Source organism: Luteimonas wenzhouensis, assembly GCF_007859305.1.
Lineage (GTDB): Bacteria > Pseudomonadota > Gammaproteobacteria > Xanthomonadales > Xanthomonadaceae > Luteimonas > Luteimonas wenzhouensis.
Genome location: NZ_VOHE01000004.1, coordinates 255,104 through 342,791 on the forward strand (window position 1 = coordinate 255,104; position 87,688 = coordinate 342,791).

Below are 87,688 nucleotides of genomic sequence, written 5' to 3' on the forward strand. Positions count from 1 at the left end.
TTGCGCCGGCGCCAGCAGCGCCGCCTCGGGCACCTCGGGCTCGGGGATGCCGTAGCGGTTGGGCGCCAGCGGTGCGCCCGGCGCCCACGGCGCGAAGCGCAGGCTGCGGTCGCGGTGCAGCACCGGCAGGCAGTAGCGCAGGCCGCGCGGCAGGCGCAGCTGCCAGGCATGCAGCGGGATTTCCCCGTCCATCGCCCAGTACCCGGCCACGCAACCGGTGCGTGGCGCGAACGGCAGCGCCAGCAGGCGCTCGGCCAGGGCCTCGGCGGCCGCGATCCGCGCCGGCGCGGACAGCGCGCGGCGGCGGTCGCGCATCGCGCGCCGGAGCGCGACGCGGGGTTCGCTCATCTGGGGAACGGGAGCTGGCGCATGGCGCCATTGTGACCGCAGCGGCGGGGCTGCGGAAGCGTGCCCGCGCCATGGCCGTGGTGGCGCGCGCGCGCTGCAGGCGGAATGAATACGTCCTCCGCCATGCCGATGCCTGCGAAACGACCTTGAACCCGGGGTTCAAGTGGGGACGCTCGTCATCCTTCGGGCTTCCCGCTGCGAGGCGGACCTGCTCTCCCGGACTTCGCTGCATCCCCGAGGTCGTCTTAAGGGACAAGGCGAATGTTGCGCATGCCGTCGGACACGGCAGAGGACGTGGGGGAAGTATAGCCGGGCCGGGGGCACTGCCAAGGCCGTTCGTCGGCGGGGCGGGCCTGCAGTTCACGAGCGTGAACCCCGATGCGGCCGATGCCGGCGCCCGGCCGCGGGATCAGCGCGCGTCGATCAGCGCGTCGAGCTTGCGCTGCAGGTCCTCGAGCATGCGCGCCATCTCGCGGTCGCGGTGCTCGTTCTCCTCGCGCAGCTGTTGCAGTTCGTGCGCCAGGTTCAGCGCGGCCAGGACCGCGACCCGGTCCACGGCGGCCATGCGGTTGCCGCCGCGCACCTCGCGCATGCGCCCATCGAGCAGCCGCGCCGCGGCGGCCAGGCTCTCGCGCTGGTCGGGGGCGACGCCGACGGTGTACTCGCGGTCGAGCACGCGCACGCTCACCGCCTCGGTGGTCGAACTCATGCGCGCGCGCTCACGTGTGCTGCTCCAGCGACTTGAGCCGCGCGATCATGGCCTCGACCCGCGAGCGCGCCTGCTCGTTCTTGGCCAGCAGCTGCGAGCGTTCGCCGGCGAGCTGCTCCTGCTGCTGGCGCAGCGACCGGTTCTCCTCGGCGAGCTGCTGCGCCCGCGCGACCAGCGCGTCGATGCGCGCGGTCAGGGCGCGGAGCTGGGCAAGCACGTCGGGGCGGTCCATGCCGGCACGATAGGCAGGCGGCGCGGGGCGGTCAAGGCGCGGCCACCGGCCGCGGCGGGGTGCCCTCCCGGGCCGGGCGCCAGTTGCGGATGAAGGCCAGGCAGGCGTGCGCCTCCAGCGGCGGCGACAGCCAGAACCCCTGGACCTCGTTGCACGCGTGCTCGCGCAGGAACCGGACCTGGGCCTCGGTCTCCACGCCCTCGGCGACCACGTTCAGGCCCAGCGAATGGGCCATGGTGATGACCGTGCTGGTGATCGCCGCGTCCTCCGGGTCATGGGTGAGGTCGCCGATGAAGGCCTTGTCGATCTTGATCGTGGTGATCGGCAGGCGCTTGAGGTAGGCCAGCGAGGAATATCCGGTGCCGAAGTCGTCGATCGCCAGCGACACGCCCAGTTCACGGAAGGCCTGCAGCTTGGCCGCGGTGTGCTCGGCATTGGCCATCAACACGCTCTCGGTCAGTTCCAGTTCGAGCGAGCTGGGCGGCAGTTCGATGTCGGCCAGCACGCGGCTGACCACCTCGGGGAAGTCGCCGCGCAGCAGCTGCAGCACCGAGACGTTGACCGAGACGGTGAGCTCGGTCAGCCCGTGCTGGCGCCAGCGCTGCAGGGTCAGGCAGGCCTCGCGCAGCACCCATTCACCGATCTCCAGGATCAGGCCGCTCTCCTCGGCCATCGGGATGAAGTCGGCCGGCGGAATGTCGCCATGCTCGTCGCTTTGCCAGCGCAGCAGCGCCTCGACCCCGGTGATCCGGCCCTCGGCCAGCGCCAGCTGCGGCTGGAACACCAGACGCAGTTCGCCTCGGTCGAGCACCTTGCGCAGCGCGCCGGAGATCGTGGCGCGCTGGCGCACCGCCACGTCCATGGCGTCGTCGTAGCGCATGAAGGTGCGGCGGCCGGCGGCCTTGGCCTGGTACATCGCGGTGTCGGCCTGCTTGAGCAGCTCGGTCGGCACGTGCGCGTGGTCGGGGTAGAGGCTGATGCCGATCGATGGCGAGATCGCGATCTCGCGCCGGTCGTCGAGCAGCAGCGGCGCCTCGAAGGCCATGATGATCTCGCGCGCGACGTGGTCGGCCTCCTCGGGCGAGTCCAGGTTCTCGAGCACCACGGTGAACTCGTCGCCGCCCAGCCGGGCCACGGTGTGGTGCATGCCCACGGTCTGCTGCAGGCGCGCGGCCGCCGCGCGCAGGATCCGGTCGCCGGCGGCGTGGCCGAGCGAGTCGTTGACGTCCTTGAACCGGTCCAGGTCCAGGAACAGCACCGCGATCCGGTTGTCCTCGCGGTGCGCGCGCACGATCGCGCGCGACAGGCGCTCGGACAGCAGCGAACGGTTGGGCAGGTTGGTCAGGGTGTCGAAGTTGGCCAGGTAGCGCAGTTCCTGCTCGGCGCGCTTTTGCTGGGTGATGTCGTTGAGCACCATCACGTACAGGATCAGCTGGCCGTTCTTGTCGTAGACCGTGCTCGACTCGATCTGGCACAGGAACTCCTCGCCGTCCTTGCGCCGCTGCCAGATCTCGCCGTTCCAGCGGCCCTTGCGCCGGATCTGCTCGCGGATGTGCTGGTAGAACGCGGCGTCGTGCTGGAGGCTGTCGAGCACGCTGGCGTTGCGGCCGATGACGTCGTCCTCATCGTAGCCGGTCATGCGCAGGAACGCGGGGTTGACCGAGACGAAATCGAAGTTGCGGTCGATCACCGCCACCGCCTCGTTCATGCTGCGCAGCACTTCGCTGGAGATGCGCAGCTCGCGGTCGGCCTCGCGGGTGCCGGTGATGTTGAGCGCGGTTCCGGCGATGCGCTGGATGCGGCCCTGGGCGTCGCGCGAGACCGCGCGGCCGCGGGCGCGCATCCATACCCATTCGCCGCGGTCGTTGGCCACGCGCAGTTCGGCCAGGAACGTATCGGTGTGCCCGGCGAGGTAGTCGTCCACCCGGCGGCGCACCATCGCCAGGTCCTCGGGGTGGACCAGTTCCGCGGCGTCGATGCTCTCCTCGGCCAGCTCGCCCGACGGGCTGTTGCGTGATTCCCCGGCCAGGCGATGGATCCGGCCGCTGGCCACGTCGTAGGCCCAGTAGCGTTCGTCGGTCGCCCACAGCGCCAGCTTCAGGCGCTCCTCGCGGTCGCGCAGCTGCTCGATGTAGCTGCGCTCGCGGCGGCGCCGGTGCAACATGATGAACAGCAGCGCGACCAGCAGCACCGATGCGGTCGCCGCCGCAACCAGCAGCTGCAGATCCCCCGGGTTGGTCGACACGCGGACCCCTGCGCTCGCGTAAGTGACCGGGCGAGTGTAGGCGCGCGCGGCGTCCGGCAACAAGCCGCGCCCGCGCCGCGTCCACTGCGGCGGGCGCATGCCGGCATGCAGCCGCGGGAAACACGTTCTAGACTGCGCGCTTCCCAGACAGGAGCCATACGTGTCCGAATCCATGCCTTCGCTGCCGGAGGTGGAGGCCGCGGGCCGCGAGCACGGCCTGGCCTGCGGCGGGTCCGAGCTGCACGGCGGGCTGTGCGGCTGGCTGGCCGGTGGCGGCCAGGCCGGCCCCGACTGGCCGGCCCGGGTCATGGCCGACGAGGGCCTGGAGGCGGTCGCGCCGGGCGGGGTCCTGGATCGCCTGGGCCGGGCCACCGCCGCGCAGATGGAGGACCAGGCCTTCGGCTTCGACCTGCTGCTGCCCGACCCCGAGGCCCCGCTCTACGCCCGCAGCGGCGCCCTGTTCGAATGGTGCCGGGGCTTCGTCGGCGCCTTCGGCCTGGCCGCCGGCCCGGCGCCGCCGCTGTCGGAGGAGGGTGCCGAGGCGCTGGCCGACCTGGTCCGGCTGGCGGCGGCCATGCCCGAGGACGGCGGCGACCAGGAGGACGAGCAGGCGCTGGCCGAGATCGAGGAGTACGTGCGGGTGGCGGCGCTGCTGCTGCACGGCGACTGCGCCCTGGGGCCGCGCCACCGCGGCCGCCTGAACTGATGGCCGCGCCGGTGCGAGCGCCGACCGGGATCCCGGCCCAGGCGTACGCGCGCCGCCGCCGCCAGCTGATGCGGATGGCCGGCGAGGACGCGATCCTGGTGCTGCCGGCCGCCCCCGAGCGGATCCGCAGCCGGGACACGTACTTCCCCTACCGCCAGGATTCCGACCTGTGGTACCTCACCGGCTTCCCCGAGCCCGAGGCGGTGCTGGTGCTGGTGCCGGGCCGCCGCCATGGCGAGGCGCTGCTGTTCTGCCGCGAGCGCGACCCCGAGCGCGAGGGCTGGGACGGGCCGCGCGCCGGTCCCGAGGGCGCGGTCGAGGCCTACGGCATGGACGACGCCTACCCGATCGACGACCTCGACGAGATCCTGCCGGGCCTGCTCGAGGGCCGGACCCGGGTCTACTACCACTTTGGCCGCGACACCGAATTCGACCTCAAGCTGATCGGCTGGCTCAACCGGGTCCGGGCCCAGGTGCGCCTGGGCGCGCAGCCGCCGCACGAGTTCCTCGAGCTGGGCCACCTGCTCGACGAGATGCGGCTGTTCAAGTCGCGCGACGAGCTCAAGCTGATGCGCCACGCCGCGCGCATCAGCATGCAGGCGCACGAGGCGGCGATGCGCGCCGCGCGGCCGGGGGTGCGCGAATACGAACTGCAGGCCGAGCTGGAACGGGTGTTCCGCGCCGCGGGCGCCGAGCCGGCGTACAACAGCATCGTCGGCGCCGGCGCCAATGCCTGCGTGCTGCACTACCGCGCCAACCGCGGCCAGGCGCGCGACGGCGACCTGGTGCTGATCGATGCGGGTGCCGAGTACCACGGCTACGCCGCCGACATCACCCGCACCTTCCCGGCCAATGGCCGCTTCACGAAACCGCAGCGCGAGCTGCACGACCTGGTCGACGCCGCCCGCGCCGCGGCGCTGGAACAGGCGCGCCCGGGCGTGCCCTACGAGGCTGGCCACGAAGCCGCGGTGCGGGTGCTGACCGAGGGGATGCTGCGCCTGGGCCTGCTCAAGGGCAGCCTCGAACGCAACCTCGCCAGCGGCGCCTACAAGCGCTACTACCGGCACAAGACCGGACACTGGCTCGGGCTGGACGTGCACGACGTGGGCGACTACCGGATCGATGGCGAATCGCGCCTGCTCGAGCCGGGCATGGTGTTCACGATCGAGCCGGGGCTCTACGTACCCGCCGACGACACCAGCGTGGCCGCGAAGTGGCGTGGCATCGGGATCCGGATCGAGGACGACGTGGCGATCACGAAGGACGGCCACGAAGTGCTCACCGACGGCCTGGCGCGCAGCGCCGACGAGATCGAGGCGTTCATGGCGGCACGCTGAGGGCGTGGCTGCCGCGTGCGTGGGGCAGGTCGGAAGTTCCGGTCCCTAACCCTCCAGCACCGCCTTCAGCGCGTGGTACTCGGGTGCCATCGCCACTGCGCGGGCAGGCCGTGCCAGGCATTCGGCCAGCGCCGGCGGCGGCTCCACCACGCGCCCGACCAGCGGTTCGACGATGCTCTCGAACTTGGCCGGATGCGCGGTCGCGACCACCGCCCACGGGCGCGCGTCGCCCGCGGTACGCAGGTCCTGCAGCAGCTTCAGTCCGGTGGCCGTGTGCGGACAGGCGACGATGCCGTGGCGCGCGGGCGCCTCGCGCAGCACCGCGCGGATCGTCGCGTCGTCCACCGACGCGGCCACGAAGCCGGCGCGCAGGGCGTCGTCGTCGGCATGCCAGTGGCGCAGCCGCTCGAAGTTGCTCGGCGCGCCCACGTCCATGGCATTGGCCAGGGTGGCGCGGGTGGGCTGCGCGACGTACTCGGCGCCGGCGAAGTAGCGCGGCAGGGTGTCGTTGGCATTGCAGGCCAGGCGGATCTCGCCGACCGGCGCGCCCATGCTGCGCGCCACGAACGCGGCACTGGCGTTGCCGAGGTTGCCGGTGGGCACGATGAAGTTGAGCGCCTGGCCGTGCGCGGCGTGGAAGTGCGTGGCCGCGTGCGCGTAGTACGCGGCCTGCGGCAGCAGCCGGCCCAGGCTGATGCTGTTGGCCGAGCCCAGCGGCACCCGCGCGCGCAGCGCCGCGTCGGCCAGCGCCTGCTTGGCCAGGCGCTGGCAGTCGTCGAAACTGCCGGCGACGCGGTAGGCGGCCACGTTGTCGCCCCAGCAGCCCAGCCCGTGGGCCTGGCGTGGCGAGACCTTGCCGTCGGGGTACAGGATCACCACCCGGAAGCCGGGTCGGCGGTGGAAGGCGGCCGCGACCGCGGCGCCGGTGTCGCCCGAGGTCGCGACCACGATCGTGGTCGGCGGCGCGGTCCGGTCGCGCAGGCCCTCGAGCGCCCGCGCCAGGAAGCGCGCGGCGTAATCCTTGAACGCGGCGGTGGGGCCGTGGAACAGCTCCAGCACGTGGTCGCCGGCACCGGCCAGCGGACGCAGCGGTGCGTCGAACGAGAACGCGTCGGCGCAGATCGCCTCGAGCCGGTCGCGCAGCATGGAGCCGGCGAAGTAGGGCGCCAGGGTCCGCCGCGCGGTCGCGGGCAGGGTGGGCAGCGGCGACCAGTCGGCCAGGGCCGGGATTCGTTCGGGCACGTACAGGCCGCCGTCCGGCGCGAGACCGGCGACCAGGGCGGCGTCGATGGGGGTCGGGGGCACCTGTCCCCGGGTGCTGATGAAGTGCATGCGTGTCCTGCGGATGTCCTGGCGTGGGCGGACGCGGCGCGTCCGTGGCAGAGCGGGTCAGGCGCCGGTCGCGGCCCGGGCCGGCGCCGGCTGCGCGGACGATCGCGCCACCACCTCCGCCGCCGGGGCATTGACCGGGGTCACGTAGGCGCGGGCGTCGAACCCGGCGTCGACGAAGGCCTGGCGCATCGCCGGCGCGGCACGTTCGGCCGCCGCGCGCGCGTCGAACCAGGCGAACACGCTGGGGCCGCCGCCGGAGATGCTGGCGCCGAGCGCGCCGTGCTCGAGCGCGGCGGCTTTGACCGCGGAGAAGCCGGGGATCAGCGGCGCGCGGCGCGGCTCCACCAGCACGTCGCGCAGGCCGTCGCGGAGCAGGTCGGCGTCGTCGTGCTGCAAGCCGAGCAGGAACTGGGCCAGGTGCGCGCCCTGGCGCACTACGTCGGCCAGTGGATAGGGCGCCGCCAGCACCTCGCGCGAACGGCGCGTCTCCAGCACCTGGTCGGGGTGCACCACCACCGCGTGCAGCCAGTCGGGGGCGGCGATGCGCAGCGCGCGCGCCTCGGTGGCCAGGGCCACGCCGCCCAGCAGCATCGGGGCCACGTTGTCGCCATGGCGGCTGCCGCTGGAGATCGCCTCGCCGTCGAGCGCGAAGCGGTACAGCGCCTCGCGCGGCAGCGGCGCGTCGAGCAGGGCGTTGGCCGCCACCAGCGCGGCCACGCACGAGGCCGCCGATCCGCCCAGGCCCGAGCCCAGCGGGACGCCCTTGTGGAGTTCCAGCGCGAACCCGTACGGCAGCCCGAGCGCCTCGCGCAGCGCCAGCAGGGCGCCGCCGGCGGTGTTGCGCCGCGGGTCGAGGGGCAGCGTGTCGGCCCCGGCGATGTCGCCGCCGATGGCATCGATGCGCACCTGCGGCTCGGCGATCCTGCGCACGGTCGCCAGGTCCCTCGGGCCGTCGATGGCGTGGCCGAGCAGGTCGAAGCCGACCCCGATGTTGCCGACGCTGGCCGGCGCGAAGGCGGTGGCCGAATGGTTCATGAGTGCGCGCCGATCCCGTTGCTGAGCGAATGCGCGATCGCGAGGATATCGCCGAACACGCCCGCGGCGGTCACCTGCGGCCCCGCCCCCGGCCCCTGCACCACCAGCGGGTTGCTGGCATAGCGCGCGGTGGTGAACTGGACCAGGTTGTCGGTGAGGCGGGTGTGGCAGCAGGCGTGGTCGGCCGGCAGCGCGACCACGCCCACGCGCGCGCCCTGGGCCTGCGAGAGGTGGGCGATGTGGCGCAGCTTCAGGCCCTTCGACCTGGCGTCCTCGAGCCGCGCCTGCATCGGCGCGTCGAGCTCGTCGAGGCGGGCCAGGAACTCGTCGCGCGACGCCTCGCGCAGGTGCCCGGGCACCAGGCTCTCCACCGCGACGTCGTCCAGCGACAGCTCGCGCCCGGCCTCGCGGGCCAGGATCACCAGCTTGCGGGCCACGTCCAGGCCCGAGAGGTCGTCGCGCGGGTCGGGTTCGGTGTAGCCGAGCTCGCGCGCCTCGCGCACCAGGGCCGAGAACGGGCGGCTGCCGTCGAAGCTGTTGAACAGCCAGGCGAGCGTGCCCGAGAGCATGCCGTCGATCGCCTGGATCTCGTCGCCGGTGTCGAGCAGGTTGCGCAGGGTGTTGATCACCGGCAGGCCGGCGCCGACCGTGGCCTCGTACATGAAGCGCGCGCCGCTGCGCTGGGCCTCGCGGATGGCGACGTAGCGCTCCCAGTCGCCGCTGCCGGCGTGCTTGCTCGGGGTGACCACGTGGATGCCGGCCGCCAGCCACTTGGGGTAGTGGCGCGCGATCGCCTCGCTGCCGCTGCAGTCCACGATCAGCGCGTGCGGCAGGTGCTCGGCGCGCACGTGGGCGGCGAAGGCGTCGGGGTCGAATGCGGGCGTGCTCATCTCCACCAGTCGTTCGACCGCCTCGGCGGGATGGATGGCGAAATGGTCCAGGGCCATGTAGCCGCTGTTGGCGATGCCGCGCAGGCGCAGGTCGATCTGCGAGTTCGCGCGCAGCTTGGGGATCACCGCCGCCAGCTGCGAGAGCAGCGCGCGGCCGACCTGGCCGGGGCCGATCAGCCCGATCGAGACCGTCTGCGGCGACAGCCAGAACGCCGAGTGCGCCGCGCGCAGGGCGCGGGTGGCGTCGGCGTCGGCGATCGCCACCGAGATGTTGCGCTCGCTCGAGCCCTGGGCGATGGCGCGGATGTTCACCTGCGCCTGGGCCAGGGCCGAGAACAGCCGCGCGGCGACGCCCGGGATGCCGACCATCCCGTCGCCGACCGCGGCCAGGATCGACACGTCGCGGGTCAGGCCCACGCCCTGGGTGCCGTTGCTGGCGATCGCGTCGGCGAACGCGGCCTCCACCGCGGCGCGGGCACGGTCGGCCTGGCTGGCGCGCACCACGCAGCAGATCGAATGCTCCGAGGAACCCTGCGAGATCATCACCACCGACACGCCGGCCCGGTGCAGCGCCGCGAACAGCTTCTCCGCCGTGCCGGGCACGCCCACCATGCTGTTGCCGGCCAGTTCCAGCACCGCCATGTCGCGGACGATGGTCAGGCCCTTCACCGGGGACGCCTGCGCGTCGCCTTCCGGGTTCTCGGCCAGGATCCAGGTGCCGGGCGCGGACGGATTGAGCGTGTTGCGGATGCACAGCGGGATCGCGCGCGATTGCACCGGCGCCATGGTCTGCGGGTGCAGCACCTTGGCGCCGAAGTAGGCCAGTTCGCAGGCCTCGGCGTAGGACATCGTCGGCAGCACGGTGGCGTCGGGCACCAGGCGCGGGTCGGCCGAGAGCACGCCGTCGACGTCGGTCCAGATCAGCAGCTCGCTGGCATCGAACAGGTTGGCGAAGATCGCTGCCGAATAATCGCTGCCGTTGCGCCCGAGCGTGGTGCAGCGGCCGTCGCGCTCGCGGGCCACGAAGCCGGTCACGACCACCTTCGCGGGCCGTTGCCGACTGCGCCAGTCGGCGAAGCGTTCGCGCGAGGCCTCCCAGTCCACGGCCACGCCCATCTCCCCCGGCTGCACCACCAGCACGTCGCGCGTGTCCAGGCGCTGCCAGCCGGCGGCCTCGCCGCCCAGGGCGGCCTGGACCAGGCGCGAGGAGACCAGTTCGCCGGCGCCGTGCACCTGGGCCACGAGCGCGGTGGTGTCGCCGGTGGCCGAGGCCAGTGCGAGCAGGTCGTCGCGCAGGCCGTCGAAGTCGCGCGCGACCGCGTCGCGCAGGCCATGGCGGTCCCCGGGGTCGATCGTGGCGGCGGTGGCGAGGTGGCGCTCGCGCAGCGCCGCCCATTCGCCGCTCCAGTCCTGGCCGGCGGCCGCCTGTGCGGCCATCGCGACCAGCGCGTTGGTGGCGCCGGCCATGGCCGATACCACGACCACGCGAACGTCGGCGCCGTCGTCCACCAGCGGGGCAAGCGACGCGATGCGATCGGCGTCGGCGACGCTGCTGCCGCCGAACTTGTGGACCCGGGTCACGCCGCCGGGACGCAGCGCGGCGACTGCGGACGTGGCGGCGGAGGCGACGGCATCACCGAGGAGTTGGGGTGCGGACGACATGCTCTGGAAGCTCCGGTTGGGCTCCGCGTCCGGTCGAGGTGGAAGCCAGGCGGCCCCGCACCCCGGTCGGGTGCGGAGCGGCGTTGTCGATCAGTCCTGCACGCGCGCCCGCACCCCGGCCCCAATGGTGCCGGTGGTGGTGGTAATCGTCGCAATCGAAACCGCCGCGTTCGCGGGGAACGCGCCAGCACGGGTCGCGAAGATGGCGTGGATGTTCGGCATGGGGCGCCATCAATACCGGACGATGATGCAGCGCGTCAAGGCGCAGTTTGATTGCATCCGGAACCATCGCCGGAAGGGCCGATGCCGGCGCGGCGGATCCCAGCCTGCCATCGGGTCGCCGATGGTGGTGACGCACGCACCGCACTGCGCATCGTCCGTGTTCACCACGGTCATGCGCGGGCGGCCGGCATGACGGATCCGGTTTCCACCGGCGGGCGCGCGCGGCGCGCGGCACGAACGCACACACCAGGTCCGGGTCCACACGCGCTTGGCCGGCGTCGTGCGCAGCGGATGCGGTGCCGGCACTCGGCGCGTGGATGCTGAACGCACGCGCGCATGCACCGCGCGCGATTCACGGCCGCTGCACCGGGCTTCCTCTCCAATCGCGCGCTCCGGTTCCTTCCCCACAGGATGCACGTAGTGAACAAGACGTTCCTTTCCTGCGCCATTGGCGCGACGCTGCTGGCCTGTCCGCTCTTCGCGCAGGCCGATGATGACCGCTTCACCCTGCGCCTGGGCGCGATGCAGGCCGAGGCCGAAAGCCGCTTTTCCGCGGACGCCGAGTTCGGCGGCCAGGCGTACGCGTACGAGAGCGGGCGTTACACGCTCGGCGACAGGACCGTGCCGCGCGCGGAAGGCATATTCCGGATCGGCAACCGCCACCGCCTGCTGTTCAACTACTTCCGCTACGCGCAGGATCGCGACTACGCCCTGGGCCAGGACCTCGTGCTCGGCGACACCACGATCCCCGCCGGCACCACGGCGCGGTTCGACACGGAGTTCGACCTGGGCGGCCTGGTCTACGACTTCGCCGTGGTCGAGTCGCCCACCGCCAGCATCGGCCTGCAGCTCGGTGCGCAGCGCGCGAAGCTGGCCGCCGAGGTCGCGGTCGACAGCGACGACGGCAGGTTCACCGCGCGCCAGTCCGAGACCGGCACCGCGCCCGTGGTCGGCGTGCGCCTGGGCTTCAACACCGCGGACCAGCGCTGGCGCTTCGTCGCCCAGGGCCAGTACCTGGATGCCGACTGGGGCGACTTCGGCGACTACGACGGCGACCTCACCCGCGCCAATGCCCTGGTCGAGTACCGCTTCACGCAGAACTTTGGCATCCACGCCGGATACGACTGGTTCAAGCTCAACGTCCGCCGCCACGGCGGCGACGCCACGGTGGGCCTGGACCAGCGCTTCCACGGCCCGATGGCCGGCGTGACCCTCGCGTTCTGAGCGGGGCGGCCGCGCGGGCTGGCGCCTGCGCGGCCGGCGCGGTCTAATAGCCTTCGAAGCGGGGGTATCCGCGGGCATGGCCCGGCGGATTGAGACAGTCCCTTCGAACCTGATCCGGCTGACACCGGCGTAGGGAAGCTTCGCAGGTCCAGGTGCGTCCCGGCCTTCGCGCCACGCATCCGCGTCCGGCGCTCCCGCTTCGTCCAAGGTCCGCGAATCCCTCGCGGCCGCGCACAGGACGATGCCGATGAACGCAGTGCCCGCCTCCCTGGTCCAGCAGGCCCAGCAGCTTTCCGAAGCCGTGACCCGGCCGATCCCGGGATCGCGCAGGATCTACGTCGAAGGCTCGCGCCCCGACCTGCGCGTGCCGATGCGCGAGATCGTGCAGACCCGCACCCCGACCGTGTTCGGCGGCGAGGAGAACCCGCCGGTCACGGTCTACGACACCTCGGGTCCGTATACCGACCCGGACGCCCGTATCGACCTCGCCTCGGGCCTGCCGGCGTTGCGCGCGCCGTGGATCGACGAGCGCGGCGACACCGCGCCGCTCCCGGCGCTCACGTCGGAGTTCGGGCGTGCGCGCGAGCACGATCCGAAGCTCGACCCGGTGCGCTTCCCGGCGCGCCGCCTGCCGCGCCGCGCGACGGCCGGTGCCAACGTCACCCAGATGCACTACGCCCGGAGGGGCATCGTCACCCCGGAGATGGAGTTCGTCGCCATCCGCGAGAACCAGCGCCTGGAGGCGGTGCGCGACGCCGGCCTGCTGGCGCAGCACCCCGGCGAGAGCTTCGGCGCCAGCATTCCGGCCCGGATCACGCCCGAGTTCGTGCGCGACGAGATCGCCCGCGGCCGTGCCATCCTGCCGTGCAACATCAACCATCCCGAAAGCGAGCCGATGGTCATCGGCCGCAACTTCCTGACCAAGATCAACGCCAACATCGGCAACTCCGCCGTGTCCTCGGGCATCGCCGAGGAGGTCGAAAAGCTGGTCTGGGCGATCCGCTGGGGCGCGGACACGGTCATGGACCTGTCCACCGGCAGGCACATCCACGAGACCCGCGAGTGGATCATCCGCAACTCGCCGGTGCCGATCGGCACGGTCCCGATCTACCAGGCGTTGGAGAAGGTGGACGGCCGCGCCGAGGAACTGACCTGGGAGATCTTCCGCGACACGCTCATCGAGCAGGCCGAGCAGGGCGTGGATTACTTCACCATCCACGCAGGCGTGCTGCTGCGCTACGTGCCGCTCACCGCGAAGCGGGTCACCGGGATCGTCAGCCGCGGCGGCTCGATCATGGCCAAGTGGTGCCTGGCCCACCACAAGGAGAATTTCCTCTACACCCACTTCGAGGAGATCTGCCAGATCATGAAGGCCTACGACGTGGCCTTCTCGCTGGGCGACGGCCTGCGCCCGGGCTGCATCGCCGACGCCAACGACGCCGCCCAGTTCGGCGAGCTCGAGACCCTGGGCGAGCTGACCAGGATCGCCTGGAAGCACGACGTGCAGACCATGGTCGAAGGCCCCGGCCACGTGCCGATGCAGCTGATCAAGGAGAACATGGACAAGCAGCTGCGCGAGTGCGGCGAGGCGCCGTTCTACACCCTGGGGCCGCTGACCACCGACATCGCGCCCGGCTACGACCACATCACCAGCGCGATCGGCGCGGCGATGATCGGCTGGTACGGCACCGCCATGCTCTGCTACGTCACGCCCAAGGAGCACCTGGGCCTGCCCAACCGCGAGGACGTGCGCGACGGCATCATGGCCTACAGGATCGCCGCGCACGCGGCCGACCTGGCCAAGGGCCACCCGGGCGCCCAGGTGCGCGACAACGCCCTGTCCAAGGCGCGTTTCGAGTTCCGCTGGCAGGACCAGTTCCACCTCGGGCTGGACCCGGAGAAGGCGCAGTCCATGCACGACGAGACCCTGCCGAAGGAAGCCCACAAGCTGGCCCACTTCTGCTCGATGTGCGGCCCCCACTTCTGCTCGATGAAGATCACCCAGGACGTGCGCGACTACGCGGCCGAGCACGGCCTGGACCCGGCCGGCGCGCTGGAGCAGGGCATGGCCGGCAAGGCGGCCGAGTTCCGCGAACAGGGGGCGCAGGTCTACCGGCCCGGCTGATCCCCGCCGCCGCCCGCCCGGGCGTCCGGGCGGGCGCGCAACGCCGTGTTCACCCTGCGTAGCCGGCCGCATGCTAGCGTCCTCGCATTCGACAGGAGGAGTGGTCATGGGAAGCTTCCGCATCGCAGCACGGGTGCTGGTGCTGGCGGCCGCCGCGCTGCTGGCGGCCTGCGCCACCGGACCCCGGATCACTGCCGAGGCCGATCCGCAGGCGGACTTCGCCCGCTACCGGACGTTTGCCTTCTATTCGCCGCTGGCGATCGAGCCGCACGGCTATTCGTCGCAGGCCACCGAGAGCATGAAGGCGGCGGCGCGTGAGCAGATGGAGTCGCGCGGCTACGTGTACACCGAGGACCGCCCCGACCTGTGGGTGAACATCAACGCCTACACCCAGCAGCGCACCGACGTGAGCACGATGCCGACGGTGGACTACGCCTACTACTACAGCTACCGCGCGCGTGGCTATTACGTGGTGCCGTACTGGCGCGACCGCACCGACGTGTACCGCTACACCGAGGGCACCCTCAACGTCGACCTGGTGGACGTCGAGCGCAACCGCCTGGTGTGGGAAGGCATCGCCGTGGGCCGCGTGACCCGCGAGAAGGACCCGGCCAGGCGCGACGCGCGCATCCGCGAGACCATGGCCGAGATCTTCGCCCGCTTCCCGTACCGCGCGGGCGAAGTGCCTCCGCCGCGTTGATCCCGTCGCCCGGGCGCGCCTGGCGCGCCCGGGCGGTGGCGGCGGTCAGCGGCCGGAGCGGGCCTGGCGGCTCCAGGTCCTGGCGTCGATCACTTCCACCGATTCGACCTGGCAGCGGGAGTTCTTCGCGCTGACCGTTGTGCCGGCGGGGCACAGCCGGTTGTGCTCGCCGTCGGTGGCGATGTAGATGCGCGAACTGCGCGCGAGCGTCTCGCAGGTCCTGCCGAACGACACCCGGTAATGCGCGTCGCCGTCGCGCAGCAGCAGCTGGCGGTTGCCGTTGGCGCGCGTGCCGCGGTGCGCATCGGACAGCTGCACGCATTCTTCCAGCGGCGCGGCGGAACTGGCGGCGGCGGGCAGGTCGGCCGCCAGCAGGGTGGCGCCGAGGATGGTCGCGAAGTGTTTCATGGAGAAGCCTCCTGTCTGTGGGGGGTACCAGTACAGGCTAGGCATCGCGCCGGCGCGGCGGATCTGCCTGAAGTGCGCATGACCAGCGCCAGAGGCTCGCACCAAACCCGGCAAGGGGTCCGTGCATTTCCCGCATGACCGGGATCCGCGGAACGCGCATGGACCTCCCGCTGCGGTCGAGCGCCCCACCCAAAGACACATGCGTGCGCCTATTGCAGGTGCGACGCTGCCTGCCGATGTCCCCCCACCTTCCGCGCGATCGTGCGCACGCATCCGAATCCCCCGCCTACAGCACGCCGCCGCGCTCCGCGGCGGGCGGTGGCGCCGGCGCGATCCGCCCGTACGCGGATCGCCTGCGCGTACTCGATTGCCAGGTCGATGTGCTGCGGCGGATCGTCACCCGCGAGCGCGACGGCGGCGAGCGGCGGCTCACGCCGAAGGCGCTGCAGGTGCTGCTGGTGCTGGTCGAGGCGCAGGGCAGCGTGGTCACACGCGAGGCGCTGTTCGAGCGCGTCTGGCCGCACACGATGCCGACCGACGATGTCCTGACCCAGGCGGTGACCCAGCTGCGCAAGGCCTTCGGCGACGACCGCGACGCGCCGCGCTTCATCGAAACCATCGCCAGGACCGGCTACCGCCTGCTGGCACCGGCCGCGTGGCTCGGCAACCACGACGACGACGCGGGCACGGCCGCCGGGGTGGAGTCCGGAGGCGCGGGGCCCGCGTCGGCGCCGGAACCGGCCACCGTGCGGGCCGCGCCCCCGGCGCGGCCTGTGCGCACGCCGTGGATCGCCGCCGCCGCGGTGCTGCTGCTCGGCCTCGTCGCCGCCGCGCTGTGGCGGCTGCCGGGCGCCATGCCGGCGGCGGAGGCGGGCGTGCTGGCACTGGAATACCGCGCGATCGCGTCCGCGCCCGAACAGGAGCGGCTGCCGTCGCTCTCGCCCGACGGCGGCACGGTGGCCTTCGTCCGCGCCGAGGCCGACGGTGGCAGCCGGCTCATGCTGCAGGCGGTGTCGCAGGCCGCCGCGCGCGTGCTGACCGAGCCCGGGCCCGGCGAGGCCGACACGATGCCGGTGTGGTCGCGCGACGGCACCCGGATCGCCTTCGTGCGCGTTTCCCCGCAGGGCTGCCGGTTCCTGGTGGTGCCCGCGGCCGGCGGCGAGCCGCGCGAGGTGGGGCCCTGCCTGGACGGCGAGTGGTCGCACTTCGACTGGGCCCCGGACGGCCGCGGCCTGGTGATGGGCGGTCCACGGTCGCCGGGTGGCGGTGCGCCGCTGCAGCGGCTGGACCTGGCCACCGGCCGCTGGCAGCCGCTGGACTATCCGATCGCCCGGGGCGAGGTCGACCAGCTGCCGCGCTATTCGCCCGACGGGCGCTGGCTGGCGTTCCGTCGCAACGTGTCGCTGGCGGACCTGTGGATCATGCCGGCCGACGGCGGCACGCCGCGGCCGCTGACCCGCCTGCGGCGCGACATCCGCGGCTGGGACTGGCTGCCCGACAGCAGCGGCGTGGTGTTCAGCCTGCTGGCCGGCAACCCGTCGCTGTGGATGCTGCGGCTCGCCGACGGCAGCATGCAGCGACTTTCGCGCCTGCCCAGCGGCAATGCGGTGCATCCGGACGTCGCCGCCGACGACTGGTCGATGGTGCTGGAGATCGACCTCTCGCGCAGCGGGCTGTTCCGGATCCGCATCGACGGCGGCGGCGATGCCGTCCCCGAACCGGTGTTCGCATCCAGCCGCGCGGACACGCTGCCCGCGCTCTCGCCTGACGGGCAGACCCTGGCGTTCCTGTCGGACCGCTCGATGTCGCTGCAGCTGTGGCTGGGCGAAGTCGGCCAGCCGGCCACGCTGCGCGCGGTCGAGGACTTCGAACCGCTGCCGCGCCATCCGCCGGTCTGGTCGGCCGACGGCCGGACCCTGCTGGTGCTCGGTCGCGCGCATGACAGCGAGTACCTGTTCGAAGTGGAGGCCGCCACCGGACGGCCGCGGCGCCTGGAGGTGCCGGCCGCGCGCCCGGTGTTCGCGACCTACACCGGCGATCCGGCGCACCTGCTGGTCGGAGTCGACGATGGCCGCGGGCGCGTGCGCGCGGTGCTGTACCGGCGCGCGGACTGGAAAGTGCTCGCGTCGGAGGACGACGTGGCGCTGGCGCGCTACGACCCCGGCAGCGACGCGCTGCTGTTCAGCCGCTCCTCCAAGCCGGGGTTGTGGCGTGCGGACGCCCGGTTGGGCGGCATCGTGCGCATCGCCGACGACCGGCCCACGCCGCCCTTCTACCGGCACTGGGCCCTGCTCGACGGGCGCCCGTACTCGCTCGTCCCCGAGGCCGACTGTCCTGCGCCGTGGCGCGCGCTGCTGGCCGCGGACCGCGCCTGTCTCTCGCGCAGCGGCCCCGTGCTCGGCGGCTCGCCCGCGGTGGACGCGCAGGGGCGATGGCTGTACCTGGGCCTGCCGGTCTCGCAGAACATCGACGTCGGCTGGACCCGGCTGCCGGTGCCGGGGGGCAAGGCGCCTGCGCGCCCGCGCGCGTCGCCGTGAACCGCGGCCGACCTCCCGGCCAGCGCCTTCCGACCATGACTTTCGGATGCCGCACGCCGCAATATCGGCGCGATTTCGGCCCGGTTTCCTGAGTTTCGGAGCCGTTCGCGACAAGCATCCGGCTGGATTCCGCACAAGGAGACAGCCATGCAGATGCACACGATCTGGAGCGACCGCGGCACCGTGCACGAAGCGTGCGGCCCGCCCGGCGCCGAATTGCCCGCGCTGATGCTCGCCAGCCGCGGCGGCAGCCTGGCCGTCGCGGCCGCGGCGAGTGCCTGGCTGGTGCTGCGTGGCGGGGCGAGGCTCGAGTGCCGCGAGGGCCGGTTCAGCCTCGCCGCCGGCCAGTGGCTGGTGCTCGAGGCCGAGGCCCGTCCGTTGCTGCATGCCGACGACGACGGGCTCGTGGCCGCCATCACGTTCCCGCCGCGGCCTGGCCCGGGGTCGGGGCTGGGGCTGGCGGCGACCGGCGACGGCCCGCTGTTCCCCGGCCTGGGGAGCCTGGCACCGGGCGCACGCGCCGCGGCGCTACGGCTGTGGCGCGGCTGCGCGCCGTTCGCCCGCAACGTGGCCGGCGTGCACACGGTTGATCGACCGCGGCTGGAGGCGGTGCTGCGCCTGCTCGCTGCGCAGCAGGCCGGACTGCGGGGCCTGGTGGACCGTTGCCCGGGCCGGTCGCTGCACCGCCGTCGCCAGATGTTCACGCGCATGCAGCGGGCGTGGCTGTACCTGGCGGGCAACCTCGATCGCCCGGTACGCCTGGCGGAACTGGCCGAGCGCGGCAATGTGTCGATCTGGCACTTCACCAAGACTTTCCACGCACTGTATGGCGAAGGCCCGCAGGCCGCGTCCTCGCGGATGCGCCTGGCCAAGGCGGCGCGGCTGCTGCGCAGTTCGCGGCTGTCGATCGGCGAGGCCGGCGCGGCCTGCGGGTTCGAGAACAACTGCAGCTTTTCGCGTGCGTTCCGGGCGCATTTCGGCGTGCCGCCCTCGCTCTACCGCGCGCCGGCGGACGGGGCGCCAGAAGCGGCAAACCAGACCGGCACGGATGGGCAAGCGGTGGCGTCGTTGCATCCGTAACTTCACCGCTGCGCTTGACGCATCCTTAACGAATTCCGGAGAACTTCGCATGACTTCCCTGTTCCGATCGCGCGGACGCAGGCTCGCGGCGCTGCCGATCGCCATTGCCTGCGCCCTGCCATCGTTCCACGTCGCCGCCCAGGACGAGGGCGCAACCGAGGGCCTTGTCCAGACCCTGGACCGCCTGCAGGTCACCGGATCGCGCATCCGCCGTGCCGACATCGAAGGCGCCGTGCCGCTGACCGTGATCGACCGCGCCGCCATCGATGCCAGCGGCGACGTGTCGGTGGCCGAGGTGCTGCGCGATTCGACCTTCTCCTCGTTCGGCAACTTCCGCCCGCGCTCCGGCAGCTCGGCGCAGGCCACCGCCGACGTCGACCTGCGCGGCATCGGTTCCGACCGCACCCTGGTGCTGATCGACGGGCGCCGCGTCCCCTACGCGCCCTCCACCGGCGAGAGCGCCGACCTCAACACCATTCCGCTGGCGGCAGTGGAGCGGATCGAGATCCTCTCCGACGGCGCGTCCGCGCTCTACGGGTCGGACGCGATCGGCGGCGTGGTCAACATCATCCTGCGCAAGGATTTCGAAGGCGTGGAGGTGCGCTACGGGATCGGCAACCCGAAGGTGCGCGGCGGCGACACCGAGGAGGCCTCGCTGGTGTTCGGCACCTCGTCCGACCGCGGCAGCCTGCTGCTTGGCGCCGCGGCCAGCTCGCGCGACATGGTCTACACCCGCGACCAGATCAGCGGCCAGGCCCGCGGCGGCTCGTTCTACGGCAACAACTTCTACTTCGAGAGCGAGACCGAGCCGGGCGAGGAGGGCGAGTTCGGGGGAGCGCTGCCCGGCTACGCCTGCGACGACCCGAACTTCTGGCGCAACGGCGACAACTGCGTGTACGACTACACCGCGGTCGCGGCCGACGAAGCCTCGATCCGCAACCGTTCGCTGTTCGCCCGCGGCAGCTGGCAGATCAACGATGCCTGGTCGGTCCACGCCGCCGGCAGCTACAGCACGACCGGAAGCTTCGGCCGCTACGCCCCCACGCCGGGCGTGCTGTACATCCCCGAGGGATCGCCGAACGACCCGGTGCCGGGCGACGGGCTGGGCGTGTTCGTCTACCACCGCTACGCGGCGGCCGGCAACCGCGACAACTTCGTCGACAACGCGGTCGCCGACCTCAACCTCGGGTTTTCCTGGCAGGCGAGCGACGCGCTCTACGTCGACTTCGGCATGCGCCGCAGCCAGGCGACCTTCAAGGAACTCGGGCGCGGCTACATCGTCACGCCGCTGGCCGAGCAGGCCGCCGCCGACGGCTCGTACAACCTGTTCGATCCGTTCGGCAACCCGGAGGACGTGATCGGCGGCTTCACCGCCACCACCTCCCGCGACGGCTGGTTCGACATCGACGAGCTGTACGCCAACGCCACCCTCGACCTGTTCGACATGGGCGGCGGCGTGTCGGTGCTGGCCTTTGGCGCCGAGTACCGGAAGGAGGACTACGCCGACATCTACGATTCGCTGTCGGAGGCTGGCGTGGTGGCCGGGTCGGCCGGGAACTCGGCCGCGGGCGCGCGCGAGATCCACGCCGCGTACGCCGAATGGCTGTTCCCGATCGCGCGCAGCTTCGACGTCACCCTGGCCGCGCGCTACGACCGCTACAGCGACTACGGCAGCGACGTCTCCCCGAAGGTCTCGCTGCGCTGGCAGCCGCTGGGCAACCTGACCCTGCGCGCCTCCGCCGGCAAGGGCTTCCGTGCCCCGGCGCTGCCCGACGTGCACGGCAAGCGCGCGTTCTCCGCCGAGCACCTCTCCGACTACCGCACCTGCGTGGTGATGGGCTACAGCCCGGAAGAGTGCGGCGGCGATTCCAACGGCGACAACATCGCCGACCGCCCGCAGGACAGCAACGTCAGGTACCAGGTCGACACCTGGCGGAGCGGCAACCCGTCGCTGGAGTCCGAGAACTCGCGCCAGTTCAGCCTCGGCCTGGCCTGGGACGCCACCGACTGGCTCAACCTGACCCTGGACTACTACTCGATCGAGATCGACGACCGGATCCGCCTGATCGAGTACCAGGAACTGGTCAATTTCGACAACGCGGGGATCCCGCTGCCGGCGGGGACCTCGGTGCTGCGGCGTTCGAACGGTTCGATCAGCGAGGTGAGCACCGCCTACGCCAACGAGGGCGACCTGGAGACCAGCGGCATCGACCTCAATCTGCGCACCCGCTTCGGCTTCGATCGCGCCGGGCGCCTGGAGAACTGGCTGCAGGTGACCAGGACGCTCGACTACACGCTCACCGATGGCGAGGTGGTCAAGGACCGGCTGGGCTGGATCTCGCTGCCGGACCTGCGCGCGACCCTGCGCAACAGCTGGACCCTGGGGGCGCTGACCGCCAACTGGAACATCAACTACATCGACTCCCAGCAGAACCCGGAGACCACCCCGTCGTTCGGCTTCGTCGGCGGTGGGGCCGGCTCGCGCCTGGGCAGCTACACCACCCACGACCTGTCGCTGACCTGGCGCACGCCGTGGGAGGGCAGCTTCACCCTCGGCGTGAACAACGCCGGGGACCGCTACCCCGAGCTGCTGGAGGTCCGCGGCCGCCCCTGGAACTTCGAGCTGTACGACGCCTACGGCCGCACGGCCTACGTCCGTTTCGCGCAGAAGTTCTGACCACGGCCCCCGAGGCCCTGGAAGCGCCCCCGGATCCCGGGGGGCGCTTGCCATGTGGCGGCAGCGGGGGCGCCGGTTGCGCCCCGGAGCCGCCGGCACCGCCGGGGCCCCCATCATTGGCGCGGGACCGGTGTGGGTCACGGGCCCTTGATGGAGCGCAATGCAGGATGGGGCTCGCCCGGTGCGGCGGGCGCCCGAATCTGCTATCATATTTGAGCTCAATCAGTAGAAAACAGCCTCGTTGTCCCGAATACGCAACGTTTCGGGAACTTCCCCCCGGTTTAGCAGTCAAAGAGGCCGACTGCTAAACTCAACCCGATGAAGACGCCCATGACCCAAGCGCTCGTTGCCAACAACCTGCCGGTGCCCGCCTTCACCGGGCTGGAGCCACTGGGTTCGCTGGAGGCCTATATCAGTGCCGTCCACCAGATCCCGGTGCTGTCGGCCGAGGAGGAGCAGGCGCTGGCCCGCCGCTACCGCGACGAGGAAGACCTCGACGCCGCCCGCGAGCTGGTGCATTCGCACCTGCGCTTCGTGGTGCACGTGGCCCGCGGCTACAGCGGCTACGGCCTGCAGCTGGGCGACCTGATCCAGGAAGGCAACATCGGCCTGATGAAGGCGGTCAAGCGTTTCGACCCCGACATGGGCGTGCGCCTGGTGAGCTTCGCGGTGCACTGGATTCGCGCCGAGATGCACGAATTCATCCTCAGGAACTGGCGCATCGTCAAGGTCGCCACGACCAAGGCCCAGCGCAAGCTGTTCTTCAACCTGCGCAAGAGCAAGACCCGCCTGGGCTGGCTGAACGCCGACGAGGTCAGCGCGGTGGCCAAGGACCTCAACGTCTCCGAGCGCGAGGTGCTGGAGATGGAATCGCGCCTGTCCGGCCGCGACATCGCGTTCGACGCCCCGGCCGACGAGGATGACGACCGCGCGCCGCCGGCGCCCGCCGCGTACCTGATCGCGCACGAGGAGGATCCGGCCCAGGCCTACGAGCGCATGGACAGCGCCGACAACCGCCTCGAACTGCTGCGCGAGGGGCTGGCCAGCCTGGACGCGCGGTCGCGCGACATCATCCAGCGCCGCTGGCTCGACCCCGACAACAAGGTGACGCTGCAGGAGCTGGCCGACGAGTACGGCGTCTCCGCCGAGCGCATCCGCCAGGTCGAGGCCAACGCGCTGAAGAAGATGAAGGCCCTGTTCGCGGCCTGAGCCGGCCGATCCATTCGCTTGTTCGCAGGGCCCCGTGAAGGGGCCCTGCTTGCGTCTGCGCCCGGGGCGCGCTGGCCTAGCGGTGGCGTGCCTCGCCCGGGGTGTGGCCGAACCGGTGCCGGAAGCAGCGGTTGAAGTAGGAGATGTCGCTGAACCCGACGGCGAGGGCGATGTCGCTGATCTTCCGGCCGGCATTGCGCGGATCGGCCAGCGCGCGCCGGGCCGCCTCCAGGCGCTGGCCGAGCAGGTGGCTCGAGAAGGTCGCATCGTCCGCGGCGAACAGCCGCTGGATGTAGCGCACGGACAGGCCGAGCTGGCGCGAGGCGTCCTGGATGGACAGGCTGGGGGTGCAGGCGTTCGCCGCGATGAAGCGCTTGATCCGGGCCATGTGCGCGGCCGAGGTGCTGCGGGCGTACGCGCGCGGATCGCCGTGCCGGTCGAGCAGCAGGCCCATCAGGTCGCGGACGTGCCCGGCCAGCACTTCGGACCGCGCATCGTCACCGGGCCCCTCGCCGGCCCCGTCGTCGAGCAGGATGTCCACGTAGGAGACCAGCAGCCGCAGGAGCGGGTTGCGCGGGGAGAGCCTCAGCCGCGCACCCGGATCGAGCCTGCAGGTGGCCGGCAGCAGCGCGCGGTCCACCAGGAGGCAGCGGAAGCGGGCGGTGCCCCGGGACTCCAGGATCGAAGCGTCGCCGGTGGTCAGGACCGTGGCCTCGCCCGGGTCGAGCGCGACCTGGTGGCCCGCCTGGGAGGCGGCGATGCTCCCCGTGCAGGTGACCAGCCCGATGTAGTCGCTGCCATCGGCCGCCGATGCGGCCGTGCGCACGACGCGCAGCGGGGACGTGAGGGTCGTCAGGACCCGCACCCCGGGCAGGGTGCGCACGTCGACGTCGGCGGCGAAGGGGGCCTCGGTCATCGGCACCGCGTCCGCGCCGAACACGCGGCGACCCCAGTAGTCGCGCCACGCCGGGATGCGCTCGTGCTCGGGCAGGTCGGCAGTGGAGAATCGCATCGACGTCTCCTCGCGGGTGCCCGGCCCGGTGGCGAAGAGACCTGCTTCCGCCGCCCCCGGGCAGGCGCTACCGCGCTGCGGTGCGGGCGGTGAAGGAGGGCGGGCCGTCGCCCCGGCCCGGATTCTAGGGCGGGAACCCGGCACCCTCAACGACGCCCGGCGGGGCCGGCGGCGGCCGGGGTCAGAACCGGACATCGACGGCGAGCGTCGCCATGTGGCTGGCCTGGTCGCGCGAGAACAGGCCGTCGTAGCGGGCGCGGATGTCCACGGCGCGGGAGACGGTCCACGCGGCGCCGGCGCCGATGCGAAGCCGGTTCTCGTCGGTGCGGGGCCCGCGGATCTCGTACCCGGTGCCGCCCCCGAAGCTGTTCATGGTGACCTGCATGGTGTCGCCCATGGCGTACTCCCAGGTCGCCCGGCCGTCCAGCGCCAGCACCCCGCGCGCGGTCGGGACCGTGCGCGCCAGCGCCAGGCCCACGCCGGCGTCGAAGCGGCTCCAGTGGTCCGGCCCGGCGGACAGGTCGAAGTCGCCGGCGCCCTGCTCGGAGAAGCGTCCGTGCCGGGCCCGGCCGGCCTCCACCATCAGCAGCGGGGCCAGCGTGCCGCCACCGGCAAGTTCGAAGGCGTAGGAGGCTTCGATGGACGCCGCCAGGCCGTGCACCCGGCTGTCGGCCCTGGTGCTCGCGTCGATCGCGCCGAAGCCGATCCCGCGCCGGGTCGCGGTACGCGTGGCGCCGTACGAGAGCGAGCCCGCGACCCGGCCCTGTCCGAGGCTCCAGGCACCGTAGGCGCCGAGGTGGGTCCCGTATCCGTCGTGGTGCGAGCGGCGGTCCGGGATCGAGCCCTTGCTGCGGACGTGGCCGGCGCCGAGCCCGGCGACCAGGTCGCCGCGGCCGAGCTCGAGCGTCCGCTCGACGCCGCCGGCCAGGCCCACGCCCCACCATCTGGTGCGCGCCGCGTTGCCGTCGCCGTCGATGTCGCCATGGGTGCCCAGCGGCGCCACCCAGGCCCGGCGGGCCTGGCGGCCGCCATTGTCGTCGGCGCGCAGCTCGATGGTGGCGCCGCCCGCGCCGCGCTGGCGCAGGATGCGGTTGAACGCGGCCCCCGCGTGGTCGACGACGTGCCGGGCGGAGGCGTGGACTTCGCCGGACATGGCGTCGAACGCGGCCGGGGCCGCCGCACCGCCCAGCGCAAGCACGGCGTCGTGGGCCGGATGGCCTGGGCCGAGATCCTCGACCGCGTTGGCGGTGGAGCACTGGTTGAAGGTGAAGCCGCCCAGGCAGAAGGACGCCACCTGCCGGCTGGTCAGGTAGTAGTGGCGTCCATCCGTGCTGCCGGTGAAGTCGAGGAAGGCGAAGTCGTCGACGATGGTGGGCGGCGCCTCCACCACCAGGCCGCCGGCCGCGCCGGTCCGGATGATCGTGTAGGTGGTCCCCGGGGCGTAGGTGCGGCCGTCGTCGCGGCCGTTCTCGGGCGTGACGAGGAAGGTGACCCCACCCTGGATGGTGCCGGCGTCGGCCACGACCAGATCGTTGTGGACGCCGGCGGTGTTGCCGCCGTCATTGATCTCCACCACGTAGGTCGCGCCGCTGGCCAGGGTCAGGTCGCCCTCCGCCGCGGCCGGACGCACTGCGAGCGCGACCGCGCCGGTGGGCTCGAAGGAGGGCGCGCTGGCGCGGACGGTGAGGGTGCCGATCGATGCCCCGGGCTCGAGCCGGCCTCCCACGCGCAGGCTTCCGGTTTCGCCGCTGCCCGAGAGGACAGTGCCCGCCGAAGTGGTGATGGAACCGGCGAGCGTCCCCTCCAGCCGCAGCCCGCCTTCGGCCAGCGACAGGCGGCCGCTGAAGCCGGTGCCGTCGCCGGTGTAGTGCAGCTGGCCCGCGCCGTGCTTGGCCACTTCCCCGGCCCCGGAGAGCCGGCCCGACAGCGACACCGTGCCGTCCTCGGCCCGAAGCACGTTGCCCGAGCCCTGGAAGGTGAAAGCGCGATCGCTCGAGAGCGCCGACGCGAAGGCGAGCGTCGCCCCGTCCGCGCCGCCGCGCAGGGTCACGCCACCGCCGGCCGCGCCGAGCGCCGCGTCGGACCAGATCCGCAGCGTGCCCGCCTCGATCCGGGTGCCGCCGGTGTAGCGGTTGGCGCCGCGCAGCGCGAGCGTGCCCAGGTCGGTCTTGACCAGGCCGTCGACACCGTCGATGGCCGATGTGATCGTGGCGGTCATGCCGGCGCCCGCGGCAGTGCCGTCGCCCACGCGCACCACCGGTGCCTGTTCGAGCCGTATCCCGTCGCCGACGACCGAATAGCCGTCGACCGCGAACTGCATCCCCGCCGACAGCACGATGGCGCCCTCGCCGTCGTCCACCGTCACCTCGCCCGGGGTCCCGGCGAAGACCAGGCGCGCTTCCGGGTCGAACGGCCCGTTGGCGGTCGCGTCGGCGCTGGTCCAGTTGCCGCCGGTAGCGGTCCATTCCCCGCTGCCGCCGTCGACGACGGCGTTGCCGGACGTGTCGGTGCCGTCCCAGAAGAAGTACGAAGCGGGGGGCGCGGCCGGCGTCCCGACCAGCAGGTTGACCTGTTGGGCGATGGCGGTCTGCACGGCGAGGTTGCCGGCGTCGAAGCCCGGTGGCGCGATGCCGATCTCCAGGCCCCGGTCGGTCAGGGTGCCGCCATACTCGAGCAGGCGGTAGAGGCCGGGGCCAAACCCCCCGGCGTCGAGGACGTGCAGGGTGCCGTCCAGGATGAGGTCGTTGGCGACGCGGACCAGGTCGCTGTCGATCCCCGGCGTGCCGTCCGCTGCGCCGAGTTCGAACTCGAGCGTCGCGCCGGCATCGAGCGCGAGGTCGCCGCCGATGGTCATCAGGCCAGCCGAGGCGCCCGGGGCGAGGGTGCCGTCCAGGACGGTGACGCTGCCGCCGAACTCGCCGCCCGACAGGCGTGCCCCGCCGTGCACCTCGACCTCGCCGCCCAGTGCCTGGGCCACGTGCAGGGCGCCGCCCGCCAGCACGGTGGAGCCGCCGAAGCCGCTGCCGTCGCCGGCCAGCGTGGTGTTGCCGGCCAGGTGGTGGATGACGCCGTTGCCCGCCGGGCCCGAGAGGGCGGCGTCGATCCGGTGCTCCCCCGCATGGTTGACGACGAGGGTGCCGTGGCCCGCGCCGAACTCGATCCGGCCCGCCTCCAGCGTCGCCCGCCCCGGCGCTTCGCCCTCGCGCGCGCCGAGGTGGAGCGTGGCGGTGGACGCCGGGTCGCGCGCGATGCGGATCGTCCCGGTGCCGGTGCTGCCGACGCGGACCTGCCCCTGGTCGGAGACCGTCAACGTGCCCGGGCCGTTGCGGCCGACGGTCAGCGGCCCGTCGGTGGTCCACCGGCTGCCGGCGCCGGTGACCTCCACGACCGCACCGGACACGCCGTTGCCCGCCCCGTAGGCCTGGCTGCCGACGACCCCGCTGGCGCTTTGCACGCTGCCGCCGGCCGAGATGCGCAGGCGGCCCAGGGTCCCCACTTCGACGGCGTCGCCGACGATCCATTCCGATCCCGCGCCGGTGACCGTGGCCGTCGCCGGCGTCCCGATTGCCGAGTCGCCGGCGCCCACCAGGCCCTGTCCGCTCTCGACCAGGGCGCCCGCGCCGACGAGCAGCTCGCCGCCGCCGCTGCCCGAGTACCCGACGTGGAGGATGCCGTCCAGGCGCAGGTGGGAGCGGTCCCCCGTGCCCGCATCGGTGCCCGACACCTCGACCCGGCCCGTGCCGTCGCTGCCGATCCGTAACGACTGGTCGAAGGGACTGTCCAACGCGACCGCGCCGCCCCCGGACACGATCAGGCTCCCGGTGCCGACCACGACCATGTCCCCGGCCTGCCAGCGCGATCCGGCGCCGCTCACGGCGACCGTCCCGCGCGCATCGGCATGGCCCACGCCGATCATGCCGCGGTTGCTGGTCACCACACCGCCGTCCTCGACGGTCATCGCCCCGGTGGCACCGCCCTGGGGGCTGCCGGCGCCGACATGGAGGTTGCCTCCGCCCTCCCAGCGCGAACCCGCGCCGGTGACGAGCACCGTGCCGTGCGCGCCGTCCTGGCGCCCGGGCCCGCCGTGGAGGCCCACGTGGCTTTGCCCGCTGGTGGCCACGACGCCGCCGTCCGAGATCGCCAGCTGGCCTTGCCCGCCGTCGTAACCGCCGACGATGAGGGAGCTCGCCTCCCAGCGCGAGCCCGTGCCGGTCACGGTCACGGCGCCTGCCGAGCCGCGGTAGAAGCCCAGGATGCCACCGAAGGACTCCACGCGCCCGCCGTCGGCGATGGTCATCGTGCCCAGGCCCCGATCCCCCACGGTGATACCGGGCTGGCCGCCGACCCCGCCGGTGCCGGACAGGAGCAGGGCGGAGCCGGCGCCCGTCACCTCGAGCGTGCCGTGCGAGCCCTGGTTCTGGCCCAGCACGACGTGGCCGGTGTTGTAGGGCGTGCGCACCTCGCCTGCGTTGCGGACCACCACTTCGCATTCGCCATCCACGCCGATCACCAGCGCGCCAGGCGTGTTCCATGGACTGGGCTGGGTGCCGCCGCCGGCGCCGTCGACCACCACCACCGCCCCGGCGTCGCACGCTTGCGCGAGGACCGGGGCCGGCAGCAGCGCCGGCAGGACCGTGGTGGCCGCGAGCAGTGCGGTATGGGACACCGGAAGGGAGGGATGCCTGCGATCTGTGTGCACGGTTGAACTGGCCACGGGTGCGCTCCGGAAAGGACTGGCAGGGGCGGTGCGAGGACGGGCGGATCCCGGGGGCCGCCGGCCCACTCCGGACGGGTCCGCCCGCGCGCCGCGATGCACGCTACGGAGCGGGTGGCGACGGGTCTTGGACCCTGGCGACAGGGGCTAGGACGCAAGCGACACGGGCCGCCCCGGGGGCGGCCCGCATGGACAGGCGGGAGGGCGGGCGCGTGGGACCGCGGGGTCAGCGCGGCCCGCGCCTCACCACTTGAACAGCACCAGGCTGATGGCGAGTGCAGCCATGCCGGTGACCAGCCCGTACACCGTCTCGTGGCCCTTGGCGTAGCGCTTGGCGGCGGGCAGCAGCTCGTCCAGGGCGAGGAACACCATCACCCCGGCGATGATGCCGAACACGGCGCCGAACACCGCCTCGGACAGGAACGGCCGCAGCAGCGCGTAACCCAGGATCGCGCCGACCGGCTCGGCCAGGCCCGAGAGCAGGCAGGCGGTGAAGGCGTAGGCCTTGTTGTTGGTGGCGAAGTACACCGGCACCGCGATCGCGATGCCCTCGGGGACGTTGTGGATCGCGATCGCGAACGCCAGCGGCAGGCCCACGCCGGGGTTCTCGAGCGTGGCGAAGAACGTCGCCAGCCCTTCCGGGAAGTTGTGCGCGGTGATCGCGACCGCGGTCAGCAGGCCCACGCGCCTGACGTAGTCGCGGTTGTGCTCGCGGAAGTAGGGGTCGTCGACTTCCAGCCGCTCGTGCGGGTTGGGCACCAGGCGGTCGATGGTCACGATCACCAGCACGCCGGCCAGGAACGACAGCGTGCCCCAGGTGAATCCGAGCCGCTCGCCGTAGTGCATCGAGAAAGAGGCGATCGACTTGGTCAGGATCTCGCCCAGCGACACGTAGACCATCGCGCCGCCGGCGAACGCCAGGCCGAAGGCGAGCAGCCGCGCGTTGGGGGACTTCGACGCGAACACGAGCAGGCCGCCGAACCCGGTCGCCAGCCCCGCGGCAGTGGTCACCGCCAGTGCGATCAGCAGGTTCTGTGTGGGGAGATCGAGCATGCGCGGGCGATGGCCGGGGGACGCGGCCATCCTAGCCGAAGCGCGGCGCCGCCGAACGCCATCGACGAGGGGCCGCGATCGTCAGTCCCGATCGGAACGATCGTCGCCGCCGAGGATGATCCGGGCTGCGCGCTGGTGGGTCCAGTAGGCAACCGACCAGTTGAGCAGCACCACCAGCCGGTTGCGGAACCCGATCAGGAAGAACAGGTGCGCCAGCAGCCAGAACCACCAGGCCAGCACCCCGGACAGGCGCCACGCACCCAGTTCGACCACCGCCGCCATGCGGCCGATGGTGGCGAGGTTGCCGTAGTCGCGGTAGGCGAACCGGTCGGGAACGGCACGCCCGCCGAGACGGGCCCGGATGCGGCGCGCCACGTACCGCCCCATCTGCTTGGCCGCCGGCGCCACGCCCGGCACCGGACGCCCGTCCGGCCGCTCGACGGCGGCCAGGTCGCCGGCGACGAAGATCTCCGGATGGCCCGGCACCGACAGGTCCGGGCGGACTTTCACCCGGCCGGCGCGATCCAGCGCTACGCCCAGGCAGCTGCCCAGCGGCGAAGCGGAGACGCCTGCCGCCCAGACCACGGTCCGCGCCGGCACGAAGCGGCCGTCGCAACGGTAGCCGCGCGCGTCGATGTCTTCGACCGGCGCGCCGGTCAGGACCTCGACGCCGAGCTGTTCCAGCTGCCTGCGCGCCTTGCGCGACAGGTCTTCCGGGAACGCGGACAGCACCCGCGGCCCGGCCTCGACCAGGCGTACCCGGGCGCGCGCCGGGTCGATGTTGTGGAACTCGCGCTCGAGCGTGTGGCGCGCGATCTCGGCCAGGGTGCCGGCCAGCTCCACGCCGGTCGGGCCGCCGCCGATGATCGCGAAGCTCAGCCAGGCGTCGCGCTCGGCGGGGTCGGTCGCCGCTTCGGCGCGTTCGAACGCCAGCAGCAGGCGGCGGCGCAGCTCCAGCGCGTCGTCGAGCGTCTTCAGTCCCGGCGCGTGCGGCGCCCAGTGCTCGTTGCCGAAGTAGGCGTGGGTGGCCCCGGTGGCGAGCACCAGGTAGTCGTAGCCCAGGCGCCGGCGGCCGCCGGCGTGCTCGAGCTCGACCTCGCGCGCCTGCGCGTCCACCCGCGAGACCGTGGCCATCTGCACCTCGACGTTGCGCTGCCGGCGCAGGATCCGGCGCAGCGGTGCGGCGATGTCGGGCGCCGACAGGCCGGCGGTGGCGACCTGGTAGAGCAGGGGCTGGAACAGGTGGTGGTTGCCGCGGTCGAGCAGGGTGATGCGCACCGGCGCCCGCGCCAGCGCGCGCGCGGCCCACAGGCCCGCGAATCCACCGCCGACGATCACCACGTGCGCGGGCCGGTCGTCCATGCCGGCCATCTTATGGGGCGCGCCGCGCAGCGCCGTTGACGCCGCGCATGCACACGCCGGGCGCGGCGGTGCGGTCGTCACGCGCGCGGGCGTGCGCCGTGCGTGGCGCCGGCGCCCGGCGGGCGATCGGGTGCATCGGCGCCGCCTCGCGGTGACCGGGTGCGCGGCCGCGCGCGGTCAGCCGATCTTCGTGGCCAGCAGCGCCTCCAGCTTGCGCTGGTCGGCGGCGAAGTTGCGGATGCCCTGGGCCAGCTTCTCGGTCGCCATCGCGTCCTCGTTGTGCTCCCAGCGGAACGCCGTCTCGCCCAGCGGCTGCGGCCGCGCGCTGCGCTCGCCCGCGTCCGCCAGCGCACGCTCGACCGGCGCGTCGGACGCCTCCAGCGCCGCTAGCAGCTCGGGCGAGATGGTGAGGCGGTCGCAGCCGGCCAGCGCCAGCACCTGTCCGGTGTTGCGGAAGCTCGCGCCCATCACCACGGTTTCGAAGCCGTGCTGCTTGTACCAGCGCCAGATGCGGGTGACCGACTGCACGCCCGGGTCGTCCTGCGGCGTGGCCGGCTTGTCCATGCCGTTGGCCAGGTGCCAGTCGAGGATGCGGCCGACGAAGGGCGAGATCAGGAACACGCCCGCCTCGGCGCAGGCCACGGCCTGGGCGAAGGAGAACAGCAGGGTCAGGTTGCAGTGGATGCCGTCGCGCTCCAGGCGCTCGGCGGCGCGGATGCCTTCCCAGGTCGAGGCGATCTTGATCAGCAGGCGGTCGGGGCCGATGCCGGCCTGGTCGTACAGCTCGACCAGGCGGTGCGCCTTGGCCACGGTGGCATCGGTGTCGAAGCTCAGGCGCGCGTCGACCTCGGTGGACACGCGGCCGGGGATCAGCTTCAGGATCTCGCCGCCGATCGCCACCGCCAGGCGGTCGCTGGCGTCGGCCACCTTCGCTTCGCCGCTGCCGCTGGCGGCGGCGACGGCCTGGTCCAGGTGCGCCGCGTATGCGGGCAGCGAGGCGGCCTTGAGCAGCAGCGACGGGTTGGTGGTGGCGTCCATCGGCTTGAAGCGGGCGATGGCCTCGATGTCGCCGGTATCGGCCACGACGGAGGACAGGGAGCGGAGCTGTTCGAGCTGGCTGGGCATGTCGGCGTTGCGCGGTTGTCGAAGTGGGGGAAACGGCCATTGTCGCGCATCCGCCGCCGCGCTGCCGCAACGGTTTCAGGACGTACGGTTGCGGGCGGCCGGCCGTCGCCCCGGCGCCGGCCGCCGCGACGCGCTACCCTGCGCGCACCAGGACACCGGGACACGGACATGGCGGAAGGTGAACGGCGCATCGCGCTGCTGATCGACGCGGACAACGCGCCGGCCTCGAAGATCGACGCGATCCTCAACGAGGTCGCGCGCCACGGCGTGGTCAACGTGCGCCGCGCCTACGGCAACTGGAAGAGCCAGAACCTGGCCGGCTGGGAGAAGGTGCTGCACGAGTACGCGATCCGCCCGATCCAGCAGTTCGCCTATTCCACCGGCAAGAACGCCTCGGACATGGCGATGGTGATCGACGCCATGGACCTGATGTACGCGCGCACCCTCGACGGCTTCGCCATCGTCTCCAGCGACGCCGACTTCACCCCGCTGGTGATGCGCCTGCGCAACGACGGTTACGCGGTCTACGGCTTCGGCCAGAAGCAGACGCCGCTGCCGTTCGTGAAGGCCTGTTCGACCTTCCTGTTCCTGGAGAAGCTGGGGGACGACGGCAGCGTGGCGCCCGAGGAGGCCAGGCCCCGGACCGCGGGCGAACTCAAGCACGACCAGGCGCTGGTGCACCAGCTGCGCGGCGCGGTGGCGGCCGTCGCCGACGACGAGGGCTGGGCCTACCTGGGCGGGGTTGGCAGCCACCTGGGCAACCAGGGGTCGTTCGACCCGCGCAACTACGGCTACCGCAGCCTCAGTGCCCTGATCGACGCGGTGGATCTGTTCGAGGTGCGCCGCGACGGGCAGAAGGTCTTGGTGCGTGAACGCCCCGCGGCCAAGGCCCGGCCCTCGCGCACGCGCCGTGCGAAGGCCGCCGCCGGGGCGAAGGCGGCTCAGTAGAGGTCGACCGGGTCCACGTCCAGCGACCAGCGCACCCGGCGCGCCTCGGCCAGCGCGTGGATCGCGGGCACCGCGGCATGCAGCGCGGCGTGCAGGGCGGGCCGCGTCGGCGAGGACAGCAGCAGCTGCGCCCGGTGCATGCCCGCCCGCCGCGGCATCGGCGCCGGCATCGGCCCGCTGATCGCGGGATCCTCGCCGCCCCGGGCCGCGACGGCCTGCTCGAGCACCTGCCGCGCCGCCTGCAGGAACGCCAGCGGTGGGCCGGCGTGCCTGGCCTCGGCGCGCAGCAGGGCCAGCGACGCGAACGGCGGGAAGCCCGCGGCCTCGCGCAGCGCCAGCGCCTCGGCGGCGAAGGCGTGGTAGCCGCCGTGGATCAGCGTCGCCAGCAGCGGATGGTCGGGATGATGGGTCTGCAGCAGCACCCGGCCCGGGCGCTGCGCACGGCCGGCGCGGCCCGCGACCTGGATCAGCAGTTGGGCGAGCTTTTCGTGCGAGCGGAAGTCGGCCGAATACAGGCCCTCGTCGATCCCTACCACGCACACCAGGCCGAGCTGGGCCAGGTCGTGACCCTTGGCCAGCATCTGGGTGCCGACCAGGATCCCGGGGCGTTCGCCCAGGTCGCCGAGCAGCCTCTCCATCGCATCGCGGCGCCGGGTGCTGCCGCGGTCGATGCGCAGCACCGGCACGTCCGGGAAGCGCACGGCCAGCACCTCCTCGATCCGTTCGGTGCCCACGCCCTGCGGCTGCAGCGCGAGGCTGGCGCAGTCGGGACAGGCCGGCGGCGCCGGCCGCCGATGGCCGCAGTGGTGGCACTGCAGGCGCCGGCCCTGCGCGTGCACGGTCATCGGCCGGCCCTGCCCGGCGCCGCCGCAGCGCGGGCACTGCGCGCTCCAGCCGCAGTCGTGGCACAGCAGCACCGGCGCGTAGCCGCGGCGGTTACGGAACACCAGCACCTGGCCGCCGGCGTCGAGTTCGGCGCCGATCGCGTCGAACATCGGCTGCGACAGGCCCGCCTCGAGCGGGCGCTTGCGCACGTCGGTCACGCGCACCTCGGGCGGGCGCGCCGCGCCGGCCCGGCGCGACAGGCGCAGGTAGCGGTAGCGCCCGCCGGTGGCGTTGTGCAGCGTCTCCAGCGAGGGCGTGGCGCTGCCCAGCAGCACCGGGACCGCGAGCGCGCGAGCGCGCACGATGGCGAAGTCGCGGGCGTGGTAGCGGATGCCGTCCTGCTGCTTGTAGCTGGCGTCGTGCTCTTCGTCGACCACGATCAGGCCGGCATCGGGCAGCGGCGTGAACACCGCCGAGCGCGTGCCCACGACCACGCGGGCCTCGCCGCGCCAGGCCGCGGCCCAGACCCGCGCGCGTTCGTTGTCGTTGAGCCCGGAGTGGGTGGCGTGGACCGGCACGCCGAGCCGGGCGCGAAAGCGCGCCAGCAGCTGCGGGGTGAGGCCGATCTCGGGCACCAGCACCAGGGCCTGGCGGCCGCGCGCCAGGCAGTCGGCGATCGCGTGCAGGTAGACCTCGGTCTTGCCACTTCCGGTCACGCCGTCGAGCAGCATCGGCGCGAAGCCGTCCGCCGCGCGGATCGCGTCGATCGCGGCCTGCTGTTCGGGTTCCGGGGTCGGGCCCGGCTGCGGCGCCGGCGCGATCGCCGAGGCGGGCACCGCGAACCGCTCGGCCAGCCCGCGCTGCTGCAGCGAGCGCGCGGCCGCGCGCCAGCCTTCGAACTGCGCATCGAGCGCATCCTCGTCGCGCGCCGAGGCCTGCAGCAGCGCGGCCAGGCGCGCCGGGCGCGAACCCGTGCGCAGGCCGGGCAGGGCCGCCTCCCCCTGCGCGGTCAGCCGCCACGCCCAGGCATGGGTGTCGGGCAACGGCTCGCCGCGGCGCAGCGCTGCCGGCAGGGCGGTGGCCAGGACCTCGCCCAGCGGTGCGTGGGTGTAGCGCGCCAGCCACCGCAGCGAGTCGAACAGTTCGCCGTGCAGCAGGGGCGCGGGATCCAGGCGTTCGAGGATCGGACGCAGTTCGGGCGCGTCCGGCGCCGGCGGTCCGACCGCGGCGACCACGCCCACCAGCTCGCGCGGACCGAACCCGACCCGGACCCGGCGGCCGACGTCGTCGGGCGCGGCGGCGTCGGGGGCGCGGTAGTCGAACAGCCGCGGCAGCGGCACCGGCAGGGCGACCTGGAGGACGGGGGCGGCGGGATCGGACACCCGGAAAGTCTAGTGCGCACGCCCGGCGTTCCGGCCCCGACTTGCCGGCCGGACTTGCGCCGCATTGGACCTTCCGCGCGCAAGTCGATGGTGGGCAAGGAATTTCGCCTTATCCACAATTCATGTGGATAACCCTGTGCATGAACGCCCGCGGCAGCACTTTTCGCCCATGCATGGCGCGTGAAAGCCTGACTTGGCGAAAAATTCGCCACCGGCAGGTTTTTCTCGAAAATCAATGATTTGCGCGTGAAACAAAGCGTTCACAATGATCAATCCGGCTCCACGCGCCGCGTCCGTGACGGTTCCAGGACGCATGTGCACAACATCGGCGCCGGAAACCGCGGCTGGAACAGCCGGTGCGACATCCGTCAAGTCCCCGGAGGCGCGGCGCCGGCCCGTATCATGGCGGCCGCGGGCCACCCCCCGGGCCCGCCACAGATGCCGTCTTGAACGATCCCGCCGCGGCCCATGCTGCCCTGACCGCTTTCCTGCGTGGCGTCGAGCGACGCGGCGCGGTGCTGGCCCACTGGCAGGGTGGCAACGCCGGAGCGGGGGACGCGGCGCTGGCGGCGACCCTGCGCGACTTCCAGGCCGTGGCCGCGGCGACCGCGTTCGCCCAGTGGCCGCGCCGGTTCTGGGCGATGCTGCTGGCCGCGCCGCAGCTGCGCGATCGGAGCGGGGAGGCGGATCCGGGCCTTCCGCCGGCGGTGGCGGCGCTCGGCACCGGGCCACGCGCCGTGCTGCTGCTGCGGCTGGTCGCCGGCCTGGCCGAGGCCGATGCCGCCGCGGTGCTGGGGATCGGCCGGTCCAGCTACCGCCTGGCGCTGCAGCGCGCCTTGCCGCGGCGCGAAGACGGCAGCCCGGACACGGCGGCCTGGCAGGCGCTGTCGGCGGCGGCGCGCGAGGCGGTGCGCACGGTGCCGGAGGAGCGGCTGGCGCGGATCCGGATGCTGCGCGACGGCGCCCGCCTTCCGGCGGCCACGCCCGGCCGCGCCCGTGGTCCCGGCCAGCGGCGTGGATGGCTGTGGCCGGCGACGCTGCTGGCGGTGGCCGCGGTCGCCGCCGCCCTCGCCGCGACCTGGTGGGGGCCCTGGCTGCCGCCGGCGGCACCCGGGCCGGGGAACGGCATCCGCAGCGAACCGCTGCCCGCGGCCGAGCCCGCTGCGCGCTTCGATCCCGCCGCCGCGCTCGCCTCCCATCGCGACCTGGAGTTGCTGCTGGACGCCGTGGCCGGCGACTTCGGGCCCGACGCCGATCCCGCGTTCGAGGCCTGGCTGGTGCAGGCGCTGGAGGAGATCGAGGGGGTCGTGCCCCAGAGCGACGGCGAGGCGGGCACCGCTGCGGAGGGCGCCGATGGTCCCTGAGTGGCGCTGCCGGCTGGCCGCCGCGCTTGCCCTGCTGCTGGCGGTGGGGAACGTGGTGGCCGCGGGCGGCGACGGCGCGGCCCGGATCGCGGCGCTCGACCCCGACCAGCGCGCGGCCCTGCAGCGCCGCGCCGCGCAGTGGGACGCCCTGCCGGTGACGATCCAGCGCGAGCGGCGCGAGGCGTGGCTGGCCTGGCGGTCACTGCCTGCGCAGGAGCGGGCGCGCATGCGGGCCGCGCGCGAGGCCTGGCGCAGCCTGCCGATCGACCGCCAGCAAGCGCTGCGCGCGCGCTTCGACGCGCTCGACGCCGGGATCCGTCGCGGCTGGCTGCTGGGGCCGGTGCTCGGCCGCCACTGGCCGCGGCTGCACGCGTTGTTCGCCCAGGTGCCGCCGGACGAGCGCGATGCGCTGCTGGCGGCGCTGCGCGCGCTGCCGCCGCAGGCACTGGAGGACCTGGGCGTGCTGGCCCAGCGCACCCCGCCGCAGGAGCGGGCGGCGCTGCGCGCCGGCCTGATGGCCGAGCCGCCCGCGCGGCGGGCGCAGTGGCTGCGCGCGCGGGTGGCGCCCTGAGCGCCGGACGCGGGGCCACGGCCGGGCGCCCCGGACCGGGCCCGCGCCGCCCCGCGGCCTACATCCAGACCAGGCTGGCGAGCGCGGTGAAGGCCGCGCCGAAGCCGAGCAGGATCGAGTAGCAGGTGCCGATCGCGAAGTACTTCAGCAGGGTCATGATCCAGCCCTGGCCATACACCCGCTTCTGCATCAGCAGCAGGTAGACCGGGATCCACAGCCACAGCCCCGCCTCCACCAGCCCGAACACGTTCGCGCCCGCGCCGCCGTCCGGCGCCAGCCAGTCCTCCAGCGCCATGGTCACGAACACCAGCAGCAGCACCAGGCACACGAAGGCGTGGCTGTGCATCGCCACGATCAGGTGCTCCATGTACAGCCGGCGCCGGAACAGGTAGGCCAGTTTCAGCATCAGGGCGAAGATCGGCAGCAGCACGAACAGGGTCGAGGGCACCGCGCCGAGCAGCGACTCGACGAGCAGGTCGGGCTCCTCCTGCATCCGCTGCACGTTGCGCTCGGCGCGCCCGATCTGGCGGTTGATCCAGTCGTTGGCGAAGTCCGGCAGCCACTCCACCGTGACCGGGTTGGTCACCGGATCCCATTCCTCGGGGCCGAACGAAATCCGGTGCGGGCGCGGCACCGGTGGCGGCCCGCCCTGGGCTTCGGCTTCGCGGAACGCGGCGATGCGCTCGTCGGCCTGGGCGCGGATCGCGGTCTCGGCAGCGTCCAGCGCGGCATCCGCGCCGCGCGGCGGGGCCCGGCCGCCCGCCGCCGCCGCGCGCAGCTTCTCCCGCGCGGTCCCGATCTCCGCCAGCGCCCGCTCGCGCGCCTGCTCGACCTCCTCGATGCTGCGCGCGACCTCGATCCCGCTGTCGCCGCCGATGTTCAGCGCCGCCCCGGTGCCGTCGTCGGCGCTGATCACGAGCCGGCCGACGAAGAAGGCGACGATCGCGAGGAAGAAGAACAGGCGGAACGGACTGACATAGCGGACCCGGCGGCCGGCGAAGTACTCCAGCGACAGGTAACCGGGCTTCGCCAGCAGCGGCCACAGCGTCCTGGGCGTGCGCGCGTCCCACTCGAACACGCTGTCGAGCACGTCGCCGACGATGCTCGAGAAGTGGCGCACCAGGCCCTTCACCGGCTGGCCGCAGGCATAGCAGTGGTCGCCCAGCAGCGGGGTGCCGCAGTTGGCGCAGGCGCCGCGTGGCGCGGGCGTCGGCGCCGGCGCGGCGGGTTCGGGGCTGGAATTCATCGTTCGGACCGGGAAAGGGGTGCCGCGACCCCGGGTGCGCGCCCTAAAATACGGCCCCCCCTGGCGTGGCGCCAGCGTCGTCGCGGACGCGGGCCCGCCGCTCCCCCGGATCCCACCATGTCCCCGTCCGCAACGCCGGCGCGCCTGCGCGAGGAAGTGCGCACGACCGCAGCGCTCGCCGCGCCGCTGGTCGCCGGCCACTTCGCCACCGGCCTGATCGGCTTCGTCGACAACGTCATCGCCGGCCGCCACGGCACCTCCACCCTCGCCGGGGTGGCGGTGGGCACGGCCATGTTCTGGCTGGTGATGCTGGTGCCGATGGGCACGCTGATGGCGCTGCCGCCCTCGGTGTCGCAGCTCGACGGCGCCGGGCGCCGCGCCGAGGTCGGGCCGCTGTTCCGGCAGGCGCTGTGGCTCGCGCTGGGACTGGGCCTGCTGCTGTTCGTGCTGCTCGGCCTCGGGCGCCACGTGCTCGAACCGATGGGCATCGCGGTGGACGTGCGCCCGGACGCGGCCGCGTTCCTCGGCGGCATCCGCTGGGGCGTGCCGGCGCTGACCGTGTACTTGTGCCTGCGCTACCTGTGCGACGGCCTGCACTGGACGCTGCCGACCATGGCCTTCGGCTTCGGCGGACTGCTGGTGCTGCTGCCGCTGGGCTACGCGTTCACCTTCGGCGCGTTCGGCTTGCCCGAGGGCGGCGCCGGCGGGCTCGGGTTGGCCTCGGCGATCATGATGTGGGCGCAGGTGGCCGGCTTCGTGCTGTACCTGGCCCGGTCGCGGCGGTTCTCCGCGCTGCGCCTGTTCGACCGGTTCGAACTGCCGCGCCGGGGCGAGATCGGCTCGCTGCTGCGCACGGGGCTTCCGATCGGGGTGACCGTGGCGATGGAGGGCGGGCTGTTCGTGGTGACCGCCCTGCTGATCGGCCGGATCGGCGAGCTGGAAGTGGCCGCGCACCAGATCGCGATCAACGTCGCGAGCCTGTGCTTCATGGTGCCCTTCGGCCTGGCCGAGGCCACCACGGTGCGGGTGGGGCACGCGCTGGGCGCCGGCCGCGGTGCGTACGGCGTGCGCCGCGCGGCGCTGGCGGGGCTGGTGCTGGTGCTGGCGACGCAGGCGGTCTCGGCCACGGTGCTGCTGGGCGGGCACGGCGCGATCGTGGCGATCTACACCCACGACGTGGCGGTGGCTTCGCTGGCCGGGTCGCTGTTGCTGTTCGCGGCGGCGTTCCAGTTCCCCGACGGGATCCAGGTGCTTTCGGCCGGCGCCCTGCGCGGACTCCGGGACACCCGGGTGCCGATGTTCATCGCCGCGCTGGCCTACTGGGGCATCGGCATGCCGCTGGGGGCGGGGCTCGGCCTGGGCCTGGGCTGGGGCCCGCGGGGGATGTGGACCGGCCTGATTGCGGGGCTGGCGGTGGCGGCGGTGCTGATGGCGGCGCGTTTCCTGCGCAGCAGCCGGCCGGCGGCGCTGGCGGCGACGGGCCGGGTGACCAACGGCGCATGAAAACAGGAGGTTGGCCGGGTACTCTGGCGGCCTGGATACGGAGTGATTTCACCCATGAGTCAGGTGTCTCCGCGCGGCCCGCTGCTGCGCGCCATCGTCGGCGTCTGGAACGGCATGAACTTCGTGCGCCGGCTGGTGCTGAACCTGCTGTTCTTCTTCCTGCTGCTGCTCGTGCTGCTGGCGATTGCCGGCGGGCGCGGGGCGGTGGTGCCGGTACACGAGCGCAGTACGCTGGTGATCGCGCCGGAGGCGCGGCTGGTCGAGCAGTACACCAGCGACCCGGTGAGCCGCTCGTTCATGGGCACCTTCGGCCAGGGCCCGGCGGAAGTGCAGCTGCGCGATTTGCTGGCGGTGCTCGATGCCGCGCGCGAGGACGCGAAGATCGAGCGCGTGCTGCTGCGGGTGGACCGGATGTCGTTCTCCGGTTTCGCCTCCCTGCGCGAGCTCGGCGAGGCGATCGACGAGCTGCGCGCGGCGGGCAAGCAGGTGGTCGCGTTCGGCGAGCGCTTCACCCAGGCCCAGTACCTGCTGGCCGCGCACGCCGACGAGGTCTACCTCGATCCCGAGGGCGAGGTGCTGCTGCTGGGACTGAGCGGCTACCGCCAGTTCTACCGCGAAGGCCTGCAGGACAAGCTCGGCATCGACATGCACCTGTTCAAGGTGGGCGAGTACAAGTCCGCCGCCGAGCCGTTCGTGCGCGACGACGCCTCGCCCGAGGCGAAGGAGGCCGACCTGTTCTGGCGCGGCGAGGTGTGGCGGCGCTACCTCGAGGACGTGGCGCGCCTGCGGGGGACCAGCGCCGGACACCTGGCCGCCGCGGTCGACGGCCTGCCCGAAGGCATCGCCGCGGTGCAGGGCGACACCGCCCGCTACGCGCTTGAACACAAGCTGGTGGACGGGCTGAAGACCCGCGAGGAGGTCGAGCGGCTGCTGGCCGAGCGCGGCGTGGCCGACGAGGACGCCGAGGGTGGCTTCCGCCAGGTCGGCTTCTTCGACTACCTGCGCAACGTCGAGGGCGCCGGGCGCGGTCTCGACCCGCGCCGCCCGCAGGTGGCGGTGGTGGTGGCCGAGGGCGAGATCGTCGAGGGCCGGCAGCCGCCGGGCCGGATCGGCAGCGAGTCGACCGCGGCCCTGCTGCGCGAGGCGCGCGAGGACGAACACGTGAAGGCGGTGGTGCTGCGGGTGAACTCGCCCGGCGGCTCGGCCTTCGCCTCCGAGATCATCCGGCGCGAGGTGCTCGCGCTCAAGCAGGCCGACAAGCCGGTGGTGGTCTCGTTCGGCGACGTCGCCGCCTCCGGCGGCTACTGGATCAGCATGGACGCCGACCGGATCTTCGCCGACCCGTCGACGATCACCGGATCGATCGGCATCTTCGGCCTGGTGCCGACCTTCCCGCGCGCGCTGGACAAGATCGGCGTGCACACCGACGGCGTGGCGACCACGCGCATGGCCGGGGCGTTCGACCTGGCGCGGCCGCTGTCGCCGGAGCTGGCGCAGGTGGTCCAGTCCTACATCGAGAAGGGCTACCGCGACTTCATCGGTCGGGTCGCCCAGGGCCGCGGCCGCACCCCCGAGCAGATCGACGAGGTCGCGCGCGGGCGGGTGTGGACCGGCGCGCAGGCGCGCGAGCGCGGCCTGGTGGACGAGTTCGGCGGCCTGCGCGCGGCGATCGCCGAAGCCGCGTCGCGCGCGCGCCTGGGCGAGCCGCGGACCTGGCGGGTGCGTTACGTCGAGCGCGGCGCCACGCCGTTCGAGCGCTGGTTCAGCGGCTTCCTGCAGGGCCGGCTGGCGCAGGGCTGGCTGCGTGACTCGGACCTGGCGCGCAGCCTGCTGTCGCGCGCGGCGCCGCAGGCCGAGCGCGACCTGCGCCTGCTCGACCAGGTGCTGCAGTCGCGCGACGGCGCACCGGTGAAGGTGCTCGCGCACTGCTTCTGCGGCCTGTGACGGGCGCGGGCGGCGCCGCGCCCGCGCTGCCGCTCAGCGTTTCACGTCCAGGCGTTCGCCGCGCACCACGGCGAGCACTTCGTCCTCGCCGCACAGGTTGAAGTCGCCCGGCACCGCATGCTTGAGGCAGCCGGCGGCGTGCCCGAACCGCAGGCTGTCGGCATCGTCCCAGCCCGACAGCAGGCCGTGCAGCACCCCGGCGGCGAAGGCGTCGCCGCCGCCGATGCGGTCGACGATGCCGGGCACGGGACGCTCCTCGACCCGGTGCAGCTCGCCGTCGCGGGTGGCCATCAGCGCCCCCAGGGCGTGGTGCTCCACGCTCGCCTGGCGGCGCGTGGTGCAGGCGATGCGCCGCAGGCGCGGAAAGGCGTCGAAGGCGCGCCGGGCGGCGCGCGCGAAGCGGTGTTCGCGGGGTTCGTCGTCGCCGGCGCCGGGGTCGGGGCCGAGCACGACGTCGACGTCGCGCTGGTCGGCGAAGGCGATCTCCGCGCCTTCGAGCAGCGGCCGCAACATCGTGGCCGGGTCGCCGTCCCAGGCCGCCCAGAGCATCGGCCGGAAATTGCCGTCGAACGAGACCCGCACGCCGTGGTCGACCGCCGCGCGCACCGCCTGCGCGGCCGCGCGCGCGCTGGCCGGACCCAGCGCCGGCGTGATCCCCGACAGGTGCAGCCAGGCCGCGCCGTGCAGCAGCCGCGGCCAGTCGTAGGCCCCGGCGTCGGCGGTGGCGAAGGCGGAGCCGGCGCGGTCGTACAGCACCTCGCTCGGGCGGTGCCCGGCGCCGGTGGCGAGGAAGTACAGGCCCATGCGGCCCGGCGCCAGGCGCACGCCGCCGGTATCGACCCCGTGGCGGCGCAGCTCGCCGAGCGCGGCGCGGCCCAGGGCGTTGTCGGCGACCGTCCCCAGCATCGCCACCTCGTGGCCGAAGCGGGCCAGGGACACGCCGACGTTGGCCTCGGCGCCGCCGATCCACGCCTCCAGCCGCGGCGACTGCAGCAGCAGCTCGCGCCCCGGCGCCCCCAGGCGCAGCAGCAGCTCTCCGAAACAGGCGATGCGACTCGACATACGCGCTTCCTCGATGGTGGCGTCCGGCTGGCGGCGTCCGCGGTGCCCGCGACGCGGTCGCCGGCCGCGCGTCCGGTGCGCGGTGGCCGGCGGCCGTGCGGGACGTTCGATGTTGCCGGGATCCATTATGGGCCCGGCCCGGCCCGGGATGCCGACCGGGGCGCGCGACGGTGCCCGTGTCGCGGGCATCGTGCCGGCGCGTCGGCGCGGCCGCCCCGTTCGCCGCCGCGATAGACTGTCCGCGCCGGTATCTCGAGGGGATCGGGGCAGGTCATGCCACGCAACCGCAGGGAAGAGGCGGCCCGGCACGGGATCACGGGCCGGGCTGCCACGATCAACGACATCGCGCGCCTGGCGGGGGTGTCCAAGAAGACCGTGTCGCGGGTCATCAACCGCTCGCCGCTGGTGCGTGCGGACACGCGCGAGAAGGTCGAGGCGCTGATGCGCGAGGTGGGCTACGTGCCCGACCCGCTGGCGCGCGGGCTGGCGTTCCGGCGTTCGTTCCTGATCGGCATGATCTACGACAACCCGACCGCCCAGTACATCGTCGACTTCCAGTACGGCGCGCTCGACGCGCTGCGCAACTCCGGCTTCGAGCTGGTGGTGCATCCCTGTGACAGCCGCAGCCCGGACTACGTGTCGGGCGTGCGCAGCTTCGTCCTGCAGCAGAAGCTGCACGGAGTGATGCTGGTGCCGCGGGTCTCGGAGGACCAGGCGCTGGCCGACATGCTGCAGGAAGTGGGCTGCCGCTACGCGCGCGTGGCCGCGGTGTGCCTGGACGCGCCCGAGCGTTCGGTGATCACCCACGACCGCGACGGCGCGGCCGAGGTGGCCGACTACCTGCAGACCCTGGGCCACCGCGACATCGCGATGATCACCGGCCCGGCGGCCTACCGCTCGGCGATGGAGCGGACCGAGGGCTTCGTCGGGGCGCTGCAGCGGCGCGGGATCGAGGTGCCGAAGTCGCGGGTGGTGGAGGCGGGCTACACCTTCGAGTCGGGCGTGGCCGCGGCCGAGAAGCTGCTCGGAGCCAGGCAGCGCCCGACCGCCATCTTCTGTTTCAACGACGAGATGGCTGCGGGGGTGTACCGGGTGGCGATGCGGGCAGGGATCCAGATCCCGCAGCAGCTGTCGGTGGTCGGCTACGACGACAGCCCGCTCGCGTCGCGGCTGTGGCCGCCGCTGACTTCCGTGCGCCGCGACACGCGCGACACCGGCCGCATCGCCGCCGCGATGCTGCTGCAGGGCGAGGGCGAGGCGCGCGCGGTGGCCAGCGTGCGCCCGCACCTGATCATCCGCGACTCGTGCCAGCCGCCGCAGTAGCGGCGCGGCCCGGCGCGTGCCGCGCGGCGGTATCCTACGCCCCACACGCAACGGAGGCAGGCATGGACCCCCATCGGTGGCGGCTGGACGGGCAGCTCGCCCTGGTCACCGGCGGCAGCGCCGGCATCGGCCGCGCGATCGCGCGCGAACTGCTGGGCTTCGGCGCCACGGTGCTGATCGTGGCCCGCAGCGGCGACGCGCTCGAGGCCGCGCGCGACGAACTGGCCGAGGAGTTCCCCGACGGCGACGTGCGCGCCTTCATCGGCGACGTGGCCGACGAGGAGCAGCGGCGCGAGGTGCTCGACTGGGTCGAGGACCAGGGCGGAGGCCTGCACATCCTGGTCAACAACGCCGGCGGCAACCTCAGCCGCGCGGCCAACGACTACACCGAGGACGAGTGGCGCGAGATCTTCGAGGTCAACCTGTTCAGCGCCTTCGAGCTGTGCCGCTACGCGCATCCGCTGCTCACCCGCCACGCGAGTTCCTGCATCGTCAACGTCGGCAGCGTCTCGGGCCTCACCCACGTGCGCACCGGCGCGCCCTACGGGATGAGCAAGGCCGCGCTGCACCAGATGACGCGCAACCTCGCGGCGGAGTGGGCCGAGGACGGGGTGCGGGTCAACTCGGTCGCGCCCTGGTACATCCGCACCCGCCGGACCTCCGGCAAGCTGGCCGATCCCGACTACCTGGACGAGGTGCTGCTGCGCACGCCGATGGGCCGGATCGGCGAGCCGGAGGAGGTGGCGGCGGCGGTCGCGTTCCTGTGCCTGCCGGCGGCCGGCTACATCACCGGCGAGTGCATCGCCGTGGACGGCGGCTTCCTGCGCTACGGGTTCTGATCGCGGTCGTCGCGTCCGCCGCGGTACCGGGCGGCCGGACGCGGTGCGGATCACGTTCGACGCGCCGGGCTGAGCGGCTGCGGCGCCAGCGCGGTGCTCACGGCTGCATGGCGCAGGTGGAGTCCACCAGGATCGCGGTCACCCGCGCGAACTCCTCCTGCAGCGCCGGCTTGTCCGGCCCGCGCGCGTGCCGCCAGGCGGACTCGATCTCGCGCTGGCGCCGCTTCCAGCCATCGCACGCGGCCCGGTCGCCGATGCGCGCGCACAGGTCGTACTTCATCTCGCAGGCCTGGCCGACGCCGCCGGTGTCCAGCCGCACGCAGCGCGGCTTGGGCGCGGGATCCTCGCTGACGTAGCTGTCGTTGTCCCAGGTCTCACACTGGTAGATCGGAGGTGGCGGCAGCCGGTCGGTATTGGCGATCTTGGCCGCGCGCGGCAGCTCCGGGCGCAGCGGTCCGTCGTCGTCGCGCGGCCCGGCCACCAGCACGAAGTCGGACAGCGGCGGTGGCTGGTAGGCCGGCTCCCCGGTCACGACCCGCCCACCGCCGGATGGCGGTGGGCGGGTCGGCAGCGCCTCCACCCGGCGGATCTCCTGGCGGGTGCCGGCGGGGCAGGGCGTGCCGTTCTGGATCGTGACCTGGCCGTTGGCGGCGGTGCAGCGGTAGATCGTGTCCGCGTCGCCGGCCACCGCCGGCGCCGCCCAGGCCGGCAGCAGGCACGCCAGGAGCCACCCGCGCAGGACCGGCCGGCGCATCAGCGCTGCCCGCAGTCCGCCGCCAGGCGGTGGTTGATGCCGCGCTCCTCCTTCCGCAGCGCGTCGCGCTCGCGCTCCTGGGCGTTGAAGAAGCGGCGCCGGATCTCCTCGCGCCGGTCCACCAGGCGTGCGCAGACCTCGGCCTGCGGCAGCGCGTGGCAGGTGTCGCGGATCCAGGTGCCGGGGCCGCCCAGGTCCGCGTGGCCGGGCCGGTGCGGCCGGCCCCGGTCGGGCCGGGTGCCGGCGCCGGCCGGGGGCGACGGGCGCGGCGTGGGCGCGCCGACCCGGCCCCAGGCCGGGCGCTGGGCGTAGAACTCGCCCAGCGCGCCGCCACGATCGGCGGACGGCGGCGTGCCGCGGGCGCCGCTCCGATAACCCAGGGTCCACAGCGGCACCCAGCGCGGATTGCCGTCGCCGGTGTCGCTGGTGTAGCGCTCGCCGTCCGGCGTCACGCATTCGTACATCGGCTGTGGCGCATGCACCACCACCACCTGCGGCTCCGGGGGCGTGGCCGGCTCCTCGGCGGGGGCCGGCGCCGCGGGCGCGGGCGGCGGCAGCGGGCGGTCGACCGGCCGCTGCAGGGTGCGCACCTCCTGGCGGGCGCCGTTGGCGCAGGGCCGGTCGCCCAGGGTCACGTGGCCGTCGGCACCGGTGCAGCGGTACACCGTGACCGGATCGGTCGCACGCGCCGGGAGGGCGAGCAGCGCGGCCACCAGCAGGCAGGCGGTCGGAAGCGGGCGCATGGCGCCATCTTGGAAGCATCCGCCGCGCCTGGCAAACCGCGCGCAGCCGCGCCCCCGGCGCGGCCGAGGGCTCAGGCCGCGTCCAGTGCCGAGTGCGGGTGGTCGGCCTCGCTGCGCAGCAGGTGGGCGATCGAGCGCGCCGCGTCGCGCCCTTCCTGGACCGCGGTCACCACCAGGTCGGCGCCGCGCACGCAGTCGCCGCCGGCGAACAGGCGCGGATGCGTGGTCTGGTAGGGCAGGCGCTCGCCGCCGCCGACGATGATGCGGCCGTTCTCGCGCGCCTGGACGCCCGCGCTCGCCAGCCACTCGGGTACGCGCGGCGAGAAGCCGAACGCGATGATCACCACGTCGGCCTCGATCACCGATTCGCTGCCGGGGATCGGCACCGGCGAGCGGCGACCCTTGTCGTCCGGCTCGCCGAGCCGGGTCTCGACCACGCGCACGCCGCTGGCATGGCTGCCGTCCTGCGACTGGATCGCCAGCGGCTGGCGGTTGAACAGGAAGCGCACGCCTTCCTCGCGAGCGTTGGCCACCTCGCGCGCCGAGCCGGGCATGTTGGCCTCGTCGCGGCGGTAGGCGCAGGTGACGCTGGCCGCGCCCAGGCGCACGGCCGAGCGCACGCAGTCCATGCCGGTGTCGCCACCGCCGAGCACCACCACGCGCTTGCCGGCCAGGTCCGGAAGCTCGATGTGGGACTCCCAGCCCGCGATCGGGCGGCCGTGCGGTTCGCGGCCGGTGACGATGCGGCCGTTCTGGACCAGGAACGGCAGCGCCGGCAGCACCCCGCGCAGGTCCTGGCCAGGCAGGCCGCCGTCGGTGTAGCGGTAGGCGCCCAGGCCAAGGAACACCGCGTCGTAGTCCTTGAGCAGCGTGCCGAGCGCCACGTCGCGGCCGACCTCCACGCCGAGGCGGAAGCGCACGCCCATCTCCTCGAGCACCTCGCGGCGGGTGTCGATCACCGCCTTGTCGAGCTTGAAGCTGGGGATGCCGAACTGGAGCAGGCCACCGATCTGCTCGTAGCGGTCGAACACGGTCGCGCCGATGCCGGCGCGCGCCAGGCGGTCGGCGCACGCCAGGCCCGCCGGGCCGGCGCCGACGATCGCCACCTGGCGGCCGGTGGGCACCACCTTGGACAGGTCCGGGCGCCAGCCCTGCTCGAACGCGGTATCGACGATGTACTTCTCCACCGCGCCGATGGTCACCGCGCCGAAGCCGGCGTTGAGCGTGCAGGCGCCTTCGCACAGGCGGTCCTGCGGGCACACGCGGCCGCACATCTCGGGCAGCGGGTTGGTCTCGTGGCACAGCGCCGCGGCCTCGAGGATGCGGCCTTCCTCCACCAGCTGCAGCCAGTTGGGGATGTAGTTGTGGACCGGGCACCTGGCCTCGCAGTACGGGTTGCCGCAGTCGAGGCAGCGTCCGGCCTGGTGCGCCGCCTCGGCCTGGCCGAAGCGGCCGTAGAGTTCGTTCCAGTCGCCTTCGGTGCGCAGCTCCAGCGGCACCTTGCGCGGCATGTCACGCGGGACGTCGAGGAACTGGAAGACCTGCTTCTTGCTCATGGGAAAACCGTGGTCGGTGGTGTCGCGGTGGCGGGAAGTCGGGAACGGCGATGCCGCCGCGCGCGGGCGGGGTGCCGGCGACGTGCCGGTCCGCCACGCGCATGCCCACTTCCTTCACCAGCGAAGCACCACCGGCCGCCATCACGCGGCCCTCCGCAGTTCGTGTGCCAGCGCCTCGAGGCTGGCCGCCTTCGGCTTGACCAGCCAGAACTTGCCGACGAAGTCGCGGAACTCGTCGAGGATCCGCGCGCTCCACGCGCTGCCGGTCAGGCGCGCGTGGCTCTCCAGCAGGTCGGTCAGGTGCTGGCGGTAGTTGTCGAAGCCCTCGGCCGAGATCCGGACGATGTCGATCAGCTCGTGGTTGTAGCGGTCGACGAAGTCGCGGTCGAGGTCGAGCACGTAGGCCAGGCCGCCGGTGAAGCCGGCGCCGAAGTTCAGCCCGGTGCGGCCGAGTACCACCACGGTGCCGCCGGTCATGTACTCGCAGCAGTGGTCGCCGGCGCCCTCGACCACGGCGACCGCGCCCGAGTTGCGCACCGCGAAGCGCTCGCCGGCGCGCCCGGCCGCGTAGAGCTCGCCGCCGGTGGCGCCGTACAGGCAGGTGTTGCCGAGGATCGGCGCGAGCCGCGACTCGAACGCGCTGCCGCGCGGCGGGCGGATCACGATGCTGCCGCCGGCCATGCCCTTGCCGACGTAGTCGTTGGCGTCGCCTTCCAGGTGCAGGTGCAGGCCGCCGGCGTTGAACGCGCCGAAGCTCTGGCCCGCGGTGCCGGTCAGGCGCAGGGTCAGCGGCCGCGCCGCCATCCCGGTGTTGCCGTGGTGGCGGGCGATCAGGCCCGACAGGCGGGTGCCGATGCTGCGGTCGGTGTTGGCGATCGGATAGCTGTACTCGCCGCCGGCCGCGCGCGCGACCACGTCGGACAGGTCGGCCTCCAGGCGTGCGGCCAGGCCGTCGGGCGGCGCCTGCAGCGCCGGCGCGCCGCACCACGACGCGGGCTGGTGCGGATCGCGCGCCAGCAGCCGCGACAGGTCGATGTCGACGCCGTCGCGGGTGTGGTGCAGGTGCTGCTCGAGCAGGTCGGTGCGGCCGATGATCTCGTCGAGGCGGCGGGCCCCGAGCGAGGCCAGCAGCTCGCGCACGTCCTCGGCCAGGTTGCGGAAGAAGTTCTCCACCCGCTCCGGCAGGCCGGTGAAGTGCTGCGACCGCAGGCGCGCGTCCTGGGTGGCGACGCCGGTGGCGCAGTTGTTGAGGTGGCAGATGCGCAGGTACTTGCAGCCGAGCGCGATCATCGGCGCGGTGCCGAAGCCGAAACTGTCGGCGCCGAGCATCGCCGCCTTGACCACGTCCAGGCCGGACTTGAGGCCGCCATCGGTCTGCAGCAGCACGCGCTCGCGCAGCGCGTTGGCCTGCAGCGCCTGGCGCGCCTCCGACAGGCCCAGCTCCCAGGGCACGCCGGCGTAGCGGATCGAACCCAGCGGGCTGGCGCCGGTGCCGCCGTCGTGGCCGGAGATGGTGATCAGGTCGGCGCCGGCCTTGACCACGCCGGCGGCGATCGTGCCCACGCCCGCGTGCGAAACCAGCTTGACCGAGATCAGCGCCTCCGGATTGACCTGGCGCAGGTCGAAGATCAGCTGCGCGAGGTCCTCGATCGAATAGATGTCGTGGTGCGGCGGCGGCGAGATCAGGCCGATGCCCGGGCGCGCGTAGCGCAGCCGCGCGATCAGCGCATCGACCTTGCTGCCGGGCAGCTGGCCGCCCTCGCCGGGCTTGGCGCCCTGCGCGATCTTGATCTGCAGCACCTCGGCGTTGATCAGGTACTCGGGCGTGACGCCGAAGCGGCCCGACGCGATCTGCTTGATCTTGCTGCGCTTCTCGGTGCCGTAGCGGGCCGGGTCCTCGCCGCCCTCGCCGGAGTTGCTGCGGCCGCCGAGCCGGTTCATCGCGATCGCCAGCGCCTCGTGCGCCTCGGGCGAGAGCGCGCCCAGGCTCATCGCCGCGCTGTCGAAGCGCCTGACGATCGACGACACCGGTTCGACCTCGTCCAGCGGCACCGGCGGGCCGAGCGGCTTGATCCGCAGCAGGTCGCGCAACGCCGCCGGCGGGCGCTGGTTGACGTGGTCGGTGTAGGCCTTCCAGTCCTCGCGGGTGCCGGTGAGGACCGCGCGCTGCAGGCTCTGGACCACGTCCGGGTTGTACTGGTGGTACTCGCCGCCGTGGACGTAGCGCAGCAGGCCGCCGGGCTCGGGCAGGGCGGTGTCGTCCCAGCCGTGCTCGGCCAGGGTCCAGGCGTCGCGCTCCAGGCGCTCGAAGCCGGCGCCGCCGATGCGCGAGGGTGTGCCCTCGAAGCACAGCGACACCACCTCGTCGGCCAGGCCCACGATCTCGAACAGCTGCGCGCCGCGGTAGCTGGCGATGCTGCCGATGCCCATCTTCGACAGGATCTTGAGCAGGCCCTTCTTGACCCCGCGCCGGTAGCTGCGGCCGAACTGGGTCGGTTCGTTGCCGGTCTTGCCGCCGAGCAGGCCGCGGCGCGCGAGCGCGGCCAGCGTCTGGTAGGCCAGGTATGGATAGACAGCGGTGGCGCCGAAGCCGATCAGGCAGGCGAAGTGGTGCGGGTCGCGGGCGGTGCCGGTCTCGATGATCAGGTTGCAGTCGCAGCGCAGGCCCTTGCGCACCAGGTGCAGGTGGACCGCGCCGGTGGCCAGCAGGGCGTGCACCGCGGCGTGGCCCTGGCGCGGGCGCCGGTCGCTGAGGATCAGCAGCTCGGTGCCTTCGCGCACGGCCGCCTCGGCCTCGGCGCAGATCCGCTCGAGCGCGCCGCGCAGTCCGGTGCGGCGGTCGAAGTACAGATCGATGTAGCGGTGCGAGGAGGCGAACCGCGGCAGCGCCAGCAGCTGGTACAGCTTGCGCTGCGACAGCACCGGCGAGTTGAGCATCACGTGGTGGACGTTCTCGGCCTGGTCCAGGAACAGGTTGCCCTCGCGCCCGATCTGGGTGGAGAGCGACATCACGCACTCCTCGCGCAGCGGGTCGATCGGCGGGTTGGTCACCTGGGCGAAGGCCTCGCGGAAGCAGTCGTAAAGTGCACGTACGCGCTGGCTGATCGCGGCCATCGGCACGTCGTCGCCCATCGAGCCGATGCCTTCCTGCTCGGTCTCGGCGAGCGGACGCAGCACCGACTCCTGCTCCTCGCGCGAGAGCTGGAACAGCTTCTGGAACGCGAGTAGGGTCTCGGAGGTGAACGGCGCGTCGGTCAGCGCCGGATCGATCAGCTCGGTGTGCAGCCAGCTCATGCCGCGCTTGAGCCACTGCTTGTAGGGTGCGCGGGTGCGGTTGACGTCGTCGATCGCGTCGTTGTCCAGCAGGCGTGCGCCTTCCAGGTCGACCGCGATCATCTCGCCCGGACCGAGCTTGCCCTTGGCCTGGACCTGTTCCGGCGGCAGGTCCCACACGCCGGCTTCGGAGGCGATCACGAACACGCCGTCCTTCGACAGGGTCCAGCGCGCCGGGCGCAGGCCGTTGCGATCGAGCGTGCAGGCGGCGAAGCGGCCGTCGCACATCACCACGCCGGCCGGGCCGTCCCAGGGTTCGGAATTGATCGAGTAGTACTCGTAGAACGCGGCGAGGTCGGTGTCCTTGTACTCCAGCGACTGGGTCGCCGGCGGGATCAGGATCCGCATCGCCTGCAGCATGTCCATGCCGCCCAGCAGCAGCCACTCGAGCATGTTGTCGAGCGACTGCGAGTCCGAGCCGTGCATGGCCACGGTGGACGAGAACTCGGACACGTCCAGCAGCGGCGACTTCCACACCGCCTTGCGCGCCTGCGCCCAGCGGCGGTTGCCCTCGATGCTGTTGATCTCGCCGTTGTGGGCCAGGCGCCGGAACGGATGCGCCAGCGGCCAGCGCGGCAGGGTGTTGGTGGAGAAGCGCTGGTGGAAGACCACCGCGCGCGCGGCCAGCGCCGGGTGGGAGAGGTCGGGGAACAGCTGGCGCAGGTGGCTGGGCAGGACCATGCCCTTGTAGCCGAGCAGTCGTGGCGAGAGGCTCACCACGTAGAAGTCCGCGATCGCCGCCAGCGCTTCCTCGGCGCGCCGGCGGGCGAGGAACAGGGCGCGTTCGAGTGCGTCGACGTCGGCCTCGTCGCTTTCGACGAAGACCTGCTCGACGCGCGGCGCGGACGCGCGGGCCAGCGTGCCGCAGGCGTCCAGGTCCAGCGTCACCACGCGCCAACCCGCCACCCGCGCGTCCACCCTGGCCAGCTGCCGTTCGAGCTCGCGGCGGCAGCGCGCCGCGTCGGCCTCGGCGTGCGGCAGGAACACCAGGCCGGCGGCCACCGGCCCGGCGTGGAGCGCGATCCGCGACTCGGCCGCGATCGTGCGCACGAAGCGGTCGGCGCCATGGATCAGCACGCCGCAGCCGTCGCCGGTCAGCCCGTCGGCATTGACGCCACCGCGGTGCGCCATGCGCGACAGGGCTTCCAGGGCGATGTCCACGATCCTGCGCTCGGCATCGCCCTCGATCCTGGCGATCAGTCCGAAACCACAGCTGTCGTGCTCGCTTGCGGGGTCGTGGAGGCCCCGATCCGGGTGTGCCCGCATCGTCGTGCTCGTCGTTGGGTGGGAAGGGCGGCGGGGTGGGAAACAGTGCCGGTACGCAGGGAAAACATGCCCGGCCGAGCATCCACTCGGGTCGAATAAATCACAATTTGTGCGACGCGGCAATAATGGTTTCGGGTTGGTTTCCGATGCAATCGAACCACCACGAAATCATGCCGGTCTCAGCGCAGATGGACACCCGTGCGGGCATCGCGCAGGCTGCTCGGCTGGCCCAGTCCGGAAGTTTCTCCGGCAACCACCAGGTCGACGCCGGCGACGATGTCCGCCGCCAGCCCGTCGCGCGAGACCGGCGCGGGCTTGCCGCCGCGGTTGGCGCTGGTCGAGACCAGCGGACCGCCCCAGGCATCGCACAGCGCGGCCACCACCGGATGCGCGCTGACCCGCACCGCGACCGCCTCGTGCGCGCCGCGGATCCAGCCGGGCACGGCCGCGGTCGCCGGCACCACCCAGGTGTGCGGCCCGGGCCAGCTGGCCAGCACCGCGTCGCGCGAGGACGGGTCCAGCGTGTCCCAGTCGAGCAGACCGTCGAGCTGCGCGGCCGAGGCCGCGACCAGGATCAGTCCCTTGGCGACGTCGCGCTGCTTGAGCGCGAGCAGGCGCGTGACCGCGGGCCGCGAGAACGGATCGCAGCCCAGGCCCCAGACGCCTTCGGTGGGGTAGGCGAGCAGCCCGCCCGCGCGCAGCACGGCCACCGCCCGCTCGATATCGCCGCGTTCGAGCATCGCGGCAGCTTAGCCCAATCCATGCGCCGCGCGCCGGCGCCCGCCGCGGCTCAGAACGGCGCCGCGTCGGTCTTCTTCACCACCCGCTTCTTGCCCGGCTCGAAGCGCGCCGCGGTCACCAGCGGGCGCGCCGGCTCGACGTCGCCCGAGAGCGGGCGCGCGGCCTTCTTCGCCGTCGCCTTCTTCGCGGCCTTCTTCGCCGTGGACGCCTTCGCCGCCGCCTTCTTCGCAGGAGCCTTCCTGGTCGCCGCCTTCTTCGCCGCGGCCTTCTTCGCGCCGAAGCCGCGCCGCGCCGGCTTGCCGGTCTCCTCGAGCAGGCGGGTCGCCTCCTCCAGGGTCAGGCTGGCGGGGTCGCGGTCCTTGGGGATCTTGCCGTTGAGCCGGCCATCGCTCAGGTACGGGCCGAAGCGGCCGTTGAGCACCTGGATGTCGCTGCCGGGGAACTCCTTGATCACCCGGTTGCGCGCGATCTCCTCCTTCTCCTCGATCAGCGCCACCGCGCGCTCCAGGTCGATCTTGTACGGGTCGTCGCCGGCCTTGAGCGAGGCGTAGGTGTCGCCACGGCGGGCGAACGGGCCGAAGCGGCCGATGCCCACGCTCACCTCCATGCCGTTGCTCTCGCCCAGCACGCGCGGCAGGCGGAACAGCTCGAGCGCCTCCTCGAGCGTGATCGAGTAGATGCTCTGGCCGGGGCGCAGCGAGGCGAAGCGCGGCTTCTCCTCGTCCTCGACCGTGCCGATCTGCACCAGCGGGCCGAACCTGCCGATGCGCGCGCTCACCTGGCGTCCGCTCGCCGGATCCTCGCCGAGCACGCGCACGCTGCCGGCGTCGGTCTTGTCGAGCGTGGCCTTCTTCTCGTCCACCTGCTCCTTGAACGGGCCCCAGAACTTTTCCATCAGCGGCACCCACTCCTCCTCGCCGCGGCTGACCGCGTCGAGCTCGTCCTCGAGCCTGGCGGTGAAGTCGTAGTCGACGTAGCGGGTGAAGTGGTTGCTGAGGAACTTCGATACCGCGCGGCCCACGTCGGTGGGCTTGAACGCGCGGCCGTCGAGCACCGCGTACTGCTTGCCGAGCAGGGTCTGGATGATCGAGGCGTAGGTGGAGGGGCGGCCGATGCCGTATTCCTCCAGTGCCTTGACCAGCGAGGCCTCGGTGTAGCGCGGCGGCGGCTGGGTGAAGTGCTGGTCGGTCTGGACCTTCTCGAGCGCGATCCGGTCGCCGAGCTTCATCGCCGGCAGCTTGCGGCCCTCGTCCTCGTCCTCCTTGCCCTTGCTGTCCTTGCCTTCCTCGTACACGGCCAGGAAGCCGGGCACGACCACGGTGGTGCCCGAGGCGCGGAACGCGTGCTCGGCGCCGGCGGCCAGGTCGACGGTGACGGTGTTGAGCGTGGCCGGGATCATCTGCGAGGCGATCGTGCGCTTCCACACCAGTTCGTACAGACGGCGCTCGTCCTCGGACAGGAAGCGCGCGACCTGTGCCGGGGTGCGCAGCGCGGACGTCGGGCGCACCGCTTCGTGCGCCTCCTGCGCGTTCTTGCTCTTGGTCTGGTAGACGTTGGGCTTGTCGGGCACCGAGGCGGTGCCGTAGTCGCGCGCGATCACGTCACGGATCTCGCCCAGCGCGTCCTGCGACAGGTTCACCGAGTCGGTACGCATGTAGGTGATCAGGCCGACCGTGCCTTCCTCGCCGATCGCCACGCCCTCGTACAGCTTCTGCGCCACCTGCATGGTGCGGCGGGTGGTGAAGCCGAGCTTGCGCGCGGCTTCCTGCTGCAGGGTGGAGGTGGTGAACGGCGGTGACGGGCGGCGCTTGCGCTCCTTGCTGGCGACGTCGGTGACGTGCAGCGAGCCCTGGGCGGCGGCGGCGATGCGTTCGCGCGCGGCCTCGGCGGTGGCGGCGTCGGTGATCGTGAACTGCTCGACCTTCTGCCCGTCGAGCTTGACCAGCCGGGCGTTGAACGGCTGCGAGGGGTGCGCGCACGCGGCCTCGATGGTCCAGTACTCGCGCGGCTTGAAGGCTTCGATCTCCTCCTCGCGCTCGACGATCATGCGCAGCGCCGGCGACTGCACCCGACCGGCCGACAGCCCGGCCTTGATCTTGCGCCACAGGACCGGCGAGAGGTTGAACCCCACCAGGTAGTCGAGCGCGCGCCGCGCCTGCTGGGCATCGACCAGTTCGCCGGCGATGTCGCGCGGCTGGTCCATGGCCTCGCGGATCGCGCGCGGGGTGATCTCGGTGAACACCACCCGCCGCAGCTGCTTGCCGTCGAGCAGGCCGCGCTCGCGCAGGATCTCGGCGATGTGCCAGCTGATCGCCTCGCCTTCGCGGTCCGGGTCGGTGGCCAGCCAGATGCTGTCGGCCGCCTTCGCCGCCTTGGCGATCGCGTCGACGTGCTTCTCGTTCTTGTCGATCAGCTCGTAGCGCATCCGGAAGCCGTCGTCGGGGTCGACCGCGCCCTCCTTGGGCACCAGGTCGCGGACGTGGCCGTACGAGGCCAGGACCTGGAAGTCCTTGCCGAGGTACTTGTTGATCGTCCTGGCCTTGGCGGGCGACTCGACGATGAGGAGGTGCTTGGGCATCGGGGATGGCATCCGGGCGCGGCCTCCGGGCCGCGCCGCTCGGGACTTCGGAAGAACACGACGCCCGGGGCTTGCCCGGGCGTGCTCGACGGGGCCGGAAGGGGGCCGGCACTCCTTATATAGTGGAATCACGGCCCATGCGGGCCTGTCAAGCGCGGCGGCGCCCGCCGCGGCAGGGGGCGGCCCTCAGCGGGCCAGGACCGGGATCAGGGCCGCGGGCACCGCCGGGGCCAGCAGGCCCAGCGCGGGCACGATCGCGCCCGGGCGACCGTCCCGGTTCCCGCCGCTGCGGGTCGGGGCGGCCGGTGAAGGCCGATGAACGCCTCCAGGCGCGGCCGCGGCGCGGCGCCCCGGAACACCAGGCCCATGGACCGTTGGCGATGGCGCGGACGGAAACGTCGGCCCGGATCAGTGCACCGGCTCGGGCTCGTCCGCGAACATCTGCGTTTCCATCCACGCGTAGGCGGCCTCGCTGCCGGGCTGGTTGAACAGCACCATCAGCACCACCCACTTGAGGTCGTCCAGGTCCAGTTCGTCCTGGTCCAGGGCCATCGCCCGGTCCAGCACCAGTTCGCGCTGCTGGGCGTCGAGGATCCCGTGTTGCTCCAGGAACAGCAGGAAGCCGCGGCATTCGACGTCGAGCTTGTCCAGCTCCGGCCCGAAATAGACCCGGGTCGGGCCGTCGCTGCGGGCCGCTTCCGCCACCGGGCGCTGGTCGGCCAGGGCATCGAGCCAGTCGAACGCCTTGCTGATTTCCGCCGGGCTGAATCCGGCCTGGAGCAGGCCGGCCTGGAGGGAGTCGCGGTCGCGGACCAGGTCCGCGTCTTCACTGAAGTAGTGTTCGAACAGGTAGAGCAGGACGTCCAGGATGCTCTCTTTCATTTCCCCCCGGCCTGCGCCCCGTGTGGCGCGGTGTGTCAGGACTTTCGGGCATATCGGCCGTGCGCCTGCACGACCCGGCCATCCAGCTCCATGAGCAGCAGCATGGACGAGGCCTGCGCGGCCGTCAATCCGGTGCGTTCGAGCAGCTGATCCATAGGGCTTGGGTCGTGGCCGAGAGCCGACCACAAGCGCTGGTAGTCCGGATCGGGCCTCGGCGACGCGTTGGACACGGCCTCGCAAGCGTGTCCAGCCGCGTTGATGGGGGCCTGGAGCCGGGTTCGCAAGGCATCGGCCAAGGCCTGCGCCACCGGGCCCAGGGCCGCGACCACCTCGGCCGGCTCTTCGACCAGCACCGCGCCGTCGCGGAGCAGGCGGTGGCAGCCGCGCGCCATGGGGTTGCGGATCGAGCCGGGGATGGCGAACACCTCGCGTCCCGCGTCGGCCGCCAGGCGGGCCGTGATCAGGGCGCCGGAGCGGTGCGCCGCCTCGACCACCAGCGTCCCCAGCGACAGCCCGGCGATGATCCGGTTGCGGGCGGGGAAGTGCTCGCGGCGCGCGCCGGTGCCCGGCGGGTGCTCGCTCACCGCCACGCCGCGGGCGGCCACCTCGCGCAGCAGGCCGGCGTTGGCGCGCGGATAGGGGCGGTCCAGGCCGCTGCCGAGGACCGCGATGGTGGCGCCCCCGGCCTCCAGCGCGGCGCCGTGGGCCACGGTATCGATCCCGGCGGCCAGGCCGCTGCACACGCCCAGTCCCGCGCGTGCCAGCGCGGTGGCGAAACCCCGGGCGTGGTCGCGGCCGCCCGCGGTGGGCGCGCGGGTGCCGACCACGGCCACGCACGGGTGCCAGAGCAGGCCGGCGTCGCCGGCCACGAACAGGCCCAGCGGCGGCGCCGGCATCCGCCGCAACAGCGCCGGGTAGTCCGGGTCGTGCCAGCCGAGCAGGCGCTGGCCGGGCACGGCCAGCCAGTCCCGCGCGTGCGGCGACGGCCGGGCCGCCTCCAGCGCGCGGACCTGGGCGGCGTCCAGGCCTGCGTCGCGCCAGGCCGCGATCCCGGCCTCGATGGCGCGCGCGGGGCTGCCGTAGCGTTCGAGCAGCCGCCGGCGCGGCGCCGAGGCGCCACCGGCGGCGAGCAGCCGCAGCAGGGCGAGATCGTCCTGGGTCATGCCGGCAGCATGGCGCGCAAACGCCAGCGGCGCCCGAAGGCACCGCTGGCGGAAACCGTAGGAAAAGCCCGCGCCCGGCGCGGCGCCCCAGGATCAGTAGGGCGCGTCCGGATGCTTGAGGTGGTAGCCGACGCGGGTCGGCTTGATGCTGTCCATCACCAGCGCGTAGCTGACCTTGTCGTAGGTGCGGAACACCATGGCGTGGCCGGCGAACTCGTCGGGCAGGCGTACCTTGTTCTCGTGGAACACGGTATCGGGGTCGCGGTCGGCGCCCTTCTCGACGCGGTCGATGGTGTTGGTGCCCTCGCGCCAGAGCGAGAACACGGTGCCGTTGTCCACGCCCTCGCGCGCGCCGACCGACAGCACGATCACGTCGCGCGGGCCGCCGTGGGCAAGGGCGTCGGCCACCGCCAGCACGCGCGCGCGGCCGTAGTCGAGCTGGTGTGCCGGCGCGTGCGGGAAGAACTGCAGGTCGTAGGGCTGGGCGTCGACCGGGATCAGGCGGTCGCCCACGCGCACCTCGCGGCCGGTCTCGTCGAGCAGCAGGGTGCTGGCCTGGATGCCGCCGACCTCGCCGCGGGTGATGGTGCCCACGTTGACCCGCTGCAGTTCGTAGCCCAGCAGCTCCTGGCCCTTGTCGGGCGTGAGCACGTTGGTCCAGTACTGCTGGAAGTCGATGGTGCGGCGACCGCGGAAATCGAGGTCGTCGGTGTGGAACAGGTCACAGCACAAGCTGTCGCGCGAGACGTGCGTGTAGCGCACGGTCGGGCGCACCACGGCGTAGCGCTGGCCCGGCGCCGCCGAGGGGAGCCCGCGGATGTACGCGACCTGGCCCTGGGTGGCGCGCAGGCGGTCTTCCTCGAGGCCGACCACGTAGGGCAGGTGCTCGAACGCGTCGACCACGCGCAGGTCCTTGAGGAAGGGTTCGACCTCGGAGAGCGGGATGGCGTTGATCGGCGCCTCCTCGCGCGGACCGGGTTCGGCGGTCACGCGGTTGAGGTAGGCCAGGCTGATCACGTCGCCGGGGTAGATGAGGTGGGGATTGGCGATCTGCGGGTTGGCCTGCCAGATCTCGGGCCACAGCCAGGGGCGCTGCAGGAAGCGGCCGGCGATGTCCCACAGGGTGTCGCCGCGCTCGACCACGTAGGTGTCGGGATGGTCGCCGCGCATGGTTTGGGCAGCGGCATAGGTCGCCACGGTCATCAGGGCGACCACGCACGTGGTGCGGAGCCCCTGAGAAAGGCGCTGAAGCATGCGGGCCATCTATTTGCTCCCCTTGAAGATTTCCCCGTGCAGCGGGGGCACTATAACGTACAAACCGCAGGCGGTTGCAAGCCGATGGGGGGTACAATAAGCGGTCGTCCCGCGCGGTTGTGACCGCTGCCACCCTTTGCGCCCATGGCCCTGCTCCCCATCCTCGAATATCCCCATCCGCGGCTGCGCACGGTCGCTCGCCCGGTCGATCCGGGCCAGGTCCACGATCCGGCCTTCCAGCGGCTGCTCGACGACATGTTCCAGACCATGTACGAAGCGCCGGGGATCGGCCTGGCGGCGACCCAGGTCGACACCCATCAGCGCTTCATGGTGATCGACGTCACCGAAGGCCGCGACCAGCCGCTGGCGTTCATCAACCCGGTGATCCGCGAGCGCTCGGCCGAACTGCGCCTGCACCAGGAGGGCTGCCTGTCCATCCCCGGGGTGTACGCCGACGTCACCCGGCCCGACGGCATCGTGGTCGAGGCGCTCGACCGCCACGGCAAGCCGTTCGAGCTGCGGGTCGACGGCCTGCTGGCGACCTGCATCCAGCACGAGGTCGACCACCTCGACGGCAAGCTCTTCATCGACCACCTGTCCGCGCTCAAGCGCGACCGGGCGATCAAGCGCCTGGAGAAGCTGCGCAGGGAGGCGCGCTAGCGGTGGCCCGGGGCGGTCGGCCCGTGGCGCCGATCGCCCGGCCCTCCGCACCGCCCGATCCCCGCCGTCCGACCCCGATGCGCCTGGTCTTCGCCGGAACCCCCGAGTTCGCCGTCCCCAGCCTGCGCGTGGCCGCGGCCCGCGGCGAGGTGGTGGCGGTCTACACCCAGCCCGACCGTCCGGCCGGGCGCGGGCGCGGCATGGCCGCCCCGCCGGTCAAGCGCGAGGCGCAGCGGCTCGGCTTCGAGGTCCGCCAGCCGCAGACGCTGCGCACGGTGGAGGCGCGCCGGGCGCTGCGCGCGCTGCGCCCGGACCTGATGATCGTGGTCGCCTACGGGCTGCTGCTGCCGCCGCGGGTGCTGGAGATCCCGACCCACGGCTGCTGGAACGTGCATGCCTCGCTGCTGCCGCGCTGGCGCGGCGCGGCCCCGATCCAGCGCGCGATCGAAGCCGGCGACGCGGAAACCGGCGTGTGCCTGATGCAGATGGAGCAGGGCCTGGACACCGGCCCGGTGCTGCTGTCGCGCACGCTGCCGATCGGTCCAGACGAGACCGCCGGCCAGCTCCACGACCGCCTGGCCGCGCTCGGCGCGCAGGTGCTCGACGACGGCCTGGCCCTGCTGCAGAGCGGGATCCGCCCGGTGCCCACGCCGCAGCCCGAGGCCGGCGTGACCTACGCGCACAAGCTCGAAAAGGCAGAGGCGCGACTGGACTGGACGCAACCGGCCGAAGTGCTGGCGCGCAAGGTGCGGGCCTTCCATCCCTGGCCGGTGGCCGAGGCGGAGGTCGCGGGCGACCTGGTGCGCATCCATGCCGCGGTCGCTCTGCCGCTGGCCCACGACGCGGCGCCGGGCGCGCTCCTGCATGCCGGCCGCGACGGCATCGACATCGCCTGCGGCGAGGGCGCGCTGCGCATCCGCACGCTGCAGCGCGCCGGCGGCAGGGCCATCACCGCCGCCGACTACGTCAACGCGCGGCGCGAGCTGCGCCCCGGCCCGCAACAGTGAGCGGGCGTGCGCTTCCGCCGGGCGTCGCGGTGCGGGTGTGCGCGGCGCGTGTGCTCGACGCGGTGATGCACCGGGGGCGATCGCTCAAGACCGAACTCGCGCAGGCGCTGCCGGACTTGCCCGACCCGCGCGACCGCGCGCTGGTCGAAGCCATCTGCTTCGCCGCCCTGCGCCAGCGCGCGCGGGCCGACGCCGCGCTCGCGGCGTGGATGCCGCGTCCGCTGCCACGGCGCGACGCCCCGCTGCGCGCGCTGCTGCACGCGGGCCTGGCCCAGCTCGATCCGCTCGCGCTGCCGGCGCATGCGGCGCTCGCGGCCACCGTGGACGCGGCGCGCGCGCTGGATCGGCCGCACCAGGCCGGACTGGTGAACGCGCTGCTGCGCCGCGCCCAGCGCGAGGGCCTGCCGGCGGCCGCGCCCGGGGACGCCTGGCCGCAATGGCTCCGCGCGCGGGTCCGCGAGGACTGGCCCGGCCAGGCCGAAGCGATCTTCGCAGCAAGTACGCAGCAGGCGCCCACCTGGCTGCGGGTCAACCGCCGCCGCACCACGCGCGACGACTACGCCGCTCGCTTGCGCGAGGCGGGCATCGAGGCGCAGCGGGTGGAAGGTCTTCCGGATGCCTTGCGCGTCGATGCCCCCGTGGCGCCGACGACGCTGCCCGGATTCGCCGAAGGCGACGTCTCGGTGCAGGACGGAGCCGCGCAGTGCGTGGCCGACGCGCTCGCGCCGCCGCCCGGCGCGCGCGTGCTCGACGCCTGCGCCGCGCCCGGCGGCAAGTCGGCGCACCTGCTCGAGCGCGATCCCGCGCTGCGGCTGACCGCGATCGACGTCGATGCGCGTCGGCTGCGGCGCGTGGCCGAGACCCATGCCCGCCTCGGGGTCGGCGAGGGCGCGCGGCTGCTCGCGGCCGACGCCGCGGAGCCGAAGGCGTGGTGGGACGGCGAACCGTTCGACGCGGTCCTGGTCGATGCGCCCTGCTCGGCGACCGGCATCGTGCGCCGCCAGCCCGACGTGCTGCTGCACCGCCGCCCGTCCGACGTCGACGCGCTGGTCGCGCTGCAGTCGCGCCTGCTCGAGGCGTTGTGGCCGCTGCTCGCGCCGGGCGGGCGCCTGGTGTACGCCACCTGTTCGATCCTGCGCGTGGAGAACGAGGCCCAGGTCGCGGCGTTCCTCGCGCGCACCCCGGACGCGTCGGCGCAGGCGCTCGACACGACGTTCGGCCACGCCTCGGGCGCGGGCCGCCAGCGCCTGCCGGGCGAGGACGGCATGGACGGGTTCTTCTATGCCGCCCTGGTGAAGGCCGGCTGACCCCGCGCGGCGCGCGCGTCGGCGTGCAGGATAGACTCGCGCCCGTTCCCGTTCCCTGTCCCGGATTCCCGATGCCGCAGCCCGCCGACGCGCCCTGGTTGAGCGTCCTGGTGCCCGTCTACAACGTCGAGCGCTACGTCCGCGCCTGCCTGGACTCGGTGCTGGGGCAGGCCGACGCGGGCGTGGAACTGCTGGTCCTCGACGACGCCTCGCCCGATGCGGCGATGGCGGTGGTGGCGGACCTGCAGCGTGCGCATCCCGGCCGCATCCGCACCCTGGCGCATGCGCGCAACCGTGGCCTGTCCGCGGCCCGCAACAGCCTGGCGGAGGCCGCGCGCGGGCGCTACCTGTGGTTCCTCGATTCCGACGACGTGCTGCTGCCGGGCGCGATCGCGGGCCTGCGCGAGGTGGTCGAACGCGAGGCGCCCGACCTGGTGCTGTGCGACTTCCGCCTGCTGCGCGAGCACGGCACGCCCTACGGGCCGCTGCGCGGACGCGCGCGCCGGCCGGGCTTCGGCGGGCGCGCGGGCGACGGCGGCAGCGATCACGACGCGCTGCTCACCGGACTGCTGGAAGGCCGCCAGCTGCACGCCTGGTCGAAGATCGCCGTGCGCGAGGCCTGGCAGGCGGCAAGGTTTCCCGAAGGGCGCTATTTCGAGGACATGGCGGTGGTCGCGCCGCTGTGCGCGCGGGTCGCGCGCTGGCGGCACGTGCCGCGGCCGTGGGTGGGATACCGCCAGCGCGGCGACAGCATCATGGCGCGGATGACGCCGGACAAGTCGCGCGACCTGCTCGCATCGCTGCGCGAGCTGCATGCGGGGGTGCTGGCGAGCCCCGGCGGCGTGTCGGCGGACACGCGGCGCGCGCTGGAGTACTTCTGCATGCGGACCTTCGCCGCCCTGGCGCGCAAGGTGCCGCGCGACGACGACGCGCTGGCGCGCGAATGCGTGGCGGAGATCGCCCGGGTGTTCCCGGGCGGGCTGCGCGCGGTGCTGGCCGAATACCGCGCGCGCGGCTGGTGGCTGCGCGCCTGGCGCGCGGGCCGCACCCTCGGCCGGCGGGGCTGGCTGCGCTGAGCGGCGGCGGTCAGGCCAGGTAGCGCCCGGCGATGCTGTCGCGCCGCATCAGGCCGCGGGCGACGTAGGCTTCCAGCTTGTTGCGCTCGCCGCCACGCAGCTTGACCAGGCGCGGCGCGCGAAGCGGCGCCGGGCGCGCGAGCAGGCGGAGGAACAGGCCCGGGCGCCGCCAGTGCGAGGCATGGTGGAGGAAGTACGCGGAGTCTTCCGCGCGCCACAGCTGCAGGCGGTAGGGTCGCCCGGTGTCGAGCACGGCCTGGGCGCAGACGTGGATGATCAGGTAGGCCGGGCGCGAGATCTTCTGCAGCAGGCGTTCGTAGCGGCCCTCGCGGCGCAACGCCTCAAGGTAGGCGTCGTCGCCGGTGGCGAGCGCGCGATCGAGCTCCTCCGCCCAGGCGCGCACGAACGGCATCCCCGGCGGCGCGGCCATCGCCCAGCTGTCGATCACCGGCGTGCGTCCGGGCACGCAGAAGCCCTCGAGGTAGAAGCCCAGGTACTCGGCGCGGCTTTCGGCCTGCGCCTCGACGAGCCAGTCGAGCGATCCGGTCAGGATGGTGCTGGCGTCGAGCCACACGCCGCCGTGGCGGGCGATCAGGTGCAGCCGCAGCCAGTCCGAGCGCCGCGCCGGGGTCAGCTGGTCGAAGCCGGCCGGGAGCGATGCCGGGTCGACGTGGCGGGACAGCTCGCTGCCCAGGACCAGGTGGATCTCCCAGTCCGGGCACATCCGGCGCCAGTTGTCGAGGCACCGCCGGACCACCACCGGCACGTCGTCCGAGTGCCAGTACGACCAGAGCCGGCGCGGAATGCGCGCATCGTCGGCGACCGGCCCGCCCCCGGGGAGCAGGATCGTGCGCGGCGCCTCGGGCGCCGGCTCCACCGGCCGCGACAGCCAGGCCCACGGCACGACGATGGGCACGCACAGGGCAAGGACTGACAGGACCATCATCACGCGGCCGGCCGGGGGAGCAGGGAAACGATATTGTAGGCGGCCCCGTGTCACGGCCGTCTTGATGTCCCAGCCCCGCCCGCGCGTCCTCCATTTCGTCACCGGCGGCTTTTCCGGCGGCGCGACCCAGGTCGCGATCCAGCTGGTGAACGCCGGCGTGGCGGGCGGACGGGTCGAGCCGCTGCTGGTCCTGCGCCGCAAGCGTCGCGGGGATCCGGCGCGGATCGAGGAACTGCGCGCGGCCGGCACCCCGCTGGAGGTGGTGCCGGGCTGGTCGCACCCGGCCACGATCCACGCGCTGGCGCGGCTGTGCCGACAATTCCGGCCCGACGTGCTGGTCGCGCACGGGTTCAGCGAGCACCTGTGGGGCCGCTACGCCGGGCTGCTCGCCGGCGTCCCGCACCTGGTGCACGTGGAGCACAACACCCGCGAGCGCTACACGCGCTGGCGCCTGGCGCAGACGCGCTGGCTGGCGGCGCGCACCTCGCGCATCGTCGGCTGCTCGGAAGGCGTGCGCCAGGTGCTGCTCGGCATGGGGATGCCGCCCGACCGCACCATCGCCATCCCCAACGGAATCCGCCTCGATCCGTTCGCCGATGCCGATGCGCATCCGCTGCCCGGGCGCGTGCCCGGGATCGTCATGGTCGCGCGGTACTCGCGGCAGAAGGACCACGCCACCCTGCTCAAGGCGCTGGCCCTGCTCGGCGAACGCGGCTTGCGTCCGCCCTTGCTGCTGGCCGGCGGCGGCAAGGCGCTGCACCGGGCGCCGGTCGAGCGCCTGGCCGCCCGGCTCGGACTGGAGGGGCAGGTGCGGTTCCTCGGGGTGGCGCGCAACGTGCCCGAGCTGCTCAAGACCCATCGCATCGCGGTGCTCAGCACCCACTACGAAGGCATGCCGCTGGCCCTCATCGAAGGCATGGCCGCCGGCTGCGCGGTGGTCGGCAGCGCGGTGCCCGGCGTGCGCGAGGTGGTCCACGACGGCGAGGACGGCCTGCTGGTGCCGGAGGCCGATCCGGCCGCCTTGGCCGATGCGCTCGAGCGCCTGCTGCGCGACGACGCGCTCGCGTCGCGCCTCGGCCGGGCCGCGCGTGCGCTGGCGCTGCGCGAGTACGGCCGCGAACACATGAACGCGCGCTACGAGGCCTTGTTCCTCGAACTGGCCGCGCAGCCTTCGCCGCGCGGCTGAGGCCGCGCTACCAGCGCAACGGGCGCCGCGCCACTTCGCCGCGCAGGCGGTCGTAGAGTGCGCGTGCGTCCGTCTCTGCGATGTGGCGGATGCGCAGCGGCGGCGTGGCCGCGCCGGCGCCGGCCGTGTCCAGCCACAGCGAGGCCATGCCGAAGCGGCGGTCGAGCCACGACTGGCGCAGCTGCAGGGCCTGCAGCTTGTCGATCTCGGCGAAGCGCCAGTGCCGCGACCACCAGCCTTCGCGCACCGCGACCAGGCGCTCGCCCAGGTGCCAGCCGGCGAAGCGTGCGTGGCGCCGCGCCAGCACCCCGCCCCAGGCCAGCCACAGCAGCCCGGCCGCGCCCCACGGGCCGACGTTCCATGCCAGCGCCGCCACCAGTGCGATCGCCCAGGGCAGGTGGCCCAGCCACAGGCGCAGCCATGCGCGCCGGTGCAGCGGGTGCCAGTGCGACGGCGGCCAGCAGCGCGCGTCGAGCAGTTCCTGCAGCAGCGCGTCGCAGGCCTGCGGGGACGCGATGGGGGCCAGCTCGGGCGGCTCGTGCTGGCGGCCGCGACCGTCGCCGGTCACCTGCGAACCGGCGGTGTCGATCGCCAGCGAGCGGCGCGAGAACAGGCGGTGCAGCACGCCCTCGCGCAGGGTCCAGGCCTGGATCCTGCGGCGCGGCACGCTGCTGCGCACGCGCTGGAACAGGCCGCGCTCGACGGTCAGCCGGCGTCCGTGCGCCTGCAGCCGGAAGCCGTGGTAGCGCGCCAGCGCCAGCGCCACCGAGAACAGGCGCAGCAGGGCCAGCGCCAGCAGCACCAGGCTGGTCGCGGCCAGCACCGGCCCGGCGATCCCGCCCTGCCATGTGGAGACATAGCCCGATCCCTGCTGCCACATGCGCTCGAACACGTGCCGGAACATGTTCTCCGGAAGCACCTGCGACGCGAGCGCCATCGCCGCGCCCACCACCACCATGCCGCGGTTGGACACCAGCCCGAGGCGCACGATCTCGGACGTGGGCAGCGCCAGCAGGGTCTGCGCCGCGTCCTCGCCGCCATCGGCGGCGACCCGGGCCGCATCCGCACGACCGCGGTGGCGGATCAGCCGTTCGAGCGCCAGCGCGTCCTCCAGCCTGAGGACCCGCATCTGCGCTTCGGGCCGGGTGCCGCCGGCCGATTCGAGCTTGACCTCGGCCACGCCGAACACCCGGTGCATCACGCCCTGGATGACCTCAACGTTGTGGATGCGCGAGAACGGCACCTGGCGCAGGCTGCGCTCGAACAGGCCGCTGCGGATGAACAGGCTGTCGCCGTCGACCCGGTAGCGGTAGGTGAAGTACCGCCACACCGACGCCACCGCCAGCACCGCCACCGCGATCCCGGCCGCGGCCAGCTGCAGGCCTTCCTCGCGGCGCCCGCCGAGCACCACGAGCACGGCCAGCGGCACCAGGAACTGGCGCATCGACCCGAGCAGCACGAACAGCCACGACCACGGGTGCAGGCGCCGCTCGACGCCGGCCGCGGGCGGTTCAGGCGTCGTCGTCATCGACCTCGATCCAGCGCGCGAGCTGGTCGCGCAGCCATTCGGCGTCGCCGTCGTCCAGGCCGGTCGTGGCGACCGCGTTGTGGCGGGTGCCGGCGGTGTGGATGACCAGGGTGGCCAGGCCGAGCCGGCGCTCGATCGGGCCGCGCTGCAGGTCCAGGTGCTGCACCCGGCTGCGCGGCACGAAGGTTTCGCGCCGCCACAGCCGGCCGCGGCGCAGCGCATAGCCGTGCGCGTCCAGGCGCCAGCGGGTGCAGGCGTACCGGCGCAGCGCCAGCCACAGCCCCCAGCCCGGCAGCGCCACGAGCACCAGCACTCCCAGCACCAGGGCCCGGGTCGTGCCGCCGAGCCAGATCCCCAGCGGCACCAGCAACCCGATGGCGACCGCGCCGAGCGTCGCCAGGTTGCCAATCACGAACAGCCAGCGCGCGCGCGGCGGCAGCGGGCGCCAGCCCCCGTCGCCGGCGACCGACGGCGGGGCGGCAGGGTCGGGCAGGGCGTCACCGGCGGCGCTCATCCACGCTCCAGGTCGATGTAGGGATGCGGTCCGCTGCCCGGCGGCTGCGCCTTGAAGCGCTTGTAGGTCCACTGGTACTGGGCCGGGTCGCGGCGCGCGATGCGTTCGACCCCGGCGTTGAGCGCGGCCGTGGCCCGGGCCGGATCGGGATCGTCGATCCCGGGGTCGGCCGGCGCGATCCACAGCGCATGCTCGCCGCGATCGCCGATCCGTTCGCACCAGGCGAACAGGACCGTGGCGCCGCTGCGCGCGGCGAGGCGGCCAAGCAGGGTCATGGTCAGCACCGGGCGGCCGAAGAACGGCGCGAACTCGCCATCGCCGCCCTTGGGCTGCTGGTCGGGCAGGATCCCGACCACGCCGCCGGCCTGCAGCCGCTTGTACAGCTGGCGCACGCCCGCCCCTTCGGCGCGCACCTGGGTCACGCGGTCGGCGTCGGCGTTGGCCCGCACCAGCCGCAGGAAGGCCTCGCCGACCGCCGACTCCGGCGGCTTGTACAGGATCGCCAGCGGGGTCCTGGACGCCAACCACTGGTTGAGCAGTTCCCAGTTGCCGAAGTGCGGTGCGGCCACGATCAGCCCGCGTCCGCCGGCCAGCGCGGCGTCGAACAGCGCCTCGCCGTGCACTTCGCGGATCGACTGCAGGTTGCGGTGGTGCGGGCGGGTCCACAGGCGCAGCGTTTCGAGCGTCTGCAGCGCGGTCGAATGCAGCACGGCGCGATGCCACTGCGCGCGCTGCGCGGGCGCCAGGTCGGGGTAGGCGAGTTCGAGGTTGCGCAGCGCGACCACGCTCTCGCGCGCGCCGGTGCGTCGCCACAGCCAGGCCAGCAGGGCGGCGAGCCCCCGCAGCAGCGGCCACGGCAGGCGCCCGATCGCGGCGGCGAACACATAGAGCAGGCGGGCGAGGAGACCGGTCACGCCGGCCAGTGTAGCGGGCGGCCCGCGGCGGTCGCCGCCGCGCAGGCCCGCGCGCTGCGCGTGGCGCGGCGAGGCGGTAGGCTGTGCGGCCGTCCTCCCCACCGACCTGCCGGCCTGTCCATGCTTGCCCTGATCCAGCGCGTGTCCGAAGCCAGCGTCAGTGTCGACGACGCAACCATCGCCCGCATCGGCGGCGGCCTGCTGGCCCTGGTGGGGGTGGAACCGGGCGACGGCCAGCCCCAGGTGGCGCGCATGGCGACCCGGCTGCTCGGCTACCGGGTGTTCGCCGACGACCAGGGGCGGATGAACCGCTCCCTGGCCGACACCGGCGGCGGCCTGCTGCTGGTCAGCCAGTTCACCCTGGCCGCCGATACCCGGTCGGGCATGCGCCCGGGCTTCAGCGCCGCCGCGCCGCCGCAGGAGGCCGAACCGACCTTCGCCGCGCTCGTGGCCGAATGCCGGGCCCGGCATGCCGGACCGGTGGAGACCGGCCGCTTCGGGGCCCACATGGTGGTCCGGCTGGCCAACGACGGGCCGGTGACTTTCCTGCTGCGCGCCTGAATGCGGGCGCCAGGCGCGGTTCGCCGGTGGACGGGCCGCGGCTGGAATCGGGCGCGATCGCCCCCATATGGTCACGGGTCGGGCCACGGGGGCCCGGCTCCGGTGCCCGCGGTCAGGACCCGTACCGCGGGCAATGGTACAATTACGGGTTCACTTTTCTTCCCGGTGCGCGCCTCATGGCGAACGAACGTCCAGCTCAGCAGTCCGACATCAAGCTCCTGATTTCCAAGGGGTTGGAGCAGGGCTACCTGACCTACGCCGAAGTCAACGACCACCTGCCCGACGACCTGGTCGATCCGGAGCAGATCGAGGACATCATCGGCATGATCAACGGCATGGGCATCGAGGTGCACGAGATCGCGCCCGATGTCGAGTCGTTGCTGCTCACCGGCGATTCCACCGGCAGCCGCGAGGTCGACGACACCGCGGCCGAGGAGGCGGCGGCGACCCTGACCGCGCTCGATGGCGAGGGCGGCCGCACCACCGACCCGGTGCGCATGTACATGCGCGAGATGGGCACGGTGGAGCTGCTCACCCGTGAGGGCGAGATCGCGATCGCCAAGCGCATCGAGGAAGGCCTGAACCAGATGCTGTCCTCGCTGGCCAGCTTCCCGTGGTCGGTGCAGCTGCTGCTGGAGGAGTACGAGCTGCACAAGGCGGGCAAGAAGCGCCTGGCCGAGATCGTGGTCGGCTTCAACGACCTCGAGGAAGAGGCCGAGGTCCCGGCCGCGGCCGAGCGCGAGGAGGCGGGCACCGCTACCGCGACCGCCAGCGAGGGCGACGACGAGGAGGCCGAGGACGAGGACGACTCCTCCAGCGACACCGAGGACACCGCGCCGACCGGGCCCGACCCGGCCGAGGTGGCGCGCCGCATGGAGACGCTGGCCGGCCTGTACGCGAAGTTCCAGCGGGCCTACGCCAAGCACGGCCCGGAGGCCAGGCAGGTGCTGAAGCTGCGCGAGGAGATGGCCGCCATCTTCACCAGCTTCAAGCTGCCGCTGCCGCTGACCGACGTGCTGGTCAAGAAGCTGCGCGACGTGGTGGGCGAGATCAAGGACCACGAGCGCCGCATCCTCGAGCTGGCGACCAAGGTCGCCAAGATGCCGCGCAAGGACTTCATCCGCTCCTGGGAAGGCAACCAGACCAACCTGGGCTGGGTGGACGACGTGCTCAAGCGCAAGCAGAAGTGGTCGAGCGGCCTGCGCGAGGTCAAGGACCAGATCATCGCCGAGCAGGAAGCCACGATCGCCGTCGAGAAGGCGATGATGGTCACGCTCGCCGACCTCAAGGAGATCAACCGCGCGATGGCCTACGGCGAGGCCAAGGCGCGCAAGGCCAAGAAGGAGATGGTCGAGGCCAACCTGCGCCTGGTGATCTCCATCGCCAAGAAGTACACCAACCGCGGCCTGCAGTTCCTCGACCTGATCCAGGAGGGCAACATCGGCCTGATGAAGGCGGTCGACAAGTTCGAGTACCGCCGCGGCTACAAGTTCTCGACCTATGCCACCTGGTGGATCCGCCAGGCGATCACCCGCTCGATCGCCGACCAGGCGCGCACCATCCGCATCCCGGTGCACATGATCGAGACGATCAACAAGCTCAACCGCATCTCCCGCCAGATGCTCCAGCAGTACGGCCGCGAGGCCACGCCGGAGGAGCTGGCCAAGGAGATGGACATGCCCGAGGACAAGATCCGCAAGGTGATGAAGATCGCCAAGGAGCCGATCTCCATGGAGACCCCGATCGGCGACGACGAGGACTCCCACCTGGGCGACTTCATCGAGGACACCAACGTCGAGTCCCCGATCGAGGCCACGACCAACATCAACCTGTCCGAGACCGTGCGCGACGTGCTCGCCGGCCTGACCCCGCGCGAAGCCAAGGTGCTGCGCATGCGCTTCGGCATCGACATGAACACCGACCACACCCTCGAGGAAGTGGGCAAGCAGTTCGATGTCACCCGCGAGCGCATCCGCCAGATCGAGGCCAAGGCGCTGCGCAAGCTGCGCCACCCGAGCCGCTCCGAGCAGCTGCGCTCGTTCCTCGACATCGACTGACGGCCGCAGCCACCCGCGAAAGACCAGGACGCCCCGGTGCGATGCGCCGGGGCGTCGTGCTTTGCGAGGCCCGCGACGCATCCGGCGCCACGCGGCGGTGGGGCATCCGCGGCCAGCGACGCGACCGGCGCCACGCCGACCCGCATCCCAGGACCGTCGCCGCACCGGCGGTTCAGCACGCGGTGGCCGCAATGGCGCGGTTGCCGGCCCGAAGCTGAACGCGACGGCGGCCGTTGCCGGGAAATTCGCGCGGCGCGAACACGGCTTCGCGCAGATTGGCCCGCGACGGCGCACAGGGCGCCGGGTACAGGAGATCCCATGAACATTGCCAAGACCCTTCTCGCGCTCTCGCTGGCTGCCGGCCTGGCGGCGTGCAGCAACACCGACCAGGCTGCCAACTCCGCCCAGGAGGCCGCCGACTCGGCCGCCGAGGCGCAGCAGGCCGCCGCCAATGCCGCCGCCACCGGCGACGTGGTGGCCGCCGAGGCCGCCCAGACCGCCGCCGAGGCCGCCGATGCCGCCGCCGACGCGAGCGCGCAGATCGCCGGCCAGGTGCAGGGTGCCGACGAGATGACCGGTCGCGAGGATCTGGCCGACGCCGCCGAGAAGGCCGCCGACGCCGCCGAGCAGGCGCAGGACGCCGCCGAGGAGGCGAACGCCGCGGCCGATGGCCGCAACAACACCGACGGCACCGAGTAAGCCGTCGTCCCGACGACCGGGCGGTCCGCCGCCCGCTCGTATCGCGCAGCCGTGGCCAGCTTCTCGTCGATGGCCGCGGCTGCGCGATTCTTTTTGCGCGCGGCGCAGGCCCGCCCCCTGCTGCGTGGACGACGCACCGCTTGCGCCGCCTTCGGAAGGCGGGTTGCGCCGGAGGGCGGCCGGACGACAGGACCACGTGGCCGGGCCGGCTCCGCAACTGCCGCCGCTGTGGCGATAATGGCCGCGGCGGCGGGCCTATAGCTCAACGGTCAGAGCAGGGGACTCATAATCCCTTGGTTCCAGGTTCGAGTCCTGGTGGGCCCACCATATCTCCCGCCCCGAAGGTGTGCTGGTACGACAACCGGGCACCTGGGGCGGTTCTTCACTGTGCGGGGCCACGGGCGATATACGTCGTACGTCGGGTAGAGCGCCTGGTCCGCGCGCGCCGCTGCGAGGCCCCCGCCGGGTTCCGTGGCGTCGAAGAGAGCATGATCAAAGGGGAAAGCAGGATGGCGAGACGAAATGCCGCCAGGAAAAGCAACGGCGGCAGCCTCGGCTTCGAGGCCGAACTCTTCAAGGCCGCCGACAAGCTGCGCGGCAACATGGAGCCCTCCGACTACAAGCACGTGGTGCTCGGGCTCATCTTCCTCAAGTACATCTCCGACGCCTTCGAGGCCAGGCACCAGGCACTGCTCACCGAAGACCCGGCCGCCGCCGAGGACCGCGACGAATACCTGGCAGAAAACGTGTTCTGGGTGCCGAAGCAGGCGCGCTGGTCGCACCTGCAGGCCAACGCGAAGAAGCCCACCATCGGCACCCTGATCGACGACGCCATGCGCGCCATCGAGAAGGAGAACGAATCCCTCAAGGGCGTGCTGCCCAAGGACTACGCCCGCCCCGCGCTCAACAAGGTGATGCTGGGCGAGCTGATCGACCTGATCTCGGGCATCGCGCTTGGCGAGGACGGCAGCCGCTCCAGGGACATCCTCGGCCGCGTGTACGAATACTTCCTCGGCCAGTTCGCCGGCGCCGAAGGCAAGCGCGGTGGCGAGTTCTATACCCCGCGCTCGGTGGTGCGCGTGCTGGTGGAAATGCTGGAACCCTACACCGGCCGCGTCTACGACCCCTGCTGCGGCTCCGGCGGCATGTTCGTGCAGAGCGAAAAATTCGTGGAGGAGCACGGCGGGCGGCTGGGCGACATCGCCATCTACGGACAGGAAAGCAACTACACTACGTGGCGGCTGTGCAAGATGAACCTGGCGGTGCGCGGCATCGACGCCGACATCCGTTGGAACAACGAAGGCAGCTTCCACAAGGACGAGCTGCGCGACCTCAGGGCGGATTTCATCCTGGCCAACCCGCCGTTCAACGTTTCCGACTGGGGCGGCGAGCGCTTGCGCGAGGACGTACGCTGGCAGTTCGGCGTGCCGCCTGTGGGCAACGCCAACTACGCCTGGCTGCAGCACATCCACCACCACCTGGCCCCCAACGGCACGGCCGGCGTGGTCCTGGCCAACGGCTCCATGAGCTCGCAGCAGAGCGGCGAAGGCGAGATCCGCAGGGCCATGCTGGAAGCCGACGTGGTGGACTGCATGGTGGCGCTGCCGGGCCAGCTGTTCTATTCCACCCAGATCCCCGCCTGCCTCTGGTTTCTGGCCAAGGGCCGCAGCAACGGCCTGGTAAAGAAGACCAAACTGCGCGACCGCCGCGGGCAGGTGCTGTTCATCGATGCCCGCAACATGGGCGTGATGGTGGACCGCACCCGGCGCGAGCTCACCGACGAGGAAATCAAAAAGATCGCCGACACCTACCACGCCTGGCGCGGCGAGAAGGACGCCGGCGAATACGCCGACGTGCCCGGCTTCTGCAAGTCCGCCACGCTGGACGAGATCCGCAGGCACGACTACGTGCTCACGCCCGGCCGCTACGTGGGCGCGGCGGCGCAGGAAGATGACGGCGAACCGTTCGCGGAAAAGATGGCGCGGCTGGCGGCGCAGTGGCGCGAGCAGCGGGCGGAAGCGGCGCGGCTGGATGCAGCGATCGAGGCCAATCTGGCCGCCCTGGGCTTTTCAACGCCGCGTTGAACTCGGCCCTGGAACCCATCCATACTAAACGATACGTTTAACAAGCGGCCCGTCACCGTTCATGATCAACGCGCCCGATCCCATGCGCTTCCGGGCCGGTCGCTACCTGCAGCAGCCCCCCGGCTACCGGGCCTTCATCCCCGCGCCCCTGCCGCCGGATCCGCCCCTGGACCTCTCCGGCCCGCTGCGCGAGCGCCTGTCGGAGGCCGACTACGCCCTGGGGCGACTGGATGGCGCCATGCTCACGCTGCCCAATCCCGACCTGTTCGTGTTCATGTACGTCCGCAAGGAGGCCGTGCTCTCCAGCCAGATCGAGGGCACGCAAAGCTCCCTGCAGAACCTGCTGGCCGCCGAGGCGCAACTGTTCGACCCGGATACGCCCAGGGACGTGAACGAGGTGGCCAACTACGTGCGCGCCATGAACCACGGACTGGCGCGGCTGGCCGACCTGCCCGTCTCCGTGCGCCTGATCCGCGAGATCCACGCCGAACTGATGCAGGGTGTACGCGGCGGACGCCTTGCGCCGGGCGACCTGCGCACCAGCCAGAACTGGATCGGCCCCGGCGGCTGCACCTTGGCCGATGCCACCTTCGTGCCGCCTCCGCCGCACGAGGTGCCCGGCGCCCTGTCGGACCTGGAAAGGTTCCTGCACGACGGCGCCGGCCTGCCGCCCCTGATCCAGGTGGGGCTGGCGCACGCCCAGTTCGAAACCATCCACCCCTTCCTCGACGGCAACGGCCGCATGGGGCGCCTGCTCATCACCTTCCTGCTCACGGAAAAGCGCCTGCTGGGCAAGCCGGTGCTCTACCTCTCGCACTACTTCAAGCAGCACCGCGGCGAGTACTACGAACGCCTGCAGGCCGTGCGTGACGCCGGGGACTGGGAAGGCTGGCTGGGCTTCTTCCTGGAAGGTGTGGTCAGCGTCAGCCGCGAGGCCGCCCGGACCGCCGCCGCCATCCTGCGCATGCGTGAAGAATTCCGCGCCCGCATCACCGAAGAGCTGGGCCGCGCCGCGGCCAATGGCCAGCGCGTGATGGATCGCCTGTTCGACCACCCCATCGTCAACGTGGCCACCGTGCGCGAATGGCTGAACCTCACCCCCGCCGGCGCCAACCAGATCGTCAGCCGACTGGAAGGCATCGGCCTGCTGCGCGAGATCACCGGCTATGCGCGTAACCGGCGCTTCGTGTTCGAGCCGTACCTGAGGCTGTTTGATGAGCAAAGGGAAGACGGGTATGGCGGATAAGTGGCCCGGGCAGCGGGCGGAAGCGGCGCGGCGGGATGCGGTGATCGAGACCAACCTGAGGGAGCTTGGGTATGGCGAATGAGTGGAAGCAAGTGACCCTTGGAGAGCTGTTCAGGGTGAAGCATGGATTCGCCTTTAAGAGCGAATATTTCACTGACGAGCCCCAAAAAACTGTTCTGGTTACTCCGGGCAATTTCTCCATTGGTGGCGGCTTCCAAGACGGCAAGCGCAGGTACTACAAGGGGCCATTACCTGAAGGCTACGTACTCAAGCCGGGACAGATTGTTGTAACAATGACAGACCTTAGCAAAGAGTCTGACACCCTTGGGTACGCCGCACGAATTCCAAATGATTCGACCGTCTGGCTACATAACCAACGAATCGGATTGCTTGAATTCAAAGATGAAATACCAATATCGCCACGCTTTATCGAGTATCTATTAAGAACGAGGGAGTACCGCTCATGGATCGTCGGCTCTGCTACGGGTACAACGGTAAAGCACACGGCTCCGGGGCGAATTGAGAGTTTCTCGACTCGGATTCCCCCGCTTGAAGAACAACGCGCCATCGCCCACATCCTCGGCACGCTGGACGACAAGATCGAACTCAACCGCAAGCAGAACGAAACGCTGGAAGCCATGGCCCGCGCCTTGTTCAAGGCGTGGTTCGTGGACTTCGAGCCCGTGCGCGCCAAGATGGAAGGCCGCTGGCAGCGCGGCCAATCCCTCCCCGGCTTGCCCGCCCACCTTTACGACCTCTTCCCCGACCGCCTCGTCGAATCCGAGCTGGGGGAGATTCCGGAGGGGTGGGAAGTGAAGTCGTTTGCGGACACGGTTGAGATAATTGGGGGCGGGACACCAAAGACATCCGTAGCTGAGTATTGGGGCGGCGACATCCCATGGTTCTCGGTTGTCGATGCCCCGCCGGCGCCAGATGTCTGGGTGTTGGACACGGAGAAGAAGATTACCCATGCCGGTGTCGAGAACTCATCGACGCGGATTCTTCCGGTCGGCACAACAATCATCTCCGCGCGCGGAACGGTGGGCAGACTTGCTCTTGTAGGTGTTCCGATGGCGATGAACCAATCCTGCTACGGCTTGCGAGGGAAGCTGGGCCATCGCGGCTTCTTCAACTACTTCACAACTCGTCAACTGGTCTCGACTCTCCAACATCGGACACATGGCTCCGTATTCGACACGATCACCCGTGACACCCTCGCGGGGGCCCAGGTCGTGGCGCCTCCTTTAGCTGTAGTTGAAACATTCGAAAGGCTTGTTGCGCCGGCGCTGGACCGTATCCGTGAAGCACTTTTCGAGTCCCGCTCCCTTGTCACAAAGCGCAACACGCTGTTGCCCAAGCTGATTTCCGGTGACGTGCGAGTAGGCGCAATACACCGCAACTACCTTGAGGGGGTGAAAACATGACGGTGCTGCAAGAGATTCTTGAATGGTCACAAGAGCGCCCCGCATGGCAGCGCGATGCGCTACGCCGCCTCGTGCTTGACGGCGAGCTTTCGGAAGAAGACATCGATGATCTGACTGAGATATGCAAGAGCAGCCGTGGCCTTGCCGAGCAACGCGACGTCTTGCCGCTTGGGAGGGAACACGTGCCAGATCGTACAGCGGGTGCTCCCGTCTCACTGGTTTCGATTTTCCATCAGCGCGGCGTGAATGCGTTGGCAGATAATCAGACTCTCAGATTCGGTCCCGGCCTCACCGTCGTCTACGGCGACAACGGCGCAGGCAAGACAGGCTACATTCGCATTCTGAAAAACGCTTGCCGGACGCGCGTCCAAGAGCCGATCTTGGGAAACATTGTTTTCGGTAATAAAACGAACGCTCCCGTTGTCTCCATAAAGTACAAGGTTGGCGAGGGGTCCGATTTACGTGAATGGACATTCAGAAGTGAAGATCCATTCCTTTCGCGCGTGAGCGTCTTCGATACGAAATGTGCTGCCTTCTATCTCACTGAGAAAACGGACGTTTTGTTCCGACCGTTCGGTCTGGACCTGTTCGACAAGCTCGCAAAGGCTTGCAAGGCCGTTCGCACGAAGCTGGAATCCGAACAGCGCTTGCTCAATGCGAGCACCTTGCCCGCTGTGCAAGCGATGATCCCGGACGGCACCGACGTAGCCAATTTTCTTGCGAAAGTGAGCTCGCTAACCAAGCCGGAGGACGTGCAAGCGCTCGCGCAGCTATCAAAAGAAGATGAAAATCGCCTTGAATTTCTCGAAAAATCCCTGCTGGACTTGCAAGCTAACGATCCTCAGAAGCTTGTCCAGCAACTCACGGTGCGTACCGATCGAGTTGTGGCGCTAGTTCGTCATTTGGAGGCTGTCGAGGCAGCGCTGTCGGATGATGCGGTGAAGGCTGCTTTTGAAACACGAGCCAAGGGCCTCTATAAGAGTGAAGAGGCCAAGCGATTGCGCGAGGCAACGTTCCCGGAAGGTTTATTAGCGGGAACGGGTGGTGATACATGGAGGGCCTTCTGGGAATCGGCGCGGCGTTTTTCAACGGAGCAGGCATACCCAGGCAAGCCTTTTCCATTTGTGGAGGAAGGAGCAAAGTGCTCTCTATGTCAACAGAGTCTCGACCACGCCGCCGCTCATAGACTTAAGCAGTTCGAGGAATTTGTGGCATCCGCGCTCGAGCAAGAACTTCGCCAGTTAAGAGATGACTTCAGGCGACAGAGAGAGGTTTTCGCCGATCTCAAGACGATGACAGAAGCGGCCGAGGAGACCCTCAAGGAAATTCGTATCGAGCATGAAGCCGTAGCAGACGCTATCAGTGCGGCGCTTGCATCCAATGAGAAACGTCGAGTCACTGTATTGCTCGCCCTCAAGGAAAACAAGGATCTAGACGCCGATTGCCCCGCGCTTGTGTCCGTTATTGCCGATGCCGAAAGTTTGTTGGTTCAGATCGAGGAACGCATCAAGACGCTTCGTGCCGGCGCGAATGATCAGGTACGCAGGAACATGACGGCCGAGGCGCAGGAGCTGCGCGCACGAAAGATCTTGGCTGGAAATCTCCAGATGGTGCTCAATGAAATTGAGCGTCAGAAGAAATATGCTGCTTACAGTTTGTGCATTGACGATACGAAAACCAATACGATAACGGCTAAAAGCACGAGTGTCACTAAGGCGGTTGTTTCTCAGAAGCTCAAGCAGAGCTTTCAGGAGGAGCTGGACAAGCTTTCCTTTGATCATGTTGAAGTTGAGCTGAAAGAGATTGGTGGTAAGGAGGGTGTCTTTCATCACAGGCTCATTCTTACGCGGGCACCAGGTGTTGAATTGCCCAAGGTGGCCAGCGAGGGCGAGCAGCGCTGTCTTTCCATTGCTGCATTCTTCGCTGAACTCAGTACTGCCGATGATCTTTCTGGCATCGTTTTCGACGACCCGATGTCATCACTGGATTTTCAATGGCGTCACACTGTAGCCCGCCGGTTAGTAGAAGAGTCAAAGAAGCGGCAGGTCATCGTCTTTACGCACGATGTCGTTTTTCTGCTTTCGCTCAGACAATACGCTGATGAGTTGGGTGTAGAGCTGCTAGATCAGCATGTTCGCCACTTAGGCATAGGTTCTGGCGTATGCACGGACGAGCTTCCATGGGTTGCGCTTCCTGTGAAAAAGAAGATCGGATATCTCAAGAAGTGTTGGCAGGAGGCTGCCAGGCGTTCACGCGACAGGGATCAGGACGGCTACGAGAAGGAAGCCAAGTTTCTCTATGGGTTGCTCCGAGAAGCGTGGGAACGTGCGATTGAAGAGGTGCTTCTGGGCGGTATAGTCGTTCGCTACAGGCCGGGAGTCCAAACCCAGCACATTGCCCAGATCGCGGACATCTCCCCAGATGACTGCAAGTCCGTTGAAATTGCAATGACAAAGTGCTCTACATGGCTTCCCGGTCATGATGAAGCGGCGGCGGCGCGAGCGCCGGTGCCTGGGCCGAAAGAACTCGAAGCGGATATTAGGGATTTGGAAAACTGGGTCGATGAAATTCGGAAAAGGAGAAAGTAATCTCCGTGAGAACTTTCCTTGTTGAGTGCATGCCTACGACGCCGCCAAGTAGGGTTTGCAGGTCTGAACGAGAATCTGCTTGCCATGCCAGGCGAAAAGGATGAAATATTAAAATGGCTTTTTTATCGGAAGCCGAAATCGAAAGCGCAATGCTGGATCAGCTGCGCGCGCTTGGTTACAGCATTGAACGCGAGGAAGACATCGGCCCCGACGGCCACCGGCCGGAGCGCGAGAGCCTCGACGAGGTGGTGCTGCGCAGGCGGGTCGAGGACGCCGTTGCCCGCCTGAACCCCGGGTTGCCGCCGGAGACGCAGCAGGACTCGATCCGCAGGGTCGTACAGGCCGTGCGGGCCTCGCGGCTCGATGCGCATGATCCGCACGGCCTGATTTCCGGCACGCTGCGTATCTCCGATGCCCAAGCCTTCCTCAAGGAACGTGACTTATGAACGAAGCTGGGCAACTCGTCATCTTCGAAGCTGAAAACGGTCCGGTCCAGGTGCGGCTGGAGGGAGAGACCGTGTGGCTGACGCAGGCGCAGATGGCCGAGCTGTTCGGTACTTCCAGTGACAACATCAGCCTGCACCTCAAGAACATTTACAAGGAGCGGGAGCTTCAGGAGGCGGCAACTGCCGAGGATTTCTCGGTAGTTCGCCAGGAGGGCGCGCGGCAGGTACGGCGCCAGCTCAAGCACCACAACCTCGACGCCATCATTTCCGTGGGCTATCGGGTCAGTTCCGCGAAAGCCACGCGCTTTCGCCAGTGGGCAGCTACCGTACTGTGCGAGCACCTGACCCGAGGCTTCACCTTGAAGCGCGGGCGTTTCGGGGAGAACGCGGCTTTGCTGAGCAATTTTGACCAAGAGGAGCTCCCGGTTTGAGGCCCCTGAAACGTTGGCTGTCCATCACCGATCAGCTGGAGCTGCTGCAAGCACGCGGCCTGCATGTGGATGATCGTGTGGCGGCTATGGACTATTTGGAGCGCCTGGGTTACTACCGCTTGAGCGGTTACTGGTATCCGCTGCGGCGAATCGACGAGGCTGCATCGCAGGCGCAGGGCAAGCCAGTACGGCTGGATGAGTTTGTGCCAGGCAGCCGTTTCGAAGATGTGGTGCGCCTGTACGTCTTCGACAAGAGGCTGCGATTACTGGCTCTGGACGCACTGGAGCGCATCGAGATGGCTGTGCGCGTGGATGTCGCCTATCTGCTCGGGCAACAGGATCCGCTCGCACACGAGAATCCGGATTGCCTGCACGGCAACTTCACGAAGAAACGAATTTCCAACGGCCCGGACAAAGGCAAGACACCGCATCAGGTCTGGCTGGAAAAACACGAATCCCTGGTGCACCGTGCCCGCAAGGAGCCATTTGTTGTACACCACATGCAGCATTACGGTGCATTGCCGATCTGGGTTGCGATAGAAGTCTGGGATTTCGGGCTTCTTTCGAAACTGTTTGCAGGGATGAAGTATGAGGACCAGAAATCCATTGCGCGGATGTATGGTGCTCCCGACGGCAAGGCGCTTGCCCAGTGGCTGCGCAGCCTGAACTTCATCCGCAACGTCTCGGCCCACCACAGCCGGCTGTGGAACGTCAACGTACTGGAACTTTCCCCAGTTCCGGACGACTGGCCCAAGGAATTGCGCAGGAATCGGCCATTTTTCTATTTCTGCCTGATGCAGAGGCTGTTGCGAGTCATTTGTCCGAATTCCAGCTGGGGACGGCGCCTGGTAAGTCTGCTGAGGACGGAATTCCCGGCGGCGTTCTCGCTGACGGAATTCGGCGTGTTCCCTGGCTGGGAGGACTGGCCGTTGTGGGAGAGCGGTGGGCACAAATGAGAACCGACGCGTACACCCAAGGGTGCAGAGGCGCCGGTCATATTGGCTACTATTATAGGTTGACGGGCGACCGAGGTCAAGCAGGCGGTACGTGGCCAGTGGCGGGCAGCGGGTAACGATCCAGGGGGGCAATACCTCATGGCCTTTCTCTCCGAGGCGGAACTTGAACAGTCCTTGCTTGAGCAGCTACGGGGGCTGGGATACAGCATCGAACGCGAGGAAGACATCGGCCCCGACGGCCACCGGCCGGAGCGCGAGAGCCACGACGAGGTGGTGCTGCGCAGGCGGTTCGAGGACGCCGTTGCCCGCCTGAACCCCGGGGTGCCGCCGGAGGCGCGGCAGGACGCGATCGGCAGGGTCACGCAGTCCGAACTGCCCGCCCTGCTCGAAGAGAACCGCCGTCTCCACAGGCTGATGACGGAAGGCGTGGACGTCGAGTACTACGCCGACGACGGCACGCTGACCGCCGGCAAGGTGGCGCTGCTCGACTTCGAACACCCGGAGAACAACGACTGGCTGGCGGTGCGCCAGTTCGTGGTGATCAATGGCCGGAACACCCGCCGGCCCGACGTGGTGGTGTTCGTCAACGGCCTGCCGCTGGCGGTGATCGAGCTCAAGGCGCCGGGTAGCGGGAACGCCACGCTGGCCGGTGCCTTCAACCAGCTGCAGACCTACAAGCAGCAGATCCCCCAGCTGTTCCACACCAACGCGCTGCTGGTCACGTCGGATGGCATCTCCGCCCGGGTGGGGTCGCTGTCGGCCGACCTGGAGCGGTTCATGCCGTGGCGCACCACGGACGGCCGGGAGGTCGCGCCCAAGGGGGCGCCGGAACTGCCGACGCTGATCGAGGGCGTGTTCGAGCATCGCCGGCTGCTCGATCTGGTGCGGGACTTCACGGTCTTTGGCGAAACCGGCTCTGGCCTCGTCAAGATCATCGCCGGCTACCACCAGTTCCATGCGGTGAAGAAGGCCGTGGAGTCCACGGTGCGCGCGGCCATGCAGGTCCAGGAAGTGGACGAAGATCCCGCGGAATACGGTCTGCCCAGCGTGAAGTCCCAGCGCCCGGGCGACCGGCGCGCGGGGGTCATCTGGCACACGCAGGGCTCCGGCAAGAGCCTGCTGATGGCCTTTTACGCGGGGCAGCTGGTCAGGCACCCGGCGATGGAGAACCCGACCCTGGTGGTGCTGACCGACCGCAACGACCTGGACGACCAGCTCTTCGCCACCTTCTCCATGTGCCGTGACCTGATCCGGCAGACACCGGTGCAGGCCGAGAGCCGCGAGCACCTGCAGGCGCTGCTGAACCGCGCGTCGGGCGGCGTGATCTTCACCACCCTGCAGAAGTTCGGCGAAGTCACGGCGCCGCTGACCACCCGACGCAACGTGGTGGTCATCGCCGATGAGGCACACCGCAGCCAGTACGGCTTCAAGGCCAGGGTGGATGCGAAGACCGGCGAAGTCTCCTACGGCTTTGCCAAGTACATGCGTGATGCCCTGCCGAACGCCTCCTTCATCGGCTTCACCGGCACGCCCATCGAGGCGGATGACGTCAACACTCCGGCGGTGTTCGGCCACTACATCGACATCTACGACATCAGCCGGGCGGTGGAGGACGGCGCCACGGTGCCGATCTATTACGAGTCCCGCCTGGCGCGCATCGAGCTGGACGAGGACGAGAAGCCCCAGATCGACGCAGAGGTGGAGGAGATCCTGGAGGGCGAGGAAGAGACTGCCCGCGAACGCGCCAAGCAGAAGTGGGCCACCATCGAGGCGCTGGTGGGCGCGGAAAAGCGCCTTCGGCAGGTGGCCGCCGACATCGTGCAGCACTTCGAAAGCCGCGTGGCCGCGCTGGACGGCAAGGCCATGGTGGTGTGCATGAGCCGCCGCATCTGCGTGGCCCTCTACGAGGAGATCGTCAAACTGCGCCCGGACTGGCACAGTCCGGACGACAACGCCGGGGTGGTCAAGATCGTGATGACGGGTGCAGCCAGCGACCCGCCCGAGTGGCAGCCGCACATCGGCAACAAGGCCCGGCGCGACCTGCTGGCCAGGCGTGCACGTGACCCGAACGATCCGCTGAAACTGGTGATCGTGCGCGACATGTGGCTGACCGGCTTCGACGCGCCCTGCATGCACACCATGTACGTGGACAAGCCGATGCGCGGCCACGGCCTGATGCAGGCCATCGCGCGCGTCAATCGCGTGTTCCGCGACAAGCCCGCGGGCCTGGTGGTGGACTACATCGGCATCGCGCAGAACCTGAAGTCGGCGCTGGCGCAGTACTCGCCGAAGGACCGCGAGAACACCGGCATCGACGAGGCCGAGGCCATCGCGGTGATGCTGGAGAAGTACGAGGTCGTGCGCGGCATGTTCCACGGCTTCGACTACCGTTCGGGTCTCGACGGCTCGCCCCAGGAGCGCCTGGCCACGATGGCCGGGGCCATCGAGTGGGTGTTGGACATGCAGCAGCGGCTGGCCGCCAAAGAGACCCTCCCCGAGGGCAAGAAGAAGGCCCATCGACGCTACCAGGACGCCGTGCTGGCGCTGTCCAAGGCCTTCGCGTTGGCCTCCGCCTCTGACGAGGCGCGCGAGATCCGCGAAGAGGTCGGTTTCTTCCAGGCCATCCGCGCGGCGCTGGTCAAGAGCGGCACCGGCTCGGGCGTGACCCGGCAGGAGCGCGAGCTGGCCATCCAGCAGATCGTCAGCCGCGCGGTGGTGTCCACCGAGATCGTGGACATCCTGCAGGCCGCCGGGCTCAAGAGCCCGGACATTTCCATCCTCTCAGACGAGTTCCTCGCCGAGGTCCAGCAGATGGAAAAGAAGAATCTGGCGCTGGAGGCGCTGCGTAACCTGCTCAACGACAGCATCCGCTCGCGCAGCAAGAGCAACGTGGTCCAGACCAGGGCGTTCTCGGAGCGGCTGGAAGATGCGGTGGCCCGCTATCACGCCAATGCCATCACCACGGCCGAGGTGCTGCAGGAACTCATCGAGCTGGCCAAAGACATCCGCGCGGCCCGCCAGCGCGGCGAAGAGTCCGGACTGTCGGACGAAGAGATCGCCTTCTACGACGCCTTGGCCGAGAACGAAAGCGCGGTGCAGGTGATGGGTGACGACAAGCTCAAGGTCATCGCCCACGAGCTGCTGATAAGCCTTCGGGAGAACGTGACAGTGGACTGGGCCCACCGGGAATCGGCCCGCGCCCGCATGCGGGTGCTGGTCAAGCGCATCCTGCGCAAGTACGGCTATCCGCCCGACCTCCAGGATGCTGCCGTGCAGACGGTGTTGCGGCAGGCCGAGGCATTGTCGTCGGCCTGGTCGTTGTTGCCTCAAGAGGCAACAGCCTGAGCGGCTGACGCGGGGGTAGGAATGAGGTGCGACGGCGGTACAGCGCCTGGTGCGGAGCGCACTGGTCAGTAGCGCGCCTGGCAGTGCCCGCACCAGAAGGTGCGGCGCTGGCGGGTGCCCAGGTGCGCGAGCTCCAGGTGGCGGCCGCATTCGGGGCATTCGCGCCTGCGGTGCACCAGCCAGTGCCTGCGCAGGACGAACCGCCGCTTCCACTCCAGGAAATCGAAGCTGTACGCGCGCGCCTGGGCCACCAGCTGGGCCAGCTTGCGTGGTGGCAGGTCGCCGACCCGGGTGCAGGGATGCACGCGGATCCGGAACAGCACCTCGTTCTTGATGATGTTGCCGACGCCGGCGAACACGTCCTGGTCGAGCAGGGCGTCGCAGACGAGCGCCTCGGGCGCCGACCTGAGCTTGCGGCGGGCGAGCGCCGGATCCCAGTCGGGTGACATCACGTCTGCGCGCCAGTCGTAGGCCGCCGCGAGCGGGCCTTCGATGAAGCGCACCGAGCAGGCGTAGAAGTACAGCGACCCCGTGTCGAAATGCAGGGCCAGGCGCGGCGGCCTGTCCTTCGGCGCGTCGATGCGGCAGGAGCCGAACATCATCAGGTGCACCCACAGGCTGAAGCCGGAGAAGGCGAGCAGGAAATGCTTGCCCCAGCTGCGCACGTCCAGCACCCGCCGGCCGACCATGCGCTGGATGTCCTGGCGGCTGTCGCCTTCGACCCGGCGCACGGTGCGGTGGCGGAAGCGCATCGCCTCCTCGCGCAGGAGCACGATCGAGGGGCCTTCAGGCACCTCGCGGTCCTCCCCGGCGCGCGCGGAGCAGCGCCTGCAGGCGCAGCGCGTCGGTGGCGGCATGGCCGTGCGCGGTGTTGTCGAACACCACCCAGGCCGGGGTGCCCCGGCCTGCGGCGACTGCGTGCGCGAGGCCCGCCAGCGCCTCGTCGTCGTAGCGGCTGTAGTACATGCGCGGCGCACCGTGCCAGCGCCAGTAGCTCCAGCCGGTATCGCCGCCGGGCGTGGCCGCGGCGGGCACGCGGGCGGGGTCGGCCGCGACCCGGGCCACGGCATGCCGCCGCAGCAGTGCATCCGCTTCCGGGTCGAACCAGCTGGCGTGGCGCGGCTCGCAGGCAAGCGCGACATCGCTGCGCCGGCGCAGCATGCGCACGAACGCCGAGGCGCTGCGCGCGTCGAACGCCAGCGACGGCGGCAGCTGCAGCAGCAGGCAGCCGAGCTTCGCGCCCAGGCCTTCGACCTCCGCCAGGAACCGGTCCAGGGCCGGCCCGGCGCCGCGCAGGCCCAGCTCGTGGGAGATGGTGCGCGGCAGCTTCACCGAGAAACGGAAGCGCGCCGGCACGGCGCCGGCCCAGCGCCGCCAGGTCTCGCGGCGGTGGGGGCGATGGAAGGAGGAGTTCACCTCCGCCATGTCGAATCGCGTGGCATAGCGCACCAGCATGCTGGCGCCGTCGCCGAACAGCGCGCGCTGGGGCGTGCCGATCGACCAGCCGGCGCAGCCGATGCGGGTGCGGGCCGGGCGGGTCATGCGGGCGATGCCGGCGCGGCTGGCCCGGGATCGCAAGGCGTGGGTGCCCGGGTGGCACGCGCGCCTGGGCAGGCGGGCAGGCTGGCCATGGGCGCGATCCGTGCGGACGGGAGCGGCAGGCTGGCGCAGGCGAGGTCAATGCGCCGTGAGCCGGTGCGCGTGGCCATTGAATCGGCTGGCCAACCCGTTCACGCTTTGCGGCAGGCGCGGGCCGCGGGTGGCCTGCGTGCGGCCCTGGCTCGCGCATGCGCTCCGGCGTCGTACCCCGTCGTGTCCGCCGTTGGTCCGTGCCGTGTTCCGCGGGCCGCCGGTCCGGCCCCACTGCGATCGTGACCATGACCACTGCGACCTTGCCACCGGACCTGGATGCCGAGCTGTCCGCGCTCCTCGGCGCAGAAGGCTGGCGCACCGACGCGGCCACGCGGCAGGCGCACGGCAGCGACGATTCGCGTCGCCATGCGATGCCGGCAGGGGTGGCGCTGCCGCGCGATCGCGACCAGGTGGCGGCGATCGTGCGCGCCTGCCGCCGGCACCGGGTGCCGCTGGTGGCGCGCGGCGCGGGCACCGGGACCGCGGCGGCCGCGGTCCCGTTCGGCGGCGGGATCGTGGTGTCGTTCGCGCGCATGAACCGGATCCTGCAGCTGCGGCCGGACGACCGCTGCGCCGTCGTCGAGCCCGGCGTGGTCAATGGCGACCTGCAGCAGGCGCTGCAGCCGCTGGGCCTGTTCTGGCCGCCGGATCCCTCGAGCTTCGAGACCTGCACCATCGGTGGCAACCTGGCCTGCAACGCCGGCGGCCCGCGCGCGGTGAAGTACGGCGCCACCCGCGACAACGTGCTCGGCCTGGTGGCGGTGACCGGGCGTGGCGAGCTGGTGCGCTGCGGCGGGCCATGGACCAAGGACGCCACCGGCTACGACCTCACCCACCTGATCGTCGGCAGCGAGGGCACGCTGGCGCTCATTGTCGAGGCCACGCTGCGGCTGCAGCCGCGCCCGCGGGCAGTGGCGGGACTGCGCGCGCTGTACCGCGACGCCGCCTCCGCCACCGCCGCCATCGCGCGGCTGATGCGCCAGCCGCAGGTGCCGGCGATGCTCGAGTTCCTCGACCGGAGCGCGCTGGGCCTGCTGCGCGGCCAGGGCGTGGCCTTGCCCGAAGCCGGGGCGATGCTGCTGGTCGAGGCCGACGGCGACGACGACGGACTGCCCGGGGTGCTGCAGGCATTGGCCGATGCCGCGTCCGGCGAAGGCCTGCTGGACCTGGACGTGGCGCCCGACGGCGCGGCGCGCGAGCGGCTGTGGGCGGCGCGGCGCGCGCTCTCGCCGGCGCTGCGCGGGATCGCGCCGGGCAAGCTCAACGAGGACGTGGTGGTACCGGTCTCGCGCATCGCCGAGCTGGTCGAGGGCGTGGAAGCGCTGGCGGCCCGGCATGCGCTGCCGATCGTGGCCTTCGGCCATGCCGGCAACGGCAACCTGCATGTCAACGTCATGTTCCATCCCGATGACGCGGGCGAGGCGGCGCGCGCCCGGGCGGCGCTCGACGAGCTGTTCGCGCTGGTGCTGGCGCTGGAGGGCACGCTTTCGGGCGAGCACGGCATCGGCGTGGCCAAGCGCGACTGGATGGCCCGCGCCTTCGACGCCCCGACGCTCGCGGCAATGCGCGCGGTGAAAGCGGCACTGGATCCCGACGGCATCCTCAACCCCGGCAAGGTGCTGCCGCCAGGGCACCCGGACCCCCTGTAGGAGCGGCTTCAGCCGCGACCCCGCCACCGGACCGCCCGCGCCGCCTTCCGCAAGGCCTGGAGGGAGCCGGTCGCGGCTGAAGCCGCTCCTTGTACGTTACTGGTGTCCGGCATTTGGCCGGACAGGATCGGTTTCCGGGGAAGCCGTTTGCTCCTTGGGGCAGCATTGACTGACCCCGTTTGTAGAGCGGCTCCCCGCCCCATTCGCGAGC

General features: G+C 71.5%; 65 protein-coding genes, 1 tRNA gene, 1 other RNA gene and 1 riboswitch (1 of these 68 only partly in view). Of the genes, 35 read left to right on the forward strand and 32 right to left on the reverse strand.

All coding sequences use genetic code 11. The features are described from left to right. From FQY79_RS09875 to FQY79_RS09895, 5 genes are all read right to left on the reverse strand, one after another. Positions 1 to 348, reverse strand: partial view of a 5-formyltetrahydrofolate cyclo-ligase gene (locus FQY79_RS09875; protein WP_146312747.1) — the 5' portion only. It extends 234 nt beyond the left edge of the window; only the first 348 of its 582 coding nucleotides appear in the window; it begins with the start codon at positions 346 to 348; the stop codon falls past the left edge of the window. A gap of 111 nt (positions 349 to 459) precedes the next feature. Then, positions 460 to 643, reverse strand: a non-coding RNA gene (gene ssrS, locus FQY79_RS09880) — 6S RNA. 114 nt (positions 644 to 757) lie between these two features. Beyond that, on the reverse strand, positions 758 to 1,057 hold the full coding sequence (locus FQY79_RS09885) for a cell division protein ZapA (RefSeq protein ID WP_146312748.1): 300 nt from the start codon (positions 1,055 to 1,057) through the stop codon (positions 758 to 760). Positions 1,058 to 1,067: 10 nt separating this feature from the next. After that, complete coding sequence (locus tag FQY79_RS09890; RefSeq protein ID WP_146312749.1) at positions 1,068 to 1,289, reverse strand: TIGR02449 family protein; 222 nt, start codon at positions 1,287 to 1,289, stop codon at positions 1,068 to 1,070. 31 nt (positions 1,290 to 1,320) lie between these two features. Next, on the reverse strand, positions 1,321 to 3,534 hold the full coding sequence (locus FQY79_RS09895) for a putative bifunctional diguanylate cyclase/phosphodiesterase (RefSeq protein ID WP_246123080.1): 2,214 nt from the start codon (positions 3,532 to 3,534) through the stop codon (positions 1,321 to 1,323). Between the two features lie 172 nt (positions 3,535 to 3,706). On the opposite strand from FQY79_RS09895, the gene FQY79_RS09900 reads away from it, so the two are divergent. Beyond that, the gene (locus FQY79_RS09900; protein ID WP_146312822.1) at positions 3,707 to 4,240 is read left to right on the forward strand and encodes a UPF0149 family protein; all 534 of its coding nucleotides are present in this window, start codon (positions 3,707 to 3,709) and stop codon (positions 4,238 to 4,240) included. Positions 4,241 to 4,251: 11 nt separating this feature from the next. Continuing rightward, positions 4,252 to 5,577 carry an aminopeptidase P N-terminal domain-containing protein gene (locus FQY79_RS09905; protein ID WP_146312751.1) on the forward strand — a complete coding sequence of 442 codons (1,326 nt, stop codon included), beginning with the start codon at positions 4,252 to 4,254 and terminating at the stop codon, positions 5,575 to 5,577. A 45-nt stretch (positions 5,578 to 5,622) separates the two neighbouring features. Here the strand turns inward: FQY79_RS09905 and thrC are convergent, their stop codons facing one another. Genes thrC through thrA form a run of 3 tightly spaced genes read right to left on the reverse strand, consistent with a single transcriptional unit; the run spans position 5,623 to position 10,496 of the window. Continuing rightward, positions 5,623 to 6,909, reverse strand: a complete 1,287-nt coding sequence (thrC, locus tag FQY79_RS09910) for a threonine synthase (RefSeq protein ID WP_146312752.1) — start codon at positions 6,907 to 6,909, stop codon at positions 5,623 to 5,625. A 57-nt stretch (positions 6,910 to 6,966) separates the two neighbouring features. Beyond that, a complete protein-coding gene (locus FQY79_RS09915) occupies positions 6,967 to 7,944 on the reverse strand; it encodes a homoserine kinase (RefSeq protein WP_146312753.1) in 978 nt (325 codons plus the stop codon). After that, entirely contained in the window at positions 7,941 to 10,496 is a 2,556-nt protein-coding gene (thrA, locus tag FQY79_RS09920) for a bifunctional aspartate kinase/homoserine dehydrogenase I (protein WP_146312754.1), read from the reverse strand. The genes FQY79_RS09915 and thrA overlap by 4 nt, the downstream gene beginning before the upstream one ends. Positions 10,497 to 10,629: 133 nt before the next feature. On the opposite strand from thrA, the gene FQY79_RS15490 reads away from it, so the two are divergent. From FQY79_RS15490 to FQY79_RS09940, 4 genes are all read left to right on the forward strand, one after another. Further along, positions 10,630 to 10,911 (forward strand): hypothetical protein, encoded by a 282-nt coding sequence (locus FQY79_RS15490; RefSeq protein WP_146312755.1) that lies wholly within the window; start codon positions 10,630 to 10,632, stop codon positions 10,909 to 10,911. Between the two features lie 227 nt (positions 10,912 to 11,138). Beyond that, complete coding sequence (locus tag FQY79_RS09930; protein ID WP_146312756.1) at positions 11,139 to 11,942, forward strand: hypothetical protein; 804 nt, start codon at positions 11,139 to 11,141, stop codon at positions 11,940 to 11,942. 50 nt (positions 11,943 to 11,992) lie between these two features. Then, a riboswitch (TPP riboswitch) is annotated at positions 11,993 to 12,096 on the forward strand. Between the two features lie 93 nt (positions 12,097 to 12,189). After that, positions 12,190 to 14,067, forward strand: a complete 1,878-nt coding sequence (gene thiC, locus FQY79_RS09935) for a phosphomethylpyrimidine synthase ThiC (RefSeq protein ID WP_146312757.1) — start codon at positions 12,190 to 12,192, stop codon at positions 14,065 to 14,067. A gap of 106 nt (positions 14,068 to 14,173) precedes the next feature. Continuing rightward, a complete protein-coding gene (locus tag FQY79_RS09940; protein ID WP_146312758.1) occupies positions 14,174 to 14,767 on the forward strand; it encodes a DUF4136 domain-containing protein in 594 nt (197 codons plus the stop codon). Between the two features lie 45 nt (positions 14,768 to 14,812). Here the strand turns inward: FQY79_RS09940 and FQY79_RS09945 are convergent, their stop codons facing one another. Beyond that, the gene (locus tag FQY79_RS09945; RefSeq protein WP_146312759.1) at positions 14,813 to 15,175 is read right to left on the reverse strand and encodes a hypothetical protein; all 363 of its coding nucleotides are present in this window, start codon (positions 15,173 to 15,175) and stop codon (positions 14,813 to 14,815) included. A 236-nt stretch (positions 15,176 to 15,411) separates the two neighbouring features. Here FQY79_RS09945 and FQY79_RS09950 point away from each other — a divergent pair, with 236 nt between their 5' ends. The 4 genes from FQY79_RS09950 to rpoH all read left to right on the forward strand — a co-directional run bounded on the left by FQY79_RS09950 (position 15,412) and on the right by rpoH (position 22,678). Further along, positions 15,412 to 17,712 (forward strand): winged helix-turn-helix domain-containing protein, encoded by a 2,301-nt coding sequence (locus FQY79_RS09950; RefSeq protein WP_186759922.1) that lies wholly within the window; start codon positions 15,412 to 15,414, stop codon positions 17,710 to 17,712. Between the two features lie 147 nt (positions 17,713 to 17,859). Then, positions 17,860 to 18,792 (forward strand): helix-turn-helix transcriptional regulator, encoded by a 933-nt coding sequence (locus tag FQY79_RS09955; RefSeq protein WP_146312761.1) that lies wholly within the window; start codon positions 17,860 to 17,862, stop codon positions 18,790 to 18,792. A gap of 49 nt (positions 18,793 to 18,841) precedes the next feature. Then, positions 18,842 to 21,469: a TonB-dependent receptor plug domain-containing protein gene (locus FQY79_RS09960; protein WP_186759924.1), complete on the forward strand. Its 2,628-nt coding sequence runs from the start codon at positions 18,842 to 18,844 to the stop codon at positions 21,467 to 21,469. Positions 21,470 to 21,799: 330 nt separating this feature from the next. Continuing rightward, on the forward strand, positions 21,800 to 22,678 hold the full coding sequence (gene rpoH / locus FQY79_RS09965; protein WP_146312763.1) for an RNA polymerase sigma factor RpoH: 879 nt from the start codon (positions 21,800 to 21,802) through the stop codon (positions 22,676 to 22,678). Positions 22,679 to 22,754: 76 nt separating this feature from the next. Here rpoH and FQY79_RS09970 read toward each other — a convergent pair whose 3' ends face one another. The 5 genes from FQY79_RS09970 to tal form a co-directional block, all read right to left on the reverse strand. After that, the gene (locus tag FQY79_RS09970) at positions 22,755 to 23,690 is read right to left on the reverse strand and encodes a helix-turn-helix domain-containing protein (RefSeq protein WP_186759927.1); all 936 of its coding nucleotides are present in this window, start codon (positions 23,688 to 23,690) and stop codon (positions 22,755 to 22,757) included. A gap of 181 nt (positions 23,691 to 23,871) precedes the next feature. After that, positions 23,872 to 28,356: an autotransporter domain-containing protein gene (locus FQY79_RS09975; RefSeq protein WP_146312765.1), complete on the reverse strand. Its 4,485-nt coding sequence runs from the start codon at positions 28,354 to 28,356 to the stop codon at positions 23,872 to 23,874. Between the two features lie 291 nt (positions 28,357 to 28,647). Further along, on the reverse strand, positions 28,648 to 29,457 hold the full coding sequence (gene zupT / locus FQY79_RS09980; RefSeq protein ID WP_146312766.1) for a zinc transporter ZupT: 810 nt from the start codon (positions 29,455 to 29,457) through the stop codon (positions 28,648 to 28,650). An 81-nt stretch (positions 29,458 to 29,538) separates the two neighbouring features. Further along, a complete protein-coding gene (locus FQY79_RS09985; RefSeq protein ID WP_146312767.1) occupies positions 29,539 to 30,819 on the reverse strand; it encodes an NAD(P)/FAD-dependent oxidoreductase in 1,281 nt (426 codons plus the stop codon). 177 nt (positions 30,820 to 30,996) lie between these two features. Next, on the reverse strand, positions 30,997 to 31,944 hold the full coding sequence (tal, locus tag FQY79_RS09990; RefSeq protein ID WP_146312768.1) for a transaldolase: 948 nt from the start codon (positions 31,942 to 31,944) through the stop codon (positions 30,997 to 30,999). A gap of 168 nt (positions 31,945 to 32,112) precedes the next feature. On the opposite strand from tal, the gene FQY79_RS09995 reads away from it, so the two are divergent. After that, a complete protein-coding gene (locus FQY79_RS09995; protein ID WP_146312769.1) occupies positions 32,113 to 32,892 on the forward strand; it encodes an NYN domain-containing protein in 780 nt (259 codons plus the stop codon). On the opposite strand, the gene FQY79_RS10000 is transcribed toward FQY79_RS09995, so the two are convergent. Further along, entirely contained in the window at positions 32,886 to 35,099 is a 2,214-nt protein-coding gene (locus tag FQY79_RS10000) for a primosomal protein N' (RefSeq protein ID WP_146312770.1), read from the reverse strand. The two genes, FQY79_RS09995 and FQY79_RS10000, sit on opposite strands and share 7 nt — an antisense overlap. A 446-nt stretch (positions 35,100 to 35,545) precedes the next feature. Here FQY79_RS10000 and FQY79_RS10005 point away from each other — a divergent pair, with 446 nt between their 5' ends. Beyond that, on the forward strand, positions 35,546 to 36,463 hold the full coding sequence (locus tag FQY79_RS10005) for a hypothetical protein (protein WP_146312771.1): 918 nt from the start codon (positions 35,546 to 35,548) through the stop codon (positions 36,461 to 36,463). Further along, complete coding sequence (locus FQY79_RS10010; RefSeq protein WP_146312772.1) at positions 36,453 to 37,034, forward strand: DUF3106 domain-containing protein; 582 nt, start codon at positions 36,453 to 36,455, stop codon at positions 37,032 to 37,034. Before FQY79_RS10005 ends, FQY79_RS10010 begins: the two co-directional genes overlap by 11 nt. Before the next feature lie 58 nt (positions 37,035 to 37,092). Here FQY79_RS10010 and FQY79_RS10015 read toward each other — a convergent pair whose 3' ends face one another. Next, positions 37,093 to 38,280 carry a DUF3667 domain-containing protein gene (locus tag FQY79_RS10015; protein ID WP_146312773.1) on the reverse strand — a complete coding sequence of 396 codons (1,188 nt, stop codon included), beginning with the start codon at positions 38,278 to 38,280 and terminating at the stop codon, positions 37,093 to 37,095. 117 nt (positions 38,281 to 38,397) lie between these two features. Between FQY79_RS10015 and FQY79_RS10020 the strand changes: the two genes are divergently transcribed. Next, entirely contained in the window at positions 38,398 to 39,783 is a 1,386-nt protein-coding gene (locus tag FQY79_RS10020; protein WP_146312774.1) for an MATE family efflux transporter, read from the forward strand. 54 nt (positions 39,784 to 39,837) lie between these two features. Further along, positions 39,838 to 41,727: a signal peptide peptidase SppA gene (sppA, locus tag FQY79_RS10025; RefSeq protein ID WP_146312775.1), complete on the forward strand. Its 1,890-nt coding sequence runs from the start codon at positions 39,838 to 39,840 to the stop codon at positions 41,725 to 41,727. Between the two features lie 33 nt (positions 41,728 to 41,760). Here the strand turns inward: sppA and FQY79_RS10030 are convergent, their stop codons facing one another. After that, positions 41,761 to 42,789 carry a sugar kinase gene (locus FQY79_RS10030; protein WP_146312776.1) on the reverse strand — a complete coding sequence of 343 codons (1,029 nt, stop codon included), beginning with the start codon at positions 42,787 to 42,789 and terminating at the stop codon, positions 41,761 to 41,763. A gap of 273 nt (positions 42,790 to 43,062) precedes the next feature. Here FQY79_RS10030 and FQY79_RS10035 point away from each other — a divergent pair, with 273 nt between their 5' ends. Both FQY79_RS10035 and FQY79_RS10040 read left to right on the forward strand, forming a co-directional pair. Further along, positions 43,063 to 44,112 carry a LacI family DNA-binding transcriptional regulator gene (locus FQY79_RS10035; protein ID WP_146312777.1) on the forward strand — a complete coding sequence of 350 codons (1,050 nt, stop codon included), beginning with the start codon at positions 43,063 to 43,065 and terminating at the stop codon, positions 44,110 to 44,112. 62 nt (positions 44,113 to 44,174) lie between these two features. Beyond that, complete coding sequence (locus tag FQY79_RS10040; RefSeq protein ID WP_146312778.1) at positions 44,175 to 44,951, forward strand: SDR family oxidoreductase; 777 nt, start codon at positions 44,175 to 44,177, stop codon at positions 44,949 to 44,951. Positions 44,952 to 45,048: 97 nt separating this feature from the next. On the opposite strand, the gene FQY79_RS10045 is transcribed toward FQY79_RS10040, so the two are convergent. From FQY79_RS10045 to FQY79_RS10085, 9 genes are all read right to left on the reverse strand, one after another. Then, positions 45,049 to 45,705: a DUF4124 domain-containing protein gene (locus FQY79_RS10045; protein WP_146312779.1), complete on the reverse strand. Its 657-nt coding sequence runs from the start codon at positions 45,703 to 45,705 to the stop codon at positions 45,049 to 45,051. Beyond that, positions 45,705 to 46,448 (reverse strand): DUF4124 domain-containing protein, encoded by a 744-nt coding sequence (locus FQY79_RS10050; protein WP_146312780.1) that lies wholly within the window; start codon positions 46,446 to 46,448, stop codon positions 45,705 to 45,707. Before FQY79_RS10050 ends, FQY79_RS10045 begins: the two co-directional genes overlap by 1 nt. 71 nt (positions 46,449 to 46,519) lie before the next feature. Then, positions 46,520 to 48,004: an FAD-dependent oxidoreductase gene (locus FQY79_RS10055; RefSeq protein ID WP_146312781.1), complete on the reverse strand. Its 1,485-nt coding sequence runs from the start codon at positions 48,002 to 48,004 to the stop codon at positions 46,520 to 46,522. Between the two features lie 141 nt (positions 48,005 to 48,145). Then, the gene (gene gltB / locus FQY79_RS10060) at positions 48,146 to 52,603 is read right to left on the reverse strand and encodes a glutamate synthase large subunit (protein WP_146312782.1); all 4,458 of its coding nucleotides are present in this window, start codon (positions 52,601 to 52,603) and stop codon (positions 48,146 to 48,148) included. Between the two features lie 179 nt (positions 52,604 to 52,782). Next, positions 52,783 to 53,343 carry an L-threonylcarbamoyladenylate synthase type 1 TsaC gene (gene tsaC / locus FQY79_RS10065; protein ID WP_146312783.1) on the reverse strand — a complete coding sequence of 187 codons (561 nt, stop codon included), beginning with the start codon at positions 53,341 to 53,343 and terminating at the stop codon, positions 52,783 to 52,785. Positions 53,344 to 53,393: 50 nt separating this feature from the next. After that, positions 53,394 to 55,922, reverse strand: a complete 2,529-nt coding sequence (locus FQY79_RS10070; protein WP_146312784.1) for a DNA topoisomerase I — start codon at positions 55,920 to 55,922, stop codon at positions 53,394 to 53,396. Positions 55,923 to 56,330: 408 nt separating this feature from the next. Beyond that, entirely contained in the window at positions 56,331 to 56,804 is a 474-nt protein-coding gene (locus FQY79_RS10075) for a DUF494 family protein (RefSeq protein WP_146312785.1), read from the reverse strand. 35 nt (positions 56,805 to 56,839) lie between these two features. Then, positions 56,840 to 57,967: a DNA-processing protein DprA gene (gene dprA, locus FQY79_RS10080; protein WP_146312786.1), complete on the reverse strand. Its 1,128-nt coding sequence runs from the start codon at positions 57,965 to 57,967 to the stop codon at positions 56,840 to 56,842. A gap of 93 nt (positions 57,968 to 58,060) precedes the next feature. Then, entirely contained in the window at positions 58,061 to 59,221 is a 1,161-nt protein-coding gene (locus tag FQY79_RS10085) for a LysM peptidoglycan-binding domain-containing protein (protein ID WP_146312823.1), read from the reverse strand. A 144-nt stretch (positions 59,222 to 59,365) separates the two neighbouring features. Between FQY79_RS10085 and def the strand changes: the two genes are divergently transcribed. The 4 genes from def to FQY79_RS10105 all read left to right on the forward strand — a co-directional run bounded on the left by def (position 59,366) and on the right by FQY79_RS10105 (position 63,271). Continuing rightward, the gene (gene def, locus FQY79_RS10090) at positions 59,366 to 59,881 is read left to right on the forward strand and encodes a peptide deformylase (RefSeq protein ID WP_146312787.1); all 516 of its coding nucleotides are present in this window, start codon (positions 59,366 to 59,368) and stop codon (positions 59,879 to 59,881) included. Between the two features lie 77 nt (positions 59,882 to 59,958). Next, entirely contained in the window at positions 59,959 to 60,888 is a 930-nt protein-coding gene (gene fmt, locus FQY79_RS10095) for a methionyl-tRNA formyltransferase (protein WP_146312788.1), read from the forward strand. Further along, complete coding sequence (rsmB, locus tag FQY79_RS10100; RefSeq protein ID WP_027071526.1) at positions 60,885 to 62,195, forward strand: 16S rRNA (cytosine(967)-C(5))-methyltransferase RsmB; 1,311 nt, start codon at positions 60,885 to 60,887, stop codon at positions 62,193 to 62,195. Before fmt ends, rsmB begins: the two co-directional genes overlap by 4 nt. A gap of 71 nt (positions 62,196 to 62,266) precedes the next feature. Beyond that, positions 62,267 to 63,271 (forward strand): glycosyltransferase family 2 protein, encoded by a 1,005-nt coding sequence (locus FQY79_RS10105; RefSeq protein WP_146312789.1) that lies wholly within the window; start codon positions 62,267 to 62,269, stop codon positions 63,269 to 63,271. Between the two features lie 10 nt (positions 63,272 to 63,281). Here FQY79_RS10105 and FQY79_RS10110 read toward each other — a convergent pair whose 3' ends face one another. Then, positions 63,282 to 64,217 carry a glycosyltransferase family 32 protein gene (locus FQY79_RS10110; protein ID WP_146312790.1) on the reverse strand — a complete coding sequence of 312 codons (936 nt, stop codon included), beginning with the start codon at positions 64,215 to 64,217 and terminating at the stop codon, positions 63,282 to 63,284. A 64-nt stretch (positions 64,218 to 64,281) separates the two neighbouring features. Between FQY79_RS10110 and FQY79_RS10115 the strand changes: the two genes are divergently transcribed. Then, a complete protein-coding gene (locus tag FQY79_RS10115) occupies positions 64,282 to 65,403 on the forward strand; it encodes a glycosyltransferase (protein ID WP_043740375.1) in 1,122 nt (373 codons plus the stop codon). A 7-nt stretch (positions 65,404 to 65,410) separates the two neighbouring features. On the opposite strand, the gene FQY79_RS10120 is transcribed toward FQY79_RS10115, so the two are convergent. Genes FQY79_RS10120 through FQY79_RS10130 form a run of 3 tightly spaced genes read right to left on the reverse strand, consistent with a single transcriptional unit; the run spans position 65,411 to position 68,359 of the window. Next, positions 65,411 to 66,931 (reverse strand): PH domain-containing protein, encoded by a 1,521-nt coding sequence (locus tag FQY79_RS10120; protein WP_146312791.1) that lies wholly within the window; start codon positions 66,929 to 66,931, stop codon positions 65,411 to 65,413. After that, positions 66,915 to 67,445 carry a PH domain-containing protein gene (locus FQY79_RS10125; protein ID WP_084524644.1) on the reverse strand — a complete coding sequence of 177 codons (531 nt, stop codon included), beginning with the start codon at positions 67,443 to 67,445 and terminating at the stop codon, positions 66,915 to 66,917. Before FQY79_RS10125 ends, FQY79_RS10120 begins: the two co-directional genes overlap by 17 nt. Beyond that, positions 67,442 to 68,359, reverse strand: a complete 918-nt coding sequence (locus FQY79_RS10130; protein WP_425463202.1) for a lauroyl acyltransferase — start codon at positions 68,357 to 68,359, stop codon at positions 67,442 to 67,444. The genes FQY79_RS10125 and FQY79_RS10130 overlap by 4 nt, the downstream gene beginning before the upstream one ends. A gap of 120 nt (positions 68,360 to 68,479) precedes the next feature. On the opposite strand from FQY79_RS10130, the gene dtd reads away from it, so the two are divergent. From dtd to FQY79_RS10190, 12 genes are all read left to right on the forward strand, one after another. Further along, positions 68,480 to 68,920, forward strand: a complete 441-nt coding sequence (gene dtd / locus FQY79_RS10135) for a D-aminoacyl-tRNA deacylase (protein WP_146312792.1) — start codon at positions 68,480 to 68,482, stop codon at positions 68,918 to 68,920. A 176-nt stretch (positions 68,921 to 69,096) separates the two neighbouring features. Next, positions 69,097 to 70,977: an RNA polymerase sigma factor RpoD gene (gene rpoD / locus FQY79_RS10140; RefSeq protein WP_146312793.1), complete on the forward strand. Its 1,881-nt coding sequence runs from the start codon at positions 69,097 to 69,099 to the stop codon at positions 70,975 to 70,977. A 318-nt stretch (positions 70,978 to 71,295) separates the two neighbouring features. Continuing rightward, positions 71,296 to 71,676 carry a hypothetical protein gene (locus FQY79_RS15390; protein WP_186759932.1) on the forward strand — a complete coding sequence of 127 codons (381 nt, stop codon included), beginning with the start codon at positions 71,296 to 71,298 and terminating at the stop codon, positions 71,674 to 71,676. A 251-nt stretch (positions 71,677 to 71,927) separates the two neighbouring features. Next, a tRNA-Ile gene (locus tag FQY79_RS10150) sits at positions 71,928 to 72,003 on the forward strand. 182 nt (positions 72,004 to 72,185) lie between these two features. After that, positions 72,186 to 73,760 (forward strand): class I SAM-dependent DNA methyltransferase, encoded by a 1,575-nt coding sequence (locus FQY79_RS10155; RefSeq protein ID WP_146312794.1) that lies wholly within the window; start codon positions 72,186 to 72,188, stop codon positions 73,758 to 73,760. A 61-nt stretch (positions 73,761 to 73,821) separates the two neighbouring features. Further along, positions 73,822 to 75,006, forward strand: coding sequence for a Fic family protein (locus tag FQY79_RS10160; protein ID WP_246123081.1), 1,185 nt, complete (start codon positions 73,822 to 73,824; stop codon positions 75,004 to 75,006). Positions 75,007 to 75,077: 71 nt separating this feature from the next. Then, positions 75,078 to 76,430: a restriction endonuclease subunit S gene (locus FQY79_RS10165; RefSeq protein ID WP_146312795.1), complete on the forward strand. Its 1,353-nt coding sequence runs from the start codon at positions 75,078 to 75,080 to the stop codon at positions 76,428 to 76,430. Continuing rightward, positions 76,427 to 79,018 (forward strand): AAA family ATPase, encoded by a 2,592-nt coding sequence (locus FQY79_RS10170; RefSeq protein ID WP_146312796.1) that lies wholly within the window; start codon positions 76,427 to 76,429, stop codon positions 79,016 to 79,018. The genes FQY79_RS10165 and FQY79_RS10170 overlap by 4 nt, the downstream gene beginning before the upstream one ends. 113 nt (positions 79,019 to 79,131) lie before the next feature. Continuing rightward, the gene (locus FQY79_RS10175) at positions 79,132 to 79,464 is read left to right on the forward strand and encodes a type I restriction endonuclease (protein WP_146312797.1); all 333 of its coding nucleotides are present in this window, start codon (positions 79,132 to 79,134) and stop codon (positions 79,462 to 79,464) included. Next, positions 79,461 to 79,895, forward strand: a complete 435-nt coding sequence (locus FQY79_RS10180; protein WP_246123082.1) for a virulence RhuM family protein — start codon at positions 79,461 to 79,463, stop codon at positions 79,893 to 79,895. The genes FQY79_RS10175 and FQY79_RS10180 overlap by 4 nt, the downstream gene beginning before the upstream one ends. Then, the gene (locus tag FQY79_RS10185) at positions 79,892 to 80,851 is read left to right on the forward strand and encodes an Abi family protein (protein WP_222434274.1); all 960 of its coding nucleotides are present in this window, start codon (positions 79,892 to 79,894) and stop codon (positions 80,849 to 80,851) included. Before FQY79_RS10180 ends, FQY79_RS10185 begins: the two co-directional genes overlap by 4 nt. Before the next feature lie 138 nt (positions 80,852 to 80,989). After that, positions 80,990 to 84,196: a type I restriction endonuclease subunit R gene (locus tag FQY79_RS10190; protein WP_146312798.1), complete on the forward strand. Its 3,207-nt coding sequence runs from the start codon at positions 80,990 to 80,992 to the stop codon at positions 84,194 to 84,196. Positions 84,197 to 84,261: 65 nt separating this feature from the next. Here the strand turns inward: FQY79_RS10190 and FQY79_RS10195 are convergent, their stop codons facing one another. After that, a complete protein-coding gene (locus FQY79_RS10195) occupies positions 84,262 to 84,990 on the reverse strand; it encodes a DNA-formamidopyrimidine glycosylase family protein (RefSeq protein ID WP_146312799.1) in 729 nt (242 codons plus the stop codon). Beyond that, positions 84,983 to 85,738 (reverse strand): DUF72 domain-containing protein, encoded by a 756-nt coding sequence (locus FQY79_RS10200; RefSeq protein ID WP_146312800.1) that lies wholly within the window; start codon positions 85,736 to 85,738, stop codon positions 84,983 to 84,985. Before FQY79_RS10200 ends, FQY79_RS10195 begins: the two co-directional genes overlap by 8 nt. Before the next feature lie 335 nt (positions 85,739 to 86,073). Between FQY79_RS10200 and FQY79_RS10205 the strand changes: the two genes are divergently transcribed. Next, a complete protein-coding gene (locus tag FQY79_RS10205; RefSeq protein ID WP_146312801.1) occupies positions 86,074 to 87,477 on the forward strand; it encodes an FAD-binding oxidoreductase in 1,404 nt (467 codons plus the stop codon). The last annotated feature ends 211 nt before the right edge of the window (positions 87,478 to 87,688 follow it).

What these genes read in the sequence shown, in the direction of transcription:
- FQY79_RS09885 (WP_146312748.1), bottom strand. Translation starts at nt 1,057, where the DNA reads ATGAGTTCGACCACCGAGGCGGTGAGCGTGCGCGTGCTCGACCGCGAG.
- FQY79_RS09890 (WP_146312749.1), bottom strand. Translation starts at nt 1,289, where the DNA reads ATGGACCGCCCCGACGTGCTTGCCCAGCTCCGCGCCCTGACCGCGCGC.
- FQY79_RS09900 (WP_146312822.1), top strand. Translation starts at nt 3,707, where the DNA reads ATGCCTTCGCTGCCGGAGGTGGAGGCCGCGGGCCGCGAGCACGGCCTG.
- thrC (WP_146312752.1), bottom strand. Translation starts at nt 6,909, where the DNA reads ATGCACTTCATCAGCACCCGGGGACAGGTGCCCCCGACCCCCATCGAC.
- FQY79_RS09915 (WP_146312753.1), bottom strand. Translation starts at nt 7,944, where the DNA reads ATGAACCATTCGGCCACCGCCTTCGCGCCGGCCAGCGTCGGCAACATC.
- thrA (WP_146312754.1), bottom strand. Translation starts at nt 10,496, where the DNA reads ATGTCGTCCGCACCCCAACTCCTCGGTGATGCCGTCGCCTCCGCCGCC.
- thiC (WP_146312757.1), top strand. Translation starts at nt 12,190, where the DNA reads ATGAACGCAGTGCCCGCCTCCCTGGTCCAGCAGGCCCAGCAGCTTTCC.
- FQY79_RS09940 (WP_146312758.1), top strand. Translation starts at nt 14,174, where the DNA reads ATGGGAAGCTTCCGCATCGCAGCACGGGTGCTGGTGCTGGCGGCCGCC.
- FQY79_RS09945 (WP_146312759.1), bottom strand. Translation starts at nt 15,175, where the DNA reads ATGAAACACTTCGCGACCATCCTCGGCGCCACCCTGCTGGCGGCCGAC.
- FQY79_RS09950 (WP_186759922.1), top strand. Translation starts at nt 15,412, where the DNA reads ATGTCCCCCCACCTTCCGCGCGATCGTGCGCACGCATCCGAATCCCCC.
- FQY79_RS09955 (WP_146312761.1), top strand. Translation starts at nt 17,860, where the DNA reads ATGCAGATGCACACGATCTGGAGCGACCGCGGCACCGTGCACGAAGCG.
- FQY79_RS09960 (WP_186759924.1), top strand. Translation starts at nt 18,842, where the DNA reads ATGACTTCCCTGTTCCGATCGCGCGGACGCAGGCTCGCGGCGCTGCCG.
- rpoH (WP_146312763.1), top strand. Translation starts at nt 21,800, where the DNA reads ATGACCCAAGCGCTCGTTGCCAACAACCTGCCGGTGCCCGCCTTCACC.
- FQY79_RS09970 (WP_186759927.1), bottom strand. Translation starts at nt 23,690, where the DNA reads ATGCGATTCTCCACTGCCGACCTGCCCGAGCACGAGCGCATCCCGGCG.
- zupT (WP_146312766.1), bottom strand. Translation starts at nt 29,457, where the DNA reads ATGCTCGATCTCCCCACACAGAACCTGCTGATCGCACTGGCGGTGACC.
- FQY79_RS09985 (WP_146312767.1), bottom strand. Translation starts at nt 30,819, where the DNA reads ATGGACGACCGGCCCGCGCACGTGGTGATCGTCGGCGGTGGATTCGCG.
- tal (WP_146312768.1), bottom strand. Translation starts at nt 31,944, where the DNA reads ATGCCCAGCCAGCTCGAACAGCTCCGCTCCCTGTCCTCCGTCGTGGCC.
- FQY79_RS09995 (WP_146312769.1), top strand. Translation starts at nt 32,113, where the DNA reads ATGGCGGAAGGTGAACGGCGCATCGCGCTGCTGATCGACGCGGACAAC.
- FQY79_RS10010 (WP_146312772.1), top strand. Translation starts at nt 36,453, where the DNA reads ATGGTCCCTGAGTGGCGCTGCCGGCTGGCCGCCGCGCTTGCCCTGCTG.
- FQY79_RS10015 (WP_146312773.1), bottom strand. Translation starts at nt 38,280, where the DNA reads ATGAATTCCAGCCCCGAACCCGCCGCGCCGGCGCCGACGCCCGCGCCA.
- FQY79_RS10020 (WP_146312774.1), top strand. Translation starts at nt 38,398, where the DNA reads ATGTCCCCGTCCGCAACGCCGGCGCGCCTGCGCGAGGAAGTGCGCACG.
- sppA (WP_146312775.1), top strand. Translation starts at nt 39,838, where the DNA reads ATGAGTCAGGTGTCTCCGCGCGGCCCGCTGCTGCGCGCCATCGTCGGC.
- FQY79_RS10030 (WP_146312776.1), bottom strand. Translation starts at nt 42,789, where the DNA reads ATGTCGAGTCGCATCGCCTGTTTCGGAGAGCTGCTGCTGCGCCTGGGG.
- FQY79_RS10035 (WP_146312777.1), top strand. Translation starts at nt 43,063, where the DNA reads ATGCCACGCAACCGCAGGGAAGAGGCGGCCCGGCACGGGATCACGGGC.
- FQY79_RS10040 (WP_146312778.1), top strand. Translation starts at nt 44,175, where the DNA reads ATGGACCCCCATCGGTGGCGGCTGGACGGGCAGCTCGCCCTGGTCACC.
- FQY79_RS10045 (WP_146312779.1), bottom strand. Translation starts at nt 45,705, where the DNA reads ATGCGCCGGCCGGTCCTGCGCGGGTGGCTCCTGGCGTGCCTGCTGCCG.
- FQY79_RS10050 (WP_146312780.1), bottom strand. Translation starts at nt 46,448, where the DNA reads ATGCGCCCGCTTCCGACCGCCTGCCTGCTGGTGGCCGCGCTGCTCGCC.
- FQY79_RS10055 (WP_146312781.1), bottom strand. Translation starts at nt 48,004, where the DNA reads ATGAGCAAGAAGCAGGTCTTCCAGTTCCTCGACGTCCCGCGTGACATG.
- gltB (WP_146312782.1), bottom strand. Translation starts at nt 52,603, where the DNA reads ATGCGGGCACACCCGGATCGGGGCCTCCACGACCCCGCAAGCGAGCAC.
- tsaC (WP_146312783.1), bottom strand. Translation starts at nt 53,343, where the DNA reads ATGCTCGAACGCGGCGATATCGAGCGGGCGGTGGCCGTGCTGCGCGCG.
- FQY79_RS10070 (WP_146312784.1), bottom strand. Translation starts at nt 55,922, where the DNA reads ATGCCCAAGCACCTCCTCATCGTCGAGTCGCCCGCCAAGGCCAGGACG.
- FQY79_RS10075 (WP_146312785.1), bottom strand. Translation starts at nt 56,804, where the DNA reads ATGAAAGAGAGCATCCTGGACGTCCTGCTCTACCTGTTCGAACACTAC.
- dprA (WP_146312786.1), bottom strand. Translation starts at nt 57,967, where the DNA reads ATGACCCAGGACGATCTCGCCCTGCTGCGGCTGCTCGCCGCCGGTGGC.
- FQY79_RS10085 (WP_146312823.1), bottom strand. Translation starts at nt 59,221, where the DNA reads ATGCTTCAGCGCCTTTCTCAGGGGCTCCGCACCACGTGCGTGGTCGCC.
- def (WP_146312787.1), top strand. Translation starts at nt 59,366, where the DNA reads ATGGCCCTGCTCCCCATCCTCGAATATCCCCATCCGCGGCTGCGCACG.
- fmt (WP_146312788.1), top strand. Translation starts at nt 59,959, where the DNA reads ATGCGCCTGGTCTTCGCCGGAACCCCCGAGTTCGCCGTCCCCAGCCTG.
- FQY79_RS10105 (WP_146312789.1), top strand. Translation starts at nt 62,267, where the DNA reads ATGCCGCAGCCCGCCGACGCGCCCTGGTTGAGCGTCCTGGTGCCCGTC.
- FQY79_RS10110 (WP_146312790.1), bottom strand. Translation starts at nt 64,217, where the DNA reads ATGATGGTCCTGTCAGTCCTTGCCCTGTGCGTGCCCATCGTCGTGCCG.
- FQY79_RS10115 (WP_043740375.1), top strand. Translation starts at nt 64,282, where the DNA reads ATGTCCCAGCCCCGCCCGCGCGTCCTCCATTTCGTCACCGGCGGCTTT.
- FQY79_RS10120 (WP_146312791.1), bottom strand. Translation starts at nt 66,931, where the DNA reads ATGACGACGACGCCTGAACCGCCCGCGGCCGGCGTCGAGCGGCGCCTG.
- FQY79_RS10125 (WP_084524644.1), bottom strand. Translation starts at nt 67,445, where the DNA reads ATGAGCGCCGCCGGTGACGCCCTGCCCGACCCTGCCGCCCCGCCGTCG.
- dtd (WP_146312792.1), top strand. Translation starts at nt 68,480, where the DNA reads ATGCTTGCCCTGATCCAGCGCGTGTCCGAAGCCAGCGTCAGTGTCGAC.
- rpoD (WP_146312793.1), top strand. Translation starts at nt 69,097, where the DNA reads ATGGCGAACGAACGTCCAGCTCAGCAGTCCGACATCAAGCTCCTGATT.
- FQY79_RS15390 (WP_186759932.1), top strand. Translation starts at nt 71,296, where the DNA reads ATGAACATTGCCAAGACCCTTCTCGCGCTCTCGCTGGCTGCCGGCCTG.
- FQY79_RS10155 (WP_146312794.1), top strand. Translation starts at nt 72,186, where the DNA reads ATGGCGAGACGAAATGCCGCCAGGAAAAGCAACGGCGGCAGCCTCGGC.
- FQY79_RS10160 (WP_246123081.1), top strand. Translation starts at nt 73,822, where the DNA reads ATGATCAACGCGCCCGATCCCATGCGCTTCCGGGCCGGTCGCTACCTG.
- FQY79_RS10165 (WP_146312795.1), top strand. Translation starts at nt 75,078, where the DNA reads ATGGCGAATGAGTGGAAGCAAGTGACCCTTGGAGAGCTGTTCAGGGTG.
- FQY79_RS10170 (WP_146312796.1), top strand. Translation starts at nt 76,427, where the DNA reads ATGACGGTGCTGCAAGAGATTCTTGAATGGTCACAAGAGCGCCCCGCA.
- FQY79_RS10175 (WP_146312797.1), top strand. Translation starts at nt 79,132, where the DNA reads ATGGCTTTTTTATCGGAAGCCGAAATCGAAAGCGCAATGCTGGATCAG.
- FQY79_RS10180 (WP_246123082.1), top strand. Translation starts at nt 79,461, where the DNA reads ATGAACGAAGCTGGGCAACTCGTCATCTTCGAAGCTGAAAACGGTCCG.
- FQY79_RS10190 (WP_146312798.1), top strand. Translation starts at nt 80,990, where the DNA reads ATGGCCTTTCTCTCCGAGGCGGAACTTGAACAGTCCTTGCTTGAGCAG.
- FQY79_RS10200 (WP_146312800.1), bottom strand. Translation starts at nt 85,738, where the DNA reads ATGACCCGCCCGGCCCGCACCCGCATCGGCTGCGCCGGCTGGTCGATC.
- FQY79_RS10205 (WP_146312801.1), top strand. Translation starts at nt 86,074, where the DNA reads ATGACCACTGCGACCTTGCCACCGGACCTGGATGCCGAGCTGTCCGCG.